This is a genomic window from Pseudomonas sp. 43(2021) (assembly GCF_017490805.1).
GTDB lineage: Bacteria > Pseudomonadota > Gammaproteobacteria > Pseudomonadales > Pseudomonadaceae > Aquipseudomonas.
The window spans coordinates 1-93328 of the sequence record NZ_JAFGYJ010000027.1 but is presented as its reverse complement, the minus strand read 5'-3'; the positions used below and the strand labels follow the sequence as shown (position 1 = coordinate 93328).

At 64.0% G+C, this 93328-nt stretch carries 89 protein-coding genes and 1 pseudogene; 44 read left to right on the top strand and 46 right to left on the bottom strand.

The features are described 5' to 3' along the window. Positions 1-157: 157 nt before the first annotated feature. Positions 158-1282, bottom strand: coding sequence for a methyltransferase (locus J5M71_RS21545; protein ID WP_207836549.1), 1125 nt, complete (start codon positions 1280-1282; stop codon positions 158-160). A gap of 96 nt (positions 1283-1378) precedes the next feature. Next, positions 1379-2086 (bottom strand): autoinducer binding domain-containing protein, encoded by a 708-nt coding sequence (locus J5M71_RS21540; protein ID WP_207836546.1) that lies wholly within the window; start codon positions 2084-2086, stop codon positions 1379-1381. A 213-nt stretch (positions 2087-2299) separates the two neighbouring features. Here J5M71_RS21540 and J5M71_RS21535 point away from each other — a divergent pair, with 213 nt between their 5' ends. Further along, complete coding sequence (locus J5M71_RS21535; protein ID WP_207836544.1) at positions 2300-3076, top strand: ferredoxin--NADP reductase; 777 nt, start codon at positions 2300-2302, stop codon at positions 3074-3076. A 123-nt stretch (positions 3077-3199) separates the two neighbouring features. On the opposite strand, the gene mscL is transcribed toward J5M71_RS21535, so the two are convergent. Next, positions 3200-3619: a large-conductance mechanosensitive channel protein MscL gene (gene mscL / locus J5M71_RS21530; RefSeq protein ID WP_207836542.1), complete on the bottom strand. Its 420-nt coding sequence runs from the start codon at positions 3617-3619 to the stop codon at positions 3200-3202. 177 nt (positions 3620-3796) lie between these two features. On the opposite strand from mscL, the gene radA reads away from it, so the two are divergent. Further along, positions 3797-5167: a DNA repair protein RadA gene (radA, locus tag J5M71_RS21525; RefSeq protein WP_207836540.1), complete on the top strand. Its 1371-nt coding sequence runs from the start codon at positions 3797-3799 to the stop codon at positions 5165-5167. 177 nt (positions 5168-5344) lie between these two features. Here the strand turns inward: radA and J5M71_RS21520 are convergent, their stop codons facing one another. Together J5M71_RS21520 and J5M71_RS21515 are read right to left on the bottom strand one after the other, a co-directional pair. Further along, positions 5345-6862 carry a nucleobase:cation symporter-2 family protein gene (locus J5M71_RS21520; RefSeq protein WP_207836538.1) on the bottom strand — a complete coding sequence of 506 codons (1518 nt, stop codon included), beginning with the start codon at positions 6860-6862 and terminating at the stop codon, positions 5345-5347. Positions 6863-7125: 263 nt separating this feature from the next. Continuing rightward, complete coding sequence (locus J5M71_RS21515; RefSeq protein WP_207836536.1) at positions 7126-7485, bottom strand: PilZ domain-containing protein; 360 nt, start codon at positions 7483-7485, stop codon at positions 7126-7128. A gap of 178 nt (positions 7486-7663) precedes the next feature. Here J5M71_RS21515 and J5M71_RS21510 point away from each other — a divergent pair, with 178 nt between their 5' ends. The 3 genes from J5M71_RS21510 (at position 7664) to yjiA (ending at position 11043) form a co-directional block, all read left to right on the top strand. Further along, positions 7664-9730 carry a carbon starvation CstA family protein gene (locus J5M71_RS21510; RefSeq protein WP_063913400.1) on the top strand — a complete coding sequence of 689 codons (2067 nt, stop codon included), beginning with the start codon at positions 7664-7666 and terminating at the stop codon, positions 9728-9730. Between the two features lie 13 nt (positions 9731-9743). After that, complete coding sequence (locus J5M71_RS21505) at positions 9744-9941, top strand: YbdD/YjiX family protein (protein WP_013974210.1); 198 nt, start codon at positions 9744-9746, stop codon at positions 9939-9941. A 124-nt stretch (positions 9942-10065) separates the two neighbouring features. After that, positions 10066-11043: a GTPase gene (yjiA, locus tag J5M71_RS21500; RefSeq protein ID WP_207836523.1), complete on the top strand. Its 978-nt coding sequence runs from the start codon at positions 10066-10068 to the stop codon at positions 11041-11043. Here yjiA and J5M71_RS21495 read toward each other — a convergent pair. Beyond that, complete coding sequence (locus tag J5M71_RS21495) at positions 11003-12490, bottom strand: methylenetetrahydrofolate reductase C-terminal domain-containing protein (RefSeq protein ID WP_207836509.1); 1488 nt, start codon at positions 12488-12490, stop codon at positions 11003-11005. The two genes, yjiA and J5M71_RS21495, sit on opposite strands and share 41 nt — an antisense overlap. A gap of 315 nt (positions 12491-12805) precedes the next feature. On the opposite strand from J5M71_RS21495, the gene metE reads away from it, so the two are divergent. Continuing rightward, positions 12806-15097, top strand: coding sequence for a 5-methyltetrahydropteroyltriglutamate--homocysteine S-methyltransferase (metE, locus tag J5M71_RS21490; protein ID WP_207836501.1), 2292 nt, complete (start codon positions 12806-12808; stop codon positions 15095-15097). 173 nt (positions 15098-15270) lie between these two features. Beyond that, complete coding sequence (locus J5M71_RS21485) at positions 15271-15990, top strand: SDR family NAD(P)-dependent oxidoreductase (protein WP_207836495.1); 720 nt, start codon at positions 15271-15273, stop codon at positions 15988-15990. Positions 15991-16136: 146 nt separating this feature from the next. Here J5M71_RS21485 and J5M71_RS21480 read toward each other — a convergent pair whose 3' ends face one another. Further along, the gene (locus J5M71_RS21480) at positions 16137-17315 is read right to left on the bottom strand and encodes an acetyl-CoA C-acetyltransferase (RefSeq protein ID WP_063913396.1); all 1179 of its coding nucleotides are present in this window, start codon (positions 17313-17315) and stop codon (positions 16137-16139) included. 175 nt (positions 17316-17490) lie between these two features. Here J5M71_RS21480 and J5M71_RS21475 point away from each other — a divergent pair, with 175 nt between their 5' ends. Both J5M71_RS21475 and J5M71_RS21470 read left to right on the top strand, forming a co-directional pair. After that, complete coding sequence (locus tag J5M71_RS21475; protein ID WP_063913395.1) at positions 17491-17757, top strand: PepSY domain-containing protein; 267 nt, start codon at positions 17491-17493, stop codon at positions 17755-17757. Further along, positions 17754-18290, top strand: a complete 537-nt coding sequence (locus tag J5M71_RS21470; protein ID WP_207836484.1) for a cytochrome b/b6 domain-containing protein — start codon at positions 17754-17756, stop codon at positions 18288-18290. Before J5M71_RS21475 ends, J5M71_RS21470 begins: the two co-directional genes overlap by 4 nt. Positions 18291-18407: 117 nt before the next feature. On the opposite strand, the gene J5M71_RS21465 is transcribed toward J5M71_RS21470, so the two are convergent. The 4 genes from J5M71_RS21465 to J5M71_RS21450 are packed head-to-tail and all read right to left on the bottom strand — an operon-like array spanning position 18408 to position 22530. Next, positions 18408-19505 carry an agmatine deiminase family protein gene (locus tag J5M71_RS21465; protein WP_207836481.1) on the bottom strand — a complete coding sequence of 366 codons (1098 nt, stop codon included), beginning with the start codon at positions 19503-19505 and terminating at the stop codon, positions 18408-18410. A 3-nt stretch (positions 19506-19508) separates the two neighbouring features. After that, entirely contained in the window at positions 19509-20594 is a 1086-nt protein-coding gene (locus tag J5M71_RS21460) for an extracellular solute-binding protein (protein WP_207836478.1), read from the bottom strand. 2 nt (positions 20595-20596) lie between these two features. Continuing rightward, a complete protein-coding gene (gene aguB, locus J5M71_RS21455) occupies positions 20597-21493 on the bottom strand; it encodes an N-carbamoylputrescine amidase (protein WP_207836475.1) in 897 nt (298 codons plus the stop codon). After that, positions 21490-22530, bottom strand: coding sequence for an agmatine deiminase family protein (locus tag J5M71_RS21450; RefSeq protein WP_207836473.1), 1041 nt, complete (start codon positions 22528-22530; stop codon positions 21490-21492). Before J5M71_RS21450 ends, aguB begins: the two co-directional genes overlap by 4 nt. Positions 22531-22665: 135 nt before the next feature. Between J5M71_RS21450 and J5M71_RS21445 the strand changes: the two genes are divergently transcribed. The 3 genes from J5M71_RS21445 to J5M71_RS21435 all read left to right on the top strand — a co-directional run bounded on the left by J5M71_RS21445 (position 22666) and on the right by J5M71_RS21435 (position 26065). Beyond that, positions 22666-23526, top strand: a complete 861-nt coding sequence (locus J5M71_RS21445; RefSeq protein ID WP_207836471.1) for a LysR substrate-binding domain-containing protein — start codon at positions 22666-22668, stop codon at positions 23524-23526. A gap of 251 nt (positions 23527-23777) precedes the next feature. Then, positions 23778-24989 (top strand): enoyl-ACP reductase FabV, encoded by a 1212-nt coding sequence (gene fabV / locus J5M71_RS21440; RefSeq protein WP_087503177.1) that lies wholly within the window; start codon positions 23778-23780, stop codon positions 24987-24989. A gap of 167 nt (positions 24990-25156) precedes the next feature. After that, positions 25157-26065: an alpha/beta fold hydrolase gene (locus tag J5M71_RS21435; protein WP_063913388.1), complete on the top strand. Its 909-nt coding sequence runs from the start codon at positions 25157-25159 to the stop codon at positions 26063-26065. Positions 26066-26109: 44 nt separating this feature from the next. Here the strand turns inward: J5M71_RS21435 and J5M71_RS21430 are convergent, their stop codons facing one another. Genes J5M71_RS21430 through J5M71_RS21415 form a run of 4 tightly spaced genes read right to left on the bottom strand, consistent with a single transcriptional unit; the run spans position 26110 to position 28081 of the window. Next, positions 26110-26451, bottom strand: a complete 342-nt coding sequence (locus J5M71_RS21430; protein WP_207836460.1) for a HopJ type III effector protein — start codon at positions 26449-26451, stop codon at positions 26110-26112. Beyond that, complete coding sequence (locus J5M71_RS21425; protein ID WP_003260708.1) at positions 26444-26740, bottom strand: DUF1244 domain-containing protein; 297 nt, start codon at positions 26738-26740, stop codon at positions 26444-26446. The genes J5M71_RS21430 and J5M71_RS21425 overlap by 8 nt, the downstream gene beginning before the upstream one ends. A gap of 9 nt (positions 26741-26749) precedes the next feature. Continuing rightward, complete coding sequence (gene folM, locus J5M71_RS21420) at positions 26750-27487, bottom strand: dihydromonapterin reductase (protein ID WP_063913386.1); 738 nt, start codon at positions 27485-27487, stop codon at positions 26750-26752. A gap of 33 nt (positions 27488-27520) precedes the next feature. Then, entirely contained in the window at positions 27521-28081 is a 561-nt protein-coding gene (locus tag J5M71_RS21415; RefSeq protein WP_087503172.1) for an antibiotic biosynthesis monooxygenase, read from the bottom strand. 219 nt (positions 28082-28300) lie between these two features. Here J5M71_RS21415 and J5M71_RS21410 point away from each other — a divergent pair, with 219 nt between their 5' ends. Then, positions 28301-29236, top strand: a complete 936-nt coding sequence (locus tag J5M71_RS21410) for a MerR family transcriptional regulator (RefSeq protein WP_207836459.1) — start codon at positions 28301-28303, stop codon at positions 29234-29236. Here the strand turns inward: J5M71_RS21410 and J5M71_RS21405 are convergent. Both J5M71_RS21405 and J5M71_RS21400 read right to left on the bottom strand, forming a co-directional pair. Beyond that, the gene (locus J5M71_RS21405; RefSeq protein WP_207836457.1) at positions 29221-29838 is read right to left on the bottom strand and encodes a hypothetical protein; all 618 of its coding nucleotides are present in this window, start codon (positions 29836-29838) and stop codon (positions 29221-29223) included. The two genes, J5M71_RS21410 and J5M71_RS21405, sit on opposite strands and share 16 nt — an antisense overlap. Before the next feature lie 59 nt (positions 29839-29897). Then, a complete protein-coding gene (locus tag J5M71_RS21400) occupies positions 29898-30326 on the bottom strand; it encodes a PAS domain S-box protein (protein ID WP_207836446.1) in 429 nt (142 codons plus the stop codon). 127 nt (positions 30327-30453) lie between these two features. On the opposite strand from J5M71_RS21400, the gene J5M71_RS21395 reads away from it, so the two are divergent. Beyond that, the gene (locus J5M71_RS21395; RefSeq protein WP_207836421.1) at positions 30454-30909 is read left to right on the top strand and encodes a flavodoxin; all 456 of its coding nucleotides are present in this window, start codon (positions 30454-30456) and stop codon (positions 30907-30909) included. Between the two features lie 127 nt (positions 30910-31036). Here the strand turns inward: J5M71_RS21395 and J5M71_RS21390 are convergent, their stop codons facing one another. Then, complete coding sequence (locus tag J5M71_RS21390; RefSeq protein ID WP_207836419.1) at positions 31037-31933, bottom strand: LysR family transcriptional regulator; 897 nt, start codon at positions 31931-31933, stop codon at positions 31037-31039. 96 nt (positions 31934-32029) lie between these two features. On the opposite strand from J5M71_RS21390, the gene J5M71_RS21385 reads away from it, so the two are divergent. From J5M71_RS21385 to J5M71_RS21370, 4 genes are all read left to right on the top strand, one after another. Then, on the top strand, positions 32030-32416 hold the full coding sequence (locus tag J5M71_RS21385; RefSeq protein ID WP_207836417.1) for a CidA/LrgA family protein: 387 nt from the start codon (positions 32030-32032) through the stop codon (positions 32414-32416). Continuing rightward, positions 32406-33092 carry an LrgB family protein gene (locus tag J5M71_RS21380; protein WP_024087732.1) on the top strand — a complete coding sequence of 229 codons (687 nt, stop codon included), beginning with the start codon at positions 32406-32408 and terminating at the stop codon, positions 33090-33092. Before J5M71_RS21385 ends, J5M71_RS21380 begins: the two co-directional genes overlap by 11 nt. Positions 33093-33268: 176 nt before the next feature. Further along, a complete protein-coding gene (locus J5M71_RS21375; protein ID WP_207836415.1) occupies positions 33269-34174 on the top strand; it encodes an alpha/beta hydrolase in 906 nt (301 codons plus the stop codon). 140 nt (positions 34175-34314) lie between these two features. Continuing rightward, positions 34315-35229 (top strand): SDR family oxidoreductase, encoded by a 915-nt coding sequence (locus tag J5M71_RS21370; RefSeq protein WP_207836413.1) that lies wholly within the window; start codon positions 34315-34317, stop codon positions 35227-35229. 334 nt (positions 35230-35563) lie between these two features. Here J5M71_RS21370 and J5M71_RS21365 read toward each other — a convergent pair whose 3' ends face one another. Beyond that, positions 35564-36346 carry an IclR family transcriptional regulator gene (locus J5M71_RS21365; protein ID WP_063913376.1) on the bottom strand — a complete coding sequence of 261 codons (783 nt, stop codon included), beginning with the start codon at positions 36344-36346 and terminating at the stop codon, positions 35564-35566. Positions 36347-36520: 174 nt separating this feature from the next. On the opposite strand from J5M71_RS21365, the gene hmgA reads away from it, so the two are divergent. The 3 genes from hmgA to maiA are packed head-to-tail and all read left to right on the top strand — an operon-like array spanning position 36521 to position 39762. Then, positions 36521-37822, top strand: coding sequence for a homogentisate 1,2-dioxygenase (hmgA, locus tag J5M71_RS21360; RefSeq protein WP_207836411.1), 1302 nt, complete (start codon positions 36521-36523; stop codon positions 37820-37822). 2 nt (positions 37823-37824) lie between these two features. Continuing rightward, positions 37825-39117: a fumarylacetoacetase gene (gene fahA, locus J5M71_RS21355; protein WP_207836409.1), complete on the top strand. Its 1293-nt coding sequence runs from the start codon at positions 37825-37827 to the stop codon at positions 39115-39117. 12 nt (positions 39118-39129) lie between these two features. Further along, positions 39130-39762 (top strand): maleylacetoacetate isomerase, encoded by a 633-nt coding sequence (gene maiA, locus J5M71_RS21350; protein ID WP_207836406.1) that lies wholly within the window; start codon positions 39130-39132, stop codon positions 39760-39762. On the opposite strand, the gene J5M71_RS21345 is transcribed toward maiA, so the two are convergent. Then, the gene (locus J5M71_RS21345) at positions 39756-40562 is read right to left on the bottom strand and encodes a tetratricopeptide repeat protein (protein WP_207836398.1); all 807 of its coding nucleotides are present in this window, start codon (positions 40560-40562) and stop codon (positions 39756-39758) included. The genes maiA and J5M71_RS21345 overlap by 7 nt on opposite strands. Before the next feature lie 124 nt (positions 40563-40686). Between J5M71_RS21345 and J5M71_RS21340 the strand changes: the two genes are divergently transcribed. After that, complete coding sequence (locus J5M71_RS21340; RefSeq protein ID WP_207836396.1) at positions 40687-41706, top strand: Glu/Leu/Phe/Val dehydrogenase; 1020 nt, start codon at positions 40687-40689, stop codon at positions 41704-41706. Between the two features lie 227 nt (positions 41707-41933). Here the strand turns inward: J5M71_RS21340 and J5M71_RS21335 are convergent, their stop codons facing one another. From J5M71_RS21335 to J5M71_RS21325, 3 genes and pseudogenes are all read right to left on the bottom strand, one after another. Continuing rightward, entirely contained in the window at positions 41934-42197 is a 264-nt protein-coding gene (locus tag J5M71_RS21335; protein WP_063913370.1) for a YebG family protein, read from the bottom strand. 102 nt (positions 42198-42299) lie between these two features. Beyond that, positions 42300-42563, bottom strand: a complete 264-nt coding sequence (locus tag J5M71_RS21330; RefSeq protein WP_063913369.1) for a DUF3077 domain-containing protein — start codon at positions 42561-42563, stop codon at positions 42300-42302. A 156-nt stretch (positions 42564-42719) separates the two neighbouring features. Then, positions 42720-42954, bottom strand: a pseudogene (locus tag J5M71_RS21325) (hypothetical protein). A gap of 447 nt (positions 42955-43401) precedes the next feature. On the opposite strand from J5M71_RS21325, the gene J5M71_RS21320 reads away from it, so the two are divergent. Further along, on the top strand, positions 43402-43872 hold the full coding sequence (locus J5M71_RS21320) for a phosphate-starvation-inducible PsiE family protein (protein ID WP_087500522.1): 471 nt from the start codon (positions 43402-43404) through the stop codon (positions 43870-43872). A 3-nt stretch (positions 43873-43875) separates the two neighbouring features. Here the strand turns inward: J5M71_RS21320 and J5M71_RS21315 are convergent, their stop codons facing one another. Continuing rightward, positions 43876-44166, bottom strand: a complete 291-nt coding sequence (locus tag J5M71_RS21315; RefSeq protein WP_207836394.1) for a DUF3509 domain-containing protein — start codon at positions 44164-44166, stop codon at positions 43876-43878. 121 nt (positions 44167-44287) lie between these two features. Further along, positions 44288-44635, bottom strand: coding sequence for an HPF/RaiA family ribosome-associated protein (locus J5M71_RS21310; RefSeq protein ID WP_063913366.1), 348 nt, complete (start codon positions 44633-44635; stop codon positions 44288-44290). Between the two features lie 232 nt (positions 44636-44867). Between J5M71_RS21310 and J5M71_RS21305 the strand changes: the two genes are divergently transcribed. From J5M71_RS21305 to J5M71_RS21280, 6 genes are all read left to right on the top strand, one after another. Beyond that, the gene (locus J5M71_RS21305) at positions 44868-45173 is read left to right on the top strand and encodes a DUF3649 domain-containing protein (RefSeq protein ID WP_207836392.1); all 306 of its coding nucleotides are present in this window, start codon (positions 44868-44870) and stop codon (positions 45171-45173) included. Beyond that, entirely contained in the window at positions 45170-46747 is a 1578-nt protein-coding gene (locus J5M71_RS21300; RefSeq protein WP_207836390.1) for a PepSY-associated TM helix domain-containing protein, read from the top strand. The genes J5M71_RS21305 and J5M71_RS21300 overlap by 4 nt, the downstream gene beginning before the upstream one ends. Beyond that, positions 46747-47073 carry a DUF3325 domain-containing protein gene (locus J5M71_RS21295; RefSeq protein ID WP_207836388.1) on the top strand — a complete coding sequence of 109 codons (327 nt, stop codon included), beginning with the start codon at positions 46747-46749 and terminating at the stop codon, positions 47071-47073. Before J5M71_RS21300 ends, J5M71_RS21295 begins: the two co-directional genes overlap by 1 nt. Before the next feature lie 22 nt (positions 47074-47095). Further along, positions 47096-47653: a sigma-70 family RNA polymerase sigma factor gene (locus J5M71_RS21290; protein WP_172827532.1), complete on the top strand. Its 558-nt coding sequence runs from the start codon at positions 47096-47098 to the stop codon at positions 47651-47653. After that, positions 47650-48627, top strand: a complete 978-nt coding sequence (locus J5M71_RS21285; RefSeq protein WP_207836379.1) for a FecR family protein — start codon at positions 47650-47652, stop codon at positions 48625-48627. Before J5M71_RS21290 ends, J5M71_RS21285 begins: the two co-directional genes overlap by 4 nt. Before the next feature lie 220 nt (positions 48628-48847). Beyond that, positions 48848-51250, top strand: coding sequence for a TonB-dependent receptor (locus tag J5M71_RS21280; RefSeq protein ID WP_207836378.1), 2403 nt, complete (start codon positions 48848-48850; stop codon positions 51248-51250). A gap of 29 nt (positions 51251-51279) precedes the next feature. Here J5M71_RS21280 and J5M71_RS21275 read toward each other — a convergent pair whose 3' ends face one another. Further along, a complete protein-coding gene (locus J5M71_RS21275) occupies positions 51280-52155 on the bottom strand; it encodes an AraC family transcriptional regulator (protein ID WP_207836375.1) in 876 nt (291 codons plus the stop codon). Positions 52156-52419: 264 nt separating this feature from the next. Between J5M71_RS21275 and J5M71_RS21270 the strand changes: the two genes are divergently transcribed. Next, positions 52420-53322, top strand: coding sequence for a DMT family transporter (locus J5M71_RS21270; protein WP_207836373.1), 903 nt, complete (start codon positions 52420-52422; stop codon positions 53320-53322). 134 nt (positions 53323-53456) lie between these two features. On the opposite strand, the gene J5M71_RS21265 is transcribed toward J5M71_RS21270, so the two are convergent. Then, positions 53457-54431 (bottom strand): D-glycerate dehydrogenase, encoded by a 975-nt coding sequence (locus J5M71_RS21265; protein ID WP_207836363.1) that lies wholly within the window; start codon positions 54429-54431, stop codon positions 53457-53459. A 179-nt stretch (positions 54432-54610) separates the two neighbouring features. After that, positions 54611-55558, bottom strand: a complete 948-nt coding sequence (locus tag J5M71_RS21260) for a LysR family transcriptional regulator (RefSeq protein WP_015271759.1) — start codon at positions 55556-55558, stop codon at positions 54611-54613. Between the two features lie 191 nt (positions 55559-55749). On the opposite strand from J5M71_RS21260, the gene J5M71_RS21255 reads away from it, so the two are divergent. From J5M71_RS21255 to J5M71_RS21240, 4 genes are read left to right on the top strand one after another with little or no spacing between them, the layout of a single operon-like run. Beyond that, positions 55750-57279: an efflux transporter outer membrane subunit gene (locus tag J5M71_RS21255; RefSeq protein WP_207836357.1), complete on the top strand. Its 1530-nt coding sequence runs from the start codon at positions 55750-55752 to the stop codon at positions 57277-57279. After that, a complete protein-coding gene (locus J5M71_RS21250) occupies positions 57276-59453 on the top strand; it encodes an FUSC family protein (protein WP_207836354.1) in 2178 nt (725 codons plus the stop codon). Before J5M71_RS21255 ends, J5M71_RS21250 begins: the two co-directional genes overlap by 4 nt. A gap of 4 nt (positions 59454-59457) precedes the next feature. Next, positions 59458-59658: a DUF1656 domain-containing protein gene (locus J5M71_RS21245; RefSeq protein WP_008097766.1), complete on the top strand. Its 201-nt coding sequence runs from the start codon at positions 59458-59460 to the stop codon at positions 59656-59658. Between the two features lie 10 nt (positions 59659-59668). Beyond that, positions 59669-60529 carry an HlyD family secretion protein gene (locus J5M71_RS21240; protein WP_207836351.1) on the top strand — a complete coding sequence of 287 codons (861 nt, stop codon included), beginning with the start codon at positions 59669-59671 and terminating at the stop codon, positions 60527-60529. An 85-nt stretch (positions 60530-60614) separates the two neighbouring features. Here J5M71_RS21240 and J5M71_RS21235 read toward each other — a convergent pair whose 3' ends face one another. Then, on the bottom strand, positions 60615-61064 hold the full coding sequence (locus tag J5M71_RS21235; RefSeq protein WP_063913353.1) for a universal stress protein: 450 nt from the start codon (positions 61062-61064) through the stop codon (positions 60615-60617). A 271-nt stretch (positions 61065-61335) separates the two neighbouring features. Between J5M71_RS21235 and J5M71_RS21230 the strand changes: the two genes are divergently transcribed. The 5 genes from J5M71_RS21230 (at position 61336) to J5M71_RS21210 (ending at position 67409) form a co-directional block, all read left to right on the top strand. Continuing rightward, positions 61336-62244, top strand: a complete 909-nt coding sequence (locus J5M71_RS21230; RefSeq protein ID WP_063913352.1) for a LysR family transcriptional regulator — start codon at positions 61336-61338, stop codon at positions 62242-62244. A 235-nt stretch (positions 62245-62479) separates the two neighbouring features. Next, entirely contained in the window at positions 62480-64021 is a 1542-nt protein-coding gene (locus tag J5M71_RS21225; RefSeq protein ID WP_207836340.1) for an MFS transporter, read from the top strand. 28 nt (positions 64022-64049) lie between these two features. Further along, complete coding sequence (locus tag J5M71_RS21220) at positions 64050-65111, top strand: HlyD family secretion protein (protein WP_087500494.1); 1062 nt, start codon at positions 64050-64052, stop codon at positions 65109-65111. Continuing rightward, positions 65108-66559: an efflux transporter outer membrane subunit gene (locus J5M71_RS21215; RefSeq protein WP_207836338.1), complete on the top strand. Its 1452-nt coding sequence runs from the start codon at positions 65108-65110 to the stop codon at positions 66557-66559. Before J5M71_RS21220 ends, J5M71_RS21215 begins: the two co-directional genes overlap by 4 nt. Before the next feature lie 55 nt (positions 66560-66614). After that, positions 66615-67409, top strand: coding sequence for an SDR family oxidoreductase (locus J5M71_RS21210; RefSeq protein ID WP_207836330.1), 795 nt, complete (start codon positions 66615-66617; stop codon positions 67407-67409). A gap of 129 nt (positions 67410-67538) precedes the next feature. On the opposite strand, the gene J5M71_RS21205 is transcribed toward J5M71_RS21210, so the two are convergent. The 15 genes from J5M71_RS21205 to yaaA all read right to left on the bottom strand — a co-directional run bounded on the left by J5M71_RS21205 (position 67539) and on the right by yaaA (position 86814). Then, positions 67539-68351 carry an SDR family oxidoreductase gene (locus J5M71_RS21205; protein ID WP_207836327.1) on the bottom strand — a complete coding sequence of 271 codons (813 nt, stop codon included), beginning with the start codon at positions 68349-68351 and terminating at the stop codon, positions 67539-67541. Between the two features lie 151 nt (positions 68352-68502). Then, positions 68503-68967: a hypothetical protein gene (locus tag J5M71_RS21200; RefSeq protein ID WP_015271749.1), complete on the bottom strand. Its 465-nt coding sequence runs from the start codon at positions 68965-68967 to the stop codon at positions 68503-68505. 98 nt (positions 68968-69065) lie between these two features. Next, positions 69066-70520: a mannose-1-phosphate guanylyltransferase/mannose-6-phosphate isomerase gene (locus J5M71_RS21195; RefSeq protein ID WP_207836554.1), complete on the bottom strand. Its 1455-nt coding sequence runs from the start codon at positions 70518-70520 to the stop codon at positions 69066-69068. Between the two features lie 35 nt (positions 70521-70555). Then, on the bottom strand, positions 70556-71203 hold the full coding sequence (locus J5M71_RS21190; RefSeq protein WP_063913345.1) for an alginate O-acetyltransferase AlgF: 648 nt from the start codon (positions 71201-71203) through the stop codon (positions 70556-70558). A 17-nt stretch (positions 71204-71220) separates the two neighbouring features. Next, a complete protein-coding gene (locus J5M71_RS21185) occupies positions 71221-72378 on the bottom strand; it encodes an alginate O-acetyltransferase (protein WP_207836324.1) in 1158 nt (385 codons plus the stop codon). Between the two features lie 10 nt (positions 72379-72388). After that, a complete protein-coding gene (locus tag J5M71_RS21180) occupies positions 72389-73846 on the bottom strand; it encodes an MBOAT family protein (protein ID WP_063913343.1) in 1458 nt (485 codons plus the stop codon). Positions 73847-74028: 182 nt separating this feature from the next. Further along, positions 74029-75132 (bottom strand): mannuronate-specific alginate lyase, encoded by a 1104-nt coding sequence (locus tag J5M71_RS21175; RefSeq protein WP_207836321.1) that lies wholly within the window; start codon positions 75130-75132, stop codon positions 74029-74031. A gap of 7 nt (positions 75133-75139) precedes the next feature. Next, complete coding sequence (locus tag J5M71_RS21170; protein ID WP_063913341.1) at positions 75140-76582, bottom strand: alginate O-acetyltransferase; 1443 nt, start codon at positions 76580-76582, stop codon at positions 75140-75142. Between the two features lie 13 nt (positions 76583-76595). After that, entirely contained in the window at positions 76596-78155 is a 1560-nt protein-coding gene (gene algG, locus J5M71_RS21165; protein ID WP_063913340.1) for a mannuronan 5-epimerase AlgG, read from the bottom strand. Positions 78156-78177: 22 nt separating this feature from the next. Then, positions 78178-79656, bottom strand: a complete 1479-nt coding sequence (locus tag J5M71_RS21160; RefSeq protein ID WP_063913339.1) for an alginate export family protein — start codon at positions 79654-79656, stop codon at positions 78178-78180. Further along, a complete protein-coding gene (gene algK / locus J5M71_RS21155) occupies positions 79653-81080 on the bottom strand; it encodes an alginate biosynthesis TPR repeat lipoprotein AlgK (RefSeq protein WP_207836319.1) in 1428 nt (475 codons plus the stop codon). Before algK ends, J5M71_RS21160 begins: the two co-directional genes overlap by 4 nt. A gap of 12 nt (positions 81081-81092) precedes the next feature. Next, positions 81093-82259, bottom strand: a complete 1167-nt coding sequence (locus J5M71_RS21150; protein WP_063913337.1) for an alginate biosynthesis protein Alg44 — start codon at positions 82257-82259, stop codon at positions 81093-81095. A 36-nt stretch (positions 82260-82295) separates the two neighbouring features. Further along, the gene (locus J5M71_RS21145; RefSeq protein ID WP_207836306.1) at positions 82296-83777 is read right to left on the bottom strand and encodes a glycosyltransferase family 2 protein; all 1482 of its coding nucleotides are present in this window, start codon (positions 83775-83777) and stop codon (positions 82296-82298) included. A 73-nt stretch (positions 83778-83850) separates the two neighbouring features. Further along, a complete protein-coding gene (locus J5M71_RS21140) occupies positions 83851-85167 on the bottom strand; it encodes a UDP-glucose/GDP-mannose dehydrogenase family protein (RefSeq protein ID WP_063913336.1) in 1317 nt (438 codons plus the stop codon). Between the two features lie 867 nt (positions 85168-86034). After that, a complete protein-coding gene (gene yaaA, locus J5M71_RS21135; protein WP_061552453.1) occupies positions 86035-86814 on the bottom strand; it encodes a peroxide stress protein YaaA in 780 nt (259 codons plus the stop codon). Positions 86815-86951: 137 nt separating this feature from the next. Here yaaA and J5M71_RS21130 point away from each other — a divergent pair, with 137 nt between their 5' ends. From J5M71_RS21130 to moaE, 5 genes are all read left to right on the top strand, one after another. Next, positions 86952-88079 carry a polysaccharide deacetylase family protein gene (locus J5M71_RS21130; RefSeq protein ID WP_207836304.1) on the top strand — a complete coding sequence of 376 codons (1128 nt, stop codon included), beginning with the start codon at positions 86952-86954 and terminating at the stop codon, positions 88077-88079. A gap of 362 nt (positions 88080-88441) precedes the next feature. After that, complete coding sequence (locus J5M71_RS21125) at positions 88442-89836, top strand: PhoH family protein (protein WP_013974146.1); 1395 nt, start codon at positions 88442-88444, stop codon at positions 89834-89836. A 136-nt stretch (positions 89837-89972) separates the two neighbouring features. Then, entirely contained in the window at positions 89973-90443 is a 471-nt protein-coding gene (moaC, locus tag J5M71_RS21120) for a cyclic pyranopterin monophosphate synthase MoaC (protein ID WP_003251775.1), read from the top strand. Further along, positions 90443-90688, top strand: coding sequence for a molybdopterin converting factor subunit 1 (gene moaD, locus J5M71_RS21115; protein WP_207836551.1), 246 nt, complete (start codon positions 90443-90445; stop codon positions 90686-90688). The genes moaC and moaD overlap by 1 nt, the downstream gene beginning before the upstream one ends. 2 nt (positions 90689-90690) lie before the next feature. Then, positions 90691-91137, top strand: coding sequence for a molybdopterin synthase catalytic subunit MoaE (moaE, locus tag J5M71_RS21110; RefSeq protein ID WP_025340575.1), 447 nt, complete (start codon positions 90691-90693; stop codon positions 91135-91137). 130 nt (positions 91138-91267) lie between these two features. On the opposite strand, the gene rhlB is transcribed toward moaE, so the two are convergent. Together rhlB and J5M71_RS21100 are read right to left on the bottom strand one after the other, a co-directional pair. Beyond that, on the bottom strand, positions 91268-92731 hold the full coding sequence (rhlB, locus tag J5M71_RS21105) for an ATP-dependent RNA helicase RhlB (RefSeq protein ID WP_207836302.1): 1464 nt from the start codon (positions 92729-92731) through the stop codon (positions 91268-91270). Positions 92732-92832: 101 nt separating this feature from the next. Then, on the bottom strand, positions 92833-93328 hold a 496-nt coding region (locus tag J5M71_RS21100), incomplete at its 5' end, for a dienelactone hydrolase family protein (protein WP_207836300.1).

The window sequence follows — 93328 nt, the reverse complement described above, 5'->3', positions numbered from 1 at the left end:
GGGCTCTCGCCAAAGTGGAACGGTGAATGGCAGCTTGTGCTCCCACACGTGCTCAAGGCACCTCTGGCATTCAGCTTGCCATTCACCGCTCTCACTCCAGATTCTAATCCCCTCTCAAGACACAAGCTGGCTTGCCGGCGATAGGGCCGGTACAGGCTTACTTGCGGGCTTTCAGGATAACGAACTTGGGCGTTGCGGCCACCTGCTCAACCCCACGGAACAACCGCGCCAGCTTGCTGTGATAGCCCAGGTGCCGGTTACCCACGATATACAGCGCACCGCCCACCACCAGCGCTTCCCGCGCCTGCTGGAACATGCGCCAGGCGAGGAAGTCACCCACTACCTGCTGCTGGTGGAACGGCGGGTTGCACAGCACCACGTCCAGCGACTGCTTCTCCACCCCCGCCAACCCATCGGCTGCCTCGAACACCGCCGGGCGCTCACCCAGCGCGGCCTGCCAGTTCTCTTGTGCCGATTGCACCGCCATGTACGACTCGTCGACCAGGGTGTACTGGGCATCCGGGTTGTCCAGGGCGCTGGCTATCGCCAGCACGCCGTTGCCGCAACCCAGGTCCGCCACCCGCGCACGGCCCAGTTCGCGGGGCAGGTGCGGGAGGAACGCCCGGGTGCCGATGTCCAGACCCTCACGGCAGAACACGTTGGCGTGGTTGACCAACTCCAGCGCCGGCGCGTCAAGACGGTAGCGGCTAGGGTAGGGCGAGCGGGCGACAGGCCGTTCGGCCACCGTTGCTGTCAGCAACCGAGCCTTTTTTTGTGCCAGCGAGGCCTGCACCGGGCCGATGTACTTCTCCATAAGGTCACCTGCCGCTCGTGGCAGGTGCTTGATCATCGCCCCGGCAATCACCTGTGCACCGGGCGCCAGGTGGCCTTGCAGGCGGATCAGCTGTTCTTCGAGCAGGGCCAGGGTCTTGGGCACGCGCACCAGCACCCGGTCGAACGGGCCTTGCCAGTGTTCGCTGGCCGGTACGAACGGCACGCTGTCAAACGGCAGGCCATTGCGTGTCAGGTTCTTTTCCAGGGCCAGGTGCGCCAGGTGCGAGTCGCCACTGCTGACCACCTGCAGCTTGCCCGCCAGGCTGGCGGCCAGGGCGCCAAAGCTGTCATTGAGCACCAGCACCCGGCAGTTGGCCGCGGGGGCCTGTTCGTGCAGCTGCGCAAGCAGGTACTCGTCGGCGGCATCGAAAGCCTGCAGCGGGTCGTTGGCCTGTTCCGGCTGGCGGATCAGGTCGAGTTCGGCGTAGGGGGTGGTCAACAGGGGCATGGCGTCTGGCTCGGGTACGAAACTGCCCGTTGCGGTTCGCTCCGGGCTTTGCCGGGCGATTCTACAGGGCTTTGCCCAAGGTCGCAGGTTTGAAGGTCAGATCCAGCCACGCAGGGCGGCGATGGCGATGGCGCCGGCCTTGTTGGCGGCGTTGGTCTTGGTGATGACACTGCGGATATGGAAGTTCACCGTGCTTTGCGACAGCGACAGGATGCAGGCCACGTCGGCGGCGGTCTTGCCGGCGGCCGACCATTTCAGCACTTCAAGTTCCCGATCGCTCATTTTCGGCGCCGGCGGGCACAGTGCATTGAGGTGGTGTTCGCCAAGCACCGCATGCAGGGTGTGGCACAGCCACTGCACGTTGCCGGCCTTGCCGTAGAGCTCTGCCATATTGATGCTGCCGGCAGGCCTGGCCACGCTGATCTGGCTTTCGTTGTGATGCAGATCGTGCAGCGACTGTGTCCAGCCATGGCGCAGACCGTGCTGGCAGGCGATTTCACGAAACTGCGGGGCTTCACGATACAGCTCGTCGGTCCATTGCACTGGCATGGTCGAGGTGTGGCTCAGGTATGCGGCCGCGTCCTGCTTGTAGAGCTCGTCGCCCTGATAGCGCTCGATCCAGCCGCTCGGGTAATTGCTGTAAAGGTACAGTCTGGGTGTTTGCGTGGCGATCTGGATGCGAATGTTCAGCCCGAGATATTCCATGCCCAGGTCCTGTGCCAGGCAAACCGCGATGTCGAACAGCTTCCGTGGGCTGCGTTCGCTGGCAAACGTATGAAGATGCTCGGGTTTCCAGTGAAGCATCTGAACAACTCCTTGGGTTCCAGGATTCATTCCGTTTGGGTGCCCGGATGATTGTAGGAAAAGACCTACGATCCCGCTGGGAATTTTTTGTTATAGCACTCAGGATTTTCTGCGACTTCGGCAGGATCGCCGCAGATGAGGCCCTACAAAGCAGTGGTTTTTATCCGCGCTACTTTGCGCGACACTGTGCGCACGCCAAACCTGGAGCCCGATATGACCGCTAGCGCCGAAAAGTTCACCCGCCAGACCCTGCTCGATGTTCAGCCACTGACGCCGAACCTCTTCAGCCTGCGGGTTACGCGCGATGCGGGGTTCCGCTTCCGTTCCGGCCAGTTCGCCCGCCTGGGCGTGACCAAGGCCGATGGCAGTGTAGTGTGGCGTGCCTACTCCATGGTCAGCGCGCCCCATGACGAGCACCTGGACTTCTTCTCCATCGTGGTGCCTGGTGGGGAATTCACCAGTGAGCTGAGCAGGCTGGGGGCGGGCGATGCTCTGCTGATCGATCGCCAGGCCTTCGGCTTCCTTACCCTCGACCGCTTCGTCGGTGGCCGCGACCTGTGGTTGCTGGCGACCGGTACTGGCATTGCGCCGTTCATGTCGATCCTGCAGGACTTCGAGGCTTGGGAGCGTTTCGACAACATCAAGCTGGTGTATTCGGTGCGCGAAGCGAAAGAGCTGGCCTATGTGGATGAAATCGCCGGGCTGGAGCAGCGCGATTACCTGGCCGAGTTCGCCGGCAAGTTGCAGTTCATTCCGGTGGTGACCCGTGAACAGCACCCGGGGGCGTTGAACCAGCGTATTACCACGCTGATCGAGAATGGCGAACTGGAGAAGGCGGCGGGGCTGGAGCTGTCGCCGGAACATTCGCGGGTGATGCTGTGTGGCAACCCGCAGATGATTGACGATACGCGCAAGGTACTGAAGGCGCGCGACCTGCAATTGAGCCTGAGCAAGCGGCCGGGGCAGGTGGCGGTAGAGAATTACTGGTAAGGCCGTTGGGGGAGCGGCGGTGCGGCGGTCCGATCTGCCCGCGAACACCGGCGGAGCCGGTGCCATCCACCGCGTTGGATTCTTCGCGGGCCTGCCCGCTCCCACAGCGCTCCCTGTATAACCTCAGGGCAAACGGTTCTGGTTCTGCGCCTTGAGCAAATCGCGGATCTCGGTCAGCAAGGTCTCTTCGGCAGTCGGCACAGGCGGTGCAGTCGGCGCCACGGCCTCTTCACGCTTGAGCTTGTTGATCGCCTTCACCCCCATGAAGATGGCAAAGGCCACGATCACGAAGTCGATCACGGTCTGGATGAACTTGCCATAGGCCAGCACCACCGCCGGAACGTCACCTTCGGCAGCCTTCAGGGTAACTGCCAGGTCGCTGAAGTCCATGCCACCGATCAACAGGCCCAGTGGCGGCATGACCACGTCACCGACGAAAGACGAGACGATCTTGCCGAAGGCCGCGCCGATGATGATACCGACCGCCATGTCGACGACATTGCCTTTGACCGCGAAGGCCTTGAACTCACTGATCATGCCCATGTTTGGTTCCTTGTAACAAAAGGTAAGGTTTACGCAGTGTAAGCCACTTGAACGCTTCATGCGTTGTGCTCTGGGCTACTGACTGCGGTTAGAACGAATAGTTTTGTCGCATCCCGAGGCGTTCGAGGCACGTCCAGCTCGGCTATCATGGCGGTTTTTTCCAGGAGACCCCCAGCCATGGCCAAGGCCAAGCGCTTGTATGGCTGCACCGAGTGCGGTGCGACCTTCCCCAAATGGGCCGGCCAGTGTGGCGAATGCGGGGCCTGGAACACTTTGGTCGAGACCATGATCGAAAGCGGCGGCGCCGCTGCGCCCAGTAGCGGCCGTGCCGGCTGGACCGGTCAGCAGGCGCAGATCAAGACCCTGGCCGAAGTCAGCGTCGAGGAAATCCCGCGCTTCACCACCAGCAGCACCGAACTGGACCGCGTGCTGGGCGGTGGCCTGGTGGATGGCTCGGTGGTGTTGATCGGTGGCGACCCCGGCATTGGCAAGTCGACCATCCTGCTGCAAACCTTGTGCAACATTGCCGTGGGCATGCCGGCGCTGTATGTCACCGGCGAGGAGTCGCAGCAGCAGGTGGCCATGCGCTCGCGGCGCCTGGGCCTGCCCCAGGACCAGCTCAAGGTGATGACCGAAACCTGTATCGAGACCATCATCGCCACGGCGCGCCAGGAAAAGCCACGGGTGATGGTAATCGACTCGATCCAGACCATTTTCACCGAGCAGCTGCAATCGGCGCCCGGCGGCGTGGCTCAGGTACGCGAGAGCACGGCGTTGCTGGTGCGCTACGCCAAACAGAGCGGTACGGCGATTTTCCTGGTCGGCCACGTGACCAAGGAGGGCTCGCTGGCCGGGCCACGGGTACTTGAGCACATGGTCGATACCGTGCTGTATTTCGAGGGCGAGTCCGATGGCCGCCTGCGCCTGCTGCGGGCGGTGAAGAACCGCTTTGGCGCGGTCAACGAGCTGGGTGTGTTCGGCATGACCGACCGTGGCCTTAAAGAAGTGTCCAATCCGTCGGCGATCTTCCTCAACCGCACCCAGGAGGAAGTGCCGGGCAGCGTGGTGATGGCGACCTGGGAGGGCACCCGGCCGATGCTGGTTGAAGTGCAGGCGCTGGTCGACGACAGCCACCTGGCCAACCCGCGCCGGGTGACCCTGGGCCTGGACCAGAACCGCCTTGCCATGTTGCTGGCAGTGCTGCACCGCCATGGCGGTATTCCTACCCATGACCAGGACGTGTTCCTCAACGTGGTCGGCGGGGTGAAGGTGCTGGAAACGGCTTCGGACCTGGCGCTGCTGGCGGCGGTGATGTCCAGCCTGCGCAACCGGCCCCTGGCCCATGGCCTGCTGGTGTTTGGCGAGATTGGCCTGTCGGGCGAGGTGCGGCCGGTGCCCAGTGGCCAGGAGCGCTTGAAGGAGGCGGCCAAGCACGGCTTCAAGCGGGCCATCGTGCCCAAGGGCAATGCGCCGAAAGAGGCGCCGGCGGGGTTGCAGGTGATTGCCGTTACCCGGCTGGAGCAGGCCCTGGATGCGCTATTTGAGTAATTTGTAGCTTGTACCGGCCCTTTCGCGGGTAAACCCGCTCCCACAGGTACCGCATCAGCTTCAGGGTTGTGCAAACCCTGTGGGAGCGGGTTTACCCGCGAAAGGGCCGGTACAGGCAAAACGAAAAAGGGGCCGACGATGCGCGTCGGCCCCCCCACCTCACCGCTCAGTCAGCAGTCAATGCTCGGCAACCGCACTGCGCCTGACCGTTTCATTGCCATGCTCGTCCAGTTCCAGCATCGGCACTTCATTACCCTCGGCATCGAACAGCTTGCCATCCTTGAAGTAGTCGCCATCACGCAGCGCTGAAATGTCCGAGTACTGGATGGTGCGCTCGTACGCGGCGGCAAACACCGACTGCTGGTCCGAGTTGCCGGCGGTGAAGTGGTTGAAGATCAGGTTCAGCAGGATGGCCATGATCGCCGCCGAGCTGATGCCCGAGTGGAAGATGGTCTCGAACCAGTTCGGGAAGTGGTGGTAGAAGGTCGGTGCGGCAATCGGGATCATGCCGAAGCCCAGCGAGGCAGCGACGATGATCAGGTTGACGTTGTTCTTGTAGCTGACCTTGGACAGCGTACGGATACCGCTGGCCGCCACGGTGCCGAACAGCACGATGCCCGCGCCACCCAGTACCGGGGTAGGGACTGCTGCTATCACCCGGCCCATGATCGGCAACAGCCCCAGCACCACCAGGATCACGCCACCGGTGGCCACCACGTAGCGGCTCTTGACCCCGGTCACGGCTACCAGGCCGACGTTCTGGGCGAATGCGCTCTGGGTGAACGAGCCGAAGATCGGCGCCAGGACGCTCGACGCCATGTCGGCGCGCAGGCCGTTGCCCAGGCGCTTGGAGTCGACCTTGGTGTCGATGATCTCACCCACGGCGAGGATGTCGGCCGAGGTTTCAACCAAGGTCACCATGATCACGATGCACATCGACAGGATTGCGGCGATGTGGAATTCCGGCATGCCGAAATGAAACGGCGTGGGGAAGGCGAACATCGGGCCCTCGGTGACCTTGCTGAAGTCGGCCATGCCCAGCGCCCAGGCGATCAGGGTGCCGACCACCATGGCCAGCAGGATCGACAGGCGCGAGATGGCCGCGCTGCCCAGCTTGCTCAACAGCAGCACGATGGCGAAGGTCAGTGCTGCCAGGCCGATATTGGCCACGCTGCCGAACTCCGGCGATGCGCTGTTGCCACCCATTACCCAGCGGGCGGCCACGGGCATCAGGGTCAGGCCGATGGTGGTGATGACAATGCCGGTCACCAGCGGCGGAAAGAACTTGGTGATGCGCGAGAACACCGGGGTGATCAGAAAGCCGATCAGCGACGCTGCCATGACCGCGCCGAGCACGCCTGGCAGGCCACCACCGCCCTCGCTGCTGAGGATTGCCCCCATGGTTGCCACACCGGCGAACGAAACACCCTGCACCAGCGGCAACTGGCAGCCGAAGAACGGCAATCCGAGGGTTTGCAGCAGGGTGGCCAGGCCACCGGCAAACAGCGAAGCGGCGATCAGCATGCCGATTTCGGCGCCGTTCAGGCCCGCGGCCTGCCCCAGGATCAGGGGTACCGCGACGATCCCCCCGTACATGGTCAGCACATGCTGCAGACCATAGGCCAGGTTGGCCCCAAGGCCGAGGTTTTCATCCTCGGGGCGCTTGGCGGGAGACGTGCTAGTGGACGTAGTCATGGAGCAGGCTCTCTGTTTATTGTTGTGGCGCTACTGTAGACACTTCCTGCAAATGATTTCCACAAGAATTGTATACAATATTTTGATTGGAGCGCGCACAAGAGCGCCCGCAAGGTGTGTGAGCATCCAATGCAGAACGCGTACCAACTCTTCAGAGGCTGTACTAGAGGGGTGTGTACAAAACGCTGCTACCCAGGCTTAAAGCTGTCTGGGTAGACAGGAAACACAAGGTGAGGAAGCCATTAGCTAGCTAAGAGATTTCATTATTCGATGAGTTCGCGCAGCTCACGCATCATTTCGGTGCTGTCGGCCACGTTCAATTCCACAAGACGGTGCAAATGGCTCATCGACTCGAGGTCGATGTACAGGCAGATGAAGCCCAGGCGGTCCGGTTCTTCATGGCGCAGTTCAACTTGCATCTGCACACGTGTATCGGGGTCCAGTTGAATGATGGCGTCGAAATCCTGGGTCAGGTCGGCATCCCAGTTGGCCGGGCGTTCGATCAGCAAACCCTTGAGTGAAAGGTCCAGCAGCTTGGCAGGCCAGCGTTGCAGGCCCTGGCGCAGTTCGGTGGGGGCGTCGAAATCGATGCGCTGAAAGCGGCGGCGTTCGTGTTCGCTCATGGGATAGATCCTCGAATAGGTCCTCAGGGGACATCCTGACTATAGTTAGAGTGGTATGTGCATCAGGTACCGCAATCTGGCCGCAGAGGCTCTAGACCAAAGCAAGTGTGGCAATGCGCGATGACTCGCCCTAGACTCGATGGGCGGTCTTTTCCAATCCACCAGCTGGAAGCAAACCATGAACAACAATAATAGCCTGCTACGCCACATTCCGTGGCTGGCGCTGGCAGTCATAGGAGCCTGTGCGCTGGGTGTGGTTGCCCTGCGTCGCGGCGAGGCGATCAATGCCTTGTGGATCGTGGTCGCGGCGGTGGCCCTCTACCTGGTCGCCTATCGTTACTACAGCCTGTTCATCGCCACCAAGGTGATGCAACTCGACCCGCGCCGAGCCACCCCGGCGGTGCTCAACAACGACGGCCTGGACTACGTCCCGACCAACAAACACATCCTCTTCGGTCACCACTTCGCCGCCATCGCTGGCGCAGGTCCCTTGGTCGGCCCGGTACTCGCCGCGCAGATGGGCTACCTGCCCGGCACGCTGTGGCTGATCGCCGGCGTGGTGCTGGCCGGTGCGGTGCAGGACTTCATGGTCCTGTTCCTGTCCACCCGCCGTAACGGCCGTTCGCTGGGCGACATGGTGCGCGAGGAGATGGGCCGCATTCCGGGCACCATTGCCCTGTTCGGCTGCTTCCTGATCATGATCATCATCCTTGCGGTGCTGGCGTTGATCGTGGTCAAGGCCCTGGCCGAAAGCCCGTGGGGCATGTTCACGGTGATGGCGACCATCCCGATCGCGATGTTCATGGGCATCTACATGCGCTACATCCGCCCGGGCCACATCGGTGAGATTTCGGTCATCGGCGTGGTGCTGCTGCTGGCCTCGATCTGGCTGGGGGGCCAGATTGCTGCAGATCCGACCTGGGGCCCGGCGTTCACCTTCACCGGCGTGCAGATCACCTGGATGCTGGTGGGTTATGGCTTCGTCGCCGCAGTGCTGCCGGTATGGCTGGTACTGGCGCCACGTGACTACCTGTCGACCTTCCTCAAGATCGGCACCATCGTTGGCCTGGCCATCGGTATCCTGATCATCGCGCCCGAGCTGAAAATGCCGGCGCTGACCCAGTTCACCGACGGCACCGGCCCGGTGTGGAAGGGCACCCTGTTCCCGTTCCTGTTCATCACCATCGCCTGTGGTGCGGTGTCCGGCTTCCACGCGCTGATCTCCTCGGGGACCACGCCGAAGCTGCTGGACAACGAAACCAACGCCCGCTACATCGGCTACGGCGGCATGCTGATGGAATCGTTCGTCGCCATCATGGCCATGGTCGCCGCTTCGGTAATCGAGCCGGGCGTGTACTTCGCCATGAACAGCCCGGCCGCGGTGGTCGGTGCAGACGTGGCGTCGGTGGCGCAAACGGTCAGCAGCTGGGGCTTCCTGATCACCCCTGAGCAGCTCGAGGCCACCGCCCGCGACATTGGCGAGCACACTGTGCTGGCCCGTGCCGGTGGCGCTCCAACCCTGGCGGTGGGTATCGCGCAGATCCTGCACCAGGTGCTGCCGGGTGAAAACACCATGGCCTTCTGGTACCACTTCGCGATCCTGTTCGAGGCCCTGTTCATCCTCACTGCGGTAGACGCCGGCACCCGTGCCGGGCGCTTCATGCTGCAGGACCTGCTGGGCAGCTTCGTGCCGGCGCTCAAACGCACCGAATCGTGGACCGCCAACCTGATCGGTACTGCCGGCTGCGTGGCCCTGTGGGGCTACCTGCTGTACCAAGGCGTGATCGACCCGCTGGGTGGCATCAACACCTTGTGGCCGTTGTTCGGCATCTCCAACCAGATGCTGGCCGGTATCGCCCTGATGCTCGGCACCGTGGTGCTGATCAAGATGAAGCGCCAGCGCTACGTCTGGGTCACCCTGCTGCCGGCCGTGTGGCTGCTGATCTGCACCACTACCGCAGGCCTGATCAAGCTGTTCGACCCGAACCCGGCAGTCGGCTTCCTGGCCCTGGCCAAGAAGTACAGCACTGCACTGGACGCCGGCCAGGTACTGGCCCCGGCCAAGGACATCGGGCAGATGCAGCATGTGATCTTCAATGCCTACACCAACGCCGGCCTGACCGTGTTGTTCCTGTTGGTGGTGTTCAGCGTGCTGTTCTTCGCTGTCAAGGTCGGCTTCGCCGCCCTCGGCCGCAAGGAACGTACCGACAAGGAAACCCCGTTCCAGGCCCTGCCGGACGCTTGAGAGGACTGCTGCGATGTTCAACGACCTGGGTCGACTGGGTAAATACCTGGGGCAGGCAGCCCGCCTGATGGTCGGCATGCCGGACTACGACAACTACGTCGAGCACATGCAGACCAAGCACCCGGACAAGCCGGTCATGACGTACGAGGAGTTCTTCCGCGAACGCCAGGAAGCGCGTTACGGCGGCAAGTCCGGGCCCAAGTGCTGCTAACGGCCCGCGCTAGCCTGATCGGCTAGCGCGGTCTTTGTGGGAGCGGCCTCGTGTCGCGATAGGGCCGCTCCCACAAGGGCCGTGGTACACCTTCAAAATTCTCACTGCACAGGAGATGTTCTGCGTGCAGACGCCTATTCCCGTAACCGTGCTCACTGGCTTCCTCGGTGCCGGCAAGACCACCTTGCTCAAGCACATGCTCAAGGCCGAGCACGGCCTGAAAATCGCCGTGATCGAAAACGAATTCAGCGAGGCCGGCATCGACAGCCAGCTGCTGGGCGACGAGCCGGTGCAGGTGATGACCCTGGCCAATGGCTGTGTGTGCTGCAGCATCCACGGCGACCTGACCCGCGCCTTGTACCTGCTGCTCGAACGCCTGGATGCCGGCGAGATCGCCTTCGACCGCCTGGTAATCGAATGCACCGGCCTGGCCGACCCGGCGCCGGTGGCACAAACCTTCTTCATCGACGAGGAACTGCGTGAGCGCTATATCCTCGATGGCATCCTCACCCTGGTCGATGCCGCCCACGCCGAGCTGCACCTGACCCAGACCATCGCCCAGGCCCAGGTCGGCTTTGCCGATCGCCTGCTGCTGAGCAAGACCGACCTGGTCGAGCCCGCTGCGGTCGAGGCCCTGCGCGAGCGCCTGGCCCGCATCAATGGCCGGGCCGCGATCCGTGTGGTCGAGCATGGTCGCATCGACCTGGCTGAACTGCTGGATGTGCGTGGTTTCAACCTCAACCCCGATCTGGGCGCGAACCTGCAGCCGGCGCTACGCCCGCTGCTCAAGCCCGCTACCCCGGACCGGATCTCCACCTTGGTGCTGCGCACGGAAACCGCGCTGGACATCGACCGCCTCAGCGACTTCATGAACGAACTGCTGGAAACCCACGGCAAGCAGCTGCTGCGCTACAAGGGCGTGCTGAACATTGCCGGTGAAGCGCGCAAGCTGGTGTTCCAGGGCGTGCTCAAGCTCTACGGCTTCGACTGGGATGCCGAGTGGGCCGAAGATGAAACCCGCGAGAGCGTGATGGTGTTCATCGCCGACGAATTGCCCGAAGCTAGGATTCGGGCTGGGTTCGAGGCGCTGGCTGCGGGCTGAGCTGACGCGGTGTCTGGGCCTGGAACCACTGTGGCCATGAACTGCGGTGGCGTGTCTCCAGCTCGATACACGGGATCAGGCGCTCGGTCAGCAGCGCCGTTTGCCGCACCGCCTTGGCAGTGCGGTACTTGGCGCTGTGGATGCACTCGCGGTCGCCGAACTCGCAGCGGTTCAGCGCCGTGCCGCCGCAGGGGCCATTGGCCAGGCCCTTGGGGCAGGTTTCCGGGCAGATGTACAGGGTGTCCTCCAGGCGGCAACGGCCGCAGGTGTCGCAGCCAACCAGCGGGTGCTTCACCGCGTGTTCCACCTTGTGCAGCACCCGCGCGCCAAGGCGTGTAGTCCACAAAGGCTGGCGCACGGCCCAGCCAAATGCCTTGCTCAGGCCATTACGGCGGCTGAACAGCAGCGAATGCATGCCGTGCATCAGGTGATAGCGCGCTTTTTCTTTGAACGACGCATCGACCCGTGACTCGCCCTGGCGCCAGCTCGCCTGTGGCGGGTGGAAGCTGACTGCCGGCAGACCGGGCATCTGCCAGCTGGCATGCCAGGCCGGCGCCCATTGTTCCAGCATGTGGATTTGCGCCTGCCAGTGCTCGATGCGTGCTTCCAGGGCCAGCAGTTGCTTGAATTCGTGAACCCCCGACAGATGCACGCCGGCATAGCCCATCAGCTTCACGCCGATGATCTGCAAGGCCAGGCGGTCGATGCTGCGCGCCTGGGCAAAGGCCTTGGACTGCGCCGCTTCCGCTTCGAGCATGGCGCGCATGGACGGCGTGACGGTCACGCCCGCCACGTGCTCGAGCATCGTCGCCCGCCCGTGGGTGAGGCTCATCAGGCAGGCCAGCATCGGCCTGGGCGTGGCCTGGCGGCTCATCCAGTGCATGGCTTCCTGGTGTTTGCCAGCATCGAAACCCAGTTGCAGGGTGAGGAAGTCGGCGCCTGCCGCCAGCTTTTTCTCGGCCTTGAAGTATTGGGCACCGCCTTCTTCCTCGCAGTACTTGAACGGGTTCAGCGCAGCGCCAAGCAGCCAGTGCGGGCAGGCCTGGCGGGCGATCTGCAGGGCTGCGACCGATTCCAGGTAGCGCACCGGGCGCTGGCCAGGCTGGTGGCCGGGCAGGCGGTCGCCGGTGAGCAGCAACAACTGGTCCAGGCCGGCGGCATCCATGCGTTGCAGTTGGGCGAGCAGGTGGTGGCGTTCGCGGTCCTTGCCGGAGAAATGCGGCAGGGCGGGTACCGGGTTGCTGAACGAGGCGAGGGCGTCCAGTGGCGACATGTCCAGCGGGCTGCCGACGCGGTCGCCAATGGCCACGGTCATTGGCCAGCCGCACAGGTGCGCACGGGCCAGGATCGCCTCCATGGCGGCGAAGCGTTCTGCGGAGGCTTTGGGGACGAACTCCATGACGCAGACGAAGGTGTTTTCGCGCAGCGCGGTTTTCAGCAGGCTCATGGGGCCGGGTACCTGGTGTGGTCAGGGTGGCATTGTGCGGCAGAAGGCGGGTGGGGTCATGTCCGAATGCGCAGGGTGGTGCTCTGAATGAGACATCCAAGGTTGCCTGTAGCGGCCCTTTCGCGGCTAAAGCCGCTCCCACAGGGTGGCGCGGTACCTGTGGGAGCGGCTTTAGCCGCGAAAGGGCCGGCACAGGCAGCACAAAAACATGAACATGAGGAAATCTTGAGTTCATCTCAAATTTAATGAGTTTGTCTCAAGATGCAAGCATCCGGAAAATCCCCTCATTCATTTATGCATGCTGAGGGACAAGACATGGCACTGGCACACAACCTGGGCTTTCCACGTATCGGTCGCGACCGCGAGCTGAAAAAGGCCCTGGAAGCCTACTGGAAGGGTGAACTCGACGAAGCCGGCCTGCGCGCCGTCGGCCGTGAGCTGCGTGCCCGCCACTGGCAGGTGCAGAAAGACGCCGGCATCGAACTGCTGCCGGTCGGCGACTTCGCCTGGTACGACCAGGTGCTGACCCACTCGCTGACCTTCGGCGTGATTCCGCAGCGTTTCCGCAGCCAGGACGCTGCCAGGCCGACCCTGCAGACCCTGTTCGCCATGGCCCGTGGCGCCGTGGGTGACAGTTGCTGCGGTGGCGCACACGCCCAGGAAATGACCAAGTGGTTCGACACCAACTACCACTACCTGGTCCCCGAATTCACCGTCGACCAGCAGTTCGCCCTGAGCTGGGAGCAGTTGTTCGAAGAAGTGGCAGAGGCCCAGGCCCTGGGCCACGCGGCCAAGCCGGTAGTAATCGGCCCGCTGACCTACCTGTGGCTGGGCAAGGCCAAGGGTGGCGATTTCGACAAGCTGGAGCTGCTCGACCGCCTGCTGCCAGTGTATGACCAGATCCTCAACCGCCTGGCTGCCCAAGGTGTGGAATGGGTGCAGATCGATGAGCCGATCCTGGCCCTGGACCTGCCTCAGGACTGGAAGAACGCTTACGAGCGCGTCTACAACATCCTTCAGCGGGCGCCACTGAAAAAGCTGATCGCCACCTACTTCGGCGGCCTGGAAGACAACCTGGGCCTCGCCGCCAACCTGCCAGTCGATGGCCTGCACATTGACCTGGTACGGGCGCCCGAGCAGTACCCGACCATCCTCGATCGCCTGCCGGCCTACAAGGTGCTGTCGCTGGGCCTGGTCAACGGCCGCAACGTCTGGCGCTGCGACCTGGAAAAGGCGCTGGCGGTACTGCGCCATGCCCATGAGCGCCTGGGCGAGCGGCTGTGGGTGGCGCCGTCCTGCTCGCTGCTGCACAGCCCGGTGGACCAGGCCCGTGAGGACCAGCTCGATGCCGAACTGCACAGCTGGCTGGCCTTTGCCGTGCAGAAGTGCCAGGAAGTGGCGCTGCTGGCCAAGGCCATCAATGTTCCGCAAGCCGACGACGTGACCACAGCACTGGCGCAGAGCCAGGCCGTGCAGGCCAGCCGCGCCGCTTCGCCGCGTATTCACAAGCCTGCCGTGCAAGCCCGCCTGGCGGCCATCAAGCCCGCTGACAGCCAGCGTCAGTCGGCGTTTGCCCAACGTATCGTCAAGCAACGTGCGGGGCTCGACCTGCCGGCGTTCCCGACCACCACCATCGGCTCGTTCCCGCAGACCTCGGCGATTCGCCTGGCACGCCAGGCCTACAGGCAGGGCAAGCTGACCGAGGCCGATTACGTCGAGGCCATGCACAGCGAGATCCGCCATGCGGTGAAAACCCAGGAGGACCTGGGCCTGGATGTGCTGGTGCACGGTGAGGCCGAGCGCAACGACATGGTCGAGTACTTCGCCGAGCAGATCGATGGCTATGCATTCACCCGCTTCGGCTGGGTGCAGAGCTATGGTTCGCGCTGTGTGAAGCCTGCGGTGATCGTTGGTGACCTGAGTCGGCCGAAGGCCATGACCGTGGAGTGGATCAAGTACGCCCAAGGCCTGACCAGCAAGGTGATGAAGGGCATGCTGACCGGCCCGGTGACCATGCTGATGTGGTCGTTCCCGCGTGAAGACGTGAGCCGCGAAGTGCAGGCGCGCCAGCTGGCGCTGGCAATCCGTGACGAAGTGGTCGATCTGGAAGCGGCGGGTATCAGGATTGTGCAGATCGACGAAGCGGCTTTCCGTGAAGGCCTGCCGCTGCGCCACGGTGCCTGGGCCCACTACCTGGAGTGGGCCACCGAGGCCTTCCGCCTGTGTGCCTCGGGGGTGCGTGACGAAACCCAGATCCACACCCACATGTGCTACAGCGAGTTCAACGACGTGATCGAGTCGATCGCGGCGATGGATGCCGACGTGATCACCATCGAAACCTCGCGGTCGGACATGGAGTTGCTGGCGGCGTTCGAGCGCTTTGCCTACCCCAACGAGATCGGCCCGGGTGTGTATGACATTCACTCGCCACGGGTGCCGACCCGTGAGGAGATGGTCAAGCTGCTGCGCAAGGCTGCCCGGCGTATCCCGGCCGAGCGTCTGTGGGTCAACCCGGATTGCGGGCTGAAGACCCGTGCCTGGCCGGAGACCGAGGCCGCGCTGATCAATATGGTTGCCGCTGCTCGTGAGTTGCGCGCTACCGCCTGATCATTTACTGCCGGTACCGGCCTCTTCGCGGGTAAACCCGCTCCCACAGGGACCGTGCACATCTTGAATGCAGTGGTGCGCCTGTGGGAGCGGGTTCACCCGCGAAGAGGCCGACACAGGCACTACAAACTCCTAGAATGCCGACTTCAATCAAATCGACAGGAAGTGATGCGATGCGAGTTCTGGTAGTCGGCGCCAGTAAGGGCCTGGGCAAGGCGTTCATGGAAGGCTTGGGTAAACCGGGCGACACCTTGATTGGTGTGTCGCGCAACAAGCCAGCGGCAGTGAGCGTTGGCAAGGATGTCCAGGCCCAGTGGATCGAGGCCGATCTCGGCCAGCCGGTCGCCGCCGTCGAGGCAATTTTCCGCGTGCTGGCCGAGGGTGGCGTGGATACGCTCATTTATAACCTCGGCCTGTGGGAAGCGGAGGCCTTCGAGGCGCACTACAGCTTCCTCGATGATCGTGATGTGGAATTGCAGCGCATGGTCGATTGCAACATCACCGCGACCATCCTGCTGATCAAGCGTTTGCTGCCGTTGCTGCTCGAAAGCGGAAAACCACGGATCATCCTTACCGGTTCCACCTCGGGCCTGCCCCAGAGTGGTCGCCCTGAAGTGACTTTCGCCGCCTCCAAATTCGCCCTGCGCGGCATCGCCGAGGCATTGCGTGAAGGTTATCGCGGGCAGGGGCTTGGGGTGACGTGCCTGAACCTGGGCTACCTGAATACCGAGGATGGCCTGGATGTGCCGTTGGCCGAGGCTGCAGCGCGTGGGGAAGGGGGGCTGATACCGCTGCATGACGTGGTGCTGATGGTGCGCACGCTGCTGGAGTTGTCGGCGGCGAGCTATGTGCGCGAACTGACCCTACCGGCTATTGCCGATGAGCGGTTCTGAAGCCTGAGGTTGCTCAGTAAGCAGGCCCGGCCTCTTCGCGGGCTTGCCCGCTCCCACAGGTGCAGCTCAAATTTCGAGGTTTGTGCAGTACTTGTGGGAGCGGGCAAGTCCGCGAAGAGGCCGGGCCTGCTCATATCAATCCGAGATCACCGCTCGATTGCCAAGGCTACCCCTTGGCCGCCACCAATGCACAGGGTCGCCAGGCCTTTCCTGGCATCGCGCTTGATCATCTCGTGCAGCAGGGTCACCAGCACCCGGCACCCGGACGCACCAATCGGGTGGCCGAGGGCAATCGCACCGCCATTCACGTTGACCCGTGCGGCATTCCATTCCAGCGCCTTGCCCACGGCCAGCGCCTGGGCGGCAAAGGCTTCGTTGGCTTCGATCAGGTCCAGTTCGGCCAGTTGCCAGCCGGCCTTGTCCAGGCAGCGCTGGGTGGCCGAAACCGGGCCAATGCCCATGATCGCCGGGTCTACACCGGCACTGGCATAGGCCGCGATCCTGGCCAGCACCGGCAGGCCCAGGGCCTTGGCCTTGGCGGCGCTCATCAGCAGCACGGCGGCGGCGCCGTCATTCAGGCTTGAGGCGTTGCCGGCGGTAACGCTGCCGTCCTTCTTGAACGCCGGGCGCAGTTTGCCCAGGGATTCGGCAGTGGTATCCGGACGCGGCTGCTCGTCCCGCGCGAAGACTTTGGGTTCTCCCTTTTTCTGCGGCAGCACGATCGGGGTGATTTCATCATCGAAGCGGCCGGCCTCTATCGCGGCCACCGCCTTGCGCTGAGACTCGGCGGCGAAGGCGTCCTGCTGCTCCCGGCTGAGGCCGTACTGGTCCACCAGGTTTTCGGCGGTGATACCCATGTGATAGTCGTTGAAGGCATCCCACAGGCCGTCGGTGATCATGCTGTCGATCAGCTGGCCATGGCCCATGCGCTGGCCGGTGCGGGCCGAGGGCATTACGTAGGGGGCAAGGCTCATGTTCTCCTGGCCGCCGGCGATTACCACCTCGGCGTCACCGCAGCGGATGGCCTGAGCGGCCAGGTGTAGCGCCTTGAGGCCCGAGCCGCAGACCTTGTTCAGGGTCAGTGCCGGTACGCTGAAGGGCAGGCCGGCCTTGATCGCAGCCTGGCGTGCCGGGTTCTGCCCGGCGCCGGCGGTAAGCACCTGGCCGAGGATGACTTCGTCGACCTGCGCCGGGGCCAGACCGGTCTGCTCCAGCAGGCGCTTGATCACGGCGGCACCGAGGTCTACTGCAGGCACAGTGGCCAAGGCGCCCTGGAAGCTGCCGATGGCGGTACGGGTTGCAGCGACGATGACCACGTCGTTCATGTTGTTGTTCTCCGTGCGATGGGCGTAATGCCTCAAGCATCGGTGGCTTTGGCTCATTTGTTAAGTTTGTTTTTCTTTGCGATTGATGTGCAAAGCAAATGAATGAGCGTAAAGCGGCGTGCAGAACTATGCTAAGGGATGCGCTACTACATTCATCTGGATGGAGTTCACGCCCATGCGTACATTGATCGCGCTGACCCTTTTGATTGGCAGCAGCACAGTATTCGCCGCCACCGAATGCACCACCGCCGACAAAAGCACCTGGCAGGATCAGGAAAAATTCCAGGCGCAGCTCAAGGAGCAGGGCTACAAGATCAACAAGTTCAAAGTCACCAAGGGCAACTGTTACGAGATCTATGGTTTCGACAAGGATGGCAAGAAGGTCGAGATCTACCATGACCCAGTGACTGGCAAGGCAGTCAAGAGCGAGTACCACGAGTGAACAGCGACGGCACGGTGCAGCTGTGGGATCCCCTACTGCGGCTGTGCCACTTGTCGATGGCCGTGGTGTTTTTCGCCAACTACTTCTTCAACGAAGCGGGAGAAGACTGGCACCAATGGTTGGGCTATTACGCACTGGCCGCTGTGGTGGTGCGTGTGATCTGGGGTTTTGTCGGGCCACGCAGCGCGCGCTGGGCCGACTTCTGGCCAACCCCGGCAAGCCTGGTCGGGCATGCCCGGGCGCTGCTGCATGGGGAGCTTGACCATCACATGGGGCATTCGCCGATTGGCGCCCTGGTGATGGTGCTGATGATGACCGGCATCGCCGGTCTGGGCCTGACCGGGTGGGCCTCACAGGAGGTGGACGCGCTGTTTGGTGTCGACTGGCCGTTGGACCTGCACAGCTGGTTGGCCAACGCGGTGCTGGTGCTGGTTTGCGTGCATGTGCTGGGCGCTATCTACGAGAGCGTGCGCATGCGGGAAAACCTGCCGTGGTCGATGATCACCGGGCGCCGTCGGCAGCCCCGCGATTGATAGTGCCGGCCTCTTCGCGGGCTTGCCCGCTCCCACAGGAACTGCACAAATCTTCAGTCTTGTGGAGTGCCTGTGGGAGCGGGCAAGCCCGCGAGAGGCCAGCGCAGGCAGCATCTGCTACACCGCCGGGCACTGATGGGTCACACAGTGAATCCCCCCACCCCCGGCAGCAATGGCATCGATATCCAGCTGCACGATATCCCGCCCCGGATACAACGCCGTCAGCAGCCCCCGCGCTTTCTCGTCCGCCGCCCCATCGCCAAACTGTGGCGCAATGATCGCGCCATTGAGCACGAAGTAATTGATGTACCCCGCGGCAAAGTCGTCATTGCCTTTGCTGAACCTGTTACGCCGCCCGTGCAGCGGCGGCGACACGACATGCACCTGCAACTTGCGGCCCTCGGCATCGGTGGCCCGTTTGAGGATCTCCAGGTGCTGGCGCGTCACGGCGTAGTCATACGAGTCCGGGTCGTTATCCAGGTTGGCAATCACCACCCCTGGCCTCACGAAGCGGGCATAGAAGTCCACGTGCCCGTCGGTGATGTCCTGGCTGGCGATGCCCGGTAGCCAGATGATCTTGCTCAGCCCCAGGCACTCCTTGAGCTCTGCCTCGACCTGCGCCTTGCTCCAGCCTTTGTTGCGGTTGGCATTGACCCAGCTGCTCTCGGTCATGATGCCGGTGCCGTGGCCGTCCACTTCAATGGCGCCGCCTTCACCCACCAGGGCGCTGCGCTGGTAGCGGGCGCCGGCCAGCGTGGTGACGCGTCTGGCCAACTGGACATCGTTGCTGTGACGCTGCTTGTTGCCCCAGCCATTGAAGTTGAAGTCTACCGCCGCCAGGGCTCCGTCATCATCGACGACGAAGTTGGCGCCGATGTCGCGCATCCAGATGTCGTCCAGCTCGCACTCGACGAAACGTGTGCGATGGCTGCCACAGTGCTGCTCGGCCAGCTTGCGCTCGCTGGCCCGGCAGAACACTGTCACCGGCTGATAGCGCGCGATGGCCTGGGCGATGCGACCGAGGGCGGCCCGTACATCGGCGGTGAAATCCTCCCAGATCGCATCCTGGGCACCAAAGGCGATGAACGCGCGCTGCTGCGGCTCGCCTTCGTCCGGCATGAACCAGCGCCCGGGTTCTTGGGCACGGGCCAGGCCCAGCGGCAGGCCGAGGCTGGCGACCAGCGACAGTTGCAGGAAGGTTCTACGGCTTGGCATGGCTCAGTCCTGTGCAGTCTTGAAACGTGTCCACACGCGCATGCGTGCGCGCATGTCGGCCTGTGGGATATCGCGGCCCGGGATCAGCCGGGCATAAGTGGCTTGGTCGAGGTAGATATCGGGGTTGTCGCGCATGCGCGGGTCCACCGCCTGGCGTGCCTTGGCGCTGGCGGTGGGGTAGCCGGTGAAGTTGCTGATGGCCGCCATGTTCGCCGGGCGCATGACGAAATTGATGAAACGATAGGCGTATTCCGGGTGCTTGGCATCGGCCGGGATGGCCATGGTATCCATCCACACTGTGGTGCCCTGGCGCGGCACGCGGTACTGGAAATCGAGATGCTTGCCCGCGGCCTCGGCGGTACGCTGCGCCTGGATCACATCACCGCTGTAGCCCAGTGACAGGCACAGGTTCTCGTTGACCAGTTCGGTCACTGGTTGCGACTGGAATTTGCGTACGTACGGGCGAATCGCCTTGAGCAGTTCACTGGCTGCAGCCAGATCTTCGCGCTTGGCACTGCGTGGCTCGCGGCCCAGGTAGTTGAGGACCACTGCCAGCACTTCGTCGGGCGAGTCGATGACCGAAATGCCGCAGTCGGCGAACCTGGCGGCCAGCTCCGGCTTGAACAGCAGGTCGAGGTTGTCCAGCGGCGCATCGGGCATGCGCTGGCGGACTTTGTCGGTATTCACCGTCAGACCGATGGTGCCCCAGGTGTAGGGCACGGTCGCCTGGCTGGCCCTGGGGTACCGGGCGTGCAGCTTGCGCAGCCCGGGCTCGATGTCGTCAAGGGCCTCCAGGCGGCTGTGGTCCAGTGGCTGCAGGCTGCCGGCGCGCATCAGGCGCTCGGCGACGGTATCGCCGGGGAAGACCAGGTCGTAGCCACTGCGCCCGGACATCAGCTTGGCCTCGAGCACTTCGCTGCCGTCCATCACATCGTAGATTACCTGGATGCCGGTTTCGGCTGTGAACTGCTTGAGGGTGTCCTCGGCAAAATAGTCGGCCCAGTTGTACAGGTGCAGCACGGGCTGCTCGGCCTGGGCCTGGCAGGCGCAGACGGCCAGCGCCAATGCAGCTAGAGTGTGGCGTTTCATGCTCAGGCCCTCAGGGTGTGTGGGAGGCGGCCGTCCAGGGTCAGCAGCGTGGCGTACATTTCCGGGCGGCGATCGCGGTAGATGCCCCAGCTCAGGCGGTCTTCCCGCATGCCGGCCAGATCCAGGTCGTGCAGCCAGATGCCGCTGCTGTCGCGGTCGGCTTCGGCAAGCATGGCGCCCTTGTGGTCGCAGATGAACGACGAGCCGTAGAAGCGCATGGCCAACCCGGCATCGCTGGCGGCGACCTCCTCGCCCACGCGGTTGGCCGCTACCACCGGCAGCAGGTTGGCGGCGGCATGGCCGCGCATGGCTACCTGCCAGTGGTCGCGCGAGTCCAGGTCGGCACAGCCGGGCTCGGAGCCGATGGCGGTGGGGAACAGCAGCACTTCGGCGCCCATCAGTGCCAGGCAGCGGGCGGTCTCGGGGAACCACTGGTCCCAGCAGATACCGATGCCCAGGCGGCCAAAGGCGGTGTCCCAGACCTTGAAGCCGGTGTCGCCGGGGCTGAAGTATTCCTTCTCCTGGTAGCCGATGGCGTTGGGGATGTGGGTCTTGCGGTATACGCCAAGCAGGCGGCCGTCGGCATCGGCCACGGTCAACGAGTTGAAGAAAGCATTGCCTGCGCGCTCATACCAGCTCAGCGGCAGCACCACGCCCAGCTCGCCGGCCAGTGCGGCGAAGCGCTGCAGGATCGGGCTGGCGGGGTAGGGCTGGGCGAGGGCCTGGTGCTGGTGGTCTTGTTCGATGCAGAAGTACGGGGTGGCGAACAGTTCCTGCAGCAGGATCACCTGGGCGCCTTCGGCGGCGGCCTGGCGTACCAGTTGTTCGGCGCGGTCGAGGTTGCCGGGCAGGTCCCAGCTGCACGGCATCTGGGTGGTGGCGACGCGCAGCAGGTTCATGGCTGCACCTCGGGCTGTTGCTGGGTGATGCAATGAATGCCGCCACCGCCATGGGCAATGTGGTCGATGCGCACCGGTACGATCTCCCGCCCCGGGAAGGCGTGGGCCAGTTGCGCGGCGGCTTCCTGGTCGGCGGCGATGCCATAGGCCGGCATGATGATCGCGCCGTTGGCAATGTAGAAGTTGGTGTACGAGGCGCAGAATACCTCGGCGTCCTGGTCGACGGCGGCGCTGGCTTCATACAGATCGAGCAGTTCGAAGTGCCGGCCTTGGGCGTCGGTGGCCAGTTCCAGGGCGCGGCGGTTTTCCCGCACCACTTCGGCGTACACCGAGTGCTGGTCATGGATGGCGTCGACCAGCAGCACGCCAGGGCGGGCGAAGGCGCATACGCCGTCGATGTGGCCGTCGGTCATGTCGCCGGTGATGTACTGTGGGTCGCCTGGTAGCCAGATGGTCTTGCGGATGCCCAGGTAGCGGGCGAAGCAGGCCTCGAACTCGGCCTTGCTCACACCAGGGTTGCGGTTGGGGTTGAGCAGCACCGACTCGGTGGTGATCAGAGTGCCTTCGCCGTCCACATGAATCGCCCCGCCTTCGTTGCACAGCGATGTGCTGAAACCGTCCAGGCCCAGGTGGTCGAGGATGCGCCGGCCAAGGCTGCGGTCCTGGCCGTGTCGAGACTTGCCACCCCACGCGTTGAAGCGCCAGCTCAAACCGGCCAGGCCATGCTGTGGGTGGCAGATGAAGCTCGGGCCGCTGTCCCGGCACCAGCTGTCGTCCACGGTCATTTCGACCAGCTCGATATTGGCGCCGCAGAGGGCGCGGGCGCTTTGCAAGGCCGAAGGGTCGACCACCATCTTCACTGGCTCGAAGCGGGCGATGGCCGCCGCGACCCGGGCGTAGTCCTGCTGTACGTCGGCCAGGTGCACGTGCCAGCCGCTTTCCCACAGGGCCTGGTTGTGCGGCCAGACCATCCAGGTTGCAGCGTGGCGGGCCCATTCGGCGGGCATGCGCCAGCCGCTGTCGAGGGACAGGTGCATAGTGAACTCCGATCTATTAAGGATTTTTATCAACGAAGCCCGCCGTCGCGGGTGTTGAGGTCCATGCTATGGCTAGGCCTGGACGACGACAAACGATAGATTTAGCGCACATCTGATCAGCAGGGCTTATCAAACATGCTCAAACACTGGCCACCCCTGAATGCCTTGCGCGGCTTCGAGGCCGCTGCGCGGCTGGGCAGCTTTCACAAGGCCGCCGAAGCGCTGAACCTGACCCAGTCGGCCATCAGCCAGCAGATTCGCAGCCTGGAAACCTACCTGGAGCAGCCGCTGTTCCACCGCAGTGGCCGAAGCGTGAGCCTGACCGACGCCGGGCACGACCTGCTCAGCACCACGCAATCGCTGCTGCAGCACCTCGCCGTTGGCATTCGCCGGCTCGACCAGTACCGCAAGCCCAACCAGCTGGTGGTCAACACCAGCCCGGCCTTTGCCAGGCACTGGCTGCTGCCGCGGCTGGCCGACTTTCATCAGCGCTGCCCGGATGTCGACTTGTGGTTGTTCACCAGTTTCGAAGTGCCGGAGATGGCGACCGAGACCATCGACCTGGCCATCCGCGACGACCTCAGTGCCCAGGCCGAGTGCAGCTTCAGCGTGCTGCACCAGGACCAGCTGTACCCGGCCTGCCACCCGGCATTGCTGCAAACGCCGATGTCGCGGCGCACCACCTTGCATGGCGAGCGCGAGATGGACTGGAGCCACTGGCAGCTGGAGGGGGGCGAGGACGTGGGGCAGCAGGGCAAGGGGCTGAACTTTTCCGACCCCGGGCTGCTGCTGGATGCGGCGAGCGAGGGGTTGGGGGTGGCCCTGGTCAGCCAGTTGCTGGCGCGGCGGGCGGTGGAGGAGGGGCGTTTGCAGGCGTTGTCGGCGCAGCGCGTGCGTGGGCCGGCGTGGGCTTGCCTGGTGCATCGGGATAGCCAGGATGATCCGTTGGCCCGGCAATTCCTGGAGTGGCTGAAAGAGGCTCTCTTGTCAGATTGATGTTGCCAGTGCCGGCCTCTTCGCGGGTGAACCCGCTCCCACAGGTATTGCGCAGCCCTTAGGATCTGCGCGGTTCCTGTGGGAGCGGGTTCAGCCGCGAAGAGGACGGCGAAGGAAAACCTCGGTTTTGCATCCCCAAGATCACCCCGTAATATGTGTCGGATAACCTGCGGGGGTAGTCTCACCCTCTGATCAATCGGAATCGCCCATGGCGGCGCTTCCCCCGGCATAAACCTGACGAGGTACAGACATTGGCCATCATTCATCCTAAGGTCCGCGGTTTCATCTGCACCACGACTCACCCGAAGGGCTGCGAGCTCAACGTCCGTGACCAGATCGAAGCCACCCGCAAGCTGGGCGTGCGCGAGGATGGCCCGAAGAAGGTCCTGGTCATCGGTGCTTCCAGCGGCTACGGCCTGGCAGCCCGCATCACCGCGGCGTTCGGCTTCAAGGCCGACACCCTGGGCGTGTTCTTCGAAAAGCCAGGCACCGAGACCAAGGCCGGCACCGCTGGCTGGTACAACGCTGCCGCCTTCGACAAGTTCGCCAAGGCCGAAGGCCTGTACAGCAAGTCGATCAATGGTGACGCCTTCTCCGACGAAGCCCGCGCCAAGGTCATCGAGCTGATCAAGAACGAAATGGGCGGCAAGGTCGACCTGGTCATCTACTCGCTGGCCTCGCCGGTGCGCAAGCTGCCGCAGACCGGTGAACTGGTGCGTTCGGCCCTGAAACCGATCGGCCAGCCGTACAAGTCGACCGCCATCGACACCAACAAGGACACCATCATCGAGGCCAGCATCGAGCCGGCTACCGAGCAGGAAATCGCCGACACCGTCACCGTCATGGGTGGCCAGGACTGGCAGCTGTGGATCGACGCCCTGGCTGGCGCCAACGTGCTGGCCGAAGGCGCCCGCACCGTGGCCTTCAGCTACATCGGCACCGAAATCACCTGGCCGATCTACTGGCACGGTGCGCTGGGCCAGGCCAAGCAGGACCTGGACGAAACCGCCCTGCGCCTGGACAAGAAACTGGCCGGCGAAATCAAGGGCGGCGCCAACGTGGCGGTGCTGAAGTCGGTGGTTACCCAGGCCAGCTCGGCCATCCCGGTGATGCCGCTGTACCTGTCGATGGTGTTCAAGATCATGCAGGAGAAGGGTGTTCACGAAGGCACCCAGGACCAGCTGGACCGCATGTACCGTGACCGCATGTACCGTGCCGACGGCGCGCCGGCCGAGGTCGACGAGAAAGGCCGCCTGCGCCTGGACGACTGGGAACTGCGTGATGACGTGCAGGATGCCTGCAAGGCCCTGTGGCCACAGGTGACCACCGAGAACCTGTTCGAGCTGACCGACTATGCCGGTTACAAGAAGCAGTTCCTCAACCTGTTCGGCTTCGAGCGCGCTGACGTCAACTACGACGAAGACGTGGCTACCGATGTGAAGTTCGACTGCATCGAGCTGTAATCGGCTTTAGCCTGTACCGGCCTCTTCGCGGGTAAACCCGCTCCCACAGGCATCTCACCAAGCCTGAAGGGAGTGGGGAACCTGTGGGAGCGGGTTTACCCGCGAAGAGGCCGGTACAGGCTATAAAATCTTTGCTAGCTTTGGCGCACGACAACAGGGAATGTGCCATGAGCAGCCTCACCCAGCCCGCCACTGCCTTTCGCCACACCGCAGCCGACGGTTACAGCCTCGGCGGCTTCCGCTGGCGCCACGCCCGACCTGATCCCCAGCGCCCGCTGGTGATCATCAACGCTGCCACCTCGGTACGCTGCCGCTACTACTCGCGTTTCGCCGACTACCTGTTCGCCCAGGGTTGCGATGTGCTGACCTACGACTACCGTGGCATCGGCGAATCCCGGCCGGCCTCGCTGCGCGGCTTCCAGGCTTCCTGGAGCGACTGGGGCCGGCTGGATTTCGAAGCCATGCTGGTGCACGCCGCAGAACATTTCCCCGGCCAGCCGGTGGACGTGGTGGGGCACAGTTTTGGCGGCTGCGCAGTGGGGCTGGCACCGTCGGCGAGCAAGGTACGCCGGGTGGTGATGGTCGGCGCGCAATTCGCCTACTGGCGCGATTACGCGGCCGACCAGCGCTGGCAACTGTTCGGCAAGTGGCATGTGGTCATGCCGCTGCTCACCCGGGTGTTCGGTTATTTTCCCGGCAAGCGCCTGGGTTGGCTGGAGGACACGCCATCCGGCGTGGTGCACGACTGGACCACCCGTACCCCACGCTATGAGCACCGACCCAGCGGGCGTGCGCTGGAGGCACTACCGTTCGCCCAGGTGCGGGCGGCAACGCTGGCCATCAGCCTGACCGATGACCCCTTTGGTACCGTGGCGGCGACCGAGCGTTTGCTGGGTTATCTGCAGGGCGGCGAACGCCAGCACCTGCGCATTGCGCCTGTGGATATCTCGGTCGAGGAAATTGGCCATTTCGCGTTTTTCCATGACCGGTTTCGCGAAAGCCTGTGGCCGGTGGCCTTGCAGTGGTTGCAGCAGGGTGGGTTGGCGGGTGGGGTGCCGGGAACCATCATGGATTGATGGTGGGGTGGAAAATCTGGGGCCGCAAAGCGGCCCCGGCTATCTCAAGCCTTGCGCGCAAGCGGCAGCTCGGCAAACTTGACGCCCGCCAGCCCATGCTTGATCAGCGCGCGGATATTGCCATGGTCGCTGCCCTCGGGCGTGGCCACCACGTCACGGTAGTGTTCGCCAAAGGCCAGCAGTGCTTCCTGGTCACTCAGCCCTTCCAGCAGCGCCAGCCCCAGGGTCTTGCAGGAACCTTCGTTCTGCCCGGCCGCATTCGCCACGCCGCCATTGTCGAAGGCCTGAGGCTGGTAGTTGTAGTTGTCGGCAATGAACGCCAGGGTGTCGGCAAACACGTGTTGGCCGCTGGCCAGGCTGGCGCGCAGGGTGTTCAGGTCAGTCACGGGGTTTTCCTTTTTCGAACGCCGCCTGTTGGTCGGCGCTGGCTTCTTTCTGGTATTGGGCTTTCCACTCGGCGTAGGGCATGCCGTACACCGCTTCGCGGGCGTCATCCAGGCTCAGGTCGAGCTGGCGCTCGTCAGCCGCGGCCTTGTACCACTTGGACAGGCAGTTGCGGCAGAAGCCGGACAGGTTCATCAGGTCGATATTCTGCACGTCGGTGCGCTTTTGCAGGTGTTCGACCAGGCGCCGGAACGCGGCGGCCTCGAGTTCGAGCTGTTGCTGTGGGGTCATGGGCTTCTCTCAGGTCATGCGGTTCTTCAGGTGGCGGCCACCGTTGATGACCACCTGGCTGCCGGTGCTGTACTGGCTGGCGAGCAGGTACTTGACCGTTTCGATCAGCGGGCCGGCGCCGGGTTCGAACTCCAGCAGGGCCTTTTTCAGGGTTTGCTGGCGGTAGGCTTCGTCACCCCCTTCCTTGAGGATCAGCAGCCCGGGCAGGATACCGTTCACATGCACCTTGGGCGCATATTTTTCGGCGAACGACAGCACCATGTTCTGCAACGCGGCCTTGGTCGCGGCATAGCCGATGTGGCTTTTGCTGCCGCGCGATGAGGTTTCGTCGCAAATGTGGATGATGTCGGCCTTTTCCACCTTGGCCAGCAGGTCGCCCAGGGCCAGGTTGAGGTGGTAGGGCGCTTCGACGTGCAGGCGGAACATGGTCTCGAGGTTGTCGAGGCCATCGTCGAGCCACAGCGAGGCGTTGTGGATGATGGCGCGCAGGCCGTCGTAATGGTTGTGCAGGTAGTCGATCAGGGCCTGGCGGTCGGCCGCCTGGCACAGGTCGGCCTGGAACTGCACGATGTTCGGGTGGGCCGCCTGTGGCTGGACGCTGCGGCTGGCACTGACCACCGTATGGCCGGCCTGTGCCAGTTCAAGGGCCAGGGCCAGCCCGACGCGCTGGCTGGCTCCGGTAACGAGAATGGGGCTGTTCATGTTCGGGGCGGTCAACTTGTCTGTCCTTTGGTTGCCGCCCAGCATACCCGAACTGTCTACCGCGTGTACGGCCTGGCCTCAGCGGCTGCGCAGGGCGCCAGCAGTGGCCGGGGAGGCATGCAGCCAGCCGGCCAGCAGGCGGGTGGACAGGGGGATGAACAGGTAGACCATCACCGGTGTCAGGCCCAGGGTGCTGAGCAGTACCCGAGGCACCAGGTCCAGTGCTGCCAGCCAGTGGCCGAACACCAGGTTGAACACCAGTGAAACCGGGAAGAAGGCCAGCCAGATGGCCACGGCCTGCTTCCAACGCGGCGGTTTTTGCACCATATTGGTGCCAAACCAGTCGTCGATGCCGCTCACGCGCGCCTCTTTGGGGCGTTCGAACAGGCCGTTGCCGCGTTGCAACCAGGCTCGGCGCGAGGCGGAATGCTCCCAGGCATGCAGGGTCGGTTCGTCGCTGAAGCGGAAGATGATCTGGAACTCGTCGCTATCGCGGGGTGGCGCGAGGATGCCCGAGCCAAGGTAGCCGGGGAAGTCGGTGGCCAGCTGTTCGCCTTCATGCAGCCAGGCCAGCAGGTCCTGGTAGCGGCCATGGGCGGCGCGGCGCGACACCATCAGGGTGACGGGTGGGGTAGACATCGTGTATCTCCTGGCAACGGGGCTGGCGGGTAACCGGCCCCTTTGGCTGCGTGGCCCGGGGTGTTGGGCGACGCAGGCATACATGCAAGAATCGGGCGCGGATTATCGCCCATGTGCGATGCTCGGTAACTGTCAGCTGGCAAACGGTCGCGGCCCAGCGTCTGGTATTGTCGTAGTAAACTAGGTGTTCAACTTGCGCACACAGGGTACCCCGTGCAGATGAACGAACAGGGACGTAGTCCGGTAATCGATGCGGGCCTCGCGCAGCAGGACCTGTTTCCGATCCGTGAAGTTTCCCGCCTGACCGGCGTCAACGCCGTGACCTTGCGTGCCTGGGAGCGCCGCCATGGCCTGATCCAGCCAACCCGCACCGACAGTGGCCACCGCCTGTATTCCCAGGCCGACATCGATGACATCCGCCGCATCCTTGGCTGGCTGGAGCGTGGTGTGGCGGTGAGCAAGGTCGCCAGCATCCTCGCGCGCGGCCATGCCCTGGCCGGGCAGGCAGGTGGCGCGACGGACACCTGGGTGCGCTGGCAGCAGCAGATTCGCCAGGCGCTGCAATGTTTTGACGTGGCCGGCCTGGACCGCCTGTTCGACGAGGTGTTTGCCGCCTGCACCCTGGACCAGGTATTCAGCGAAGTGTTCATGCCGGTATGGCATGACCTGGCGGTCGGGAAAGGTGGCTACGGGCAGGTCAGCGAGTGGTTGTTCCTCGATCAGTTCCTGCGTGGCCGGGTGTTAGCCCGCTTGCAACTTGCCCGTGCACCGCGCAGCCGCAGGGTGCTGCTGGCGCCGTTGCCGGGGCAGTGCCACGAGCTGGAATTGCTGGTGACCAGCCTGACTCTGGGCAGCGATGAAGTTGGCGTGACGCCACTGGCGAGCGGGCAGCCGCTGGCGGAACTGGCACTGGTCTGCGAGCGCTTGAAGCCGGATGCCCTGGTGCTGTTTTCCCACCAGTCGCCCACGATGGAACTCACCCGGCGCCTGACGCGCCTGGTGGCAGGGCTGGAGTGCCCGTTGTTACTGGCGGGTGAAGCGGCGGAACTGGCACAGGACAGCCTGGCTGGCAGCCCGATCGCCTGCCTGGGCGCGCAGGGCAGCGTGATGCGCCAGCGTTTGCGGCAGTTTCTGGCCGGTCAGCTCGATACCTGAGTGTGAAGCTCGGGGTGGGCGCGGCGATGGGCCTGGAGGATATAGTCGCGCAGGCGTTCGATCTCTTCGGTGGGGCTTTGGCTAAGGTCGTAGGCGGCCAGGTCCTGGCCGATGCGCCGGCCCAGCACGCCATGCAGTTCGATGGGAGGGATGCCGCCAGGGGCAAAGCGCAGTTCGAAGCGGGCTGGTGCCGCTGGCAGGCCACGGACTTCCAGCAATGTACCCTTGAACGAGATATCGCGAACCCACAGGCCGCTTTCCTGCCCATGGGTATCGAGCAGTGCACTCGGCTGCTCCATCGACAGGCGCCAGGGGCGCAGCATGGGGCCGTCCTCGTAGATTTCCGGTGAGCCCAGTTGCAGGTGCAGGGCGTGGAACTCGTCCTCCACCAGTTGCAGCGGGAAGCTGATCTGCTGGTTGTTGAACTGGGCCTGCAAGGTTACCTGCTCGTTGGCCACCAGGCGGGTGAGCAAGCTCTGAATGCGGCGGTCGCCATTGACCAGCAGGCTCGACATGGGGTCAGCCAGGTTCAACTGTGGCGAATGCTGCATGTTCTGTATGAAATCCAGTTCGTCCTGGGTCAGGAGCGCTTCTGCTTGCATGATCGAACTCGGTGGTGGCGATTTCTTCAACGGAATTGACCGTGCGTGACGTACTTGGTTCAGGCGCGTTCGTCGGGTTTCGGACGAACGCGCAGTTCGGCCAGTTCCCGCTCCAGTTCGACCTGGCGAGTGACGTCTTTCTGGATACCGATGAAGTAGGTGCGCTGTTCAGCGTCGTGCCTTACCGGGGTGATCGACAGCTCGTTCCAGAAGGCGCTGCCATCCTTGCGGTAGTTGCGCAGCACTTCGCGGCACGGGCGGCCTTCGGCCAGGGCCTTGCGGATGCGGGCGCGGCCAAGCTGGTCACGGTCGTCGGCCTGCAGGAAGCGGCAATCCTGGTAGAGGATTTCGTCACGGCTGTAGCCGGTCAGGCGTTCGAAGGCGGCGTTCACGTAGATGAGGATGGTGTCGTCGCCTTCCTGTTCGGCGACCACGATGCCGTCATTGGACGCATCGACCATGGATTGCAGCAGTTGCGCGTTGATCATGTTCGGGCCATTGAGTAAACAAGGGTGCGAAGCAGGCTGAGGATGGTGACTTTGGTAGAGGCGGCCTTTTGCCAGCGCCGGATGCTAGTATCCTACGTTTTCACTCAGTTTCGGAATCCTCTACCCGATGAAAGTCGCCATTATTTCCGGATCGGTCTACGGCACCGCCGAAGAAGTCGCCCGTCACGCTGAAACGCTGCTCAAGGCTGCGGGCCTGGAGGCCTGGCATGCGGCGCGCGCTACCTTGCAGGACCTTGAAGGTTTTGCCCCCGATGCCTTGCTGGCTGTGACCTCGACCACAGGCATGGGCGAGCTGCCGGACAACCTCATGCCGTTGTACAGCAGCATTCGCGATACCCTGCCCGCGGCCTGGCGTGGCCTGCCGGGTGCGGTGATTGCGCTGGGCGACTCCAGCTATGGCGATACCTATTGTGGTGGTGGCGAGCAGATGCGCGAGCTGTTCGCCGAACTGGGCGTGCGGGAAGTGCAACCGATGCTGCGCCTGGATGCCAGCGAGACGGTGACCCCGGAGGCGGATGCAGAGCCTTGGTTGGCTGAGTTGGTGAGTACACTTAAAGCCTGACGGTTATTTTTCGCCTGTACCGGCCGCTTCGCGGGTGAACCCGCTCCTACAGGTACTGCACAGATTTCAGCGGCTGTGGTGTTTCTGTGGGAACGGGTTTACCCGCGAAGAGGCCAGCAAGGGCAACTCATTCCTTGCTGTCGAGCACCGGCCACTCGTTCACCAACGCCAACCACGCCTGCGCCGCCCGTGACAGGTACGCCCCACGCCGCCAGATGAACGCGATATCCCAACGCAAATCCTCTGGCGAGCGCAGCGGCAAACGCACCACCCCGGGGCGTTCCAGCGCTTTCGCCACCACACGGGGCAGCAACACCACGCCCTGGCCCGCCGCCACCAGCGCCGCGAGGAAGTCCGCCTGGCCACTGCGCCCGCCTTCTTTCGGGGTGAAACCCTGCTGCTGGCACGCCTTCAGCAATCGGTCATTGAGCACGAAGCTGCGCTGGTAAAGCAGGAACGGGGTATCGGCCAGCTGCTGCAGGTCCACCCTGTCCTCGCCCGCCAGCGCGTGGCCGACCGGCAGCAGGGCGTCCAGCGGTTCGTTGCAGAACGGCTGGTAGTCGAACGCCTCGTCACTGGGCGTCAGGCTACCACCCAGTTCCAGTTCGCCACTCCTGACCGCCTGTTCGATGTTGCGGCTGCCGCCTTCGAGCAACTGGATCGCGATGTTCGGGTGACGCCGCCGATACTCGGCGAACAACCCGGCAAACAGTGCGTCGCTGCCCAGCATCGGCAAGCCCAGGCGCAGTTCGCCGCGGCCCATCTGGCTGAGGTCGTCCAGTTCGCTGAGCAGCGCCTGACGTTGGCGCAGCAAGGCTTCGCCTCGCTCCAGCACAATGCGTCCGGCAGCGGTCAGGTGTAGCTGCGAGGCCTGGCGCTCCAGCAGCGGCTGGCCCACATCTTGCTCCAGCTGGGCCACCTGTTTGCTCACTGCCGACTGGCTGATGTGCAGGGTCTGCGCCGCCTGGGTGAAACCGCCGCGGTGGACCACTTCGATAAAGCTGCGCAGCTGTTTGAATTCCATGATCGCAATTCCATTCTGGAATGGTGTTCAGTCTAACAATTCGCTTCTGGCCTAGGCAGCCGAATCTTAAAATGAGGGCCTGTCGAGGATCCCCCCATGAAACCTGCGTTATTGAAAAAAGCCCTGCGCCTGCTTGTCGAGCTGGCGATCCTCTGTGCCCTGTTCCTGCTCGGCGGCCAGCTTGCCACCTGGCTGGGCTGGCCGATTCCCGGCGGCGTGATGGGCCTGGCACTGCTGCTGTTGCTGTTCGCCTCGGGTGTGCTCAAGCCGGCCATGCTGCAACTGGGCGCCGGCTGGCTGATGGCTGAGATGCTGTTGTTCTTCATCCCGGCGCTGATGAGCCTGCTCGATTACGGCGCCCTGATCCGTGCCGAGGGCTGGCGCATCTTGCTGGTGATCGCCGTGAGCACCCTGATGGTAATGGTGGTGACCGCGTTGACCGTGGAACTGGTGTGCCGCTGGAGGTTGCGCCATGAGCCTTGAACCCATGCCGCTGTTCTGGCTGGCCCTGACCTTGCTGGCCTACCTGGGCAGCCGCTGGTTGTACCGGCGCAGCGGGCGCTACCTGCTGTCGCCGCTGATCCTCGTGCCGGTACTGTTGCTGGCGGTGGCCGTGCCGCTGCACACCGCCTATGCCGAGTACGCCCGCAACACCCACTGGCTGATGAGTGTGCTTGGCCCGGTGACCGTGGCCTTCGCGGTGCCGATCTGGCAGCAACGGGCCATGCTGGCGCGCCACTGGCCGGCACTGATGGTGGGCATGGTCGCTGGCAGCAGTGCTTCGATCGCCAGTTCCTGGGGGTTGGCTCATATGTTGGCGCTGGACAGTGCGACCAGCCTGTCGCTGGTGCCGCGTTCGATCACCACGCCCTTTGCCATGCCATTGGCCCATGACCTGGGTGGCGTACCGGAACTGACGGCGGTGTTCGTGATGTTCACTGGTGTGCTGGGTGCCATGTTCGGCGGCGTGCTGCTGCGCTGGTTGCCGTTGCGCACGCCGCTGGCACGGGGCGCGCTGTTTGGTGTCGGCGCCCATGGCGCCGGGGTCAGCCGGGCACAGGAGGTGGGCCGCGAGGAAGGCTCGGTGGCCGGCCTGGTCATGGTCCTGACCGGGCTGCTCAACCTGTTCGCGGCACCGCTGCTGGCCATGCTGCTCTGACCGTTCGTGCCACTGACTCGCCAAGTCATCAAGCTGGCTGGCAACGCAAGTTCCAGCCCATGGGCTGCTGGCTAGACTCAGCCTCGACATAGAGAGCACATGTAAGTGCCGAGGTGACATGCAATGACCGCAGCCTTGCTCTATTCCGCCAACACCACTTCACCGGGACCGTTCTGATGCCTATGGCCGAAATTCCATTGTGCGTCTGGCGTACCCGGGGACAGAGTTTCGATTTCCGGGGCCAGAGCATCCGCTACTGGACCGCAGGGCAAGGAGAGCCCCTGCTTCTGTTGCACGGTTTCCCCACAGCCAGTTGGGATTGGCACTACCTGTGGGGGCCTCTGGCCCAGCGCTTCCGGGTTATCGCCTGCGACATGCTTGGCTTTGGCGATTCGGCCAAACCGGTCGATCACGTCTACAGCCTGATGGAGCAGGCCGACCTGCAGCAGGCCTTGCTCGCCGAGCTTAGGGTCGACCAGCCGGTGCATCTGCTGGCCCACGATTACGGCGGCAGTGTGGCCCAGGAACTGCTGGCGCGGCATCATGAACAGCGCGCCAGTATTGCCAGCTGCGCGTTCCTCAACAGCGGGCTGTTCCCCGAAAGCTGCCGCATGCTGCTGATCCAGAAGCTGCTGCTCAGCCGCCTGGGCTGGCTGGTAGGGCGCTCGTTCGGGCGCGACGACCTGGTGCGCAACGTGACCCAGGTCTACGGCCCTTGCTCCCACCCCAGTGAAAGCGTGCTGGATGACTTCTGGAGCCTGATCACCGCCAACCGTGGCACGCGCATCCTGCACAAGCTGGTGGGATACGTGCCGGAGCGCAGGTTGCACCGCGACCGCTGGGTTGGCGCGATGCAGCATGAAGGCGTGCCGCTGCGCTTCATCAATGGCATGGTCGACCCGCTGTCCGGCGCGCACATGGTGGAGCGCTACCGGCAACTGGTGCCGGAGCCGGACACCGTACAGTTGCAGGGCATCGGCCATTACCCGCATACCGAAGCGCCGGTGCAGGTGCTGCGCCATTACCTGGCCTTTCGTGAACAACCGCCGAGCTATCACCAGCAGAAAGTGGCGTGGTACTGACAGGGCCTCATCGCCGGCAAGCCGGCCCCATAACCATCGCGCTGCGTTATTGCCAGGCATTCAGCCAGCGTGAGCTTGATTGTTCACCCGCCGCTGGCGGCGGACACTCGGCTGACCTGAATCTGCCTGGAGCCATGAGCATGAGCGAGCCTGTCCGTCTGCAAGATCGCGTGGTGATCGTCACCGGAGCCGGCGGCGGCCTGGGCCGCGCCCATGCGCTGCTGTTTGCTGCGCGTGGCGCCCGGGTAGTGGTCAACGACCTCGGCGGCTCCACCCATGGTGAAGGTGCCAGCGCCTCCGCCGCCGACCGGGTGGTAGAGGAGATTCGTGCAGCCGGTGGCCATGCCATTGCCAACCATGATTCGGTCAGCCACGGCGCGCGTATTGTCGAGCAGGCCCTGGACAGCTTCGGCCGGGTCGATGTGCTGGTGAACAATGCCGGCATCCTGCGTGACAAGACCTTCCACAAGATGGAGGACAGCGACTGGGAGCAGGTCTACCAGGTGCATGTCGAGGGGGCTTACAAGGTCACCCGCGCCGCCTGGCCGCACATGCGCGAGCAGAACTGGGGGCGGGTGATCTTCACCGCTTCCACGTCCGGCATCTACGGCAACTTCGGCCAGGCCAACTACGGCATGGCCAAGCTGGGCCTGTATGGGCTGACGCGTACTTTGGCAATCGAAGGGCGCAAGCATGGCATCCTGGTCAATGCCATCGCTCCCACGGGTGGCACCCGCATGACCGAAGGGCTGATCCCGCCCCAGGTGTTCGAGCGGCTCAAGCCTGAGCTGGTCAGCCCACTGGTGGTGTACCTGGGCAGCGAACAGTGCCAGGGCAGCGGTGAGCTGTTCGAAGTGGGCGGCGGCTGGGTGGGCAAGGTGCGGTGGGAGCGCAGCTTGGGGGTAGGCTTCGATCCGCGTGAAGGCTTTACCCCGGAGCAGGTGGCGGAGAACTGGGCACGGATTGGCGACTTCGACGGGGCGGTGCACCCTCAGGACAGCTTGCAGGCGTTGCAGCAGATGATGGCGAACTTGCAGAAGTATCCGCTGGGCTGAGCTTTGTACTACCTGTGCTGGCCTCTTCGCGGGTACACCACAAGCCTCTGGGGTAGTGATATCTCTGTGGGAGCGGGTTTACCCGCGAAGAGGCCAGCACGGGCGAAGAATTTTTCAGGGCAGATAAAAAAGGCCGCTGCAAGCCGCAGCGGCCAATCGAGACGTCAGATCAAGGAGCTTCAAAATCTACGTCGGTGAACCTCGCAGGCCTGAAAGGCGGGGGGGAGAGCCCTTCATGCCGGCCAGTGAGTTAAGAATAAGCGCCTGATCCTGTAGGAAAAATAGCCGCTTATGACATTCACCTTTACGTATCGGGCAATAGTGCCGCAGGCGCTCAACCTGCGGGCGAATAGCCCATGCGCCAGCTGGTTTCCCGCGCTGCCGCCAGCAGCCGTTGCGCCGCCGGGCCATGCTCGTCGGCATGGAAGATCGACGTAGGCCCGACCACGGTCATCACCGCAGCGATCTGCCCCATGGCATTGAACACCGGTGCCGACAGCGCATCCACGCCCGGCATCAACAGCCCGTGTACATGGTGCAGGCCACGTTCACGAATGCCCGCCAGTACCGCCTGGTAGTCGGCGGCGCTGTGCTGCAGGGCGGCCAGTTCCCGGTCACGCAACTCCACGGTCTCGCGCTCGGGCAGGTAGGCGGCGAACACCAGCCCGGTAGACGACGTGAGCAGCGGCAGTACCGAGCCGATCTGCGTTACCACGGTGACCGCGCGCACTGCCGGCTCGATGCTGACCACTGTCGCGCCCTGGTTGCCCCATACGGCAACGAAGCAGCTTTCGTTCAGTTCATCGCGCAGTTGCGACAATGGCAGCGCGGCAATCTTCAGCACATCGATGCTGCCCAGCGCCGCCAGCCCTACCCGCAGTGCCTCGCGCCCCAGGCCGTAATGGTTGGTGGCCGCATCCTGCTCGGCAAAACCGCTGGCGATCAATGCCTGCAGGTAACGGTGCACCTTGCTCGCCGGCATCTGCACATGTTCTGCCAGGCGCGACAGGGAGGTGGACGGAGAGAGCTCGGCAAGGGCCTTGAGGATGTCGGTGCCGACCTCCGCCGAGCGGACTTTCTGCTTGCCGTTGTCGGCGGGGGAGCTGGCTTTGGCCATGGACATCTTCTTCCGGATTCTTCGAGTCGCGCCTTTATAGCTTGACGCATTGTCCGTAGCAAATTACGTTATTCGTAATCTGATTACGATAAAAACAATGCAGACGCGCTGCCACCCCGCCCCGGGCCAGCAGCCAGCTGCCAGCAACGGCTCGGCCAGAGCCCGGAGGCATCGATGAATCGCGATACGTCACCCGACCTTCACTACCTCAGCGGCTTCGGCAACGAGTTTGCCAGCGAAGCGCTGCCGGGGGCCTTGCCGGTCGGGCAGAATTCGCCGCAGAAGGCGCCCTATGGGCTGTATGCCGAGTTGCTCTCGGGCACGGCGTTCACCATGACCCGCAGCGAGCAGCGCCGCACCTGGCTGTACCGTATTCGCCCGTCTGCCTTGCACCCGCGTTTCGAGCGCCTGGCGCGCCAGCCGCTGACCGGCCCGCTGGGGGCCATCACCCCCAACCGCCTGCGCTGGAACCCCCAGCCGATCCCCGCCGAGCCGACCGACTTCATCGAAGGCTGGCTGCCCATGGTGGCCAACGCCGCCGCGCAAAAACCGGCCGGCGTAAGCATCTACATCTACCGCGCCAACCGCTCAATGGAGCGGGTGTTCTTCAACGCCGACGGTGAGCTGCTGCTGGTGCCGGAACAGGGCCGCCTGCGCATCGCCACCGAACTGGGGGTGATGGAGGTCGAGCCGCTGGAAATTGCGGTGATCCCGCGTGGCATGAAGTTCCGCGTCGAACTGCTCGACGGCCAGGCCCGTGGCTACATTGCCGAAAACCACGGCGCGCCGCTGCGCATCCCGGACCTGGGCCCGATCGGCAGCAACGGTCTGGCCAACCCGCGCGACTTCCTCACCCCGGTGGCGCACTACGAAGAGGCCGATGGCCCGGTGCAACTGGTGCAGAAGTTTCTTGGCGAACACTGGGCCTGCGAACTGCAGCACTCGCCACTGGACGTGGTCGCCTGGCACGGCAGCAACGTGCCGTACAAGTACGACCTGCGCCGCTTCAACACCATCGGCACGGTCAGCTTCGACCACCCGGACCCGTCGATCTTCACCGTGCTGACCTCGCCGACCAGCGTGCATGGCCTGGCCAACATGGACTTCGTGATCTTCCCGCCACGCTGGATGGTGGCCGAAAACACCTTCCGTCCACCATGGTTCCACCGCAACCTGATGAACGAGTTCATGGGCCTGATCAACGGTGCCTACGACGCCAAGGCCGAGGGCTTCGTGCCGGGCGGTGCCTCGCTGCACGGGGTGATGAGCGCCCATGGCCCCGACGCCGAAACCTGCGAAAAGGCTATTGCCGCCGACCTGGCGCCGCACAAGATCGACAACACCATGGCCTTCATGTTCGAGACCAGCCAAGTGCTGCGCCCGAGCCTGCAAGCCCTTGAATGCCCGCAGTTGCAGGCCGACTACGATAGTTGCTGGGCCACCTTGCCGAGCACCTTCAACCCGAACCGGAGATAACCATGAACCAGACCGCCATTGCCCGTAGCTGGGTCGAGCACGCCAACGGGCACAGCGACTTCCCGCTGCAGAACCTGCCGTTGGGCATCTTCAGCCGGCCGGGTGAAGCCAGGCGCTGTGGCGTGGCCATCGGCGACGCGATCCTCGACCTGGAGGCGGTGCTGGCCGCCGGCCTGTTCGACGGTGCCGCCAAGGCCGCCGTCGAGGCCACCCGTGGTGGGGCGTTGAACGCATTCTTCGCCCTCGGCCGCGGTGCCCGCGTTGCCCTGCGCGAGCGCCTGCTGGTGCTGCTGGGCGAGCACAGCGAACACCAGGCGGCGCTGCAGGCTGCACTGTATCCGGCCAGCGCTTGCCAGCTGCATGTACCGGCGCAGATCGGTGACTACACCGACTTCTACGTGGGCATCGAGCACGCCAAGAACGTGGGCAAGCTGTTCCGCCCCGACAACCCGCTGCTGCCCAACTACAAGTACGTGCCGATCGGTTATCACGGCCGCGCCTCGACCATTCGCCCGTCCGGCACCGATGTACGCCGGCCCAAGGGCCAGACCCTGCCGGCCGGGCACACCGAGCCGAGCTTCGGGCCCTGCGCGCGCCTGGACTATGAACTGGAACTGGGCATCTGGATCGGTCAGGGCAATGACATGGGCCAGGCGATTCCGGTAGGCGATGCCGCCGAGCACGTGGCCGGCCTGTGCCTGCTCAACGACTGGTCGGCGCGCGATATCCAGGCCTGGGAATACCAGCCGCTGGGCCCGTTCCTGTCCAAGAGTTTCATCACCACCGTCTCGCCCTGGGTGGTCACCGCCGAAGCGCTGGAGCCGTTCCGCTGTGCCCAGCCGGCACGCCCGGAAGGCGACCCGCAGCCACTGTCGTATCTGCTGGACAAGCGCGACCAGGCCGCCGGTGCATACGATATCGAGCTGGAGGTGCTGCTGCTGACCGAGCGCATGCGCGAGCAGGGCCTTGCCCCGCACCGCCTGACCTTGAGCAACACCCGCAGCATGTACTGGACGGTGGCGCAGTTGGTCGCGCACCACAGCGTCAACGGCTGCCAGTTGCAACCGGGCGACCTGTTCGGTTCGGGCACGCTGTCGGGCGCCACGCCAGGTTCGTTCGGCAGCCTGCTGGAGATCACCGAAGGCGGCAAGCACCCGGTGGAGCTGGCCAGCGGCGAGGTGCGCAAGTTCCTCGAAGACGGCGACGAGATCATCCTGCGTGCCCGCTGTGCGCGTGATGGTGTGGCCAGCATCGGCTTCGGCGAATGCCGTGGCACGGTCATCGCGGCCAACTGAGGAGGCAGGGGCATGGAGCTGTACACCTATTACCGTTCCACCTCGTCCTACCGGGTGCGCATTGCCCTGGCACTGAAGGGGCTGGCCTACCAGTCCCTGCCGGTCAACCTGCTGCAGGGTGAGCAGCGTGGTGCAGGCTATGTCGCCGTCAACCCGCAGGGCCGCGTGCCGGCCTTGCGCACTGACGGCGGTGAGCTGCTGGTGCAGTCGCCGGCGATCATCGAGTACCTGGAAGAGGTTTATCCACAGCCCGCGCTGCTGCCTGCCACGGCCGAGGCGCGCGCCAAGGTGCGGGGCGTGGCGGCGATCATCGGCTGCGACATCCATCCATTGCACAACGTCAGCGTGCTCAACCGGCTGCGTCAGGCCGGCCAGGACGAGAGCCAGGTCAACCAGTGGATCGGCCACTGGATCAGCCAGGGGCTGGCGGCAGTGGAGCAACTGATTGGCGATCACGGCTTCTGCTTCGGTGATGAGCCGGGCCTGGCGGATGTCTACCTGATCCCGCAGTTGTACGCGGCCGAACGCTTCAACATCGACCTCGACAGCTTCCCGCGCATCCTGCGGGTTGCCGCCCTGGCGGCCGGTCACCCGGCGTTCGCCCAGGCCCACCCCGCACAGCAGCCGGACAGCCCGGCTCAGTGAATGGAACGGTTCGCCGCCGGAAGCTTGCCGATACGTTCGGACAGCTTCAGGCGCTGGACCGGGTCTTCCGTCAGCAGTAACGCATGCTCCAGGTCGAAGCGCTCGGCCTGCGGGCAATCCAGGTGCTGGTAGAGCGAGGCACGGGTCACGTAGTCGCTGACCTGTACCGGCCCCAGTTGCATGACTCGCTCGGCATCGATCAGCGCCGCCAGGTGGTCGTCGTTGCTCATGTGCAACTGGCGCAGGTTGCGCGAAAGGCGTTGCAGCATCTGCTGCGGGCTGGCGCTGCGCATGTGCTCGGCAGTCAGCGCTACCTGCGGGCCGAACTGGCGTGCCAGCAGCTCACGGCAATCGTTAGGGTACAGGCGCCGGCCACCACAGGGGTCGAGCAGGTGATCGGCACCTGGTACGCGCAGCAGGAAATGGCCGGGGAAGCCGACGCCCTCAAGGGGGATGGAGAGGCGCCAGGCCAGTTCCAGGGCGAGGATGGCCAGGGTCAGCGGTTGGCCACGGCGGCGCTGCAGCACCTTGTCCATCATCGCGGCATGCGGGCGCAGCGGGTGGTATTCATCCTGCTGGAAGCCCAGGGCAGTGAGTTGGCGCAGCAGTGGCTGGGCCAGTTCGCACAGCGGCAGCATCGGCAGGTTGGCGCTGATCTCGCGCTGCAGGTCATGCAGCTTGGCAAGGCTGGCCGCGGGCTCGACGCTGGGGTCGTGCTCGGCGGCAATCCACAATGCGGCTTCCAGCAGGGCGACGGGCTCGCGTTCCAGGCAGGCCAGGCAGGCTTGACGTGGCTTCATGGGGCTTCTCCACACACGCTTGAGTATTAGCCGCGGCGCGCGGTTTCGTCCAGTGGTCCGGCGGCGGCGCCAGCCCAAGGGCCGTGCCTATACTGGAAGGAGCACCTCGTAGGGGAGCCTGTCGATGTTCGCGCTGATGCAAAGCACCCGTACCCAGTCGTTGCACTTGTTCACCCACCCGCCCACCGGCCTGAAGGCCGTGGTGGTGATCCACAGCGAGCAGCTGGGCCCGGCCATGGGCGGCTGCCGCTACCTGCCTTACGCCGATGATGAAAGCGCCATGACCGACGCCATTCGCCTGGCCCAGGGCATGAGCTACAAGGCGGCGCTGGCCGGCCTGCCACTGGGGGGCGGCAAGGCGGTGATCATGCGCAACCCGCATGTGGAAAACCGTGCTGCGCTGTTCGAGGCCTTTGGCCGCTTCATCGACACCTTGCAAGGGCGCTTCATCATCGCCGTGGACAGTGGCACCTCGACCCTGGACATGGACTGCATTGCCCAGAGTACTCCGCATGTGACCAGCACCACGGCCTCGGGTGACCCCTCACCGCATGCGGCGATGGGGGTTTTTGCCGGCATTCGTGCGACCACTTCGTTCCGCCTTGGCAGTGATGACCTGCAAGGGCTGCGGGTGGCGGTGCAAGGGCTGGGCAATGTCGGTTATGCGCTGGCGGAGCAACTGCATGCGGCGGGTGCGGACCTGCTGGTGAGTGATCTGGACCCTGGGCGGGTGCGGCTGGCGGTGGAGCAGTTCAATGCCCATCCGGTGACCAACGATGCGTTGATCAGCACCCCTTGCGACATCTTTGCCCCTTGCGGCGTGGGGCCGGTGTTGAACGGGCAGAGCGTGATGCAGTTGCGTTGCGCGGCAGTGGCGGGGGCGGCGAACAACCAGTTGACCACCTTGCAGGTAGCCGACCAGCTGGAGTCGCGCGGGATACTGTATGCACCCGACTACGTGATCAATGCCGGTGGGTTGATCTATGTGGCGCTCAAGCATCGTGGCGAAGACCTGGGCACCATCACTGCGCACCTGGCGCGGATACCTTCGCGGCTGACCGAAGTGTTTGGCCATGCGCAGGCAGAGAAGCGCTCGCCGGCACGGGTGGCGCAGATGCTGGCGGAGCGGTTGCTCTACGGCTGAAGGTTGATACCGGCTTTGCTGGCCTCTTCGCGGGCACGCCCGCTCTCATGGAGTTGCACATAACTCATTGAATTAGCAGGGACTCTGTGGGAGCGGCTTTAGCCGCGAACACCGGCGCAGCCGGTGCCATGCACCGCGTTGGATTCTTCGCGGCTAAAGCCGCTCCCACAGGAATACCTCCAGCCCAGCGCTTGTGCCGTACCTGCTGGAGCGGCCAGTGCAGGCAATTACTCGGCCGCTGGCGCTTCGAGCAACTCGGCCAACGCATCCGGCTGGCTCTTGAACGCCCTTGCGAACACATCGCGGTTCCTGGCCATGTAGATACCGGCTTCCTCGACCTGCTGCTCGGTCAGCGAGGGCACTGCCTTGTGCAGTACTTCGGCGAGGCGCTCGGCCAGTTCGAGCATCTTGTCGTGACGGTCTGCTTCGGCCTTATCCATGAACAAGCGCTCCGGGTCGCGGCTGCTGCGGTACACCACTTCGACGGCCATTCATCACCTCTATGCCTTTTGCTGGGTTTATACTGTATACATATACAGTAATGGCAATGTTGATTGGTTCGCAAGCAGAAATTGTAGCGTGGCGCAAAGGGCTTACTGCTTCATGCCCAACTCAGCATCATCCATCAGCGCCTTGGCCATCGCGCTCAAGTAGTGCGCAGCCCAGATCATCATCGGTTTCTCGTCCATCAGGCCGGTGATGGTCAGTTCGCGTACATAGCCCATCAGCTCTGAGGACTGCTCGCGGGCGTCCCGGCAAGGGATGCCTGGCTCGATGCGGAAGAGTGGGTGGGTGCCGTTTTCACCTTGGAAGAAGGTGGTTTTGCCGACGGTGAATTGGGTGTCTTCTGTGGTCATTTTTGAATCCCCTGAAAATTCTCGACTGCCTGGACGGGCCCTTTCGCGGGTGAACCCGCTCCCACAGGTACTGCATCTACCTCAGGGCCTGTGGAGATCCTGTGGGAGCGGGTTTACCCGCGAAGAGGCCAGCCCAGACAACGCAACACTCAAACCTCAGTGCAAAGTCCGAGGCTCAGCGGGCATCTGCACCTGAACTAGTGCCGACTCAAGCAAAGCCCGCAACGTCTCCAGTTCATGCATTGAGGTCATCATCAAAATCGATGCTGGCGACTTGGGCTGAAGCAACAAGGCCTGATGCACCACGGTGGCTGCGCACAACGCATAGTCCGTAGCCTGGATCAGGGTGTCTTCAAGGGAATGGGGGTGGATCGGGGACTACTTTCAGCATGATGAAGGCCTGTTCAAGTTTGGGCCACCACCTCCTGCTGTCAAACAGGAAGGCGGCAGCTGTGCATGGGTTGACAGACCGGTGAACAGAACCAAAAGCCGGCGCACACGAGGTGCCCCATGACAGCTGCCATAAAGGCAAAGCCATGTGGTTAGTTCAGGGCGGCCTGTCAAAGCCGGTCGCTGTTTGCCAGCGACGATCCGAGACTAGTGCTCATCCCCGAACACCACAATGGCAGGGAGTATCTTTGGGAAATGCCCTACAAGGAAGGGGTTAAATCTGATTTTTCCCAGCACAGGGCCGTGTTTCTGGCAACTTGCCACGCCTCAAGGTGCCTTGCGGCAATCGGTCGCCTTCCAAGGCAGGGGCCTGGCCCTTTAACTGCATGGCACAAGCGTCACAGCGGTGACGCATCATCCTTCAAGACGTATCGGGGAATGGAACATCGTGAACATCAAATGGGCAGAAAAGCTGCGCAAGGGCCTGCACGGCTCGGCCGACTCGCTGGGCAACCTGTGCGTCGAGGCATTCCATTACCTGGCACTGTTCGGCATCGGCGCGATCACCGCCTATGCGGCGGTGATGACGTTCATGGACATGCTCGGCAAGGGTGGGGTCAGTGTCGATGACATCCTGCTGCTGTTCATCTACCTGGAACTGGGGGCGATGGTCGGTATCTACTTCAAGACCAACCACATGCCGATCCGCTTCCTGCTGTACGTGGCCATCACTGCGCTGACCCGCCTGCTGATCGGCGACGTCTCGCACCACAAGGCGCCGGACGCAGGGCTGTTGTACGTGTGCGGTGGCATCCTGTTGCTGGCGTTCGCGATCCTGGTGGTGCGCTACGCCTCTTACCGCTACCCCTCGACCAAGGCGCTGGATGCCAGCGGCAAGGAAGTGGAGGAGGGCAAGTAGCCCTCAGGTGGCCATGAAGTGGCGCGGCTCGTGGCGTGCATCGCGGGTCAATGCGGCCAGCACCTGCATGGGGTTCTGGCTGAGTTCGATGGCCAGGCCCAGGCGGATGCTGTCGATTACCCGCTGCAGGCGCACCGGGTCATTGCGCTGGGCCTGGGTGATGAGGCGCTTGGCGACCACGCCGGCGTCGTCGGAAAGGGTCAGCATGATGCTGCCGTCGAGGTTTGCAATACTCAGGTTGACCCGGTATTCGGGGGCGAATGCAGCACTGATTCGTTCGAATGGGTTGCTCATGGTCTTGCTTCTGCGCTGAATGGATGCAGCAGTTGACCGGGAGTATTGCCGGTTGGTTCAGCGCCATCGATCGATACAAACGAAAACGCCCGGCATCAGGCCGGGCGTTTTGCATTGCCGATCAGGCGTCCGGATCACTCAGCTCCAGGGCGCCGCGCTTGCTGCGCAGTTTGCCGTAGAAGTGTTCCAGCGCGTGGTTGAGCTTGGCGGCGGCACCGTCGACCGCCTGGTCCAGCGAAGTGGCGGTGTGGGTCACCGAAATCGGTTGATGGCCTTTGGGGCGAGCCTCCATCTGGCAGCGTTTGTCATGCGGTCCGGGCTTGGCGCCGTTCTCGTCGCGCAGGTGAACCTCGATGCGGGTGAGGTCGTCCTCGTAACGTTCCAGCGAGTTCTGCAGTGTGCTGCGGACCCACTGGTCGAGCCGGGCATTGCCTTCGAAATGGTTGCTGCTGTTGACCTGGATTTGCATGATTCAATCCTTATTCAGCTTGCTCGCATGGAGACGCGCCTAGGCCTTTGAGACCCTTGGTATTTCTGCGTCTCTTGACTCTAAGGTCAGGCAATGGCGTGACGAATTCAAGCCCTTTTTGAAAATAAATTTCTTGTTGCATTCAAGGCGACAGGCGGCGCATCGCTCGGCCTTTGCTTATGAGAATTGAAATCATTATTATTGCAGCCCCGTAAACGCCCGGACCTTCGCCATGACGCGCAAAACCGCCGGCCTCTCGCTCAGCTATCGCATGGCCGTGACCTCACGCAGCCTGGCCGCGCTGCTGGGCGGCTACCTGCTGGCGTCCATGGCCAGCGTCTGTATTGCCCTGGTAGCGCCACTGCCACAGGTCGATGCCACGCTCACCGGCCTGCTGCTGTCATTCGTCTTCTACCTGCTGGCGTTCATCTGGTGCTTCGCCTGCCGCAGCGCTTTGCGCGCCTGGCTGGGCGTGCTGGCGCCAAGCGTGCTGCTGGGGGTGATCAGCGGGTTGGCCTACTGGATGAAAACCCCATGAAAGAAGGCTTCCGCCAGGCCATGGCCTGGCTGCACACCTGGACCGGACTGATCTTCGGCTGGCTGTTGTTCGCCATCTTCCTCACCGGCACGCTGTCGTATTTCAAGGAAGAAATTACCCACTGGTCGCAGCCCGAAGTGCGCAGCCATGCACTGGACCCAATCCATAGCCTGGAGGTGGCCCAGCGTTACCTGCAGGATAACGCCGGGCACTCGGGCACCTGGCTGATCCGCATGCCCAACGCACGCGAGGCCGCCTTGAGCGTGGGCTATCGCGACCCCAATGGCGGGCCGCGCGGCTTCGCCAGCAAGACCCTCGATACCCAGAGCGGCCAGCCGGTCGAGGCACGCGACAGTCGCGGTGGCGAGTTCTTCTACCGCTTCCACTTCCAGTTGCAGATGCCTCACCCCTTCGGCCGCTGGCTGTCGACGTTCTGTGCCTTCATCATGCTGCTGGGCCTGGTCACCGGCATCATCACCCACAAGAAGATCTTCAAGGAGTTCTTCACCTTCCGCCCCGGCAAGGGCCAGCGCTCCTGGCTGGACGGGCACAACGCCATCGGCGTGCTGGTGCTGCCGTTCCATCTGATGATCAGCTACAGCAGCCTGGTGCTGTTCATGTACCTGGTGATGCCGGCCGGCATCATGGCCAGCTACGGCAATGACACCGGCAAGTACTTCAACGACCTGTTCGGCCGTAACGATGCGCCCAAGGCGGCCCATGTGGCCGCGCCGCTGGTACCGTTGCCGAGCCTGTATGCCAAGGTGCAGGACCTGCAACCGGGCGCGCGTATCGGCCGTATCCAGGTGGACAATGCCGGCGACAGCAATGCCCGCGTCACCTTCACTCAGTCTGCGGCCGACCATGTGGCCTATCGGCGCAGCGCCAACTGGACCTTCGATGGTGCCAGTGGTGCGCTGCTGAGCCAGGGCAAGCCGGAGAGCGGGGCGATGATGACCGCCTTCAGCTTTGCCGGCCTGCACATGGGCAACTTCGCCGGGCCCTGGCTGCGCTGGCTGTACTTCTTCTTTGGCGTGGCCGGTACTGCGGTGATCGGTACCGGGTTGGTGATGTGGCTGGGCAAGCGCCAGCTCAAGCATGCCAGGAGCGAACGGCTGCCGTGTGGACTGCGCCTGGTCGAAGTGCTCAATATCGCCAGCATGAGCGGCCTGCTGCTGGCCGTGGCGGGCTTCTTCTGGGCCAACCGCCTGATCCCCATGGGCGTCGAAGGCCGGGCCGACTGGGAGGTCAATGCCTTTTTCATCACCTGGGGCCTTTCGCTGGTGCATGCCGTGCTGCGCAGCGGGCGCCGGGCCTGGGGCGAGCAACTGGTACTCGGCGCGCTGGCCTTCGCCTTGCTGCCGCTGCTCAATGGCCTGACCACCGGCCAGGGCTTGAACCATTCGCTGCAGGCGGGTGACTGGGCCATGGCCGGCTTCGACCTGACCGCGCTAGGCACCGGCCTGTTCCTGGCCTGGCTGGCCGGCAAGATGTTGCGCAGCCCCAAGCCAGTGGCCAAGCGCGCCCCTCGTGCAGCAAAAAAACCGAGCACTGAAACGGCGGAGGCAAGCTGATGCTGGGTAATGCACTGATCGCCTTCGCAGGCTTCGTTGCCCTGTGCCTGGCCATGGAGAAACATTTCACCGACCTGCTCGGGCGCAAGCCGCGCCCGGGGCAGTTGCGCCTGTTGCGCAGCGCCGGCTGGCTGCTGCTGGTGCTTTCGCTGCTGCTCAGCGTGCACCTGCGCGGCATGGCCCATGGCCTGGTGGAGTGGACTGCAGTGCTGATGGCCGGGGTGACCCTGTGGGTGTTCGGCCTGCCATACCAGCCCCGCCTGCTGCTGGGCCTGGCGGCCGCCAGCGTGGTGCTGGGGCCGTTGCTGGCCGTGTTCGCCGAGTGACCCGGTGAGCGAGCCGGGCGACATGACCGAGGCGGATGCCGAAAGCGGCGGCGGGCGTGCGCGCTTCGTCCAGGTGTTCCTGGCCCAGCGGGCACGCATGGAGGCACTGGTGAGCCGCCGGGTCGGCTGCCGGGCCACGGCATCGGACCTGGTCCAGGAGCTGTTCCTGCGCTTCTGGCGCCGCCCTGAGGTCAAGGTCGAGGCGCTGGACACCTACCTGCTGCGTTGCGCCGGCAACCTGGCCATCGACCACCTGCGCAGCGAAGGCAGCCGTGAACGTGCGGCCGAAGCTGTGTTGCCGGTGGATGCAGCGGCCATGGCCCAGGCGCCGGAGCAGGCCGTGGAGGTCGACCACGACTTGCAGCGCATCGAAGCTGCCTTGCGTGCCTTGCCTGAACGCACCCGGCAGATCTTCCTGCTCAACCGCATCCACGGCTGCAAGTACGGCGAGATCGCCAAGGCCATGCAACTGTCCCAGAGTGCTGTGGAAAAGCATATGATGCGCGCCCTCGAAGCGTGCAAGGCGAGTGTTGCCGAGCCCGCGTCCACCCCACGCCGGCCAGGGAGTGCCCGTCGATGAGCCGTTTACCGCAGATCACCGAGGCGCAGTCCCGGGCCGCGCTGCAATGGCTCAGCCGAATCAACGAGCAGCCCGCGCAGGCCGAGGGGGCGGCGTTCAAGCGTTGGTTGTTGGCCGACCCCGGGCATCGCGCAGCCTACGAACAGGCCCAGGCGCTGTGGCAGAGAAGTGCCATCCCGGCGGCGCGCCTGGCTGATGAAGAGCATGAAGGCCTGCAGCGCTACCTGGATGCCATGGCCAGGCCACCGGCCACGCGCCGGTGGCGGGTCGGGGCGATTGCAGTGGCGGCCTGCCTGGTACTGGCCTTTGGTGTCGCCGGTGGTTGGCACCCGGGATACTGGTTGCAGGACCTGCGAGCCGACTACAGCAGCATCGGGCAAGTTCGCCAGGTAACGTTGGCTGACCAGTCACAAGTGACGCTGGATGCGGGTAGTGCGATTGCGGTGGATTTCGCCCACGGCGAGCGCCGCGTGCGGTTGCTGCATGGTGCAGCGTTCTTCCAGGTTACGCATACCGGCGCGCCATTCCTGGTCGAAGCTGGCGGTGGCGAGGTGCGGGTGCTCGGCACCCAGTTCGAAGTGCGCGAGCAGGACGATGGTGCCCACGTCACGGTACGCAGCGGGCGGGTGGCGGTGAGCCCGGCACCGGGCGCCATATCGCGTGAACTGACGGCCAACCAACAGGTGGCCTACGCTGCCGGTCGGGTGGGCGATACCCAGGCAGTGGACAGCGACAACCGCCTGGCCTGGCGACAGGGCTGGCTGAATTACTACCAGGTGCCGCTGGCGCAGGTGGTCGAGGACCTGGGGCGCTATTACCCGGGGCGCATCCTGTTGCTCGATGGTGAGCTGGGGCAGCGCAAGGTCAGTGGTAGTTTCCCGGTGGCCGAGCCGTTGCTGGCGCTGGATTCGCTGGGCAAGGTAATGGGCTTTTCGCGGCAGACTGTGCTGGGGCGGTTGACCCTGATCCGGTAGTCGCCTGTGCCGGCCTCTTCGCGGGCTTGCCCGCTCCCACAGGTACTGCACCGGATTCGAAACTTGTGCAGTCCCTGTAGGAGCGGGCAAGCCCGCGAAGAGGCCGGCACAGGCAGAAAATATTTTTCAGTCAACAGGTGAGGTAACAGGACGTGGCATCCGTGTAATGAGTGGAAGTGCGATTCATTCGCAGTCAAATCCCTCTCACAGGTCAGCGTCCATGAAGTTCACCCCGCGTTGTGTCCCCCTCTGGCTAGGCCTTTCCGTGCTCCCGGCACTCGCTGTCGCCCCCCTGGCCTGCGCCGCCGAGCAACAGCAGGCGTACGCCTTTGCCCAGCCGGCGCAACCCCTGGTCCAGGCACTCAGCGCCTTCAGCCGCACCACCGGCCAGAGCGTGGTCTACACCCTGGAACTGCCCGGCGTGCAGGCGCCGGCGCTGAACGGCAGGTTCAGCGCCGAGCAGGCCCTGCAACAGCTGCTGGGCACTACCGGGCTGGCCTGGCGCCGCGTCGATGCACGCACCCTCACCCTTGAGGCGGTGGACACCTCCGGCGCCCTCAACCTGCAGGCCACCACCGTGACCTCGCAACTGGACGACTACAGCTACCAGCCCCCGGCTACCGCCTCGATCATGCGCGGGCAGGGCCCGAGCCAGGACATCCCCCAGGCAATCAATGTGGTACCGGCCCAGGTCATCCGTGACCAGGCCCCGCGCAACCTCGACGACGCCCTGGCCAACGTCAGCGGCATCACCCAGGGCAACAACTTCGGCGGTACCTCCGACACGGTGATGAAGCGCGGCTTCGGCGACAACCGCGACGGCTCGATCATGCGCGATGGCATGCCCGTCGTGCAGGGCCGCAACCTCAGCGCCAGCACCGAGCGGGTCGAAGTGCTCAAGGGCCCGGCCTCGCTGCTGTACGGCATCCAGGACCCGGGCGGGGTGATCAACGTGGTCAGCAAGCGCCCGCAACTCGAGCAGTACAACGCCCTGACCGTGCGCGGGTCCACCTACGGCAGCGGCAAGAACGGCAGCGGCGGCGGGCTCGACAGCACCGGTGCGCTGGGCGACAGCAACTTCGCCTATCGCCTGATCGTCGATCACGAGGATGAGGACTACTGGCGCAACTACGGCGTGCACCGCGAATCGCTGGTGGCGCCGTCGCTGGCCTGGCTGGGTGAAGATACCCAGGTGGTACTGGCCTACGAGCACCGCGAATTTCTCTCCCCCTTCGACCGTGGTACGGCGTTCGGCAACAACGGCCACCCGCTGGACATCCCGGCCACGCGGCGCCTTGACGAGCCGTTCAACGACATGGAGGGGCGTTCCGACCTGTACCGTCTGGAAGTCGACCACCAACTGGCCGATGACTGGAAGCTGCACTTCGGCTACAGCTTCAACCGCGAAACCTATGATGCCAGCCAGGTGCGGGTGACCGGCGTAAATGAAGAAAGCGGCACGCTGGCGCGCAGCATCGACGGCACCCACAACGCCATGAGCCGTGACCAGTTCGCCACGCTGAGCCTGGCCGGTAATGTGGAACTGGCCGGGATGCAGAACGACCTGCTGTTCGGTGTCGATCATGAGGACCGCAAGATCTTCCGCGGCGACCTGATCCGGCAGACGGCCCGATCCACCTTCAGCTATGTGAGCCCGGTCTACGGTCAGGAAGTGGAGGGCACCCAAGTCGGTGCCAAGGAGAGCGACCAGACCGACAAGCTGCGTACTGATTCGCTGTTCTTCCAGGATGCCCTGCACCTGGACGACCACTGGATCCTGGTGGCTGGCGCACGCTTCCAGCAATACGACCAGTTGGCCGGGCGCGGCCGGCCGTTCCTGGTCAACACCGACACCAGCGGCCAGAGCTGGGTACCGCATGCCGGTGTGGTCTACAAGGTCGATGAGCAGCTGTCGCTCTATGCCAGCTACAGCGAATCGTTCAAGCCCAACTCGACGATTGCACCCTTGAGCATTGGCGGTGGCCTTACCCAGACCCTCGACGGCAGCTTTGCCCCGGAGGAAGGTAAATCATGGGAGCTGGGCGCCAAACTCGACATGCCTGGCCGTGTCACGGGCACTCTGGCGTTGTTCGATATCACCAAGCGCAACGTGCTCGTTTCCAACTTTGACACCACTACGCGCGAAACGGTGTACAGCAATGCCGGGGAGGTCAGCTCACGGGGCGTCGAGCTGGACCTGACCGGTCAGCTGAGTGAGCGCTGGAGCCTGATCGGCAGCTACGCCTTCACCGATGCGCAAGTGACCAAGGACCCGGACCTCAAGGGCAACCGCCTGCAAAACGTGGCCCGGCACAGTGGTTCGCTGTCGGCGGTGTATGACTATGGCAGCCTGTTCGGTGGCGATCGCCTGCGCATTGGCGCGGGGGCGCGGTACGTGGGCGAGCGCGCTGGCAACCCGACCAACACCTTCGACCTGCCGTCCTATACCGTGGCCGATGCCTTTGCCAGCTACGAGACCAGGCTCGACGAGCACAAGGTGCTGTTGCAGCTGAACGTGAAGAACCTGTTCGACAAGGTTTACTACAGCTCGGCGGTGAACCAGTACTTTGTGGCCATTGGCGATGCACGGCAGGTGAGCTTGTCCAGTACCTTCGAGTTCTAGGTATTTGGGGCCGCAAAGCGGCCCCAGTTTCACGAATTGAAGGCTAAACGGTATTCGCCCGGTGTTGCACCGACCGCCTGGCGGAACCGGTTGCTGAAATGGCTGGCACTGGCAAACCCGCACAACAGGGCAATCTCCCCCAACGGCATCCCCCCCAGCCGCAACAGCTGGCAGGCCCGATGCAGCCGCCGGGCCAGAAGGTACTGGTGCGGCGGCAGCCCGAAACTGGCGCGGAACATGCGGGCAAAGTGGTATTCGGACAGGTTGCAGCGCAAGGCCAGTTCACCCAGGGTGATGGGCTGGTCGAGGTGCGCTTCGATGTAGTCGACCAGCTGCCGGCGCAGGTTCGGTGCCAGCCCGCCTTTCAGGCGCAGGCCCTGGCGCAGCCCGACCTGGCTGAGCAGCGCATGGTCGACGATCTCGTGTGCAAGGCTGCTGGCCAGCAGGCGTTCGCCAGGTTCATCCCAGTCCAGGGTTATCAGCTGGCGAAAGCGCGTGGCTTGTTGCGGGTCATCGAGAAAGGTCGCTTCCTGCAGTTGCAGCTCACGCGGTTCACGGTCGAGCAGGCGCACGCAGCCCAGGGCGAATTGCGCCTCGCTGACATACAGGTGTGCCAGGCGGATCGCGCCATTGACCACCCAGTTCGACTCGTGCCCGGCCGGCATCACGCACAGCTTGTCGGGCGCCCCTTTGTCGCCCGGGCGCTGGCGGCGGAAGGTGCCAGTGCCGTCGGCGATGTAGCACGACAGGGTGTGATGGCTCGGTGCCTGGTAGTCGCGGGCATCATCGCGGTTGCTCCACAACGCCGCTGCCAGCCCGTCGCCCAGGTGCGCGCTCAGCTCCAGCCGGGCGTGGGGCGAGGCGTGCATGGCGTTGAACACTTGCAGCTGGGTGAGTGGGGTCATGGGCGGTTCCTCTTGCCAGCCATCCTACTGCGCCTTGGGCAGGCTTACAGCTACCCGCGGGACAAATGCGCAAGTTTGTGCAAGCGCGTGGGTGTTCGACAGGAGAACACTGAAATGCCTCGGCGAGGGCTGCGCCCTCGATTCGCGGCTAAAGCCGCTCCCACAGGGACCGCGCCAGCCTCGAGAGCAGCGTGGTCCCTGTGGGAGCGGCTTTAGCCGCGAAGCGCCGGGCACCGATCTTGAAAGGCCCAAGGAACCGCCGCCATGAACCTGTCACTCTACCTGCTCACCGTCCTGATCTGGGGCACCACCTGGATCGCCCTGAAACTCCAGCTGGGCGTGGTCGCCATTCCGGTCTCGATCGTCTACCGCTTTGCCTTGGCCGGGCTGATCCTGTTCGCCTTCCTGCTGCCCACCCGGCGCCTGCAGCCGATGAACCGACGTGGCCACCAGATCTGCCTGGCCCAGGGCCTGTGCCTGTTCTGCGTCAACTTCATCTGCTTCCTCAGTGCCAGCCAGTGGATCGCCAGCGGCCTGATCGCCGTGGTGTTCTCCACCGCCACCCTGTGGAACGCGCTGAACGCACGGATCTTCTTTGGCCAGAAGATCGCCAGCAATGTGCTCGGCGGCGGCGCCTTGGGCTTGCTCGGCCTGGGCCTGCTGTTCTGGCCGGAGCTGTCGCACCAGGCGGCCAGCCGCGAAACCCTGTACGGCCTCGGCCTGGCCCTGCTCGGCACGCTATGCTTCTCGGCCGGCAACATGCTGTCGAGCATGCAGCAGAAGGCCGGGCTCAAGCCCATGACCACCAATGCCTGGGGCATGGTCTACGGGGCAGCGATGCTGGCGGTGTTCTGTGTGGTCAGTGGCGTGCCGTTCAGCATGGAGTGGAACGTGCGCTACATCGGCTCGTTGCTGTACCTGGTGGTGCCGGGCTCGGTGATCGCCTTTACCGCCTACTTGACCCTGGTCGGGCGCATGGGGCCGGAGCGGGCAGCGTACTGCACGGTGCTGTTCCCGTTGGTGGCGTTGAATGTGTCGGCGGTGGCCGAGGGATATCAGTGGACGGCGCCGGCCTTGTTGGGGCTGGTGGCGGTGATGGCGGGGAATGTGCTGGTGTTTCGCAAGCCCAGAGTCAAGTTGGCTGAGGGTGTTGTGGTGGCCAAATAGGTGATGTGTTGCCTGCACCGGCCTCTTCGCGGGTAAACCCGCTCCCACAGCTACCCCACAGCCCTCAGAGCCTGTGCAATACCTGTGGGAGCGGGTTTACCCGCGAAAGGGCCGGTGCAGGCAGTAGAGGGCTATCAGCCCTTCCACACCTGCGGGTTCACCAGGTCCCGCGGCCGCTCACCCAGCAGGGCCGCGCGCAGGTTGTCGATTGCCCGGTTGGCCATGGCCTCGCGGGTTTCGGCGGTAGCTGAGCCAACGTGCGGCAAGGTCAGCGCATTGGGCAGCTTGAACAGCGGCGAATCGCTCAGCGGCTCTTTCTCGTACACGTCCAGGCCCGCACCACGAATGGTACCGTTCTGCAGTGCATCGATCAGCGCAGCTTCATCCACCACCGGCCCGCGGGCGATGTTGATCAGGAACGCGCTCGGCTTCATCAGTTGCAACTCACGCGCACCGATCAGCTTGCGGGTGGCATCGGACAACGGCACCACGATGCAGACGAAATCGGCTTCGGCCAGCAGTTGCTCCAGGCTGCGGAACTGCGCCCCCAGCTCTTGCTCCAGCGCGGTCTTGCGGCTATTGCCGGAATAGATGACCGGCATGTTGAAACCGAACCGGCCGCGACGGGCAATGGCGGCACCGATGTTGCCCATGCCGACGATGCCCAGGGTCTTGCCATGCACATCGCTGCCGAAGTGGGCCGGGCCCACGGTGGCCTGCCAGTTGCCGGCCTTGGTCCAGGCATCCAGCTCGGCGGTGCGGCGGGCGCAGCCCATGATCAGCGAAAAGCCCAGGTCGGCGGTGCTTTCGGTCAGCACGTCGGGGGTGTTGGTCAGGGCGATGCCGCGCTCGTTGAAGTAGTCCAGGTCGTAGTTGTCGTAGCCGACCGACACGCTGGATACCACCTCCAGCCTGGCCGCGCCTTCAAGCTGCGCCCGGCCGAGCTTGCGGCCAACGCCGATCAGGCCATGGGCCTCGGGCAGGGCTTCGTTGAACTGGGCGTTGATATCGCCGAGCTTGGGGTTCGGGATGATCACGTTGAAGTCTTGCTGCAGGCGTTCGGCCATGGCCGGGGTGATACGGCTGAAGGCCAGGACGGTCTTTTTCATCGGGCTACGTCTCTGCAAGGCGGTGGGGCGGTGGTGGTTTCTTCGCGGGTGAACCCGCTCCCACAGGTATTGCACAGGCGTGGAAGGCAGTGGTGTACCTGTGGGAGCGGGTTTACCCGCGAAGAGGTCGGCAATGGTTAGCAACCTACCATTGTCCGCCCCCGCAATACAGCAGCTTTTTAGTTGGCGATCATCACCTGATGGGTTTTCAGGTCTGCCTCATGCGCCGCGAGAATCTCCGGCAGCGAGTTGCGCAGGTACTCGACCCAGGTCTTGATCTTGGCATCCAGGTACTGCCGCGACGGGTAGATGGCGTACAGGTTGAGCTCCTGCAACCGGTACTCGGGCAGTACCCGCACCAGGCTGCCGTCGCGCAGGCCGTCGATGGCCGAATAGATCGGCAGCACGCCCACACCCATGCCGCTGCGGATCGCAGTCTTCATGGCATCGGCAGTATTGACCATGAACGGCGAGCTGGTGATGTTGACCATTTCCTGGCCTTCCGGCCCGTCGAACAGCCATTTCTCCAACGGGATCACCGGGCTGACCATGCGCAGGCAGGCGTGCTTGAGCAGGTCGGCAGGCTTGTGCGCCACGCCGTGGCGGGCGATGTAGGCGGGCGAGGCGCAGACGATGCTGTAGGTGATGCCCAGCCGTTGGGACACGAACCCTGAGTCGGGCAGTTCGGTGGCCAGCACGATGGACACGTCATAGCCCTCGTCGAGCAGGTCGGGCACGCGGTTGGCCATGGTCAGGTCGAAGGTCACGTCCGGGTGCGATTCGCGATAGCGGGCGATGGCGTCGACCACGAAGTGCTGACCGACCCCGGTCATCGAGTGCACCTTCAACATCCCGGCCGGGCGGGCATGGGCATCGCTGGCCTCGGCCTCGGCTTCTTCGACATAGGTAAGAATCTGTTCGCAACGCATCAGATAGCGCTTGCCGGCTTCGGTCAGCGCAATGCGGCGGGTGGTACGGTTGAGCAGCCTTGTTTGCAGATGGGCTTCCAGGTTGGAGACCGCCCGCGACACGTTCGCGGTGGTCGTATCCAGTTGCCCGGCGGCAGCGGTAAAGCTGCCGAGTTGGGCTACGCAACTGAAAGCACGCATGTTTTGCAGGGTGTCCATGGGTCACTCTCGATGTAGAGGACAAAATTGTGTCACGAAGTAACGTAAAAGAGATGAAAAGTTGCCTTCGACCAAAGGCGGATTATCGCCGTTTTGGTAACAAAGATTCGCAGGAATCCACGCTTATCGCCAGTGCTGACGCCCCCTAGAATTGCCCGGCCTCTTCACCTCTTCCTCGGGAAATCGCAGCTGTGCCGCGTCGCATCATCAGAACGCTCAATGCGTTCAGTGCCTGTGCCCTTGCCCTCACCTTGAGCGGCTGTATCGGAACCTGGGGCATTGCCCCGCAAAGCAAGACGCTGCAAGCCAACACCCTGACCACCGACGCGGCCATACGTGAAGCCGCGACCGACGCCCATTGGCCCGACCAGCAGTGGTGGCGCGCCTATGGCGACCCACAGCTGGACCGCTGGGTTGCCCTGGCCGTGGCCGGCAGCCCGAGCCTGGCCATGGCTGCGGCGCGGGTACGCGAAGCCAGGGCCATGGCCGGTGTGGTCGAGTCGGCGGAAAAGCTCCAGGCCAATGGCCAGGCCACGCTCAAGCGCCACAACTGGCCTGAAGACCAGTTCTACGGCCCGGGCGCGCTGTCCGGCGCCAACACCTGGGACAACAACGCCGCGATTGGCTTCAGCTACGCGCTCGACTTGTGGGGCCGCGAACGCAATGCCAGCGAGCAGGCCGTGGACCAGGCGCACATGAGCGTGGCCGAAGCCCGCCAGGCGCAGCTGGAGCTGCAGAACAACGTGGTGCGCGCCTACATTCAGCTGAGCCTGCACTTCGCCCAGCGCGATATCGTCAAGGCCGAGCTGGAACAGCAGGAGCAGATCCTGGCCCTGGCCAAGCGCCGTCTGGATGCCGGCATCGGCACCCACTTCGAAGTCAGCCAGGCTGAAGCGCCGTTGCCGGAAACCCACCGCCAGCTCGACAGCCTCGACGAAGAAATTGCCCTGGCCCGCAACCAGCTGGCCGCCCTGGCCGGCAAGGGCCCGGGGGAGGGGGCGCAGTTGCAGCGCCCGAGCCTGGCCCTGGCCGCGCCACTTAAGCTGCCGTCGAACCTGCCGGCCGAACTGGTCGGCCAGCGCCCTGACGTGGTTGCCAGCCGTTGGCAGGTAGCTGCTCAGGCGCGTGGCATCGATGTTGCCCACGCCGGATTCTTCCCCAACGTCGACCTGGTCGGCAGCCTTGGCTTCATGGCCACCGGCGGTGGCCCGCTGGAATTCCTCACCGGGCGCAAGTTCAACTACAACGTCGGCCCGGCCATCAGCCTGCCGATCTTCGACGGTGGCCGCCTGCGCTCGCAGCTGGGCGTGGCCTCGGCGGGCTATGACGTGGCCGTGGCGCGCTACAACCAGACCGTGGTCGGTGCGCTGAAGAACATCTCCGACCAGCTGATCCGCCGCGAGTCGATGAAAGAGCAGTCGCACTTCGCCGCCGAGTCGGTCGCGGCTGCGCAGAAAACCTACGACATCGCCATGGTCGCTTTCCAGCGTGGCCTTACCGACTACCTCAACGTGCTCAACGCCCAGACCTTGCTGTTCCGCCAGCAGCAGGTGCAACAGCAGGTGCAGGCCGCCCGCCTGATTGCCCATGCCGAGCTGGTCACCGCCCTGGGCGGGGGCCTGCAGGCCGGTCAGGACGTGCCGGAAGAGGAGCGCCAGGCAGCACCGAAAACCCCGGCCACCCTGGCCATTTTCGACAAGAAGCCGGATAACGCCGAATGAGCACTTCCAGTTTGCCCTTGCGCTGGCTGCAGAGCCTGGAATGGCGCCGGGGCTTCTTTGCCTGGGCGCGCACCGACGGGGTGACCTGGGTGTACATCTTCAAGGTGCTGGCCGCTGCATTCATCACCCTGTGGCTGGCCATGCGCCTGGAGCTGCCGCAACCGCGCACGGCGATGATCACCGTGTTCATCGTCATGCAGCCGCAAAGCGGGCATGTGTTCGCCAAGAGCTTCTACCGGGTGCTCGGCACCCTGGCCGGCTCGGCGATGATGGTGGCGCTGATCGCCATCTTCCCGCAGAACACCGAGCTGTTCCTGCCCAGCCTGGCCCTGTGGGTAGGCCTGTGCTCGGCCGGTGCCATGCGCTACCGCACTTTCCGCGCCTATGGCTTCGTGCTGGCCGGCTACACCGCAGCGATGATCGGCCTGCCGGTGCTGCAGCACCCCGACCAGGCGTTCATGGCGGCGGTATGGCGGGTGCTGGAAATCGCCCTGGGCATTCTGGTGTCGACCTTCGTCAGCGCCGCGATCCTGCCGCAGTCGGCCAGTGCCGCCATGCGCAACGCCCTGTACCAGCGCTTTGGCGTGTTCGCCGGGGTGGTGGTCGAGGCCCTGCGTGGCGACAGCCAGCGGGACCGCTTCGAGAGCAGCAACGTGCGCTTCGTCGCTGAAGCAGTGGGCCTTGAGAGCCTGCGCAACGTCACCGCCTTCGAGGACCCGCACATGCGCCGGCGTTCTGGTCGCCTGGTGCGCATGAACAGCGAATTCATGGCCATCACCACGCGCTTCAATGCCCTGCACCGTTTGCTGGAGCGCCTGCGCGCCCGTGGCCCGCTGCAGATCGTCGGCGCCATCGAACCGGGCCTGAACACCCTGGTGGAACTGTTGCAACCTTACGTGGGCCGGGCGCTGACCGACGCCGATGCGCTGCGCCTGACCCTGGAGCTGGCCGCCTACAAGGAAGGCCTGCAGGCCCAGGTGCGCGGCCTGCGCGCCGAGTACCTGGCGACCGAGCCGAGCGAGTCCGACCTGCTCGACTTCCACACCGCCTTCGAGCTGCTTTACCGCTTCGTCGACGAGATGTACAGCTACGCCGAAACCCACGCCTCGCTGGCCGCGCACCGGCACGAACGCGAGCAGTGGGATGAGCCCTACGTGGCGCAGACCAGCTGGCTGGTGTCGTTGGCCGCCGGTGTGCGCGCCTCGGCGGTGCTGTTGCTGCTGGGCAGCTACTGGCTGTTCAGCGACTGGCCCAGCGGCGCCATGATGACCCTGATCGCCACCGTCACCGTGGGCCTCTCGGCGGCCTCGCCGAACCCCAAGCGCATGTCGTTCCAGATGGCTTGCGGCACAGCGATCGGTGCCTTTGTCGGCTTCTTCGAAACCTTCTTCGTGTTCCCCTGGATCGACGGTTTCCCACTGCTGTGCATGGTCCTGGCACCGGTGTTCGTGCTGGGCGCGTTCCTCTCGTCACGGCCAGCCTATGCCGGCTACGGCATCGGCCTGCTGGTGTTCTTCGCCATCGGTTCGGTGCCGAACAACCTCACCGTGTATGACCCGTACACCTTCATCAACGACTATATCGGCATGGTCATTGGCATGTTCGTCTGTGCCGCGGCCGGGGCGATCATCCTGCCGCCCAACAGCCGCTGGCTGTGGAGCCGCCTGGAGCAGGAACTGCGCGAGCAGGTGCTGTTTGCCATCAGCGGCCGCCTGCGAGGCATCGGCACCGCCTTCGAAAGCCGCACCCGTGACCTGCTGCACCAGGCCTATGGCCTGGCCGCTGGCAAGCCGCAGGTGCAGAGCCAGCTGATGGGCTGGATGTTCACCGTGCTGGAGATCGGCCACGCGGTCATCGAGCTGCGCAAGGAGCAGGCCCGTGCGCCGGTGCACCCGGCCTACGCCGAGTCGCAGCCCTGGCGCCAGGCGATCCGCGTGATGGGCCGTGCCCTGGCCCGGCTGTTCCTGCAGCCCAGCGCCAGCAACCACGAACGCGCGCTGGTGGCAGTGGACCACGCCATCGCCCGTGTGCAGGCCACCGACGAGCCCTTCGCTCGTCACTTCGACACCTCGGTGCTGCGCCGCGCGCAAAGCTACCTGCATTTCATCCGTTCTTCCCTGCTCGACCCACAGTCGCCGTTGGCACCGGCGAAAGGACTGCACGATGCTCCGTGAAACCATGCCCCGTGAAATCGCCTTCCATGGCGTGTACATGCCCACCATGACCTTGATGTTCCTGTTCGCCCTGGGCCTGGCCTGGGGCCTGGACCGGTTCATCGCCAGCCATGATGGCTACCGCTTCTTCTGGCACCCGGCGCTGCTGCGCCTGAGCCTGTTCGTCTGCCTGTTCGGCGCCCTGGCGCTGTCGCTCTACTGGTGAGAATCCTTCGATGAAAAAGTTCTTCAGCCTGATCGCCACCCTGCTGGTGCTGACCGCTGCCGTGGTGATCGGTCGCCAGTTGTGGCTGCATTACATGACCACGCCATGGACCCGCGACGGCCGCGTGCGTGCCGATATCATCAACGTCGCCGCCGACGTGCCCGGCTATGTGGTGGACGTGCCGGTCAAGGACAACCAGCGGGTGAAGAAGGGCGACTTGCTGATCCAGATCGACCCCGAGCACTACCAGCTGGCAGTCGACCAGGCCAAGGCGCAGGTTGCATCGCGCAAGGCCACCTGGGAGATGCGCAAGGTCAACGCCAAGCGCCGTGCCGACATGGACAACCTGGTGATCTCCAAGGAAAACCGAGACGACGCCAGCAACATCGCCAACTCCGCCCAGGCGGACTACCAGCAGGCCCTCGCCGAACTGGCCGCAGCCGAGCTGAACCTCAAGCGCACGCAGATCGTGGCCACCGTGGACGGCTACGTGACCAACCTGAATATCCACAAGGGTGACTATGCGCGCACCGGTGAAGCGGTGATGGCGGTGGTCGACGAAAACTCGTTCTGGGTGTATGGATTCTTCGAGGAGACCAAGCTGCCGCATGTGAAGGTGGGTGACCAGGCCGAGCTGCAGATGATGAGCGGCGAGCGCATCAAGGGCCATGTGGAGAGCATCGCCCGCGGCATCTACGACCGCGACAACCCGCAGAGCCGCGAGTTGATCGCCGATGTTAACCCGACCTTCAACTGGGTACGACTGGCGCAGCGGGTGCCGGTGCGCATTCATATCGATGAAGTGCCGGACGGGTTTTTGCTGGCGGCGGGGACGACTTGTACGGTGGTGGTGAAGCCGAGCGAGGGATGAGCCGGGGTGAGGAAGTGCGGCTCCTGGCCTCTTCGCGGGCTGCCCGCGAAGAGGCCAGGAGCAATGAACACTTCTCGCAGAGCAGTTAGCTCGCAGCCCCTACCAACACTGGCACCTTCACCCGATCAATCACCTTGGCGCTGATCGACGGGTCCAGCAACCGCCCCAGCCGCGACAGGTGGCGGTGGCCCATGATGATCAGTTCACAATTCAGTTCCTGCGCCTTGGCCACGATCGCCTCGACCGGCTGCCCGGCCACCATGCAGCCCTGGCTGGCGAAGCCGGCTTGCTGCAGCTCGCGCACCGCCTTGGCCACGGCCTGGTCGGCCTGGTGCTGCTCTTCGCAGGCGGCGGGGTATTCTTCCAGTTCCTCGGCGGTGTAGGGCGCGGGCTGGTCGTGGACGGCGAAGGTAGAGTCGATGGCCAGCAGCACGTGCAGTTCGTGCTCGTCGGGGCGGCAGTAGCGGCGGGCGAGGGTGAGCAGGGCGGTGGATGCAGGGGAGGCATCGATGGCGATCAGGACGGGGCTGGGCATGTGGAATCCTTGTTCCAGGCTGGCTGAGGGGTTGTCTGTTCTGGCCTCTTCGCGGGTAAACCCGCTCCCACAGGTGCGCCACAATATTCAGAATCTGTGCAGTCTCTGTGGGAGCGGGTTCACCCGCGAAGAGGCCGAACCTGCCGTTCCTCATTCTTGGCTCAACCCACCCTCAGGATAAATGCCCCACCACGCACGAGCGCATTGCGTCTGGTGCATTCCACCAACCTGCTACCATCGCCATTCCTCACAGCTGTAACGGAAAACGGCCATGCAACTCCCGGACATGAACCTGCTCGTCGCCCTCGATGCCCTGCTCGACGAGGGCAGCGTGGTTGGCGCGGCGCAGCGCATGAACCTGAGCCCGGCGGCGATGAGCCGGACCCTGGGGCGTATCCGCGATGCATTGGGGGACCCGATTCTTGTCCGCGCCGGCCGTGGCCTGGTGCCGACGCCGCGGGCGTTGGCCCTGCGCGAGCAGGTGGCGGCACTGGTGGAACAGGCTGGCGAGGTGTTCCGCAGTGCCGACGAGGTCGACCTGCCCAAGCTCGACCGGGCCTTCAACATTCGCACCAATGACCTGTTCATCGCCCTTTACGGCGCCCAGTTGCTGCGGCGCATGCACGAGCAGGCGCCGCGCACGGTGCTGCGCTTCGTGCCGGAAAGCCCCGGCGGCGATGACGACAGCGTGCTGCGCGACGGCCGTACCGACCTGATCATCAGCTCGACCGTGGACCTGGGCCCGGAGATCAAGGTGCAGAGCCTGTTCCAGACCTACTACGTGGGCCTGGCGCGGCGTGACCACCCAATCTTCGAGCAACCGATCACGCCGACCAGCTTTGCCAGTTATCCACAGATCAGCGTGTCCCGCCGTGGTCGGGCCAACGGGCCGATCGATGTGGAGCTGGCCAACTTCAAGGTGCAGCGGCGGGTGGCGCTGATCACCCCGAGCTTTCACTCGGCGCTGTTCTCGCTGCCGGATTCCGACCTGATCCTGCCGATGCCGGCGAACATCCTCAACAGCGTGCACAAGCTTGGGCTGCCGCTGCGCTCGTTCCAGATCCCGGTGCCGCTGGAGCGGGTGACCGTGCTTCAGGCATGGCACCCACGGTTTCACAATGACCCGGCGCATCGCTGGTTGCGGCAGACCCTGAAGGCTTGCTGCAGTGTCGACCCTTGAGTGATGTTCCGCCTGGGCCGGCCTTTTCGCGGGTGAACCCGCTTCCACAGGACATCACAAGCCTTGAGAGGTGTGTTGTACCTGTGGGAGCGGGTTCACCCGCGAAGCAGGCGACTCGGTTTTGAAGTGAATTGCGTCTAACGCAACATAAACCTACCGAGAAGTCAGTTTTCGTCAGCATTCGACCTTCTTAGACTTGCTCCAGTCGCAAATTTGTTGCTGGAGATGTCTGCCCATGAGTTCCCTGTCCGCCCCGTCTGCCGCGCTTGCCGCCGCCCCCGCGCCGGCCGCGCCTGCGCAGACTGCGTTTGGCCTGCAGGTAGTGGTCGGGCTGTTCGGCGTGTTGCTGGCCGTGCTGTGCGCGGGCCTCAACGAGTCGGTGACCAAGATCTCCCTGGCCGATATCCGCGGGGCCATGGGCATCGGTGCCGACGAAGGCGCCTGGCTGCTGGCGGTTTACAGCGCCGCCTCGGTCTCGGCCATGGCCTTCGCGCCATGGCTGGCCACCACGTTCTCGCTGCGGCGCTTCACCATGAGCGCCATCGGCCTGTTCGCCGTGCTCGGCCTGCTGCAACCGTTCGCCCCCAACCTGCACAGCCTGATGCTGCTGCGTGTGCTCCAGGGCTTCGCCTCTGGCGCGTTGCCACCGATGCTGATGAGCGTGGCGCTGCGCTTCCTGCCGCCGGGCATCAAGGTCTATGGCCTGGCCTGCTATGCCCTCACCGCTACCTTCGGCCCCAACCTCGGCACACCGCTGGCAGGGCTGTGGACCGAATACGTCGGCTGGCAATGGGCGTTCTGGCAGATCATCCTGCCCTCGGCGCTGGCCGCTGCCTGTGTCGGTTGGGGCCTGCCGCAGGACCCGCTGCGCCTGGAGCGCTTCAAGCAGTTCGACTGGCGCGGCCTGCTGCTCGGCCTGCCGGCCATCAGTTGCATCGTGCTGGGCCTGTCGCTGGGCGACCGCTGGGGCTGGTTCGATTCGCCGCTGATCTGCTGGCTGCTCGGCGGTGGCCTGCTGTTGCTGGTGCTGTTCATGTACAACGAATGGTCCGAGCCGCTGCCGTTCTTCCAGTTGCGCATGCTGTCGCGGCGCAACCTGAGTTTCGCCCTGGTTACCCTGGCTGGCGTGCTGATCGTGCTCTCGGGCGTGGGCAGCATCCCGTCGGCCTACCTGGCGCAGATCCAGGGCTACCGCCCGGCGCAGACCAGCCCGCTGATGATGCTGGTCGCCATGCCACAGCTCATCGCCCTGCCGCTGACGGCGGCGCTGTGCAACATCCGTGCGGTGGACTGCCGCTGGGTGCTGGGTATCGGCCTGGCGATGCTGGCGGTGTCCTGCGTGGGCAGCAGCCTGTTGACCAGCCAGTGGATCCGTGGCGATTTCTACCCGTTCTACCTGCTGCAGGTGTTCGGCCAGCCGATGGCGGTGCTGCCGTTGCTGATGCTGTCCACCAACGGCATGACCCCGCAGGAAGGCCCGTTCGCCTCCAGCTGGTTCAACACCGTCAAGGGCATCGCCGCAGTGATCGCCGGTGGCCTGCTGGACGCCTTGGGCACCCTGCGCCGGCACTTCCATTCCAACCACCTGGTGGACAGCCTGGGCAACGCCCCGCTGGTCGACGATAACGCAGCCGGCCTGGCCAGGCGCATCCACGACCAGGCGCTGGTGCTGACCTCGGCTGACCTCTACCTGGTCATGGCCTGCATTGCCGCAGCCCTGATCTGCCTGATTCCTTTCGTGCCTACCCGGGTCTATCCGCCGCGCGCGGTGGCCTGAACCCTGGATGAATTCGAGAACCACTGAAATGACCAACAACCGCAAAACCCTGTTCATCGGCTCGGTGCTGGCCGTGGCCGTCCTGGCCGGCATCGTCGGCCCCTGGATGTTCGGCAGCGACCACCGCCAGAGCACCAATGACGCCTATGTGATCGCTGACTACACCGTGGTCGCGCCCAAGGTCGCCGGCTTCATCAAGGAGGTGCTGGTGGAAGACAACCAGCAGGTCAAGGCCGGTCAGTTGCTGGCAACCATCGATGCCCGTGACTACCAGGCCGCGCTGGATGCCGCACAGGCGCAGTTGCTGGTGGCCCAGGCGCAAAGCGCCGATGCCCGCGCCACCCTCGAGCGCCAGGCGTCGCTGATTGCCCAGGCTGAGGCGGCGGTGAAGGCGGCCCAGGCCGAAGCTGCGTTCGCCGACCATGAGGTCAACCGCTACAGCCGCCTGGCCGAGCAGGGTGCCGGCACCGTGCAGAACGCCCAGCAGGCGCGCAGCGGGGTCGACCAGGCCCGTGCGCGCCTGGCCAATGCCCAGGCGGCACTGGTCGCGGCGCGCAAGCAGGTGGATATCCTTACCGCCCAGGTGGCCAGCGCCGACGGCCAGTTGAAGCGGGCTGAAGCGGGCCTGGAAAAGGCTCAGCTCGACTTGTCCTACACCCGCATCACCGCGCCAGTGGACGGCATGGTCGGCGAGCGCGCCTTGCGTGTCGGTGCCTACGTCAACCCGGGCGCTCGCCTGCTGTCGGTGGTGCCGTTGCAGCATGCCTATGTGGTCGGCAACTTCCAGGAAACCCAGCTGACCCACGTGCAGCCCGGCCAGGCGGTGAGCATCAGCGTCGACACCTTTGCCGGTGAGAAGCTGCAAGGCCATGTGGAAAGCATCGCCCCGGCCACCGGCGTGACCTTCGCCGCCGTAAAGCCGGATAACGCCACCGGCAACTTCACCAAGGTGGTGCAGCGCATCCCGGTGAAGATCGTTTTCGATGATGGCCAGCCGCTGCTTGCCCGCCTGCGCGTGGGCATGTCGGTGGAAGCGACCATCGACACCCGTGGCGACAAGCTCGACGGCAAAGAGGTAAGCGCACGATGAAACCGGCATTACGCTTGAGCCCGTTGCTGCTGGCCGTGTTGATGGCTGGCTGCACGCTGGGCCCGGACTTCCAGCGCCCTGACAGCCAGGCACCGCAGCAGTGGGCGCCGCTGCAAGGTGAGGCGGCAGTCAGCCAGCCGCAGGCCGAACCGCTGGAACTGCGCTGGTGGGAAAGCTTCCACGACGCCCGCCTGAGTGCCTTGATCCAGCGCGTTGCCGAGCGCAACCTCGACCTGCAGATGGCCAGCGCCCGCCTGCTGCAAAGCCGCGCCCTGCGCAGCACCGTGGCTGCCGACGAAGTACCGTCGGTGGATGTGAATGCTGGCTACAGCCGCGCGCGCAACAGTGCCGAAGGCCTGAGTGACCCGTCCGGCAAGGCGGGCAAGGAAGCCTTCAACCTCTGGCAGGGCGACCTGGTGGCTGGTTGGGAGCTGGACCTGTGGGGCCGCGTGCGGCGCCAGGTCGAGGCTGCCGATGCCACGGTCGAAGTGGCCGAGAACGATCGCCGTGGCGTGCTGCTGGCATTGCTTGCGGAAACCGCCGGCAACTACATCCAGCTGCGCGCCGTGCAGCACACCATCGATGTGACCCGCGACAACCTCAAAGTTGCCCAGCACAGCCTGAAGTTGTCTGAAAACCGCCAGGCCGAAGGTGTCGCCACGCGCCTGGACGTGGCCCAGGCCAGTGCCCAGGTCGCCTCGATCGAGTCGCGCCTGCCAAGCCTGGAAGCACGGCGCGATGACCTGATCAACGCCCTCAGCCTGCTCGCCGCCGAACCGCCGCGCAGCCTGCAGGCCGAGTTGCTGCAGGGCGGCGAACTGCCTGCGCCGCAGCAGACGTTCGCCATTGGCTTGCCGTCCGAACTGGCTGAGCGCCGCCCGGACATTCGCCAGGCCGAGGCCCGCCTGCATGCCGCCACCGCCAGCATTGGCGTGGCCAAGGCCGACTTCTACCCCAGCATCCGGCTGTCGGGCAGTGTCGGGTTCCAGGCCATGCAGCTGTCCGATTTCGGCGCCTGGGATTCGCGCCGTTTCGCCTTCGGGCCGCAGATGTCGCTGCCGATCTTCGAGGGTGGCCGGCTCACGGGCACCCTGGAACTGCGCGAGGCGCAACAGCAGGAAGCGGCGCTGAACTACCGCAAGGTGGTGTTGGGCGCCTGGCATGAAATCGACGATGTGCTACGCCTGTACAACGCCAGCCAGCTGCGCCGCGATCACTTGGCCGAGGCAGTGCGGCAGAACCGCATCGCCCTGGAAACTGCCCAGCGCCAGTATGTGGAAGGGGCAGTGGACTTTCTCAATGTGCTGACGGTGCAGGGCGCATTGCTGGCCAGCGAGGAGCAGTGGATTGACAGTTCGGCGGCGGTGTCGCAGGCGCTGGTGGGGCTGTACAAGGCTCTGGGTGGTGGCTGGCAGGCGTTTGATGAGCAGCCTGTGAAGAAAGTGTGATTTTTGGGGCTGCCAAGCAGCCCCGGCAATTGTCCTGATTACCGAGGAGGCACAAATGCACATTTCCCTGAACGGCAAGCGCGCCATCGTCAGCGGCTCCACCGCCGGCATTGGCCTGGCCATTGTCACTGGCCTGGCCGAGGCGGGGGCCGAAGTGGTCCTCAACGGTCGCACCCAGGCCCGGGTCGACGAAGCCCTCAAGGCCGTGCGCGAGCGCCTGCCGCAGGCGCGCATCATCGGCATTGCTGCCGACCTGGGCACCCAGGCCGGTGCGCAGCAGCTGTTCAACCAGGTGCCGCACACCGACATCCTGGTCAACAACCTGGGTATCTTCGAGCCCAAGCCGTTCTTCGAGATCGGGGATGAGGACTGGCAGCGTTTCTTCGACGTCAATGTGCTCAGTGCCGTTCGCCTGTCGCGCCACTATGCCCAGGGTATGGCCGAGCGCAAATGGGGGCGGGTGGTGTTCCTGTCCAGTGAGTCGGCGCTGCAGATTCCGACCGAGATGATTCATTACGGCATGACCAAGACGGCGTTGCTGGCGGTGTCGCGCGGGTTGGCCGAGACGCTGGCTGGTACCGGGGTGACGGTGAATTCGGTGCTGCCGGGGCCTACACGTTCGGAGGGGGTGGGTGACTTCTTTGCCAAGCTGGCCGAGGAGCAGGGGGTGTCGACTGCAGAACTGGAAGCCAACTTCCTGGCTGAACACCGGCCGACCTCGCTGATCAAGCGGCTGGCGACGGTGGAGGAGGTGGCGAACATGGTGGTGTACCTGGCATCGATGCAGGCCAGTGCTACCACCGGGGCTGCCTTGCGGGTGGATGGCGGGGTGCTGCGTTCCATTGCCTGATCTGTTTTGCCTGTACCGGCCTCTTCGCGGGTAAACCCGCTCCCACAGGGAGAGTGTGATTCCGAAGATTGCACTGTACCTGTGGGAGCGGGTTTACCCGCGAAGAGGCCAGCACAGGCAACCCATCAATCAGAGCGGGCGCAGTAGGCCAAACCGCTTGCGTAGCGCCCAATCCAGCAACCGCCGCGGCAGTAACCGGGCCATCAACGGCAACGCCATGCTGCCATTGCCCAACCGCACCACCGCCGGCACCGGCGACTTCCCGACCGCCGCCAGCACGCCCTGGGCAAACACCGCAGCTGAAGTAGGTTTGTCCTGCGAAGCCCGCGCCCGAGTCTGCACCTGCTCGCGCAACGGCCACCATGCCGAATCCGCCGCCAGCACCTGCTCGGCCTGGCGCTGGGCATTGCTGGCGAACTGCGAGGCAATCGCTCCTGGCTGCACTTCCATGACCTGCACACCAAACGGCGCCAGTTCCAGGCGCAAGGCATCGCTCAGGGCGTGCACGGCTGCTTTCGAGGCGCAGTAGGCGCCGGCGAACGGGGTGACCAGCACGCCTGATACGCTGCCGATGTTCACTACCAGGCCCCGTGAGCGGCGTAGCTGTGGGAACAATGCGCGGGTAACGCCAACCACGGCGAAGACGTTGGTTTCGAACTGCTGGCGCAGGGCATCCACACCGCCATCGAGCAGCGGGCCCATGGCGCCGTAGCCGGCGTTGTTGATCAGGATATCGAGGTTTTCCAGTTCCTCGGCCAGGCGGGCCAGCGCCTCGCTGTCGTTTACATCAAGTTGCCGGGCGGTGTAACCAGCGGCACTCAGCTGTGCGACATCCTCTGGTTTGCGGGCGGTGGCCCAGACTTGGTGGCCGGCGTCGCGGAAGGCGTCGGCCAGGGCGCGGCCGATGCCGCTGGAACAACCGGTGATCAGGACGGTGGGCATGGTTGGGGCCTGTTGTCAGGGAGGATTGGTTTTTCCTGTGCGGGCCTCTTCGCGGGTAAACCCGCTCCCACAGGTACACCACAGAATTTGAGACCTGTGTGGTCCCTGTGGGAGCGGGTTTACCCGCGAAGAGGCCCGCACAGGCGATAAATTAGTTGGCAAACGTACCTTGCAGGTGCTCTGCCCGAAATTCCAGGGTCTGCGGCCGGTACCCGGAGCGCAGGGGCGGCAATGGCAGGCAGTCTTTCCACTCGGCCCCTGGCTGCAGTTCACCCGGCCCACGGTAGCGCGGGGCGTTGTAGGTATTCTCGGCCAGGTTCACGGTATCGCCCGGCGCATAGGCCGCCACCCGCCAGCGCAGTTCGGTGAGCGGCACGTCGTTGCCGTTCTTCATGCGCACCTGCAGGGCGCGGTCGGCGGGGCAGTGTTCGGGGGCGTAGGTCAGGCGCAGGTCCAGGCGGGCCAGTTGCGAGGTTTCGCGGGTGTCCTGCCAGACGACGAACAGGGCCACCAGGCCCAGGCCGCATACGGCAGCCAGCGAGATCGGCAGGGCCTTGGCCGGGTAGCGCAGCAGCAGCACCAGCCAGGTGAGGATGAGGAAGGCACCGATGATCATGGGGCGGGCAGACCTTGATTGCGCGGGGTCTGACCATCGTAGCCCGAAATGGGGAGTGGCTCAAAAAGCGGGGCCGCAAAGCGGCCCCAGGGTCTTGCTTACTGCGCGATGGTCTTCACCGAAATACCACGCTCGATCGGTGTGGAGGTACGCCCATACACATCCTCGAAGCGTTCGATGTCATCCTCGCCCAGGTAGCTGCCGGACTGCACTTCGATGATCTCCAGCGGGATCTTGCCCGGGTTGCGCAGGCGGTGCACCGAGGCGATCGGGATGTAGGTCGACTGGTTCTCGGTCAGCAGGAACACGTTCTCGTCACAGGTCACCTCGGCGGTGCCGGACACCACGATCCAGTGCTCGGCGCGGTGGTGGTGCATCTGCAGCGACAGGCTGGCGCCCGGCTTGACGGTGATGTGCTTGACCTGGAAGCGGCCACCCATGTCCACCGAGTCGTACGAGCCCCATGGGCGATACACTTCCAGGTGGTTCTGGGTTTCGCTGCGGCCCTGCTCGTCGAGGGTCTTGACCATCTGCTTGACGCCCTGGACCTTGTCCTTGTGGGCAATCATCATGGCGTCCTTGGTCTCGACCACCACGATGTTCTCCAGGCCGATCACCGACACCAGCTTGCCGTTGCCGTGGATCATGCAGTTGCGGCTGTCCTGCACCACCACATCGCCCTTGGTGACGTTGCCGTTGTCGTCCTTCTCGTGCACTTCCCACAGCGACGACCAGCAGCCAACGTCGCTCCAGCCGGCCGACATCGGCACCACGCAGGCGCGCTGGGTCTTTTCCATCACCGCGTAGTCGATGGAGTTGTCCGGGCAGCAGGCGAAGGTGGCCTCGTCGATGCTCAGCACATCACCGTCTTCCTGGCTGCGCTCCAGCGCCAGTACGCAGGTGTCGTAGATGTCGCCGTCGTGCTTCTTCAGCTCTTCGAGGAAGCGGCTGGCACGGAACAGGAACATGCCGCTGTTCCAGAAGTAGCCGCCGGCCTGGACGAACTCGGCGGCGCGTTTTTCGTCGGGCTTCTCGACGAACTGCGCCACGCGCGCCACGCCTTCAGGCAGCAGGGCGTCCTGGCTGGAACGAATGTAGCCGTAGCCGGTTTCCGGCTTGGTCGCCGGCACGCCGAACAGCACCATCTCGCCACGCTCGGCGGCCACGGTGGCCAGGGCCAGGGCGCGTTGCAGGGCCTTCTGGTCCTCGATCACGTGGTCGGCGGGCAGCACCAGCATCAGCTCGTCGCGGCCTTCGTTGACCAGTTTCATGGCCGCCATGGCCACGGCCGGCGCGGTGTTGCGGCCGAACGGTTCCATCAGGATGCCTTGGGTTTCCAGCTTCAGCGCGGCCAGTTGCTCCTGGACGATGAACTTGTGGTCCTTGTTGCAGACCACGATCGGCGTGTCCATGCCTTCGAACACCAGGCGCTCGAGGGTTTGCTGGAACAGCGTGTGTTCACTGGTCAGGGCCAGGAACTGTTTGGGGAACTGCTTGCGCGACAGAGGCCACAGACGGGAACCGCTACCACCAGAAAGAATTACCGGGATCATCATGTTTCTCCAATAGTCGTTGAGAGGCAGGGGAATCAGTTGCTAGCCACGGGGCGAGTTACCCACACCGGCGACAAGGCATTGCCGGAACCCGTTACGTACAGCACTGCGGCTTCGCCGCGCTCCAGGGCGACGGGTTTGACGTCACCCACTTTCTTGTCTCCTTGGTACAGCGCCAGGTTGACCTTGACCGGGTTGATTTCGCGTTCGCCACGGCCGTTGGCGGCCACCGGCTTGACCACTTCGGTCTTGCCGTCGGCAGTCTTCAGGGTCAGTTGCTGGTCGCTCAGGTTCTGCACGCGAACCAGGGCTTTCTGCTTGTTCTTGAACGGCGGCTCTTCGATCAGCTGCGGGTTGCCGCTGGCGCTGTTGACCAGGGTGTAGTACTTGTCCGAGGCCAGCTTGACCGGCACGCTCTTGCCGCCGACCTGGGCGGTGTAGTCGCCCCCTGGCAGGAAGCTGAAGTCGCTGCTGGCCTGGGCGCCAACCTGCTTGATCTGGGTGTTGCCGACCGAGGCTGCAGCCGGTGCGCTGGAGGCGTTGTACAGGCGTACGAAGGTCGAGCCTTTCGGTGCGCTCGGGCCGTACAGCGCGGCGTCGGCGCCGGCGAAGGCCTGCATGGAGGCCAGGGACAGGCCGGCTGCGAGGGTGAGGGCTTTGGCAATGGAAGTCTTGGTAGTCATGTGTATGTTTCCTCTGATCAGTGGGTTGTCCGGGTGGACGACAAAGCCAGGTTTTCTTCGGATTTACGGGTGTTCTTCAGCTGGGCGATCCACTGTGGATCGAAGCTGCTGAGGTCGTTCTTCATTGGCAGATAACGTTCGGGGAATTCCCACACCACCACTTGCGGGGCGGCGTTCTTGAAAGCGTCGCTTTGCAGGTACTTGAGCATCGGCAGTAGCGGGCCATGGCCGTCTTCGGCGTAGTTGGCCACGTCGCTGCGCAAGGCCTGCTGCAGCGCGCCGAGGAAGTTCCAGTGCGGGTTGGCGCTGTAGCTGGTGCCTACCAGCGCAACCGGGATCTGTGTGTCGGCAAACAGTGCGTCACCGGCTTCACCTTCGGCCTCGACCGGGCGAGTGGTGCGCTTTTGCAGGTTGTCCGGGGCCGGCAGCAGGTTGCTGAACAGCGGGTCCAGTGGCAGGAAGTTGGTCAGGTCGCCCTTGTACGGCGCGGTACTGCCGGCTTCGGTGATGAATGTCTGTGGGTCGCCATTGAGCAGGCTCTGGCGGCTTACCGCTTCGGCCAGTGCCTGTGCCGCCACTTCGGCGCCCATCGGCGTCCAGTGGGTGTCGGTGCGCAGGAACACCTGGCCGCGGGCCTTGGCCTGCTCCATAGGTGCCATCAGGTCCGGGGCGAACACGTTGGCCTGGCGCACCTGGGCATGGAACTGGTTGTACAGGTCGTCATGCAGGCTGGTCGGCAGCTCATTGCCCAGGTACTCGGCATACACCCGCGCCTTGGCCGGCACGATCGCCAGCACCAGCTGGCTGCCGTGCTGCTGCAGGGTGTCGCGCACGCCACGGATCAGCGCCAGGTTTTCCTGCATCAGCTGCTCGGCACCGGCGGTGGGCTTGAACTCTTCGTCACTGAACAGCCACTGGTCGCGGCCCAGAACCACGCCGGGGCGGCCTTCGTTGAACAGCTTGAAGTCCATCGCCGCCCACAGGTTGGTACCCAGGCGCTTGATCGGGAACTGCTCGTCGTAGTGGGTCTCGGCGGCCTTGGCCAGCTTGCCGTTGAGCAGGGTCATCTGCTCGGTACGCTGGAAGCTTTGCAGGCCACCGGTGGACCACACGCCCATGCCCACCAGCAGGCCAAGGAACGACAGCGAATAGGTAATGCGTAATGTCCGGGTCATGTCATCAACCTCAGAACTGGAAGTAAAGGAACGGCGAGTAGCTCTGCGCCGAAAGCTTGAGGATCGAGGCCACGAACAGCAGCAGCACCAGGGCGCGGGTCATCACCCGGGTCCAGTCCAGGCCGATCGAACCGTCGTTGTTGACCTCCACCGGGGTGGCCTTGGGCGTTGGCCTGGCGTTGCGGTAGAAGTCGCGCAGGCCGAAGAACGCCAGGGTGATGTAGGCGACCACCAGGGTGGCTACCTGCAGGCCGGTGAGCTGGGCACGGTTGAGTTCCGACAGCTGCCAGTCGCCGAAGCTGAACATGGCGCCGTACATGCGGCCGGCCACTTCCAGGTTCTCGGCACGGAAGATCACCCAGCCGACCACCACCAGCAGGAAGGTGAACGCCCACTTCACCGGGTTGAAACGCTGCGGGTTGGTGTCGATGCCCAGCGCGCGCTCGATGGCCAGCCACATGCCGTGCCAGGCGCCCCAGATGATGTAGGTGAAGTTGGCGCCGTGCCACAGGCCGCCCAGCAGCATGGTCAGGAACAGGTTGCGGTAGGTGTTGAAGGTGCCTTTGCGGTTACCACCCAGGGTGATGTACAGGTAGTCGCGCAGCCAGGTCGACAGGCTGATGTGCCAGCGCCGCCAGAACTCGGTGATCGACTGGCTGATGTACGGCTGCTTGAAGTTTTCCATGAAGCGGAAGCCCATCATCAGGCCCAGGCCGATGGCCATGTCGCTGTAGCCGCTGAAGTCGAAATACAGCTGCGCGGTGTAGGCCAGGGCGCCGAGCCAGGCATCGCCGGTGGTCGGGTTCTGCAGGGCGAAACAGTGGTCGGCCACTACCGCCAGGGTGTCGGCGATGAACACTTTCTTGATGAAGCCCTGCATGAAGCGGGTGCAGCCTTCGGAGAACTTGTCCAGGGTGTGGGTACGGTTGTTGAACTGGTCGACCAGGTCCTTGAAGCGCAGCACGGGGCCGGCGATCAGGTGCGGGAAGATCGCCACGAACGCCGCGAAGTCGATCAGGTTGCGGGTGGCCGGGGTATCGCCGCGGTACACGTCGATGATGTAGCTGATCGACTCGAAGATGTAGAACGAGATACCGATCGGCAGCAGCACATGGGTGAGGATGAACGGCTCCAGGCCGAACGAGGAGATGATCGCGTTGAGGCTGTCGACGCCGAAGTTGGCGTACTTGAAGTAGCCGAGGATCGCCAGGTCGACACCGACGCCGAGCAGCAGCCAGCGCTGCGCGGGCTTGGTGCGTACACCGGCGGCGCCGACTTTCAGGCCGATCCAGTAGTTCCACAGGGTGACCCCGGCGAACAGGGCCAGGAAGTCCACCCGCCACCAGGCGTAGAAGATGTAGCTGGCGACCAGCAGCAGCAGGTTGCGATAACGTTGCCCGCTCAAGTAGTACAGGCCGAGGAAGATCGGCAAGAACAGGAACAGGAACACGTTGGACGAGAAGACCATCCCGGTTCTCCTTTTTGTTCACAGCATCCGGGGCAAAGCGCCCCCCAAACCCCCCACATGTTCGTGGCGGGCTACCTAGATTCCTGTGGGAGCGGGTTTACCCGCGAAGAGGCCGGCACAGGCACCGCACATGGCAGGTCTGGCCTTTTCGCGGGTAAACCCGCTCCCACAGGGGTTTTGCGTTACTTTTTCGATTCTGCGCTCGGGTCGTAGACCCGGGTCAGGTCGCCGCCCAGCCGGAAGCTGTTGAACGGCTGCATGCCACGCTTGCGTTGCAGGGTGTCGCCACTGCACGCATACAGGCTGCAGTAGGGCTCCATCCACGCGTACTTGCTGTCGATCTTCAGGTCTTTCATGTCCTGTTTCTCGCCATTGCGGGCCTTGAACGCGCTGGGGTCCTTCGACCCGTTCAGCACCCGCTGCGCCAGGCGCTGCAGGGCGTTGTTGTTCTCGCCACGCACATCCACGCCATTGACCTGGGCGAAGCTGGCGATCATCGCCAGCGGTGGCAGGGCGTAGTTGTGGTAGGCCAGGGCGCGTTGCTTGCGTTTCAGTTCGTTGGGCAGGAAGCCCTGCTGGTCGACCTGGTTGGCGCCAACCCGGTATTCCTTCACGGCCCAGTCGAACAGGTCGCGACGGTCGGTGGCCACGGCGCTGGCCATTACCGCCCAGGCTGCCCAGTAGCTGTGGTTGTTGATCTTCTCCAGCGGCAGGTCGCTCCAGTCGCGCACGGTCTGTTCGGCCAGCCGGGCAAACCATTTTTCGATCAGCTCGGCTTCGGCCTGGTGCGCGGCCAGCGGCTGCGAACTGGAGAACTTCAGGCGCAGCCACGAACCGCTCATGCTGCCCAGTGCCCATTTGCGCATCGACTTGCCGGTGTGGTTGTAGTCGGTGGACATCAGCGCATCGGCGCGGGCCCAGCTGCCCAGCCAGGCCAGGGTGCAGTCGAGCTGTGCCGGGCGGCCGTCACGCATGTACTGGCCGATCATCTTGCTCACACCTTTCTCAAGGGTGGTGATGTCTTCGGTGGACTTGCGAAAGGCCTTTTCCGAGGCGGCATTGAGCGTGGCCCGCGCCTTGTCCGAGCCTTCGTACTTGCTGCGGAACTGCAGGGCGCCGGTGTACGGCTTGGGGGCAGCCTCGCAGCGGAAGTTGCCGTCGCCGGTCTTGAGCTTTTCGATCCCCTCGTAGTAACCCTGGGGTGGTACCAGCGCGGCGTGCGCGGCACCGCCGCACAACGCAAGGGCAAGCAGGGCGGGGCGGGAAATTCGCTTGAACGGGATCATGGTCGCCTCACTGGCCGGCCTGCGCGGTCTGCGCGGGCACGGCGAAGTTGTTGCGTTTGCAGAGCTTGGCTTCGACCTTCTGGGTACCGCTTTCCGGCCCCTGCACCTCGAACGCCAACAGGCTCTGGCTGGCCCAGTCCTCGTCTTCGCGCATCTGGAAGACGAAGCGGCCGTCGGTGTCGGAGGTTTCCGGTTTCTCCAGCTTGATGTCCTCGTGGCGGCCGTTGAGGTACCAGAGGGTGGCCTGCAGCACCTTCACCGACGGGTCTTCGAACTTCACGTCCATTTGTATGTTGCGGTTGACCAGGTCCTTGAGCACGCCACCCTTGCCGTTGACCATCAGCTCGTTCTTGCCGGGCTTGAGGGTGGCGCTGGCGCTCATCAGGGCCGGGCGGTCATCGCAGCCGTCGTCGAGCAGGCCAAGGATTTGCCGCCAGATGGTTTCCTGGTCCAGGCGATACAGCGGGGAGAATTCCCAGATCAGGATCTTCGGCGGGTTCTTCTGGAATTCTTCGCTGCCCAGGTACTGGATCATCGAGCCTTCCAGGCCACCGCCAGGGAAGGCCACGTTCAATACATCGGCACCAATGTACTGTTGCAGGAAGCCCGCAAAGTTGTAGTTCTTGCCGCTGTGACTGGTACCCACCAACGTGATCTGCGCGTTGCCGGCGTCACCGAACAGGTCGTCACCGCCACCGTCGGAGCCTTTCGGCTCGGTGGCGAACTGGTCCATGTACTGAACGGCGTAACTGGTGCCACAGAGCTGGCCGGCGACGTTATGCAAGGTGCCGGTCTTGCCCATGCGCCCGGACTTCTTCGTCTCGAACTCCTTGCGCGGGATGCCTTCGAAGGCCGGCATCTTGTGCACGGTGTCGGCCACGATCTTCGCCGCACGCTCGGCGCCATACGGCGTCCAGTGCTGGTCGCCACGGAAGTAGAAGTCCTTGCCCTGGTCGGCAGCGGCCAGCTGTTCGTTGGTCAGTGGCGACAGGTCGGGCACGTTGTAGCCCATGCTGGCGAAGCGCTTGAGCATGGCCTGGTAGTTGCCCAGGGCCTTCTGGTAGTCGAAGGCGGCTTTTTCCGCCGGGTTGAGCATGTTGCGGTTCACCAGGCCACGGGTCGGCTGGTACACCACCACCAGTTCCACGCCGCGCTTCTTGAACGCGTCGTGCACCTGCTGCAGGCGCTTGTAGCCGGCAGGGGTGGTGTTGAACTCGGTGCGCAGGTCTTCGCGGGTACGGAACAGCCAGTCGCCCTGGGCCTGCACCAGCGTGGTGAAGTTCTGCTGGTAGCGGGTTGTGTAGCGGCTGGCGTCATGTGCTTCAGGGCACAGCTGGCAGCAGGGCTCGGCGCTGAAGGTGGGGGCCTTGACGTCTTCGGCGCGCACGCCCTGGCTGATCGCCAGGAGGGCGGCGGACAGGCCCAGCAGTTTCATCAGATGTGGCGTCATGGTCTGGGCTTCCTTAATCGATCATTTCGGTCTGGCGTTCGACCGGGTCGATCAGCACAGCCTTTTGCTGGCGTACCAGCAGGTCGAGGATTTCGTCCTGGCGTTCGCCGAGGACGCCGTTGAGGCTGATGCCGCTGGCCTTGCGCGGGGCGAGCATGGACACCTTGTACAGTTCGACCGACAGTGGCGAGTCGATCGACAGTGGGCCGGAGCCGTTGGCCGACAGTTCGCCACCGACCAGAATCAGCGACACCTTGGTGTCGAACGGGTCGAGGGCGATGTCGCGGTCGGTATCGGACAGGTCCTTGATGTGGCCGTACACACCCACCAGGCCGTTGGCCATGGCGACGTTTTCGTACAGGCGAATGTTCACGCTGTTACGCACGCGGATGCCGTGGCGGCGGTTGTTGATCAGCTTGTTGCCCCAGATCAGGTTGTCGCCGCTTTCGTACAGGGTGATACCGTCGGTGTGGTTGCGGTAGATCTCGTTGTAGGCGATCAGGTTGTTGACGCTGTTACGGTCGATCACCACGCCCGAGAGCTTGTTGTCGAAGCTCTTGTTGTTGATGATCCAGCTGTCGTTGACCTCACGCGACACGATGATGCCGTGCTTCTTCTTGGTGCCGTACACCGTGTTGCCGGCGATGATCAGCCGGTGCGAGCGGTCGTGCGGGTCGATGCCGTAGACGATGTTGTCGCGGTAGGTGCTGTCCTTGACCACGAAGTCCTGGGTCTCGTAGCAGTAGAAGCCGTACCACATGTCGCTGAACTCGGAGCCGATGATCCAGCCGGTGGGTTCAGGGCGGCCCATGCGCTTGGCCATGTTCGGCGTGTACTGCGAGATACTCACGCCATACGACTTGGACTTGGCATAGCCGAAGCTGGCCATTTTCGTATTGACGATGTAGGTCTCGGTGCCGCCCCACGACAGCAGGAACGGGCGGAATTCCTTGGGCGAGCGGAAGGTCGCCGGGCCGTTGTCCTTTTCCCGCCAGCCGGTCACCTGGGTGTCGGTGACGAACAGCTTGCCGTCGTTGACCAGGAACGAACCGCCCTCCTGGGACAGGCGCAGTTGCTTGACCTTACCGTCGATCTCGAGGATGCCCTTCGGCCCGACCACGATCGGCAGGCGCGCCAGGTAAACGCCCGGCTCGACTTCGCTGAGGTACTGCCTGGGTACCTTCTTGCTCAGTTCGACCAGGTCGACATGGCCGTCATCGACGAAGATCGCCTGCGGAATGCCATGCTGGCGCTGGACCCACTCGGCCGCCTTGTTGTCGCCACCGACGAATTCCTTGAGGGTATCCTCCTGGAACATGCGGCGCAGGCTGACCTTGCCCTTGTGGCGGCGGTCGATTTTTTTCTGCACCGCATCAAAGGTGTAGCCGGTCAGGTCAGGCAGCTTCGGCGGGTCCATGTGCAGCGGCTCGATCGGTGCGCTGGAGACCGTATAGGTCTTGGCTTGCTGCAGTTCCTTGGCGATCACCTGGGGTTCTGCGGCAGCGACCAGGCCACTGGCCAGCAGCAAGGCGCTGGCCAACAGGCTGTGGCGTAAGTGCGGGTGAAGGTTCATAACGGTAAGTCCTCTACCGGCCTCAGAAGCGCCAGATCACATCGACGAAGGCGCGGTGCATGTACGAGTCCGCTTCCTTGCCGTAGGCGTCACCCGGCTTGAACACACCGGCACGCAGACGCACCAGGGCAGATGGCTCGTCGATGGCCTGGCTCATCGAAGCTGGCAGCAGGCCTTGCTTGAAGTACTTGGTCACGACCACGTCCATTTCCTGGCCAAGGTCTTTTTCGCCATCGACCAGTGGGCGGTTCACACCGTTGTCGTTGACCACCGCGTTGATGCCGCTGGAACCGATGTTCTGGTTGCCATCGACACGCCAGAACTTGTGGTAGATGAAGCTGGCGTCGTAGTCGTCGCGCAGTTGCCAGGAGGCGAACAGGGTGGCCGCCTGCAGGTTGCCCAGCTCGCCACGGAAGGCTTCACCAAAGCGGTGTACGCGCGAACGGGTACCGGTGTAGTTGGAGCGGTTGCTCTCCAGGCCGGTCTGCTCGTAGTTGCTCGAACCGTCGTCGCCACCACCGCCGCTGCCACGGGCGTAGGCCGCACCAACCTGCCATTGCGGGTCGAGGCGCAGGCGGACGCCGAAGTCGGTGGCCCAGGCGTTGACGTCACCGCTCTGCTTGCCGGTGGCCACGGTCTGGTCGCCGACGACCTGGCTGCTGAGGGTGTCGCGGTCACCGGTCAGCCAGGTGACGCTGCCCCAGTAGTTGACGGTGTGATCGTTGCGCCAGTTGTAGGCGTCGCTGTTGGCTTCCAGGCCCAGCCAGGTGAGGTCGCCGGTGCGGGTCTTGTCCAGCGCATCGACGGTTTCGCCCGGGTTCTTCAGGCTGCCGCCGTCGTGGGTGTGATGGGCGCGTACGCCGACCCAGTGGCCAGGGGTCCACTGCGTGGCGACGTTGCCGTAGAGGTGTGTGCGGTCCTTGTCTTCCGGGGCCAGCTCGGTGAGGTCGGTTCGGTATTCGCTGAAGCGCTGGGCCACACCCAGGTCGGCCTTGAGCAACGTGGTGTCGAAGGTCCAGTTCAGCGCCTCGATGTTGGTGTCACGCCACATGCCATCGTCGCTGCGCAGGCGCTGGCGACCGAAACGCAGTTGCTCGCCAGGGTAGGCGGTGAGGCCGCTGTAGCCGACCCAGAATTCGCGCATGGCCAGGTAGCTCTTGTCCTGCTCGCGGCCGTCGGCGGCGGTGTCGGTGCTGGTGCCGTCGTCGTTCTGGCGCAGGGTGTCGGTTTCGATGGTGTCGGTGGCGGTGACGGCCTGGCCCATGGCATAGGCGCTCCAGTTGCCACGCTCGCCATATACCCAGGGGCGCAGATCGAGACCGAGGCCGTTGACGTCGCCGCCGGAGCGGGTGCCCAGGTCACGGTCGTCTTCCGACTGGCCGGTGATTTTCACATCCAGGCCGAAGTTCTTTTCAGCGGTCATTGCCGCCAGGGTCGGGCAGGACCACAGCAGGGCGAAGCTCAGGCCGATGCCAGCTTTCACGAGGGGATTGAGCGTCATAGCGAGTCCTCACCGGTTACTTCTTTTTCGTCGTCTTGCAGGGCTTCGATGGCCAAGGTGCTGTTGGCGCCTTGGCTCATGCTGCCGCGCGCCTGTTTTTCTTGGGCCAGCAGTTGCTGGGCCTGGCTGCGCTGGTCAGGCGTGAGTTGCTGGTCGAGCTGCTGCAGCAGTTCAGCGGACTGCGGCGTCGGGTTGACCTGGGCCAGCTGGGCGAAGACCCAGGCGTTACCCGGTTGCGGGCGAATGCCGTGGCCTTCGCTGAACAGCTGGGCCAGGGCATAGTCGGCGCTGTTCTGCCCACCGCGGGCGGCGGCCAGCAGGTGGTCGACGGCCTTTTGCGGCTCGACGTTGCCCAGGTAGCCGCGGCGGTAGAGCTGGCCCAGGTAGTAATGGGCGCTGACTTCGCCGGCGTCGGCGGCAGCCTGCAGGTGTTGTTCGGCTTTGGCCGCATCCGCAGGTACGGTCTTGCCTTCGTAGTACAGGCGGCCCAGCAACAGTTCGGCGCGTGGCTGTTCAGCTTCGCGGCCTTTGTCGATGTAGGCCATCAGCTGGTCGGTATCGCCCAGCTCGGGGAAGTCGTACACCAGCTGCGCCAGGCTGACCCAGGACGCCGGGTTGGCCGGGGCTACCTGTTCGAGCAGGTCCTTGGCGGTTTTCTCGTCGGTCTGGCCGAGGCTGCGGTCAGCCAGTACCCGGGCAACGCTGTCGACCCGGGTGGCCGGTACTGCACCACGGGCGTAGGCAGCCTTGAGCTGGCCGAGCAGGGCGGCCTGCTGGTCGGCCTGGCCACGCTTCTGGTACACGGTAGCCAGCTCGACGTAGCAGATGTCGGTGGTGTTCAGCGCGGCCTTGCAGATGTTCTCCACTTCGCCCAGGTGCTGGTCGTAGGTGCCCTGGGTGCGGTACAGCAGCACCTGGGCCAGGCCCGCTTCCGGGTTGCCGGCGGCGCGCCACTGGTCGATCTGCTGTTGCGCGTTGACCTTGGGGAAGCTTTGCGGGTAGCTCAGGTAGAGCATCGCCAGCGGGATCAGGGTGTTGCTTTCGCCCTGCCTGGCGGCTTGCTTGAGCAGGGTCTCGGCTTCTTCGCGCTCGGCCTGGGTGCTGTCGGGCTTGGCCACCAGCAGGCGGCCCAGGCGCGCCTGGGCACGCGGCGAAATGGCGGCCGCGGCGCGGTAGGTGGCCTCGGCTTCCTTGATTTTCGCGGGGTCGCGGGTGGCGACCTTGATGTCGGCCAGGCCCACTTGCGCTTCGCTGTAGCCCAGGTCGGCCAGGGCCTTGTAGTTGCGCTCGGCCAGTGCCGTGTCACCGCGCTTCATGGCTTCGTTGGCCAGGCGCTGGTCGGGCAGGCCGGCACAGCCAGCCAGGGTGATGGCTGCAGCCAGGGCACACAGGCCCAGGCTGGCGCTTTTCTTGTAGGGAATCATGTTGTGATCCTCTTACAGCCCACGGGCCATGGCTTTGTCGATCAGCCAGTTCAGCGACGGGCCACGGTCGCTGTTGACCGAAGCCGGGCGGCCGGCGAGTTCGGCGGGCAGGGCGCTGTCGGGCTTGATCTGCACGCGGATGTCGGCGGCCAGGTCTTCGCTGTTGAGGCTGGCGCTGCTGACGATCTGGCCGGTGCGCACTTCGTCTTCGCCGGCTACCTGGAAGTTGACCCGGGTACCTGGCTTGACCTCGTCGAACTGGCGGTAGGTGAAGCGCGCCTCGATCATCGGGTTGGTGGTGCGCGGGATCAGCTGGAAGATCGGCTGGCCCTTGGCGGCGTACTGGCCGTTGTCCACCAGCTGGCGGGCGACCACGCAATCACATGGGCTGGTAAGGGTGCCGGACAGCTGCTTGCCGAACAGTTCCTCGATCTTCGCCGGCTCCAGCTGTGCGTCCTCCAGGTTGCCCTTGAGCATGTCCAGCATGCTGGTGGTGAAGCTGGCCAGTGGCGCGCCCTTGGCGATCTGCCCACCGCTGTCGACCAGGCTGTTCACGGTGCCGTCGCGCGGCATGGTGATGGTGGTGGTGGGCACTGCGACCACGCCGGCTTCGGCATGGCTGACGAAGTACATGCCGTACAGCGACTTGGCGATGAAGCCGAAGGCGGCGACACCGACCACGAACACGCCGAGGGTGACGGTGACCGCCTTGAGGCGGCCGAAGGCGCTCAGGCCACTGCCGCCATCCTTCTGCTTGCGTGCCTTGGTGAAGTTGTCGCGCTGCAAGGTGCTGAGCACATCGCCGGCAGTGATCAGCTCACCCGAGAGGTGCGAAGTGATGATATGGCGCAGCGTGGCGATGTCGCGTGGCTCGAGGTTCTGGAACTGCGCGCCGGTGCGGCCACTGTCCGGGTGGTAGGAGCGCACCTGGAACTCGATGTCCATCGACAGGCCGAGGTTGTCGACCGTGAACTGCAGCCGTCCGCGTAGTACGTCGCCAACCGTCAGTTGTTGCTTGGTATGGAAGCTCAGGCCACCGGCAGAGAGGTCGTCGACCTTCACATCGTGGGCCTGGCGCTGAGGGTCGAGGAACCGCAGCTTGGCGGGGATGCGTACCCGGGCATGCTGGCGCTGGGCTTCGGACTCATGCACGACGTTGACGTTCACGGCGGTATTCATGTGGTTTGTTCCTGTTAGTTCCGATCCGGGTTGGGCTCACACGACCATGAACAGCACAGCGACGAAGATGCTGGCAGCCGAGAAGGTCATGGTCCGCGAGGACCAGGTGTTGAACCATTGTTGAAAGCTGGCGAGGTCACGCTTGAGGGCAGTGGGCTGACGCGTCCAGGACTGCTTGTCGAGGCGGAAGAACACGTAGATCTTCATCAGCGCGCCGATGATCTGGTTGTAATAGAGAATCAGCGGGTAGGCCGGGCCTACGTTGTGGCCGGAGCACAGCAGCATGATGGTGAGGATCAGGCGGGTGATGCCGATCCACAGCAGGTACACCAGCAGGAAGCCCAGGCCGAACTTGAGGCTGGCGATCACCGCCACGGTCAGGCCCAGCAGGCTGGTCCACATCGACACGCGCTGGTCGAACAGCACGATGCTGGTGAACAGCCCCAGGCGGCGCAGGCCCAGGCCAAGCGCGCGGGAGTTCTGCCGCAGGTTGTTGCCGTACCAGCGGTACATCAGCTTGCGGCTGGCCTTGAGGAAGCTCTTCTCCGGCGGGTGCTCGACCGTGTTGATGGCGGCGTCCGGCACGTAGAAAGTGTCGTAGCCCAGGCGCATCAGGCTGAACCAGCTGGACTTGTCGTCACCGGTAAGGAACTTGAAGCGGCCCAGGCGCCAGTGCATCAGCGAGTCGCTTTCGACGTCGGCGATGAACTCGGGGTTGGTCACCACGCTGGCGCGGAACATCGACATGCGCCCGGTCATGGTCAGCACGCGCTTGGACAGGGCCATCGAGCACATGTTGATGTGGCGCTGGGCGAAGCGCAGCTTGTGCCACTCGCTCATGATGTAGCCGCCACGCACTTCGCAGAACTCGTTGGTGGTCAGGCCGCCGACGTTGGGGAACAGCTTGAACCACGGCACGGTCTTGCGTACCACGCCATCGCCCAGCACGGTGTCGCCGTCGATCACCGCCACCACGGCGTTGTCGTCCGGCAGCATGCGCGAGATGGCACGGAAGCCGTAGGCCAGGCCGTCACGCTTGCCGGTACCGGCGATGCGCACGATGTCCAGCTTCACGTGGGCTGGCGGGTTGTATTTGGCCCACAGGCTTTTCACCAGCAGTTCGTCCGACATTTCCACCAGCGAGCAGACCACGGTGGTGGGGAAGCCACAGTTGATCGCCTCGCGGATCACCGAGCTGTACACCTGGGCGGTGGTGAGTGCTTCGATGCGGAAGCTGGTCACCATCAGGTACACGTGGGACGGGTCGGTGTCCTTGCCCATCTTCTGCACCTTGCGGCGCAGGTACGGATACACGCCGTAGAGGAAGATCATGCCGCGGATGAAATGGGTGGCGCCCATGGAATAGCGCCAGATGCCGACTGCGCCGACCAGGAAGATGAAGTGCTTCGACTGCGAGTCGAAGATATCGGCTGGCAGGGCCAGGGCGATCAGCATGAGCAGACTCATGTAGAGCAGCCAACCGGCGCACTGCAACAGCACTGTCTGGAGCCTTTGCATGTTCAGCATCCGTCGAGAATTCGGGAAAAGGTGGGCAGCGGGGGTGGGGAGGCCCCCGCTGCCCGGCCAGCACTTACCAGCAGATGCCTTCGGTGCGGCTGGTGGCGCAGGTCGGTTTGCTCATGAAGCCGACCAGGTCGATCACGTGCTTGCCGGCCGGTGCTTGCTGGGCCAGTGCACGGAACTGCTCGTCACGGTTGCCCAGGACGATGATGTCGGCGTTGTCGATCACCTTCTGGAAGTCGGCGTTGAGCAGCGACGACACGTGCGGGATCTTCGATTCGATGTAGTCCTTGTTGGCGCCGTGGACGCGGGCGTACTGGACGTTCTCGTCGTAGATGTCCAGCTGGTAGCCCTTGCCGATCAGGCGCTCGGCCAGTTCCACCAGCGGGCTTTCACGCAGGTCGTCGGTGCCGGCCTTGAAGCTCAGGCCGAGCAGGGCGACCTTGCGCTTGTCGTGGGCTTCGATCAGCTCGAAGGCGTTCTGCACCTGCGACTCGTTGCTGCGCATCAGCGAGTCGAGCAGCGGTGCGCGTACATCGAGGCTGGCGGCACGATAGGTGAGGGCGCGCACGTCCTTGGGCAGGCACGAGCCGCCGAAGGCGAAGCCAGGGCGCATGTAGTACTGGGACAGGTTCAGCACTTTGTCCTGGCAGACCACGTCCATCACCTCACGGCCATCCACGCCTACGGCTTTGGCGATGTTGCCGATCTCGTTGGCGAAGGTGACCTTGGTGGCGTGCCATACGTTGCAGGTGTACTTGATCATCTCGGCCACTTCGATCGGCTTGCGGATGATCGGTGCGTCGAGCTCTTCGTACAGGGCCTGCAGGATGTCGCCGCTGGCGCTGTCCAGTTCGCCGATGACGGTCATCGGTGGCTGGTCGTAGTCCTTGATCGCGGTGCTTTCACGCAGGAATTCCGGGTTGACCGCGACACCGAAGTCGACGCCGGCTTTCTTGCCCGAGCAGTCTTCGAGGATCGGGATCACCACGTTCTTCACGGTGCCTGGCAGCACGGTGCTGCGTACCACGATGGTGTGACGGCGCTCGCTATCGCGCAGTACGTAGCCGATTTCGCGGCACACCGACTCGATGTATTCCAGGCCCAGGTCGCCGTTCTTCTTGCTTGGGGTACCCACGCAGATCATCGATACGTCGCTGGCACGGATGGCTTCGGCGAAATCGGTAGTACCGCGCAGGCGGCCGTTGGCGATGCCCTGTTGCAGCAGTGCTTCCAGGCCAGGTTCGACGATGGGGGACTTGCCCTGATTGATCAGGTCGATCTTGGTGCTGGACACGTCCACACCGATCACTTCATGGCCTCGCGCCGTCAGGCAGCCTGCACAGACTGCACCCACATAACCCAAACCAAAGATGCTGATACGCATCGCTATCACCTCATGTGTTTATCACGCCGGCCTCTCCGGGAAGAGCCGGGCTGGGTTGATTAACAACAGTTTTCGGGCGCACGGATCCATGGCGAAATGCACACTTCGCCGAGCGCAGGCAAAATAAATCCGGAGCGCAAAAAGTTATGCACTCAAATGTGGCAGTAAAAAGCCATTAATTAAAAAACGTGCCCTGGAATGCAGCCGTCTTTATTGCAATGCGCTACATGGCGCGTTGCTGTGCTTGTTTTTTCAAGTGGAAAAATCCTTTGAAATCAACCACTAGGACGATATGTAAGGGACGCGTCTCTCCTGCGTGGACAGGGTTTTCAGGGGGTGCCTGTCATACCTGTCGAAGTTGTTGGGGCTGGTAGTGGATACCTGCCGTTGTCACTTGTAAGTCATCTCTCACAGCCCGGGGGCAGGAAAATCGTTACGGCACTATGAGCGATTCGTCGTAGCAGAAGTTCCGGAGTGGGTTCGGCGCGGATGAAAGATTTCTAAATATTTTTTCAGTGGCGGACAATTTCAATCTGATAGCACACGGGTGTTTTACCCCGATATATAAAGGGCGAAACTGTTGCGAGATATTTTTATGCCAGCATCGAAAAATATTTTGAAAAATTCGTCAAAAAAGCTACGAACGGTCTTATGGCGTTTGGCTATAAGTAGGGTAGTGGCGATTTATTGACGCCAGGTTTATGACGTAATGGCGATATGAAGTGCGCCCTGTTGCGGGGCAGGAGAGGTGCGTAATGGCTGCTGGCCTCTTCGCGGCTAAAGCCGCTCCCACAGGTTTTGCACTGGTCTTGAGTTCAGTGGGGGGGCTGTGGGAGCGGCTTCAGCCGCGAAGAGGGCGTGACAGGATCACTCGGAAGGATGATCGCGCAGGAACACCAGGTGGTCAGGCTTCGACTGCTCGGCACTGTAGTAGTACCCCTGCACATCGAACTGCTTGAGCTGCTCCGGGTCACTGATGCGCTGCTGGATTACGAAGCGGCTCATCATGCCGCGGGCTTTCTTGGCGTAGAAGCTGATGATCTTGTACTGGCCGTTCTTCAGGTCCTTGAAGTCGACGTTGATCACCCGGGCCTTGAGCGCACTGCGTTTCACCGCACTGAAATACTCGTTGCTGGCCAGGTTCAGCAGCACGTCATCGCCCTGTTCGGCCAGGGCCTGGTTCAGCCATTCGCTGATGCGTGTGCCCCAGAAGGCGTACAGGTCCTTGCCGCGGGCGTTGGCCAGCTTGGTGCCCATTTCCAGGCGGTAGGGTTGCATCAGGTCGAGCGGGCGCAGCAGGCCGTACAGGCCCGAAAGCATGCGCAGGTGCTGCTGGGCGTAGCTGAAGTCATCCTCGCCCAGGCTCTCGGCGTCGAGGCCGGTGTACACGTCACCCTTGAACGCCAGCAGCGCCTGCTTGGCATTGGCCGGGGTGAAGTCCGGGGTCCAGCTGCCGAAGCGCGCGGCATTCAGGCCGGCGAGCTTGTCGGACAGGTGCATCAGTTCGCTGATCTGCGCCGGCGACAGGTCGCGCAGTTGCTGGATCAGTTCCTGGGAGTCGTCCAGGTACTGGGGCAGGGTGAAACGCTCGGTCACCGGCGGGGTGTCGTAATCGAGGGTCTTGGCGGGGGAAATCACCGTCAGCATCGGGTCGGCTCCTGGCATCGTTGACCGTGGATTCTACGGGCTGGGCGGTGCAAGTCCAAACTATGGCGACGATAGTCACAGACCATGGCCGGTGCAGGCGCTATAGTGCGCGTTTTGCCGTTGCGGAGCCTTCAACCGTGCGCATTGCCTCTGCCTTGCTGGCCGCTCTGCTGAGCCTGGCCGTGCAAGCTGCCCCGTTACCCCAGGTGAGCCTGGACCGCAGCCTGTGGCCCGAACAGCTGGACAGCCCGGCGCTGTTCGATGTGGCCTCGCGCGCCGAAATCCTCTCGTTCGCCCAGGTGCTGCACGAAAGCGAGCAGTTGGACGACGCAGCGCTGGCGGCACGCTTGGGGCTGCGGCAGATCAACCTGCAGAAGGTGCGCCTGGTGCGGGCGCGCATGTGGCAGCGGTTGTGGGAAGGTTATCAACAGGCGCAGCGCAGTTGCGAGCAGGATGCGTCGTTCTGTTACCCGGTAACGTCGATGGCGGAGTTGCGTGCGCAAGCGGCGACGTTCGCTGCCGATGTCGGCACGTTCTACACCGGCTGGGTCGAGCCGAGTCACCAGTTCCATGTGCGCTACCTGGACGAGCAACTGCGCAAGGCTGCGTTGCTGCCACAGACCAGTAGCGAGCTGGAGCGGCTGTCCTCGCGCGAGCGCAACGGGGATGAACTGAACGACCGCATGTTCCTGCTGACCTTCGTCGGCGGGCCCGGGCCGGAGGGCGGCAGCACCGACCTGCTGGCTGATTACCTGCGCCGGCAAAAGCTTGAAGGCACGTTCTTCGTGCTCGGCAACCGCCTGCAGCAACGCCGCGACGCCGGGGTGGCGAATGCCTTGCGTCAGCTCTATGGCGGGCAGTGCGTGGGGATACAGGGTTGGGAGTACCGCTCCCATGCGCTGTGGAATGGTTGGCAGGACTCGTTGCGGCGTAGCCAGGCGCGGGTGCAGGCAGACCTGCCGGAGCAGTATGTGCCGTTGTTCCGGCCACCTTACGGGCAGCGTCGGGCCGATGGCGAGGCATTCATGGCCAGCCAGCAGTTGCGGGTGTCATTGTGGGACATCGATGCCCAGGATGATGGCGCACTGAGCGCCGAGGCCTCGGCGCAGCGGGTGCTGACCTTGATGCTGCTGTGGCGCAAAGGGGTGATCCAGTTCCATGACAGCCTGCCCAAGGCGCAGCCGGCGGTGGAGTGGTTGTTGCGCAATACCGCGCAGAGCGGGATTGGTTGGGAGGACTGTCAGGCGTATGCCTGGCGGGAGTAGGGGGCCGCTTTGCGGCCCATCGCCGGCACGCCAGCTTCCACAGGTACCGTGCATGGGCTGCTGGCGATGGCCTCGGCAAGGGCAGCCTGAATTTTTACTGTAGTCCTCACGCGCCCCCTCGCCAACCCCTGTTCGTCATTTGGAAAAATAAACTTCACCTACACGTAAAAAGACTTTTTTTAGTCATCATTTTTGCGGTATGAAGAAACCAGACAGCCGATTCCTGCAGCACAGGTGGCGTCATCCAGGCCCACCTAGCCAGGTTCGCTTCCCGCCCGTAACAACGCGGATACGGGGACAGCGGCAGTCACTCTGCGGCGTAACAGACCACGCCGTGTGGCTTCGACATAAGGTGACCGAGTATGGATGACCAAGGACGCAACCCTTCCTCCAGCAAGCCTATCCTGTATGTGCTCGATACCAACGTCCTGATTCACGACCCTAACGCGTTACTGAACTTCGAGGAGCACCATGTCGCCATCCCGATGACGGTGCTGGAGGAACTCGACAAGCTCAAGACCGGCAAACAGACCATCGCCGCCGAATGCCGCCAGGCCATTCGCCTGATCGACCAGACCCTGGGTGACGCCTCGCCCAGCGATGTCGAGCAGGGCGTTCCGATCCAGCGTGGCAAGAGCGGGCCCAAGGGCTTCCTGTCCATCCTGATGACCCCGCGCAACGAGCCGAACAAGCTGCTGCCGGAAAACCTCAACGACAACATCATCATCAACCAGTTGCTCGAAGTACGGGCCCGGCGCACCGACCTGGACGTTGTGCTGGTCACCAAAGACATCAACATGCGCCTGAAGGCACGTGCCTGTGGCATCGCGGCCGAGGACTACAGCACCGACCAGCTGGTCGATGACGTGTCCTTGCTGTCCAAGGGCTACCATTCGGTCACCGGCTCGTTCTGGGACCGGGTGAGCAAGGTCGATACCCGCCAGGAGCGTGGCCGTACCTGGCACCGCGTGCAATTGATCGACAACCTGCCGGCGGTGCATGTCAACGAGTTCATCATCGATGAACAGGGCTTCGTCGGCTGGATCAAGGGTATCCGCAACGATGAGTTGCTGTTGCTCGACCTGCACCAGGAACCGCTACTGCACCAGGAAGCCTGGGGCCTGAAGCCGCGGGACATCCATCAGAGCCTGGCGCTGTTCGCCCTGCTCGACCCGGATATCCACCTGGTCAACCTGACCGGCGCCGCCGGTTCCGGCAAGACCATCCTGGCCCTGGCCGCGGCCATCGAGCAGACCATGGTCAGCAAGCGCTACCGGCGCATCATCGCCACCCGCAGTGTGCAGGGGCTGGACCAGGAGATCGGCTTCCTGCCGGGCACCGAGGCCGAGAAGATGGAGCCCTGGCTGGGCGCCATCACCGACAACCTCGAAGCCTTGCACATGGATGACGAAAGCACCCATGGCAGCGTCGAGTACATCCTCGAACGCGTGCCGTTGCAGTTCAAGTCGCTGAACTACATCCGTGGCCGTAGCTTCCAGCAGAGCCTGATCCTGATCGACGAGTGCCAGAACCTGACACCGCACCAGATGAAAACCATCATCACCCGTGCCGGCTCCGGCTCCAAGGTGGTCTGCCTGGGTAACCTGGCGCAGATCGACACCCCCTACCTGTCCGCGACCAGCTCGGGCCTGACCTACCTGACCGAGCGCTTCAAGGACTTCCCCCATGGCGTGCACATCACCCTGCAGGGCGTGCCACGCTCGGTGCTGGCCGAGTACGCCGAGTCGCATCTGTAACCCTCTGCGCCGGGCGGTTCGCCGCCCGGCCTCTTCGCGGGCACGCCCGCGAAGAGGCCGTACCGGTTGACGCATCCCTCTGCTCAAACCTGACTCACAGGTTTACACTGCGAGTTCCCTTCACAGGAGCAGAGCAGTGCTGACACATCTTGATTCCCAGGGGCGGGCCAACATGGTCGACGTCACTGAAAAGGCCGTGACCGAGCGCGAGGCCACCGCCGAGGCGCGGGTGCGCATGTTGCCGCAGACCTTGCAGATGATTGTCGACGGTGAACACCCCAAGGGCGACGTGTTCGCCGTGGCGCGCATCGCCGGGATCCAGGCGGCCAAGAAGACCAGTGACCTGATCCCGCTGTGCCACCCGCTGATGCTGACCAGCGTCAAGGTCGAGCTCAGTGCCGAGGGGCAGGACGCCGTGCGCATCGTCGCCCGCTGCAAGCTGGCCGGGCAGACTGGCGTGGAGATGGAGGCGCTGACCGCCGCCAGCGTGGCCGCGCTGACGATCTACGACATGTGCAAGGCTGTGGATAAAGGTATGGTCATCGAGCAGGTGCGCCTGCTGGAAAAACTTGGCGGCAAGAGCGGCCACTACAAGGTGGAGGCGTGATGAAGGTCAAGGTGATGTACTTCGCCCGTTACCGCGAACTGTTGGGCGTGGATGCCGAGCGGGTGGAGGGCGTGTTCAAGGTGCTCGATGATGTGCGCCAGGCTTTGGTGGCCAAGGGCGGGCAGTACGAAGTGCTGGCCGAGCAGAACCTGATGTGTGCGCGCAACGAAGAGCTGTGCAAGCTCGATGAGCCGCTGGCAGAGGGCGATGAAGTGGCGTTCTTCCCGCCGGTGACCGGAGGCTGAACATGGCTGTGCGAGTACAGGAAGGCGCGTTCGACCCGGGGGCCGAGACCAATGCCATGCATGCGGCCAATGTCGGCGTAGGTGCGGTGGTCGGTTTTGTCGGTTATGTGCGGGACTTCAACGATGGCCGCGAAGTGGCGGGGATGTTCCTTGAGCACTATCCGGGCATGACCGAAAAGGCGCTGGCCAAGATCGTGGTCGAGGCCGAGCAGCGCTGGCCGTTGCTCAAGGTGGAGGTGCTGCACCGCATCGGTGCGCTGGAACCGGGCGAGCCGATCGTGTTCGTCGGCGTGGCCAGTGCCCATCGGCAGGCGGCGTTCGATGCCTGCAACTTCATCATGGACTACCTGAAGACCCGGGCGCCGTTCTGGAAGAAGGAAAATACCCAGGAAGGGGCAAGGTGGGTGGAAGGGAAGCAGAGTGACCAGGATGCCGCTGGGCGCTGGTAGATCCTTGTTTGATGGCCGGGGCGTAGCCCCGGTTCGCGGGTAAACCCGCCCCCACAGGTACTGCACAGGTTTCGAAAGCTGTGGAGTACCTCTGTGGGAGCGGGTTTACCCGCGAAGAGGCCGGCACAGGTCAATGGTGCTTGCGCGGCACCGGCTTCAGCAGCTCATCCGGTGGCATTTCACACTTGATCTTGCGCCCCAGCAGCTCTTCGATCGCCGGCAGCTGGTAGGAGTCATCCTCGCCGGCAAAGCTGATCGACACGCCACTGGTCCCTGCACGGCCGGTCCGGCCAATGCGGTGCACATAGTCGTCCGGGTCTTCCGGCAGGGTGAAGTTGATCACGTGGCTGATGCCATCGATGTGAATACCACGCCCTGCCACGTCGGTGGCCACCAGCACGGTGATTCGCCCTTCGCGGAAGTTTTCCAGGGTACGGATACGCTTGTGCTGCGGCACGTCGCCCGACAACTGCGCGGCATTGATGCCGTCGCGCACCAGTTTTTCCTCGATGCGCCGCACTTCGTCCTTGCGGTTGGCGAATACCATCACCCGTTCCCACTTGTTCTGGGTCACCAGGTTGTACAGCAGCTTGTACTTGTCGCTGCCGGCCACCGCATACACGTGCTGCTCCACCGTTTCGCTGGCCACGTTTTCCGGCTCGATCTCGACGATGGCCGGGTTGGTGGTCCACTGCTTGGCCAGGTTCATCACGTCGTCGGTGAAGGTGGCGGAGAACAGCAGGGTCTGGCGCTCGCTTTTCGGCGGCGTCTGGCGAATGATCTGGCGTACCTGGGGGATGAAGCCCATGTCGAGCATGCGGTCGGCTTCGTCCAGCACCATTACCTCGACCATGTCCAGGTGCACCTCACCGCGCTGGTTGAAGTCCAGCAGGCGGCCCGGGGTGGCCACCAGGATGTCGCAGTGACGCGCTTCCAGGGCCTTGAGCTGCTTGTCGAAGTCCATGCCGCCGACAAAGCTCATCACGTTCAGGCCGGTGTACTTGGTCAGGGCGATGGCGTCCTTGGCGATCTGCACCACCAGCTCGCGGGTGGGCGCGATGATCAGCGCGCGTGGCTCGCCCATGTAGCGTTCCTTCGGCGGCGGCGTCTGCTGCAGCTGGGAAATGATCGAGATCAGGAACGCCGCCGTCTTGCCGGTACCGGTCTGGGCCCGGCCGATGGCGTCCTGGCCACGCAGGGTGTAACCCAGCACCTGTGCCTGGATCGGTGTGCAGTACGGGAAGCCCAGGTCGTGGATGGCGTGCATCAGCTCGTTGGACAGCTTGAAGTCGTGGAAGCGGGTCTTGCCTTCTTGCGGCTCGACCACGAAGTCTTCGGGTTTCCACAGGCTGGCCTGCGGCTTGGGCTTGCGCTCGCGACGCGGTTTGTCCTTGGCCGGCTTGTCGGTGGCTGGCGTAACGGCGGCAGGCTGTTCAGCCTCGGCAGTGCGGTTGGCGCGCGGGGTGGCCGGCTTTGCTGCGGGCCGGGCCTCGCTGGCTGGCGCGGGCACAGGCGGGGTCACGCTGGCAGCAGGAGCGACGGCCTGTGGCGCGGCGTCTCCCTTGCCGAATATTTTCTTGAGTGCCTTGAGCACGATCGTCTCATCAACTGGTTAAGGAATGTACGCCGGGCAGTGTAATGCAAGATTCAGGCGCGGCGTAGCGGAATAGCCTCACAACTACAGGCTGCTTTGGCTTATTGCAATTGCTGGCCCAGCCAGTCGTGGATGTCGTTCAGCTCTTCCACCGCCACTTCATGTTCCATCGGGTATTCGTGCCAGCGGGCGGCGACGCCCCAGGTATTCAGGTACTCGAAGGCGGTGCGGCCCATGGACGGGATCACCACCGGGTCGTGCACGCCGTGCAGGCACAGGGCCGGGGTGCGTTGCTGGCAGGCGCTCAACTGATGCTGGTCGTTGAAGGTGGGGGCGTAGGTGGACAGGGCGATCACGCCACCCAGCGCTTCTTGCCACTTTATATAGGCAGTGTGCAGCACCACCGCACCGCCTTGGGAGAAACCGGCCAGGAAGATCCGCGACAGGCTGATGCCCTTGGCCTGCTCGGCCTTGATCAGGGCAATGAGCTGTTCGGCCGATTCTTCCAGCTGTGCTTCGTCGATGGCGCGGGCCGGGGTCATGGCCTTGATGTCATACCAGCTGGGCATGGCATAGCCGCCGTTGATGGTTACCGGG

Excerpts from the sequence above, each read along its gene's own strand:
- J5M71_RS21545 (WP_207836549.1), bottom strand. The coding sequence starts at position 1,282 with ATGCCCCTGTTGACCACCCCCTACGCCGAACTCGACCTGATCCGCCAG.
- J5M71_RS21540 (WP_207836546.1), bottom strand. The coding sequence starts at position 2,086 with ATGCTTCACTGGAAACCCGAGCATCTTCATACGTTTGCCAGCGAACGC.
- J5M71_RS21535 (WP_207836544.1), top strand. The coding sequence starts at position 2,300 with ATGACCGCTAGCGCCGAAAAGTTCACCCGCCAGACCCTGCTCGATGTT.
- mscL (WP_207836542.1), bottom strand. The coding sequence starts at position 3,619 with ATGGGCATGATCAGTGAGTTCAAGGCCTTCGCGGTCAAAGGCAATGTC.
- radA (WP_207836540.1), top strand. The coding sequence starts at position 3,797 with ATGGCCAAGGCCAAGCGCTTGTATGGCTGCACCGAGTGCGGTGCGACC.
- J5M71_RS21520 (WP_207836538.1), bottom strand. The coding sequence starts at position 6,862 with ATGACTACGTCCACTAGCACGTCTCCCGCCAAGCGCCCCGAGGATGAA.
- J5M71_RS21515 (WP_207836536.1), bottom strand. The coding sequence starts at position 7,485 with ATGAGCGAACACGAACGCCGCCGCTTTCAGCGCATCGATTTCGACGCC.
- J5M71_RS21510 (WP_063913400.1), top strand. The coding sequence starts at position 7,664 with ATGAACAACAATAATAGCCTGCTACGCCACATTCCGTGGCTGGCGCTG.
- J5M71_RS21505 (WP_013974210.1), top strand. The coding sequence starts at position 9,744 with ATGTTCAACGACCTGGGTCGACTGGGTAAATACCTGGGGCAGGCAGCC.
- J5M71_RS21495 (WP_207836509.1), bottom strand. The coding sequence starts at position 12,490 with ATGAGCCTGCTGAAAACCGCGCTGCGCGAAAACACCTTCGTCTGCGTC.
- metE (WP_207836501.1), top strand. The coding sequence starts at position 12,806 with ATGGCACTGGCACACAACCTGGGCTTTCCACGTATCGGTCGCGACCGC.
- J5M71_RS21485 (WP_207836495.1), top strand. The coding sequence starts at position 15,271 with ATGCGAGTTCTGGTAGTCGGCGCCAGTAAGGGCCTGGGCAAGGCGTTC.
- J5M71_RS21480 (WP_063913396.1), bottom strand. The coding sequence starts at position 17,315 with ATGAACGACGTGGTCATCGTCGCTGCAACCCGTACCGCCATCGGCAGC.
- J5M71_RS21475 (WP_063913395.1), top strand. The coding sequence starts at position 17,491 with ATGCGTACATTGATCGCGCTGACCCTTTTGATTGGCAGCAGCACAGTA.
- J5M71_RS21465 (WP_207836481.1), bottom strand. The coding sequence starts at position 19,505 with ATGCCAAGCCGTAGAACCTTCCTGCAACTGTCGCTGGTCGCCAGCCTC.
- J5M71_RS21460 (WP_207836478.1), bottom strand. The coding sequence starts at position 20,594 with ATGAAACGCCACACTCTAGCTGCATTGGCGCTGGCCGTCTGCGCCTGC.
- aguB (WP_207836475.1), bottom strand. The coding sequence starts at position 21,493 with ATGAACCTGCTGCGCGTCGCCACCACCCAGATGCCGTGCAGCTGGGAC.
- J5M71_RS21450 (WP_207836473.1), bottom strand. The coding sequence starts at position 22,530 with ATGCACCTGTCCCTCGACAGCGGCTGGCGCATGCCCGCCGAATGGGCC.
- J5M71_RS21445 (WP_207836471.1), top strand. The coding sequence starts at position 22,666 with ATGCTCAAACACTGGCCACCCCTGAATGCCTTGCGCGGCTTCGAGGCC.
- J5M71_RS21435 (WP_063913388.1), top strand. The coding sequence starts at position 25,157 with ATGAGCAGCCTCACCCAGCCCGCCACTGCCTTTCGCCACACCGCAGCC.
- J5M71_RS21425 (WP_003260708.1), bottom strand. The coding sequence starts at position 26,740 with ATGACCCCACAGCAACAGCTCGAACTCGAGGCCGCCGCGTTCCGGCGC.
- folM (WP_063913386.1), bottom strand. The coding sequence starts at position 27,487 with ATGCTGGGCGGCAACCAAAGGACAGACAAGTTGACCGCCCCGAACATG.
- J5M71_RS21415 (WP_087503172.1), bottom strand. The coding sequence starts at position 28,081 with ATGTCTACCCCACCCGTCACCCTGATGGTGTCGCGCCGCGCCGCCCAT.
- J5M71_RS21410 (WP_207836459.1), top strand. The coding sequence starts at position 28,301 with ATGAACGAACAGGGACGTAGTCCGGTAATCGATGCGGGCCTCGCGCAG.
- J5M71_RS21405 (WP_207836457.1), bottom strand. The coding sequence starts at position 29,838 with ATGCAAGCAGAAGCGCTCCTGACCCAGGACGAACTGGATTTCATACAG.
- J5M71_RS21400 (WP_207836446.1), bottom strand. The coding sequence starts at position 30,326 with ATGATCAACGCGCAACTGCTGCAATCCATGGTCGATGCGTCCAATGAC.
- J5M71_RS21395 (WP_207836421.1), top strand. The coding sequence starts at position 30,454 with ATGAAAGTCGCCATTATTTCCGGATCGGTCTACGGCACCGCCGAAGAA.
- J5M71_RS21390 (WP_207836419.1), bottom strand. The coding sequence starts at position 31,933 with ATGGAATTCAAACAGCTGCGCAGCTTTATCGAAGTGGTCCACCGCGGC.
- J5M71_RS21385 (WP_207836417.1), top strand. The coding sequence starts at position 32,030 with ATGAAACCTGCGTTATTGAAAAAAGCCCTGCGCCTGCTTGTCGAGCTG.
- J5M71_RS21380 (WP_024087732.1), top strand. The coding sequence starts at position 32,406 with ATGAGCCTTGAACCCATGCCGCTGTTCTGGCTGGCCCTGACCTTGCTG.
- J5M71_RS21375 (WP_207836415.1), top strand. The coding sequence starts at position 33,269 with ATGCCTATGGCCGAAATTCCATTGTGCGTCTGGCGTACCCGGGGACAG.
- J5M71_RS21370 (WP_207836413.1), top strand. The coding sequence starts at position 34,315 with ATGAGCGAGCCTGTCCGTCTGCAAGATCGCGTGGTGATCGTCACCGGA.
- J5M71_RS21365 (WP_063913376.1), bottom strand. The coding sequence starts at position 36,346 with ATGGCCAAAGCCAGCTCCCCCGCCGACAACGGCAAGCAGAAAGTCCGC.
- hmgA (WP_207836411.1), top strand. The coding sequence starts at position 36,521 with ATGAATCGCGATACGTCACCCGACCTTCACTACCTCAGCGGCTTCGGC.
- fahA (WP_207836409.1), top strand. The coding sequence starts at position 37,825 with ATGAACCAGACCGCCATTGCCCGTAGCTGGGTCGAGCACGCCAACGGG.
- maiA (WP_207836406.1), top strand. The coding sequence starts at position 39,130 with ATGGAGCTGTACACCTATTACCGTTCCACCTCGTCCTACCGGGTGCGC.
- J5M71_RS21345 (WP_207836398.1), bottom strand. The coding sequence starts at position 40,562 with ATGAAGCCACGTCAAGCCTGCCTGGCCTGCCTGGAACGCGAGCCCGTC.
- J5M71_RS21340 (WP_207836396.1), top strand. The coding sequence starts at position 40,687 with ATGTTCGCGCTGATGCAAAGCACCCGTACCCAGTCGTTGCACTTGTTC.
- J5M71_RS21335 (WP_063913370.1), bottom strand. The coding sequence starts at position 42,197 with ATGGCCGTCGAAGTGGTGTACCGCAGCAGCCGCGACCCGGAGCGCTTG.
- J5M71_RS21330 (WP_063913369.1), bottom strand. The coding sequence starts at position 42,563 with ATGACCACAGAAGACACCCAATTCACCGTCGGCAAAACCACCTTCTTC.
- J5M71_RS21315 (WP_207836394.1), bottom strand. The coding sequence starts at position 44,166 with ATGAGCAACCCATTCGAACGAATCAGTGCTGCATTCGCCCCCGAATAC.
- J5M71_RS21310 (WP_063913366.1), bottom strand. The coding sequence starts at position 44,635 with ATGCAAATCCAGGTCAACAGCAGCAACCATTTCGAAGGCAATGCCCGG.
- J5M71_RS21305 (WP_207836392.1), top strand. The coding sequence starts at position 44,868 with ATGACGCGCAAAACCGCCGGCCTCTCGCTCAGCTATCGCATGGCCGTG.
- J5M71_RS21300 (WP_207836390.1), top strand. The coding sequence starts at position 45,170 with ATGAAAGAAGGCTTCCGCCAGGCCATGGCCTGGCTGCACACCTGGACC.
- J5M71_RS21295 (WP_207836388.1), top strand. The coding sequence starts at position 46,747 with ATGCTGGGTAATGCACTGATCGCCTTCGCAGGCTTCGTTGCCCTGTGC.
- J5M71_RS21290 (WP_172827532.1), top strand. The coding sequence starts at position 47,096 with ATGACCGAGGCGGATGCCGAAAGCGGCGGCGGGCGTGCGCGCTTCGTC.
- J5M71_RS21285 (WP_207836379.1), top strand. The coding sequence starts at position 47,650 with ATGAGCCGTTTACCGCAGATCACCGAGGCGCAGTCCCGGGCCGCGCTG.
- J5M71_RS21280 (WP_207836378.1), top strand. The coding sequence starts at position 48,848 with ATGAAGTTCACCCCGCGTTGTGTCCCCCTCTGGCTAGGCCTTTCCGTG.
- J5M71_RS21275 (WP_207836375.1), bottom strand. The coding sequence starts at position 52,155 with ATGACCCCACTCACCCAGCTGCAAGTGTTCAACGCCATGCACGCCTCG.
- J5M71_RS21270 (WP_207836373.1), top strand. The coding sequence starts at position 52,420 with ATGAACCTGTCACTCTACCTGCTCACCGTCCTGATCTGGGGCACCACC.
- J5M71_RS21265 (WP_207836363.1), bottom strand. The coding sequence starts at position 54,431 with ATGAAAAAGACCGTCCTGGCCTTCAGCCGTATCACCCCGGCCATGGCC.
- J5M71_RS21260 (WP_015271759.1), bottom strand. The coding sequence starts at position 55,558 with ATGGACACCCTGCAAAACATGCGTGCTTTCAGTTGCGTAGCCCAACTC.
- J5M71_RS21250 (WP_207836354.1), top strand. The coding sequence starts at position 57,276 with ATGAGCACTTCCAGTTTGCCCTTGCGCTGGCTGCAGAGCCTGGAATGG.
- J5M71_RS21245 (WP_008097766.1), top strand. The coding sequence starts at position 59,458 with ATGCCCCGTGAAATCGCCTTCCATGGCGTGTACATGCCCACCATGACC.
- J5M71_RS21240 (WP_207836351.1), top strand. The coding sequence starts at position 59,669 with ATGAAAAAGTTCTTCAGCCTGATCGCCACCCTGCTGGTGCTGACCGCT.
- J5M71_RS21235 (WP_063913353.1), bottom strand. The coding sequence starts at position 61,064 with ATGCCCAGCCCCGTCCTGATCGCCATCGATGCCTCCCCTGCATCCACC.
- J5M71_RS21230 (WP_063913352.1), top strand. The coding sequence starts at position 61,336 with ATGCAACTCCCGGACATGAACCTGCTCGTCGCCCTCGATGCCCTGCTC.
- J5M71_RS21225 (WP_207836340.1), top strand. The coding sequence starts at position 62,480 with ATGAGTTCCCTGTCCGCCCCGTCTGCCGCGCTTGCCGCCGCCCCCGCG.
- J5M71_RS21220 (WP_087500494.1), top strand. The coding sequence starts at position 64,050 with ATGACCAACAACCGCAAAACCCTGTTCATCGGCTCGGTGCTGGCCGTG.
- J5M71_RS21215 (WP_207836338.1), top strand. The coding sequence starts at position 65,108 with ATGAAACCGGCATTACGCTTGAGCCCGTTGCTGCTGGCCGTGTTGATG.
- J5M71_RS21210 (WP_207836330.1), top strand. The coding sequence starts at position 66,615 with ATGCACATTTCCCTGAACGGCAAGCGCGCCATCGTCAGCGGCTCCACC.
- J5M71_RS21205 (WP_207836327.1), bottom strand. The coding sequence starts at position 68,351 with ATGCCCACCGTCCTGATCACCGGTTGTTCCAGCGGCATCGGCCGCGCC.
- J5M71_RS21200 (WP_015271749.1), bottom strand. The coding sequence starts at position 68,967 with ATGATCATCGGTGCCTTCCTCATCCTCACCTGGCTGGTGCTGCTGCTG.
- J5M71_RS21195 (WP_207836554.1), bottom strand. The coding sequence starts at position 70,520 with ATGATCCCGGTAATTCTTTCTGGTGGTAGCGGTTCCCGTCTGTGGCCT.
- J5M71_RS21190 (WP_063913345.1), bottom strand. The coding sequence starts at position 71,203 with ATGACTACCAAGACTTCCATTGCCAAAGCCCTCACCCTCGCAGCCGGC.
- J5M71_RS21185 (WP_207836324.1), bottom strand. The coding sequence starts at position 72,378 with ATGACCCGGACATTACGCATTACCTATTCGCTGTCGTTCCTTGGCCTG.
- J5M71_RS21180 (WP_063913343.1), bottom strand. The coding sequence starts at position 73,846 with ATGGTCTTCTCGTCCAACGTGTTCCTGTTCCTGTTCTTGCCGATCTTC.
- J5M71_RS21175 (WP_207836321.1), bottom strand. The coding sequence starts at position 75,132 with ATGATCCCGTTCAAGCGAATTTCCCGCCCCGCCCTGCTTGCCCTTGCG.
- J5M71_RS21170 (WP_063913341.1), bottom strand. The coding sequence starts at position 76,582 with ATGACGCCACATCTGATGAAACTGCTGGGCCTGTCCGCCGCCCTCCTG.
- algG (WP_063913340.1), bottom strand. The coding sequence starts at position 78,155 with ATGAACCTTCACCCGCACTTACGCCACAGCCTGTTGGCCAGCGCCTTG.
- J5M71_RS21160 (WP_063913339.1), bottom strand. The coding sequence starts at position 79,656 with ATGACGCTCAATCCCCTCGTGAAAGCTGGCATCGGCCTGAGCTTCGCC.
- algK (WP_207836319.1), bottom strand. The coding sequence starts at position 81,080 with ATGATTCCCTACAAGAAAAGCGCCAGCCTGGGCCTGTGTGCCCTGGCT.
- J5M71_RS21150 (WP_063913337.1), bottom strand. The coding sequence starts at position 82,259 with ATGAATACCGCCGTGAACGTCAACGTCGTGCATGAGTCCGAAGCCCAG.
- J5M71_RS21145 (WP_207836306.1), bottom strand. The coding sequence starts at position 83,777 with ATGCAAAGGCTCCAGACAGTGCTGTTGCAGTGCGCCGGTTGGCTGCTC.
- J5M71_RS21140 (WP_063913336.1), bottom strand. The coding sequence starts at position 85,167 with ATGCGTATCAGCATCTTTGGTTTGGGTTATGTGGGTGCAGTCTGTGCA.
- yaaA (WP_061552453.1), bottom strand. The coding sequence starts at position 86,814 with ATGCTGACGGTGATTTCCCCCGCCAAGACCCTCGATTACGACACCCCG.
- J5M71_RS21125 (WP_013974146.1), top strand. The coding sequence starts at position 88,442 with ATGGATGACCAAGGACGCAACCCTTCCTCCAGCAAGCCTATCCTGTAT.
- moaD (WP_207836551.1), top strand. The coding sequence starts at position 90,443 with ATGAAGGTCAAGGTGATGTACTTCGCCCGTTACCGCGAACTGTTGGGC.
- moaE (WP_025340575.1), top strand. The coding sequence starts at position 90,691 with ATGGCTGTGCGAGTACAGGAAGGCGCGTTCGACCCGGGGGCCGAGACC.